Source organism: Burkholderia sp. BCC1047, assembly GCF_902833155.1.
Lineage (GTDB): Bacteria > Pseudomonadota > Gammaproteobacteria > Burkholderiales > Burkholderiaceae > Burkholderia > Burkholderia sola.
Genome location: NZ_CADFEH010000028.1, coordinates 1 through 114,896, shown reverse-complemented (window position 1 = coordinate 114,896; position 114,896 = coordinate 1). Strand labels below are relative to the sequence as shown.

General features: G+C 65.4%; 105 protein-coding genes, 1 tRNA gene and 2 pseudogenes (1 of these 108 running past the window's edge). 67 read left to right on the top strand and 41 right to left on the bottom strand.

Annotated features, from left to right (window positions below; all coding sequences use genetic code 11):
• From xdhA to HWX55_RS25990, 4 genes are all read left to right on the top strand, one after another.
• On the top strand, positions 1-259 hold the 3' portion of the coding sequence (gene xdhA, locus HWX55_RS26005) for a xanthine dehydrogenase small subunit (protein ID WP_175977793.1). The gene continues 1,328 nt to the left of window position 1, outside the view; the window shows 259 of its 1,587 coding nt (coding positions 1,329-1,587); its start codon lies off the left edge, out of view; its stop codon occupies positions 257-259.
• 18 nt (positions 260-277) lie between these two features.
• Positions 278-2,641 (top strand): xanthine dehydrogenase molybdopterin binding subunit, encoded by a 2,364-nt coding sequence (xdhB, locus tag HWX55_RS26000; RefSeq protein ID WP_175977792.1) that lies wholly within the window; start codon positions 278-280, stop codon positions 2,639-2,641.
• Positions 2,642-2,710: 69 nt separating this feature from the next.
• A complete protein-coding gene (xdhC, locus tag HWX55_RS25995) occupies positions 2,711-3,379 on the top strand; it encodes a xanthine dehydrogenase accessory protein XdhC (protein ID WP_175977791.1) in 669 nt (222 codons plus the stop codon).
• A gap of 113 nt (positions 3,380-3,492) precedes the next feature.
• On the top strand, positions 3,493-3,894 hold the full coding sequence (locus tag HWX55_RS25990) for a nuclear transport factor 2 family protein (protein WP_175977790.1): 402 nt from the start codon (positions 3,493-3,495) through the stop codon (positions 3,892-3,894).
• A 62-nt stretch (positions 3,895-3,956) separates the two neighbouring features.
• On the opposite strand, the gene HWX55_RS25985 is transcribed toward HWX55_RS25990, so the two are convergent.
• From HWX55_RS25985 to HWX55_RS25975, 3 genes are all read right to left on the bottom strand, one after another.
• Positions 3,957-4,904 (bottom strand): LysR family transcriptional regulator, encoded by a 948-nt coding sequence (locus tag HWX55_RS25985; protein WP_175977789.1) that lies wholly within the window; start codon positions 4,902-4,904, stop codon positions 3,957-3,959.
• Positions 4,905-4,985: 81 nt separating this feature from the next.
• Positions 4,986-5,624 carry a 2-hydroxychromene-2-carboxylate isomerase gene (locus HWX55_RS25980; RefSeq protein WP_124555690.1) on the bottom strand — a complete coding sequence of 213 codons (639 nt, stop codon included), beginning with the start codon at positions 5,622-5,624 and terminating at the stop codon, positions 4,986-4,988.
• A 94-nt stretch (positions 5,625-5,718) separates the two neighbouring features.
• Positions 5,719-7,161 (bottom strand): TAXI family TRAP transporter solute-binding subunit, encoded by a 1,443-nt coding sequence (locus tag HWX55_RS25975; protein WP_124555691.1) that lies wholly within the window; start codon positions 7,159-7,161, stop codon positions 5,719-5,721.
• Between the two features lie 432 nt (positions 7,162-7,593).
• Here HWX55_RS25975 and HWX55_RS25970 point away from each other — a divergent pair, with 432 nt between their 5' ends.
• From HWX55_RS25970 to HWX55_RS25960, 3 genes are all read left to right on the top strand, one after another.
• On the top strand, positions 7,594-7,959 hold the full coding sequence (locus HWX55_RS25970; RefSeq protein WP_175977788.1) for a BON domain-containing protein: 366 nt from the start codon (positions 7,594-7,596) through the stop codon (positions 7,957-7,959).
• A 138-nt stretch (positions 7,960-8,097) separates the two neighbouring features.
• Positions 8,098-10,188, top strand: coding sequence for a D-(-)-3-hydroxybutyrate oligomer hydrolase (locus HWX55_RS25965; RefSeq protein ID WP_175977787.1), 2,091 nt, complete (start codon positions 8,098-8,100; stop codon positions 10,186-10,188).
• A gap of 613 nt (positions 10,189-10,801) precedes the next feature.
• Positions 10,802-12,637, top strand: coding sequence for a peptidase S1 (locus tag HWX55_RS25960; RefSeq protein ID WP_175977786.1), 1,836 nt, complete (start codon positions 10,802-10,804; stop codon positions 12,635-12,637).
• A gap of 278 nt (positions 12,638-12,915) precedes the next feature.
• Here the strand turns inward: HWX55_RS25960 and HWX55_RS25955 are convergent, their stop codons facing one another.
• The 5 genes from HWX55_RS25955 to HWX55_RS25935 all read right to left on the bottom strand — a co-directional run bounded on the left by HWX55_RS25955 (position 12,916) and on the right by HWX55_RS25935 (position 18,252).
• Positions 12,916-13,704 (bottom strand): sulfite exporter TauE/SafE family protein, encoded by a 789-nt coding sequence (locus HWX55_RS25955; protein WP_069621218.1) that lies wholly within the window; start codon positions 13,702-13,704, stop codon positions 12,916-12,918.
• A gap of 311 nt (positions 13,705-14,015) precedes the next feature.
• Positions 14,016-15,455, bottom strand: coding sequence for an MFS transporter (locus HWX55_RS25950; protein WP_175977785.1), 1,440 nt, complete (start codon positions 15,453-15,455; stop codon positions 14,016-14,018).
• Positions 15,456-15,584: 129 nt separating this feature from the next.
• Positions 15,585-16,316, bottom strand: coding sequence for a DsbA family oxidoreductase (locus tag HWX55_RS25945; RefSeq protein WP_175977784.1), 732 nt, complete (start codon positions 16,314-16,316; stop codon positions 15,585-15,587).
• A gap of 182 nt (positions 16,317-16,498) precedes the next feature.
• Positions 16,499-17,293, bottom strand: a complete 795-nt coding sequence (locus HWX55_RS25940; protein WP_069621215.1) for a PAS domain-containing protein — start codon at positions 17,291-17,293, stop codon at positions 16,499-16,501.
• Positions 17,290-18,252 (bottom strand): ornithine cyclodeaminase family protein, encoded by a 963-nt coding sequence (locus HWX55_RS25935; protein WP_175977783.1) that lies wholly within the window; start codon positions 18,250-18,252, stop codon positions 17,290-17,292. Before HWX55_RS25935 ends, HWX55_RS25940 begins: the two co-directional genes overlap by 4 nt.
• Positions 18,253-18,632: 380 nt before the next feature.
• Between HWX55_RS25935 and HWX55_RS25930 the strand changes: the two genes are divergently transcribed.
• The 10 genes from HWX55_RS25930 to groL all read left to right on the top strand — a co-directional run bounded on the left by HWX55_RS25930 (position 18,633) and on the right by groL (position 26,765).
• Positions 18,633-19,412 (top strand): ABC transporter substrate-binding protein, encoded by a 780-nt coding sequence (locus HWX55_RS25930; RefSeq protein ID WP_050011697.1) that lies wholly within the window; start codon positions 18,633-18,635, stop codon positions 19,410-19,412.
• Between the two features lie 67 nt (positions 19,413-19,479).
• The gene (locus tag HWX55_RS25925) at positions 19,480-20,724 is read left to right on the top strand and encodes an FAD-binding oxidoreductase (RefSeq protein ID WP_175977782.1); all 1,245 of its coding nucleotides are present in this window, start codon (positions 19,480-19,482) and stop codon (positions 20,722-20,724) included.
• Between the two features lie 346 nt (positions 20,725-21,070).
• Positions 21,071-21,430, top strand: a complete 360-nt coding sequence (locus HWX55_RS25920) for a hypothetical protein (protein ID WP_175977781.1) — start codon at positions 21,071-21,073, stop codon at positions 21,428-21,430.
• Positions 21,431-21,463: 33 nt separating this feature from the next.
• On the top strand, positions 21,464-21,979 hold the full coding sequence (locus HWX55_RS25915) for a sigma-70 family RNA polymerase sigma factor (protein WP_175977780.1): 516 nt from the start codon (positions 21,464-21,466) through the stop codon (positions 21,977-21,979).
• Positions 21,976-22,758 carry an anti-sigma factor gene (locus tag HWX55_RS25910; RefSeq protein ID WP_175977779.1) on the top strand — a complete coding sequence of 261 codons (783 nt, stop codon included), beginning with the start codon at positions 21,976-21,978 and terminating at the stop codon, positions 22,756-22,758. Before HWX55_RS25915 ends, HWX55_RS25910 begins: the two co-directional genes overlap by 4 nt.
• A 26-nt stretch (positions 22,759-22,784) precedes the next feature.
• Positions 22,785-23,204, top strand: coding sequence for a quinol oxidase (locus HWX55_RS25905; RefSeq protein ID WP_050011694.1), 420 nt, complete (start codon positions 22,785-22,787; stop codon positions 23,202-23,204).
• Entirely contained in the window at positions 23,201-23,833 is a 633-nt protein-coding gene (locus tag HWX55_RS25900; RefSeq protein ID WP_175977778.1) for a DUF1571 domain-containing protein, read from the top strand. The genes HWX55_RS25905 and HWX55_RS25900 overlap by 4 nt, the downstream gene beginning before the upstream one ends.
• Before the next feature lie 44 nt (positions 23,834-23,877).
• Entirely contained in the window at positions 23,878-24,390 is a 513-nt protein-coding gene (locus HWX55_RS25895) for an SRPBCC family protein (RefSeq protein WP_175977777.1), read from the top strand.
• A gap of 394 nt (positions 24,391-24,784) precedes the next feature.
• Entirely contained in the window at positions 24,785-25,078 is a 294-nt protein-coding gene (gene groES, locus HWX55_RS25890) for a co-chaperone GroES (protein WP_004186661.1), read from the top strand.
• A 46-nt stretch (positions 25,079-25,124) separates the two neighbouring features.
• Positions 25,125-26,765 carry a chaperonin GroEL gene (gene groL / locus HWX55_RS25885; RefSeq protein ID WP_006476740.1) on the top strand — a complete coding sequence of 547 codons (1,641 nt, stop codon included), beginning with the start codon at positions 25,125-25,127 and terminating at the stop codon, positions 26,763-26,765.
• Positions 26,766-26,996: 231 nt separating this feature from the next.
• Here the strand turns inward: groL and HWX55_RS25880 are convergent, their stop codons facing one another.
• From HWX55_RS25880 to HWX55_RS25870, 3 genes are all read right to left on the bottom strand, one after another.
• Positions 26,997-27,338, bottom strand: coding sequence for a hypothetical protein (locus tag HWX55_RS25880; RefSeq protein WP_175977776.1), 342 nt, complete (start codon positions 27,336-27,338; stop codon positions 26,997-26,999).
• A 12-nt stretch (positions 27,339-27,350) separates the two neighbouring features.
• Positions 27,351-28,136, bottom strand: a complete 786-nt coding sequence (locus HWX55_RS25875; RefSeq protein WP_279612699.1) for an acyltransferase family protein — start codon at positions 28,134-28,136, stop codon at positions 27,351-27,353.
• Between the two features lie 353 nt (positions 28,137-28,489).
• Positions 28,490-29,356 carry a hydroxymethylpyrimidine/phosphomethylpyrimidine kinase gene (locus tag HWX55_RS25870; protein WP_124593927.1) on the bottom strand — a complete coding sequence of 289 codons (867 nt, stop codon included), beginning with the start codon at positions 29,354-29,356 and terminating at the stop codon, positions 28,490-28,492.
• Positions 29,357-29,611: 255 nt separating this feature from the next.
• Between HWX55_RS25870 and HWX55_RS25865 the strand changes: the two genes are divergently transcribed.
• From HWX55_RS25865 to HWX55_RS25830, 8 genes are all read left to right on the top strand, one after another.
• On the top strand, positions 29,612-29,782 hold the full coding sequence (locus HWX55_RS25865; RefSeq protein ID WP_004186709.1) for a rubredoxin: 171 nt from the start codon (positions 29,612-29,614) through the stop codon (positions 29,780-29,782).
• Between the two features lie 104 nt (positions 29,783-29,886).
• Positions 29,887-31,191 (top strand): hypothetical protein, encoded by a 1,305-nt coding sequence (locus HWX55_RS25860; protein ID WP_175977774.1) that lies wholly within the window; start codon positions 29,887-29,889, stop codon positions 31,189-31,191.
• 182 nt (positions 31,192-31,373) lie between these two features.
• Complete coding sequence (locus HWX55_RS25855) at positions 31,374-31,952, top strand: YqgE/AlgH family protein (protein WP_034206570.1); 579 nt, start codon at positions 31,374-31,376, stop codon at positions 31,950-31,952.
• Positions 31,949-32,398: a Holliday junction resolvase RuvX gene (gene ruvX, locus HWX55_RS25850; protein WP_006476737.1), complete on the top strand. Its 450-nt coding sequence runs from the start codon at positions 31,949-31,951 to the stop codon at positions 32,396-32,398. Before HWX55_RS25855 ends, ruvX begins: the two co-directional genes overlap by 4 nt.
• The gene (gene pyrR, locus HWX55_RS25845) at positions 32,385-32,909 is read left to right on the top strand and encodes a bifunctional pyr operon transcriptional regulator/uracil phosphoribosyltransferase PyrR (protein ID WP_023475283.1); all 525 of its coding nucleotides are present in this window, start codon (positions 32,385-32,387) and stop codon (positions 32,907-32,909) included. The genes ruvX and pyrR overlap by 14 nt, the downstream gene beginning before the upstream one ends.
• A 73-nt stretch (positions 32,910-32,982) precedes the next feature.
• The gene (locus tag HWX55_RS25840; protein WP_006476735.1) at positions 32,983-34,014 is read left to right on the top strand and encodes an aspartate carbamoyltransferase catalytic subunit; all 1,032 of its coding nucleotides are present in this window, start codon (positions 32,983-32,985) and stop codon (positions 34,012-34,014) included.
• Positions 34,015-34,075: 61 nt separating this feature from the next.
• Positions 34,076-35,353, top strand: a complete 1,278-nt coding sequence (locus HWX55_RS25835; RefSeq protein ID WP_175977773.1) for a dihydroorotase — start codon at positions 34,076-34,078, stop codon at positions 35,351-35,353.
• Between the two features lie 19 nt (positions 35,354-35,372).
• Positions 35,373-36,230, top strand: a complete 858-nt coding sequence (locus HWX55_RS25830) for a lysophospholipid acyltransferase family protein (protein ID WP_175977772.1) — start codon at positions 35,373-35,375, stop codon at positions 36,228-36,230.
• Positions 36,231-36,262: 32 nt separating this feature from the next.
• On the opposite strand, the gene HWX55_RS25825 is transcribed toward HWX55_RS25830, so the two are convergent.
• Positions 36,263-37,102: a symmetrical bis(5'-nucleosyl)-tetraphosphatase gene (locus HWX55_RS25825; RefSeq protein WP_175977771.1), complete on the bottom strand. Its 840-nt coding sequence runs from the start codon at positions 37,100-37,102 to the stop codon at positions 36,263-36,265.
• 268 nt (positions 37,103-37,370) lie between these two features.
• Between HWX55_RS25825 and HWX55_RS25820 the strand changes: the two genes are divergently transcribed.
• From HWX55_RS25820 to HWX55_RS25810, 3 genes are read left to right on the top strand one after another with little or no spacing between them, the layout of a single operon-like run.
• Positions 37,371-37,580 carry a hypothetical protein gene (locus tag HWX55_RS25820; RefSeq protein ID WP_175977770.1) on the top strand — a complete coding sequence of 70 codons (210 nt, stop codon included), beginning with the start codon at positions 37,371-37,373 and terminating at the stop codon, positions 37,578-37,580.
• An 8-nt stretch (positions 37,581-37,588) separates the two neighbouring features.
• Positions 37,589-38,371: an ABC transporter permease gene (locus HWX55_RS25815; protein WP_175977769.1), complete on the top strand. Its 783-nt coding sequence runs from the start codon at positions 37,589-37,591 to the stop codon at positions 38,369-38,371.
• 9 nt (positions 38,372-38,380) lie between these two features.
• Complete coding sequence (locus HWX55_RS25810; protein WP_175977768.1) at positions 38,381-39,130, top strand: ABC transporter ATP-binding protein; 750 nt, start codon at positions 38,381-38,383, stop codon at positions 39,128-39,130.
• Positions 39,131-39,422: 292 nt separating this feature from the next.
• Here HWX55_RS25810 and HWX55_RS25805 read toward each other — a convergent pair.
• Positions 39,423-39,664: pseudogene (locus HWX55_RS25805) on the bottom strand (transposase); the annotation flags it as partial.
• 145 nt (positions 39,665-39,809) lie between these two features.
• Between HWX55_RS25805 and HWX55_RS25800 the strand changes: the two are divergent.
• The 5 genes from HWX55_RS25800 (at position 39,810) to HWX55_RS25780 (ending at position 46,119) form a co-directional block, all read left to right on the top strand.
• Entirely contained in the window at positions 39,810-39,983 is a 174-nt protein-coding gene (locus tag HWX55_RS25800; protein ID WP_175977767.1) for a hypothetical protein, read from the top strand.
• A 395-nt stretch (positions 39,984-40,378) separates the two neighbouring features.
• Complete coding sequence (locus HWX55_RS25795) at positions 40,379-41,314, top strand: GDP-L-fucose synthase (protein ID WP_175977766.1); 936 nt, start codon at positions 40,379-40,381, stop codon at positions 41,312-41,314.
• Positions 41,315-41,400: 86 nt separating this feature from the next.
• Complete coding sequence (locus tag HWX55_RS25790) at positions 41,401-42,756, top strand: FkbM family methyltransferase (RefSeq protein ID WP_175977765.1); 1,356 nt, start codon at positions 41,401-41,403, stop codon at positions 42,754-42,756.
• Positions 42,699-44,954 (top strand): glycosyltransferase, encoded by a 2,256-nt coding sequence (locus HWX55_RS25785; RefSeq protein ID WP_244140642.1) that lies wholly within the window; start codon positions 42,699-42,701, stop codon positions 44,952-44,954. Before HWX55_RS25790 ends, HWX55_RS25785 begins: the two co-directional genes overlap by 58 nt.
• 391 nt (positions 44,955-45,345) lie before the next feature.
• A complete protein-coding gene (locus HWX55_RS25780; RefSeq protein WP_175977764.1) occupies positions 45,346-46,119 on the top strand; it encodes a sulfotransferase domain-containing protein in 774 nt (257 codons plus the stop codon).
• A gap of 87 nt (positions 46,120-46,206) precedes the next feature.
• On the opposite strand, the pseudogene HWX55_RS25775 reads toward HWX55_RS25780, so the two are convergent.
• A pseudogene (locus HWX55_RS25775) lies at positions 46,207-46,374 on the bottom strand (IS110 family transposase); the annotation flags it as partial.
• Positions 46,375-46,760: 386 nt separating this feature from the next.
• Between HWX55_RS25775 and rfbB the strand changes: the two are divergent.
• From rfbB to HWX55_RS25695, 16 genes are all read left to right on the top strand, one after another.
• Positions 46,761-47,822: a dTDP-glucose 4,6-dehydratase gene (gene rfbB, locus HWX55_RS25770; protein WP_175977763.1), complete on the top strand. Its 1,062-nt coding sequence runs from the start codon at positions 46,761-46,763 to the stop codon at positions 47,820-47,822.
• A gap of 11 nt (positions 47,823-47,833) precedes the next feature.
• On the top strand, positions 47,834-48,727 hold the full coding sequence (rfbA, locus tag HWX55_RS25765; RefSeq protein WP_175977762.1) for a glucose-1-phosphate thymidylyltransferase RfbA: 894 nt from the start codon (positions 47,834-47,836) through the stop codon (positions 48,725-48,727).
• Complete coding sequence (gene rfbC / locus HWX55_RS25760; RefSeq protein ID WP_175977761.1) at positions 48,712-49,263, top strand: dTDP-4-dehydrorhamnose 3,5-epimerase; 552 nt, start codon at positions 48,712-48,714, stop codon at positions 49,261-49,263. The genes rfbA and rfbC overlap by 16 nt, the downstream gene beginning before the upstream one ends.
• Complete coding sequence (gene rfbD, locus HWX55_RS25755) at positions 49,260-50,156, top strand: dTDP-4-dehydrorhamnose reductase (RefSeq protein WP_175977760.1); 897 nt, start codon at positions 49,260-49,262, stop codon at positions 50,154-50,156. The genes rfbC and rfbD overlap by 4 nt, the downstream gene beginning before the upstream one ends.
• 243 nt (positions 50,157-50,399) lie before the next feature.
• On the top strand, positions 50,400-51,845 hold the full coding sequence (locus tag HWX55_RS25750; RefSeq protein ID WP_175977759.1) for a mannose-1-phosphate guanylyltransferase/mannose-6-phosphate isomerase: 1,446 nt from the start codon (positions 50,400-50,402) through the stop codon (positions 51,843-51,845).
• Entirely contained in the window at positions 51,826-52,218 is a 393-nt protein-coding gene (locus HWX55_RS25745) for a hypothetical protein (RefSeq protein ID WP_175977758.1), read from the top strand. The genes HWX55_RS25750 and HWX55_RS25745 overlap by 20 nt, the downstream gene beginning before the upstream one ends.
• Complete coding sequence (locus tag HWX55_RS25740) at positions 52,218-53,546, top strand: class I SAM-dependent methyltransferase (protein WP_175977757.1); 1,329 nt, start codon at positions 52,218-52,220, stop codon at positions 53,544-53,546. The genes HWX55_RS25745 and HWX55_RS25740 overlap by 1 nt, the downstream gene beginning before the upstream one ends.
• Positions 53,546-57,271: a glycosyltransferase gene (locus tag HWX55_RS25735; RefSeq protein ID WP_175977756.1), complete on the top strand. Its 3,726-nt coding sequence runs from the start codon at positions 53,546-53,548 to the stop codon at positions 57,269-57,271. The genes HWX55_RS25740 and HWX55_RS25735 overlap by 1 nt, the downstream gene beginning before the upstream one ends.
• 12 nt (positions 57,272-57,283) lie before the next feature.
• Positions 57,284-58,324: a GDP-mannose 4,6-dehydratase gene (gene gmd, locus HWX55_RS25730; RefSeq protein WP_089466816.1), complete on the top strand. Its 1,041-nt coding sequence runs from the start codon at positions 57,284-57,286 to the stop codon at positions 58,322-58,324.
• Entirely contained in the window at positions 58,302-59,219 is a 918-nt protein-coding gene (locus HWX55_RS25725; RefSeq protein ID WP_175977755.1) for an NAD-dependent epimerase/dehydratase family protein, read from the top strand. Before gmd ends, HWX55_RS25725 begins: the two co-directional genes overlap by 23 nt.
• 202 nt (positions 59,220-59,421) lie before the next feature.
• Positions 59,422-60,486, top strand: a complete 1,065-nt coding sequence (locus tag HWX55_RS25720; protein ID WP_244140641.1) for a glycosyltransferase family 1 protein — start codon at positions 59,422-59,424, stop codon at positions 60,484-60,486.
• Between the two features lie 50 nt (positions 60,487-60,536).
• Positions 60,537-61,673: a glycosyltransferase family 4 protein gene (locus HWX55_RS25715; protein WP_244140640.1), complete on the top strand. Its 1,137-nt coding sequence runs from the start codon at positions 60,537-60,539 to the stop codon at positions 61,671-61,673.
• Between the two features lie 532 nt (positions 61,674-62,205).
• Positions 62,206-63,171 carry an SDR family oxidoreductase gene (locus HWX55_RS25710; protein ID WP_175977752.1) on the top strand — a complete coding sequence of 322 codons (966 nt, stop codon included), beginning with the start codon at positions 62,206-62,208 and terminating at the stop codon, positions 63,169-63,171.
• 5 nt (positions 63,172-63,176) lie between these two features.
• Entirely contained in the window at positions 63,177-64,193 is a 1,017-nt protein-coding gene (locus tag HWX55_RS25705; protein ID WP_175977751.1) for a glycosyltransferase family 4 protein, read from the top strand.
• A 12-nt stretch (positions 64,194-64,205) separates the two neighbouring features.
• The gene (locus HWX55_RS25700) at positions 64,206-66,086 is read left to right on the top strand and encodes a nucleoside-diphosphate sugar epimerase/dehydratase (RefSeq protein ID WP_175977750.1); all 1,881 of its coding nucleotides are present in this window, start codon (positions 64,206-64,208) and stop codon (positions 66,084-66,086) included.
• 350 nt (positions 66,087-66,436) lie between these two features.
• Positions 66,437-68,803 (top strand): protease pro-enzyme activation domain-containing protein, encoded by a 2,367-nt coding sequence (locus tag HWX55_RS25695; RefSeq protein WP_175977749.1) that lies wholly within the window; start codon positions 66,437-66,439, stop codon positions 68,801-68,803.
• A gap of 93 nt (positions 68,804-68,896) precedes the next feature.
• Here HWX55_RS25695 and HWX55_RS25690 read toward each other — a convergent pair whose 3' ends face one another.
• The 5 genes from HWX55_RS25690 to HWX55_RS25670 are packed head-to-tail and all read right to left on the bottom strand — an operon-like array spanning position 68,897 to position 74,333.
• A complete protein-coding gene (locus HWX55_RS25690) occupies positions 68,897-70,003 on the bottom strand; it encodes a glycosyltransferase (protein ID WP_175977748.1) in 1,107 nt (368 codons plus the stop codon).
• A gap of 27 nt (positions 70,004-70,030) precedes the next feature.
• Positions 70,031-71,053, bottom strand: a complete 1,023-nt coding sequence (gene galE, locus HWX55_RS25685) for a UDP-glucose 4-epimerase GalE (RefSeq protein WP_175977747.1) — start codon at positions 71,051-71,053, stop codon at positions 70,031-70,033.
• 14 nt (positions 71,054-71,067) lie between these two features.
• The gene (locus HWX55_RS25680; protein ID WP_175977746.1) at positions 71,068-72,204 is read right to left on the bottom strand and encodes a glycosyltransferase family 4 protein; all 1,137 of its coding nucleotides are present in this window, start codon (positions 72,202-72,204) and stop codon (positions 71,068-71,070) included.
• A gap of 51 nt (positions 72,205-72,255) precedes the next feature.
• On the bottom strand, positions 72,256-73,080 hold the full coding sequence (locus HWX55_RS25675; protein ID WP_175977745.1) for a glycosyltransferase: 825 nt from the start codon (positions 73,078-73,080) through the stop codon (positions 72,256-72,258).
• Positions 73,077-74,333, bottom strand: coding sequence for an oligosaccharide flippase family protein (locus tag HWX55_RS25670; protein WP_175977744.1), 1,257 nt, complete (start codon positions 74,331-74,333; stop codon positions 73,077-73,079). Before HWX55_RS25670 ends, HWX55_RS25675 begins: the two co-directional genes overlap by 4 nt.
• 246 nt (positions 74,334-74,579) lie before the next feature.
• Here HWX55_RS25670 and HWX55_RS25665 point away from each other — a divergent pair, with 246 nt between their 5' ends.
• The 4 genes from HWX55_RS25665 (at position 74,580) to waaA (ending at position 79,443) form a co-directional block, all read left to right on the top strand.
• Positions 74,580-75,974 (top strand): phosphomannomutase/phosphoglucomutase, encoded by a 1,395-nt coding sequence (locus HWX55_RS25665; protein ID WP_012328043.1) that lies wholly within the window; start codon positions 74,580-74,582, stop codon positions 75,972-75,974.
• A gap of 127 nt (positions 75,975-76,101) precedes the next feature.
• Positions 76,102-77,145, top strand: coding sequence for a lipopolysaccharide heptosyltransferase I (gene waaC / locus HWX55_RS25660; protein ID WP_306427004.1), 1,044 nt, complete (start codon positions 76,102-76,104; stop codon positions 77,143-77,145).
• A 23-nt stretch (positions 77,146-77,168) separates the two neighbouring features.
• A complete protein-coding gene (locus HWX55_RS25655; protein ID WP_006485119.1) occupies positions 77,169-78,053 on the top strand; it encodes a Kdo hydroxylase family protein in 885 nt (294 codons plus the stop codon).
• Positions 78,054-78,090: 37 nt separating this feature from the next.
• Positions 78,091-79,443 (top strand): lipid IV(A) 3-deoxy-D-manno-octulosonic acid transferase, encoded by a 1,353-nt coding sequence (gene waaA / locus HWX55_RS25650; RefSeq protein ID WP_175977743.1) that lies wholly within the window; start codon positions 78,091-78,093, stop codon positions 79,441-79,443.
• A 64-nt stretch (positions 79,444-79,507) separates the two neighbouring features.
• Here the strand turns inward: waaA and ureG are convergent, their stop codons facing one another.
• The 16 genes from ureG to hemN all read right to left on the bottom strand — a co-directional run bounded on the left by ureG (position 79,508) and on the right by hemN (position 94,303).
• Positions 79,508-80,155 (bottom strand): urease accessory protein UreG, encoded by a 648-nt coding sequence (ureG, locus tag HWX55_RS25645; RefSeq protein ID WP_058901948.1) that lies wholly within the window; start codon positions 80,153-80,155, stop codon positions 79,508-79,510.
• Between the two features lie 16 nt (positions 80,156-80,171).
• Positions 80,172-80,852, bottom strand: a complete 681-nt coding sequence (locus HWX55_RS25640; protein ID WP_175977742.1) for an urease accessory UreF family protein — start codon at positions 80,850-80,852, stop codon at positions 80,172-80,174.
• Positions 80,839-81,453: an urease accessory protein UreE gene (ureE, locus tag HWX55_RS25635; protein WP_175977741.1), complete on the bottom strand. Its 615-nt coding sequence runs from the start codon at positions 81,451-81,453 to the stop codon at positions 80,839-80,841. The genes HWX55_RS25640 and ureE overlap by 14 nt, the downstream gene beginning before the upstream one ends.
• An 18-nt stretch (positions 81,454-81,471) precedes the next feature.
• Positions 81,472-83,178, bottom strand: a complete 1,707-nt coding sequence (gene ureC, locus HWX55_RS25630; RefSeq protein ID WP_175977740.1) for an urease subunit alpha — start codon at positions 83,176-83,178, stop codon at positions 81,472-81,474.
• Positions 83,179-83,206: 28 nt separating this feature from the next.
• Positions 83,207-83,512: an urease subunit beta gene (locus tag HWX55_RS25625; protein ID WP_011544772.1), complete on the bottom strand. Its 306-nt coding sequence runs from the start codon at positions 83,510-83,512 to the stop codon at positions 83,207-83,209.
• Positions 83,513-83,520: 8 nt separating this feature from the next.
• Positions 83,521-83,823: an urease subunit gamma gene (gene ureA / locus HWX55_RS25620; protein WP_006406310.1), complete on the bottom strand. Its 303-nt coding sequence runs from the start codon at positions 83,821-83,823 to the stop codon at positions 83,521-83,523.
• Between the two features lie 235 nt (positions 83,824-84,058).
• On the bottom strand, positions 84,059-84,934 hold the full coding sequence (locus HWX55_RS25615; protein ID WP_175977739.1) for an urease accessory protein UreD: 876 nt from the start codon (positions 84,932-84,934) through the stop codon (positions 84,059-84,061).
• 359 nt (positions 84,935-85,293) lie between these two features.
• Complete coding sequence (gene urtE, locus HWX55_RS25610) at positions 85,294-85,986, bottom strand: urea ABC transporter ATP-binding subunit UrtE (protein WP_050011644.1); 693 nt, start codon at positions 85,984-85,986, stop codon at positions 85,294-85,296.
• A gap of 4 nt (positions 85,987-85,990) precedes the next feature.
• Positions 85,991-86,851 carry an urea ABC transporter ATP-binding protein UrtD gene (gene urtD, locus HWX55_RS25605; protein WP_175977738.1) on the bottom strand — a complete coding sequence of 287 codons (861 nt, stop codon included), beginning with the start codon at positions 86,849-86,851 and terminating at the stop codon, positions 85,991-85,993.
• Entirely contained in the window at positions 86,848-88,035 is a 1,188-nt protein-coding gene (gene urtC, locus HWX55_RS25600) for an urea ABC transporter permease subunit UrtC (protein WP_175977737.1), read from the bottom strand. The genes urtD and urtC overlap by 4 nt, the downstream gene beginning before the upstream one ends.
• Position 88,036: 1 nt before the next feature.
• Positions 88,037-89,656 carry an urea ABC transporter permease subunit UrtB gene (gene urtB / locus HWX55_RS25595; protein ID WP_175977736.1) on the bottom strand — a complete coding sequence of 540 codons (1,620 nt, stop codon included), beginning with the start codon at positions 89,654-89,656 and terminating at the stop codon, positions 88,037-88,039.
• A 148-nt stretch (positions 89,657-89,804) separates the two neighbouring features.
• Complete coding sequence (gene urtA, locus HWX55_RS25590) at positions 89,805-91,112, bottom strand: urea ABC transporter substrate-binding protein (RefSeq protein ID WP_175977735.1); 1,308 nt, start codon at positions 91,110-91,112, stop codon at positions 89,805-89,807.
• A 356-nt stretch (positions 91,113-91,468) separates the two neighbouring features.
• On the bottom strand, positions 91,469-91,792 hold the full coding sequence (locus tag HWX55_RS25585) for a rhodanese-like domain-containing protein (RefSeq protein ID WP_059779501.1): 324 nt from the start codon (positions 91,790-91,792) through the stop codon (positions 91,469-91,471).
• A 14-nt stretch (positions 91,793-91,806) separates the two neighbouring features.
• Complete coding sequence (locus HWX55_RS25580) at positions 91,807-92,463, bottom strand: protein-L-isoaspartate O-methyltransferase (RefSeq protein ID WP_175977734.1); 657 nt, start codon at positions 92,461-92,463, stop codon at positions 91,807-91,809.
• Positions 92,464-92,567: 104 nt separating this feature from the next.
• Entirely contained in the window at positions 92,568-92,825 is a 258-nt protein-coding gene (locus tag HWX55_RS25575) for a hypothetical protein (protein WP_006488573.1), read from the bottom strand.
• Between the two features lie 86 nt (positions 92,826-92,911).
• Positions 92,912-94,303 carry an oxygen-independent coproporphyrinogen III oxidase gene (gene hemN, locus HWX55_RS25570; RefSeq protein WP_175977733.1) on the bottom strand — a complete coding sequence of 464 codons (1,392 nt, stop codon included), beginning with the start codon at positions 94,301-94,303 and terminating at the stop codon, positions 92,912-92,914.
• A gap of 173 nt (positions 94,304-94,476) precedes the next feature.
• Between hemN and HWX55_RS25565 the strand changes: the two genes are divergently transcribed.
• From HWX55_RS25565 to HWX55_RS25555, 3 genes are all read left to right on the top strand, one after another.
• Positions 94,477-94,794, top strand: a complete 318-nt coding sequence (locus tag HWX55_RS25565; RefSeq protein WP_175977732.1) for a YkgJ family cysteine cluster protein — start codon at positions 94,477-94,479, stop codon at positions 94,792-94,794.
• Positions 94,791-95,372, top strand: a complete 582-nt coding sequence (locus HWX55_RS25560; protein WP_089488226.1) for a DUF1439 domain-containing protein — start codon at positions 94,791-94,793, stop codon at positions 95,370-95,372. Before HWX55_RS25565 ends, HWX55_RS25560 begins: the two co-directional genes overlap by 4 nt.
• Before the next feature lie 79 nt (positions 95,373-95,451).
• Positions 95,452-96,282, top strand: a complete 831-nt coding sequence (locus tag HWX55_RS25555; protein ID WP_175977731.1) for an undecaprenyl-diphosphate phosphatase — start codon at positions 95,452-95,454, stop codon at positions 96,280-96,282.
• A 93-nt stretch (positions 96,283-96,375) separates the two neighbouring features.
• On the opposite strand, the gene trmB is transcribed toward HWX55_RS25555, so the two are convergent.
• Both trmB and HWX55_RS25545 read right to left on the bottom strand, forming a co-directional pair.
• Positions 96,376-97,152 carry a tRNA (guanosine(46)-N7)-methyltransferase TrmB gene (trmB, locus tag HWX55_RS25550; protein ID WP_175977730.1) on the bottom strand — a complete coding sequence of 259 codons (777 nt, stop codon included), beginning with the start codon at positions 97,150-97,152 and terminating at the stop codon, positions 96,376-96,378.
• A gap of 131 nt (positions 97,153-97,283) precedes the next feature.
• A tRNA-Gly gene (locus HWX55_RS25545) sits at positions 97,284-97,358 on the bottom strand.
• Between the two features lie 399 nt (positions 97,359-97,757).
• On the opposite strand from HWX55_RS25545, the gene HWX55_RS25540 reads away from it, so the two are divergent.
• From HWX55_RS25540 to HWX55_RS25520, 5 genes are all read left to right on the top strand, one after another.
• Positions 97,758-100,529, top strand: a complete 2,772-nt coding sequence (locus HWX55_RS25540) for a type VI secretion system Vgr family protein (protein WP_175977729.1) — start codon at positions 97,758-97,760, stop codon at positions 100,527-100,529.
• The gene (locus HWX55_RS25535; protein WP_124556086.1) at positions 100,526-101,998 is read left to right on the top strand and encodes a hypothetical protein; all 1,473 of its coding nucleotides are present in this window, start codon (positions 100,526-100,528) and stop codon (positions 101,996-101,998) included. Before HWX55_RS25540 ends, HWX55_RS25535 begins: the two co-directional genes overlap by 4 nt.
• Positions 101,995-103,071, top strand: coding sequence for an Imm72 family immunity protein (locus HWX55_RS25530; RefSeq protein WP_175977728.1), 1,077 nt, complete (start codon positions 101,995-101,997; stop codon positions 103,069-103,071). The genes HWX55_RS25535 and HWX55_RS25530 overlap by 4 nt, the downstream gene beginning before the upstream one ends.
• 337 nt (positions 103,072-103,408) lie before the next feature.
• Positions 103,409-103,753, top strand: coding sequence for a cupin domain-containing protein (locus tag HWX55_RS25525; protein WP_006496617.1), 345 nt, complete (start codon positions 103,409-103,411; stop codon positions 103,751-103,753).
• 340 nt (positions 103,754-104,093) lie between these two features.
• Complete coding sequence (locus HWX55_RS25520; protein WP_175977727.1) at positions 104,094-105,266, top strand: enolase C-terminal domain-like protein; 1,173 nt, start codon at positions 104,094-104,096, stop codon at positions 105,264-105,266.
• Positions 105,267-105,269: 3 nt separating this feature from the next.
• On the opposite strand, the gene HWX55_RS25515 is transcribed toward HWX55_RS25520, so the two are convergent.
• A complete protein-coding gene (locus HWX55_RS25515) occupies positions 105,270-105,896 on the bottom strand; it encodes a LysE family transporter (RefSeq protein WP_175977726.1) in 627 nt (208 codons plus the stop codon).
• Between the two features lie 55 nt (positions 105,897-105,951).
• Positions 105,952-106,902 carry a LysR substrate-binding domain-containing protein gene (locus tag HWX55_RS25510; protein WP_175977725.1) on the bottom strand — a complete coding sequence of 317 codons (951 nt, stop codon included), beginning with the start codon at positions 106,900-106,902 and terminating at the stop codon, positions 105,952-105,954.
• 191 nt (positions 106,903-107,093) lie between these two features.
• Between HWX55_RS25510 and HWX55_RS25505 the strand changes: the two genes are divergently transcribed.
• The 3 genes from HWX55_RS25505 to scpB all read left to right on the top strand — a co-directional run bounded on the left by HWX55_RS25505 (position 107,094) and on the right by scpB (position 110,508).
• Positions 107,094-108,416: an MFS transporter gene (locus HWX55_RS25505; protein WP_175977724.1), complete on the top strand. Its 1,323-nt coding sequence runs from the start codon at positions 107,094-107,096 to the stop codon at positions 108,414-108,416.
• Between the two features lie 62 nt (positions 108,417-108,478).
• Positions 108,479-109,702, top strand: a complete 1,224-nt coding sequence (locus HWX55_RS25500) for a CaiB/BaiF CoA-transferase family protein (protein ID WP_175977723.1) — start codon at positions 108,479-108,481, stop codon at positions 109,700-109,702.
• Complete coding sequence (gene scpB, locus HWX55_RS25495; protein WP_175977722.1) at positions 109,699-110,508, top strand: methylmalonyl-CoA decarboxylase; 810 nt, start codon at positions 109,699-109,701, stop codon at positions 110,506-110,508. Before HWX55_RS25500 ends, scpB begins: the two co-directional genes overlap by 4 nt.
• Positions 110,509-110,548: 40 nt before the next feature.
• Here the strand turns inward: scpB and HWX55_RS25490 are convergent, their stop codons facing one another.
• Complete coding sequence (locus HWX55_RS25490) at positions 110,549-111,304, bottom strand: DeoR/GlpR family DNA-binding transcription regulator (protein ID WP_175977721.1); 756 nt, start codon at positions 111,302-111,304, stop codon at positions 110,549-110,551.
• A gap of 81 nt (positions 111,305-111,385) precedes the next feature.
• Between HWX55_RS25490 and HWX55_RS25485 the strand changes: the two genes are divergently transcribed.
• The 3 genes from HWX55_RS25485 to HWX55_RS25475 all read left to right on the top strand — a co-directional run bounded on the left by HWX55_RS25485 (position 111,386) and on the right by HWX55_RS25475 (position 113,415).
• Positions 111,386-111,985: an NUDIX domain-containing protein gene (locus tag HWX55_RS25485; RefSeq protein ID WP_175977720.1), complete on the top strand. Its 600-nt coding sequence runs from the start codon at positions 111,386-111,388 to the stop codon at positions 111,983-111,985.
• The gene (locus HWX55_RS25480; RefSeq protein ID WP_175977719.1) at positions 111,982-112,362 is read left to right on the top strand and encodes a DUF4406 domain-containing protein; all 381 of its coding nucleotides are present in this window, start codon (positions 111,982-111,984) and stop codon (positions 112,360-112,362) included. Before HWX55_RS25485 ends, HWX55_RS25480 begins: the two co-directional genes overlap by 4 nt.
• A gap of 183 nt (positions 112,363-112,545) precedes the next feature.
• Positions 112,546-113,415, top strand: a complete 870-nt coding sequence (locus tag HWX55_RS25475; protein ID WP_175977718.1) for a Sir2 family NAD-dependent protein deacetylase — start codon at positions 112,546-112,548, stop codon at positions 113,413-113,415.
• Between the two features lie 37 nt (positions 113,416-113,452).
• On the opposite strand, the gene HWX55_RS25470 is transcribed toward HWX55_RS25475, so the two are convergent.
• A complete protein-coding gene (locus HWX55_RS25470) occupies positions 113,453-114,664 on the bottom strand; it encodes a S53 family peptidase (protein ID WP_175977717.1) in 1,212 nt (403 codons plus the stop codon).
• Between the last annotated feature and the right edge of the window lie 232 nt (positions 114,665-114,896).

Sequence of the window (114,896 nt, the reverse complement as noted above, 5' to 3'; positions counted from 1 at the left end):
TACGGAAGCCGTGCTCGACGGCGCGCAGTGGCACGAAGCCACCGCGCAGGCCGCGATGCAGGCGCTCGAGCGCGACTACCAGCCGCTGTCCGACATGCGCGCAACCAGCACGTATCGCCTCGATACCGCGAAGAACCTGATGTTCCGATTCTGGCTGGAGACGCGCCCGCACGACCCGCTGCCGCCGCAGGCGCTGAACGTGCGCGAAGTGGCCGCCGAAGCAGGCGCTGAAGTTGCCGACGACGCGGCGCGCGTCTGACGACGGAGAACACCGAACATGAACCAGCAAGCAGAACCGTTCCTGAGCACCCTCGACCCGCAGGCCGACGCCGCGCAGGTGCACGTGTCGCGTGCGCACGAATCCGCCCACCTGCACGTGAGCGGGCGCGCCACCTACACCGACGACATCCCGCTCGTCGCGGGCACGCTGCACGCGGCGCTCGGGTTGTCGGCGAAGCCGCACGCGAAGATCGTGTCGATGAACTTCGACGCGGTGCGCGCGACGCCGGGCGTGGTCGCCGTGTTCACGGCCGACGACATCCCGGGCGTCAACGATTGCGGGCCGATCATCCACGACGATCCGGTGCTCGCGAACGGCATCGTGCAGTTCGTCGGCCAGCCGATGTTCATCGTCGTCGCGACGTCGCATGAAACCGCGCGGCTCGCCGCTCGGCGCGCGCAGGTCGACTACGAGGAGCTGCCCGCGATCCTGACCGCGCAGGAAGCGCGCAAGGCCGAAACCTACGTGATCCCGCCGCTGAAGCTCGCGCGCGGCGATGCGGCCGCGCGGCTCGCCGCCGCGCCGCACCGCGAGTCGGGCGAGATGCTGCTCGGCGGCCAGGAGCAGTTCTATCTGGAAGGGCAGATCGCGTATGCGGTGCCGAAGGACGACGACGGGATGCACGTGTACTGCTCGACGCAGCACCCGAGCGAGATGCAGCACCTGGTCGCGCACGTGCTCGGCGTCGCGTCGCACAACGTGCTGGTCGAATGCCGCCGGATGGGCGGCGGCTTCGGCGGCAAGGAATCGCAGTCGGGCCTGTTCGCGTGCTGCGCGGCGCTCGCCGCATGGAAGCTGCTGTGCCCGGTGAAGCTGCGTCCGGACCGCGACGACGACATGATGATCACCGGCAAGCGGCACGACTTCCATTATCGCTTCGACGTCGGCTACGACGACGACGGCCGCATCGACGGCGTCGCACTCGACATGACGTCGCGCTGCGGCTTCTCGGCCGACCTGTCGGGCCCAGTGATGACGCGCGCGGTGTGCCACTTCGACAACGCGTACTGGCTCGGCGACGTCGACATCGCCGGCTACTGCGGCAAGACCAACACGCAGTCGAACACAGCGTTCCGCGGCTTCGGCGGCCCGCAGGGCGCGTTCGCGATCGAATACATCCTCGACGACATCGCACGCTCGCTCGGCCGCGATCCGCTCGACGTCCGCTACGCGAACCTGTACGGCAAGACCGAACGCAACGTGACGCCGTACGGGCAGACGGTCGAGGACAACGTGCTGCACGAATTGCTCGGCGAACTCGAGACGACGAGCGACTACCGCGCGCGGCGCGCGGGCGTGCGCGCCTTCAACGCTCGCAACACGGTGCTGAAGAAAGGCATCGCGCTCACGCCGGTGAAATTCGGCATCGCGTTCAACGTCACGCACTTCAACCAGGCCGGCGCGCTGGTGCACATCTACACCGACGGCTCGGTGCTCGTGAACCACGGCGGCACGGAGATGGGGCAGGGGCTCAACACGAAGGTCGCGCAGGTCGTCGCGCACGAACTCGGCATCCGCTTCGGCCGGATCCGCGTGACGGCGACCGACACGAGCAAGGTCGCGAACACGTCCGCGACCGCCGCGTCGACGGGCTCGGACCTGAACGGCAAGGCCGCGCAGGATGCGGCGCGCCAGTTGCGCGAGCGGCTCGCGGCGTTCGCGGCGAAGCAGTTCGGCGACGGCAACGTCGATGCGGCCGACGTGAAGTTCGGCAACGACGTCGTGTGGATCGGCGGCCATGGCGTGCCGTTCGGCGAGGTGGTCGCGAAGGCGTATCTCGCGCGCGTGCAGCTGTGGTCCGACGGTTTCTACGCGACGCCGAAGCTGCACTGGGATCAATCGAAGCTGCAGGGCCGGCCGTTCTACTACTACTCGTACGGCGCGGCCGTGTCGGAAGTCGTGATCGACACGCTGACGGGCGAGATGCGCACGCTGCGCGTCGATGCGCTGCACGACGTGGGCGCGTCGCTGAACCCGGCGCTCGACATCGGCCAGGTCGAAGGCGCGTTCATCCAGGGGATGGGCTGGCTGACGACCGAGGAGCTGTGGTGGAACGCGGGCGGCAAGCTGATGACGCATGCGCCGTCCACGTACAAGATCCCGACGGTGAACGACACGCCGCCCGAGTTCAACGTGCGGCTGTTCCAGAACCGCAACGTCGAGGACAGCATCCACCGCTCGAAGGCCGTCGGCGAGCCGCCGCTGCTGCTGCCGTTCTCGGTGTTCTTCGCGGTGCGCGATGCGGTGGCCGCGGTTGGCGACTACCAGGTGAATCCGCCGCTCGACGCGCCGGCCACCGGCGAGTCGATCTTGCGCGCAATCGGCGCGGTGCGTGCGGCGAGCGCGAGCCGGGCAGGTTGAGATGAAACGCTCTTCGCGCTTGCTTCGTTCGTTGCTCGCTCGCGGCGGCACGGCCCGACGGAGGCCGGCATGAACGGCCCCGCGCGTTCGCCGCGTGCCGCGTCGCCCGCGTCCGCCGCCGGATGCGACGGCGCGTGCGGCAGCGCGCCGTCGCCGTTGCAGCCGTTCGCGCCGGGCACCGGCCAGCGCAACCGCGCGAGCGCAGCACCGCCGCCGATGCACATCGTGCTGTTCGGCGCGGGGCACGTCGGCCACGCGCTCGTCACGCTGCTCGGCGCGTTGCCGTGCGTCGTGCAGTGGGTCGATACGCGCGACGAGCTGTTCCCGGACGAATGTCCGCCGAACGTGCAGCCGGAGCCGACCGACACGCCGGAGGCCGTCGTCGACGCGGCGCCGCCCGGCGCGTACTTCCTCGTGATGACGCACAACCATGCGCTCGACTTCGCGCTCGCCGCGCAGATCATGCGGCGGCGCGACTACGCGTACTTCGGGATGATCGGCTCGCGCACCAAGCGCGTGAAGTTCGAGCGCCGGCTCGCCGCGCGCGGCGTCGATCCGGCGCGGCTCGTCGACATGGTGTGTCCGATCGGCGTCGCGGGCATCGTCGACAAGGCGCCGGGCGCGATCGCGGTGGCCGTCTGCGCGGAGCTGCTGCAGGCCCGCTCGGGCATGCCGGTGGCCGATGCGAAGGCGGCCGCGGCCGGGCGCGCACGCGACGACGTGTCCTGCGCGCGGTAAAACACGCGGTAAAACGGTCATGCCGCGCGGCCGGCGCACGGCCGCGCGTTTTTGCCTACACTGCACGACAACGCGCGGCAGCGGGCCGCGCTTCACGTCACCGTGTACGCCCCATGTCCGATCACTCCGTCTATCTCGACACGCTCGATGCGAGCCTCGCCGCCATCGAGCGCTGGCTGTCCGGCGTCGATACCGCGCCGGCGGCGCTCGATGCGCTGCTCGCCGCGTTTTCCGCCGACTTCACGATGATCCTGACCGACGGCCGCGTGGTCGACCATGACGGCATGCGCGCGCTGTTCTCGAAGCTGGCCGGCGCGAAGCCGGGGCTGCGCATCACGCTGTCGGAGATCCGCGTGCTCGCGGCCGATGCAGCGCATGCGGTGATCACCTATCTCGAAACGCAGCACGCGGCAGCAGGCGAACTGCCGGCGCGTCGCGCGACCGCCGTGTTCGCGCGCGACGCGGCGGGCGTCGTGCGCTGGACCCATCTGCAGGAAACCTTCTGCACGGCCTGAGCGGCCGCGTTGCCTGAACAGTCGCGCTGCCTGGTCATTCCGCGCCGCGCTTTGGCCGCGCGTCAGCGCTTGCTCGTGCGGGCGACCGTCAGTTCGTCGGACACGCTCTGCATCAGCGCGCACAGCCACGCGATGTCGGTCGGCCGATCGGGTTGCGGATGCGTGAGCAGGTAGCTCTTGATGCGCGGGAACGGCACGGGCGGCGTGACGACGACGAGCGGCAGCAGTTGCGCATAGTGCGTCGCGAAGCGGCGCGTCGTCGTGAAGATCAGGTCCGACTGCAGCAGCACCTGCGGCACGATCCCGAAATACGGCAGCGTCGTCACGATGCGCCGCGTGAGGCGTGCGCGTGCCAGGCCGATCTCGATCGCGTTGCGCTTGTCGCCGGTGTACGGCGTTGGCGCGACATGCGCGGCGGCCGCATACGCATCGCGCGTGAGCGGCTCGCGGGCGAGCGGATGCGCGTCGCGCATCAGGCACACGATCGTGTCGGAGAACAGGTCCTGGCGCGCGAACTGCGGGTCGGGCTTCGGCCAGTTGCCGATCACGAGATCGAGCACGCCCGATTCGAGCGCGCCCGCGTGGTCGAGCGCGGGATTCAGCGAATCGATTTCCAGATGCGCATGCGGTGCCGCGTCGCGAAAGCGCTCGATCAGCGTCGGCATGAAGAAATCGTTCAGGTAGTCGGGCGCGGCGACGCGGAACGTGCGCCGCGCGGACGACGGATCGAAGTCGCCGTGCGGCGTCGCGATGAAGTCGACCTCGCGCAGCGCGCGCGACGCGGCTTCGAGTAGCGACGCGCCGTATTCGGTCGGCACCATGCCGGATTTGCCGCGCACGAGGATCGGGTCGTTCAGCGTCTCGCGCAGCTTGCGCAGCGCGGTGCTGATCGCGGGCTGGGTCTGGTTCAGCCGCAGCGCGGCCTGCGTGACGCTGCGCTCGAGCAGCAGCGTGCGCAATACGCGCACGAGCCAGATGTCGAGCGAGGCGGTACGGTCGTCGTCGTCCATTGGTGGGGGGTGATTCGGGGGACGCGTAACCTTACCGCAGCCGAGCGTTGCCGTGCGTGATACCGGCCATCACGTACCCCATCACGCGCGGCCCTTCGGCAGCGTGCTGATCCGCTTGACCTCGCGCGATTCGAGCCAGTTCGGCGTGCGCGCGCAGTACAGCACCATCGGCAGCGCGTCCTCGCCCCAGAACAGCTGCTTGTTCATCCAGAAGGTGGGCACGCCGAACACGCCGAGCGCGATCGCATCGGCCGTGTTGCGGGCCAATTGCGCGGCGGTTTCCTCGAATTCGATCAGCTCGTCGCCGTGGCTCACGCCGACGCGTTCGCACAGCGCCGCGAAGCCGTCCGGCGTCGACGGATCGTTGCCTTCTCGCCAGATGAAGCGGAACATTTCCAGCACCGTCACGATATCGGCGCGCAGCGCGATCGCGAGGCGCAGCACCTTGTCGGAATCGAACGGGTGCGCGGGCGGCATCTTGAAGCGGATGCCGAGCTGTTCCGCGCGAAACAGCGCGTGACGGTACGTGAACACGCGCTTGGCCGGCACGTCGGCGCTCGGGCGCTGGCCCCAGTGGCGCTGCAGGTCGGGCAGCGATACGGCGACGGGGTTGAACGGCACGTCCGGCCATTTGTCGTGCTGTTCGAGCAGCAGATACGAGAACGGCGACACGAAGTCGAAGAACCAGGCGGGTTGGGCGGTATCGAGGCCGGTTGTCATGTCGTTCTCCAGAAGGTGGGGCGTGCGGCGCCTGGCGGCGGCCTCCATGTTACGCGGCAGCGCGCGCATGCAGCAATGATCGCGGATCGTTCGCTCACGCGGAACCGGGAGTCGCCCGGGGGCCATCGCCGGCCGGCGGCGGGCCGGTTTCCGCGCGCGCCGGCGAATTGCCGGCGCCGGGCGGGCCCGCCGGCGCATCCTGGTCGTGCGCGGTGAGCCGTTCGCGCACGAAGCCGATGTGCTCGCGCAGCACGTAGAACTGCCCGGCGTACGCGAGCGGCATCTTCATCCGGTTCACGGCTTCCTCGATGTCGTCGAGCTCGTCGAGCAGCTGCACGCGCTCCTCGGCCGTATGTTCGCCGAGCGCGCGGCGCTCGAGCGCGATCAGCGCGCCGTACCAGCGGTAGATGCGCGAGCGCACGCGCCAGCCGTACAGCGACGGCACGAGCCGCAGCCCGGGGATCAGCACGACGATCAGCGGCACGACCACGACCAGCAGCCGGTCGACGAGGCTCGCGACCCAGAACGGCAGCCGCCGGTACAGGAAGCTCTTGCCCGACTTGTAGTAGCGCGCGGCGTCGTCGGACAGCGGAAAGCCGCGCGTGACGGACGACGGGAATTCGCCCGCGTGCTGCAGGATCGTCGCGTGGCCGTGCACTTCGCGCGCGGCCTCGATCAGCAGGTCGGACAGCGCCGGGTGCAGCGAGTCGCGCGCGACGAGTTCGATCGTCGGCGCGACCGTGTGGATGTCGGCCGGCGGCAGGTTGCGGCCGAGATCGTAGACGCCCATCGGCAGCGTGATCGCGGTCAGGTACGGAAAGCGCCGCGCGTACGCCTCGGCCTGCGTGAACGAATACACGTGCACGCCGGGCGCGCGGAACAGCTTCGCCATCACCGGGATCTGCGTCGAGTCGCCGGACAGGAACGCGGCGTCGATCTTGCCGTCGAGCAGCGCGGTCGCGGCGTCCTCGCCGGCGGTCGGCAGCAGCTCGGTCGGGCCGCCCGGCACGATGCCGTTCATCTTCAGCAGCGCGAGGCTCAGTTCGCGCGCGCCGCTGCCTTCGGCGCCGAGCGCGAGCCGCTTGCCCTTGAAATCGGACAGGCGCGCGACGACCGGGCCGCGGTACATGATCGCGAGCGGCACGTAGCCGATGCTGCCGAGCGACACCAGATGCTCGTCGCGCTCCTTCGGGCCGATGCCGCTCTGCACGAAGCCGACGTCGACCGGCGCGTTCGGGTTCGACAGCCGCGCGAGGTTCTGCGCGGAACCTTCGGACGATTGAACGTCGAGCGTGACGCCGTTTTTCGCGAGGATCGTCTTGTATTTCTGCGCGGCGTTCCAGTACGTGCTGCCGGGCGGCCCGGCCGAAATCACGAGCGTGGACGGCGGCGCTGGCTGGATCAGCTTGACCGCGAGCCAGACGGCCGCGCCGGCGAGCAGCACGGTCGGGCCGATCGACAGCGCGAGGTCGCGCCACGACACGGCGACGAAGCGGGCGAGGATGCGGCGCGGCGGGCGGGGACGGGCAGGCTTCATGGGATCGGCGGATGACGCTGGCGTGACGCATCGGTGACGGTCGTCGCGGGACGATGCGGATTCTCGCGGCGATGGTACCCGGTTTCCCCGCGCCTGCGCGAGTCGGGGCGGTATTGCACCGCGGCACCGCGACGGCGGCGGGCATCCCGGCGTCAAAAGCTTTGCGCTTCGGCGGGCGCTGGATTACATTGTGCCACGCAGCCGCGCCCGATTCGCGCGCGACCCGGCACGTCATGAGACCGGGCGCGTCCGGCCGGCGGCTGCCCGGCCCGGCCGGCCCGCTTTCGCGTGCGCCGGCCGCCGGCCCGTGACGCCTCTCTCGTATCGCCGTGGAAAACACCGGCTGTCCCGCCCGTTCGCGCGCGGGCCGGCTGTTTTTGGGGGTATCCGGCCGTACTGTGCACGGCCGTTCCGGAGTGATAAGGAGATAGCATGAAGTCGATCGTGTTGAGAGCGTTGGGCGTCGCCGCCGTGGCGGCCTGTCTGTCGGGCAGCGTATATGCGCAGTCGAGCGACGCAGCGGCAACGGAAGCGCCGGCGGCCGCGACGAGCGCGCCGAAAGCCGCCGCGAAAACCGCGAAGAAGGCGAACCGCAAGCTCGGCTATGCGGTGCGCAAGGCCATTACGAAGGCGGGCGGCATCGACGTGGCCAACATCGTCGTGCGCTCGAAGGGCGGCGCGATCACGCTGGAGGGCACGGTGCCCGACCAGGCTCAGATCGACAAGGCGGAAGAGGCGGCGAAGGGCGTGAGCGGCGTGACGTCGGTCACGAACAAGCTGACGGTTCAGCAGCAGTAACGCCGGGCGGCGGCGCGCGAGCGCCGCGCGCGCCCGTTTCAGGCGGGTCCCGGCATGCCGGGGCCCGTTTGCGCTTCAGGGGGCCGACAGCCGCGCGCGGCGCGGCGACGGACCGATAACGATATCGAGGGGGCGGCGATGACGAAGTTCGGGTGGGGCAAGCGGGTGGTGTGGGGGGCGGCGCTGGCCGCGGTCGCGATGCTCGGCGCCTGCAACGGCGACGAGTCGGCCGAGCGCAACCGGTTGCCCGGCTTCGTGTTCGGCAGCGTGCGCACGACGGCCTACGACGGCGCGAGCGACGACCTGCTGACGGCCGGCCTCGGCAAGACGGGCCTCGCGGCGGCGACCGCGCCGGGCTTCGCGAACCCGGCGCGGCCGACGAGCGCCGAATTGCGCCGCCTCGCGATCTGGTCGAACTACCGCGCGCTCGTCGACATGAGCGCGAACGGCGGCTACGGCCGCTTCTGGGGGCCGAACGTCGACCTCGACGGCAACGACACGCTCGGCGAAGGCAAGATCCCCGGCACCGAATATCTCGCGTATGCCGACGACGGCAGCGGCGCCAAGAACGTGACGCTGCTCGTGCAGGTGCCTGCCAGCTTCAATCCCGCGCAGCCCTGCATCGTCACCGCGACGTCGTCCGGCTCGCGCGGCGTGTACGGCGCGATTTCCGCGGCCGGCGAATGGGCGCTCAAGCGCGGCTGCGCGGTCGCTTACAACGACAAGGGCGGCGGCAACGGCGCGCACGAGCTCGGCTCCGACACCGTCACGCTGATCGACGGCACGCTCGCCGACGCGGTGCTGGCCGGCACCGCGAGCCTGTTCACCGCGAACGTGACGAGCGGCGATCTCGCCGCGTTCAACAGCCGCTTCCCGAACCGCTATGCGTTCAAGCACGCGCATTCGCAACAGAATCCGGAACAGGACTGGGGGCGCGTGACGCTGCAGGCGGTCGAATTCGCATACTGGGCGCTCAACGAGCAGTTCGGCCCGCTGATCAACGGCACGCATCACGCCGTGCGCTATCGCGCGGGCGACATCACGACGATCGCCGCGTCGGTCAGCAACGGCGGCGGCGCGTCGCTCGCGGCGGCCGAGCAGGACAGCCGCGGCTGGATTACCGCGGTCGTGGTCGGCGAGCCGCAGATCAACGTGCGGATGGCGCCGAATGCGGTCGTCCGGACGGGCGGCCAGCCGGCGCCGTCGTTCGGCCGGCCGCTGGCCGATTACGCGACGCTCGCGAACCTGCTGGAACCGTGCGCGGCCGCGTCGGCGTCGCTCGCCGGCGCACCGTACCTGAGCGCGCTGCCGTCCGCGACCACGCAGTCGATCCGTACGCAGCGCTGCGCGACGCTCGCCGCGGCCGGGCTGGTGGCGGGCGCCGACACGCAGAGCCAGGCGGCCGACGCGCTCGCGCAGCTCCATGCGGCCGGCTATCTGGCCGATTCCGACCTGTTGCAGGCGTCGATGTGGGATTCGCAGGCGATTCCCGCGATCGCGGTCACCTATGCGAACGCGTACACGCGCTCGCGCGTCACCGACAACCTGTGCAACTTCAGCTTCGCGACGACGAACGCGGCGACGGGCGCGGTCGCGGCGCCCGCCGCGTCGCCGATGCCGGCCGTGTTCGGCGTCGGCAACGGCGTGCCGCCGACGGCCGGCATCAATCTCGTGTTCAACAACGGCGCGGGCGTCGACCACCGGCTCGCGACGCCCGATGCAAGCTTCGCGGGCGCGCTGTGCCTGCGCCAGCTGTGGACGAACGGGATGCTCGGGATGCCCGCGAACGTCGACGCGGTGCGCGTGAACGCGAACCTGCACGGCAAGCCGGCGATCATCGTGCAGGGCCGCAGCGACGCGCTCGTGCCCGTGAACCACGCGTCGCGCGCGTACGTCGCGCAGAACGGGATCAGCGAAGCCGGGCGCAGCCAGTTGGTGTTCTACGAAGTGACGAACGGCCAGCACTTCGACGCGTTCCTGTCGGTGCCGGGCTTCGACACGCGCTTCGTGCCGGTTCACTACTACAACGTGCAGGCGCTGAACCTGATGTGGAAGCGCCTGAAGAGCGGCGCGGCGCTGCCGCCGTCGCAGGTGATCCGCACGGTGCCGCGCGGCGGCACGCCGGGCGCCGCGCCCGCGCTGACGAGCGCGAACCTGCCGCCGATCTCGGCCGCGCCGGGCGCGAATGCGATTTCCGTCGGCGTCGGCACGATCGACGTGCCGCTCTGACGGCGCCCGTCACGCGCCTCCAGCAAGCCGGACAGCCGTCCGGCTCTTTTTATCGGCGTTTCTGGAATCGGTCCCGGACTGCCTTTTTATCCGAATGGCGAGCGCCGTAACAAATTCTTACTTTACGGCGATAAATCCGGAACCTATTATGCGCCGGTATTTTCACTTAATTTAATAAATCAGATTACGAGAATATTACTTTCCATTTGGTTAATCGATCCTTTCGATTTTATTCAATCGGCTCGAGTCGCGATTGATCGCGGTTTCGCGATTAATTGGTATCTCGCCGATGGGGATCGTTCGTCTATTCGAAGCGAAGACGCCTTGCGGGGCGGGCTTTGCGAGGCGTGATTTTGTCCGTCGCTTTCGTTGTGCGTGCGAATCCGCGGAATGAATCCGTATTGCGGTGAATCATCGAATTATCGTTGCCAATGGAGTTTGTGCCATTGTGCGGTTGCAAAAAGTAGGCGGGGTAAATCGTGCCGATCGGTATTCGCCGATCCGGTAAAAAACTCGGAGTGCGTCACATAACGAATGCATTCCCGGTGCGGAGCGCCGGCGCAAATGATCCTTTGCGACCGGCGGTATTTATCGTTCTGTTCGAGAGGCAATAATGACGACACGCAAGTCCTTGAAAGACGGTTTCGCGCTATTCGGAACGACCTTGAGCGTACCGCTCGCCGCCGCGGCGGCCGCGGCGCTGCTCGTCACGGGGTGCGGCGGCGACGACGGGCCGAGCCCGGCCGCGTCGGCCGCCACCGCGGCCGCGACGTCCAGCGGCGGCACGTCGGCCACCACCGACGCAACGGCGGCCACCGCGCCCGACCAGCCGTACGTCGACACCGACGTGTACGGCACCGGGCCGAACGATGCGGTCACGGATTCGACGGAAGGCGCGGCGGTCGTGCACCGCCAGGTCGCGATCGGCGGCAAGACGATCCAGTACACGGCCACCACCGGCCACCTGACGACGATCGATCCGGTCACGTCGGCGCCGAACGCGAAGATGTTCTACGTCGCGTACACGCAGGACAATCCCGACCCGTCGAAGCCGCGCCCGGTCACGTTCTTCTACAACGGCGGCCCGGGCTCGTCGTCGGTCTACCTGCTGCTCGGCTCGTACGGGCCGAAGCGCCTGCAGTCGTCGTTCCCGAACTTCACGCCGCCCGCGCCGTACAAGCTGCTCGACAATCCGGACAGCCTGCTCGACCGCACCGACCTCGTGTTCATCAACCCGGTCGGCACCGGCTACTCGACGGCGATCGCGCCGGCGAAGAACAAGGACTTCTGGGGCACCGACCAGGATGCGCGCTCGATCGACCGCTTCATCCAGCGCTACCTGACCAAGTACTCGCGCTGGAATTCGCCGAAGTTCCTGTACGGCGAGTCGTACGGCACCGCGCGCAGCGCGGTCGTGTCGTGGGTGCTGCACGAGGACGGCATCGACCTGAACGGGATCACGCTGCAGTCGTCGATCCTCGACTATGCGAACGCGCTGTCCGCGCCGGGCACGTTCCCGACGCTCGCGGCCGATGCGTTCTACTGGAAGAAGACGACGCTCAACCCGGCGCCGACCGATCTCGACGCGTACATGGTGCAGGCCCGCCACTACGCGGACAACACGCTCGCGCCGCTCGCGCAAAAGCCGAATCCGCAGGACGGCGGCTTCGTGAACGTGCGGCTGAACCTGAAGCTGCAGACCGCGCAGCAGATGGGCGCGTACATCGGCACGGACCCGACGTCGCTGATCCAGACCTTCGGCAACCCGGCCGCGCTCGGCAACGTGCCGTCGTCGGACGACAACCCGCCGTACACGTTCTTCCTGACGCTCGTGCCGGGGACGCAGATCGGCCAGTACGACGGTCGCGCGAACTTCACGGGCAAGGGCATCGCGCCGTACATCCTGCCGAACTCGGGCAGCAACGATCCGTCGATCACGAACGTCGGCGGCGCGTACACGGTGCTGTGGAACAGCTACATCAACACCGATCTCAAGTACACGTCGACGTCGTCGTTCGTGGACCTGAACGACCAGGTCTTCAACAACTGGGACTTCAGCCACACGGATCCGACCGGCGCGAACAAGGGCGGCGGCAATACGCTGTATACGGCCGGCGACCTGGCGTCGACGATGAGCGTGAATCCGGACCTGAAGGTGCTGTCGGCGAACGGCTATTTCGACGCCGTCACGCCGTTCCACCAGACGGAGTTGACGCTCGCGCAGATGCCGCTCGATCCGACGCTCAAGGCGCAGAACCTGACGATCAAGAACTACCCGTCGGGCCACATGATCTATCTGAACGACGCGTCGCGGACCGCGCTGAAGGGCGATCTCGCCAACTTCTACGACGGCATCCTCGCGAACCGGACTGCGCTGCAACGCGTGCTGAAGCTGCAGGCGCGCACGCAGCAGATGAAGCAGCAGAAACTACAGCAGCAGGGGCAGTAGTAAGCGTGGCGGGCGGCGGGCGCCGCCCGCCGCGGCGGAACGTGCACGCGCGCGTGCGTGCCGACGTGGCGGGTCGTGTGCGTTGATGGTGTGGCTGTCGTTCCACAAGATGCCCCCGAGAGTCGTGGACTCCGGGGGCATCTTTTTGTGTCGGAGGGGGTATCGCCCCGGAAGTCGCAGGTGATGGCTTCCTCAATCCTCAAAACAGGGATGAAAAGCCCTCTATTGAGGATCGGCATGCGCCGACGGTGGCGTTTGTCACCAGATGCGAGGCCCGCTTACGCCAGCACGAGCCGCACGCCCACCGCCACCAGGGTCGACGCGAGCAGGTTGCGCAGCAGCCGCTCGGGCGCGCGCGCCGACAGCAGGCTGCCGATCACGATGCCGGGCAGCGAACCGAGCAGCAGCGACAGCAGCATCGACCAGTCGACGGAGCCGAGCAGCCAGTGGCCCATGCCCGCGACCAGCGTGAGCGGCACCGCATGCGCGATGTCGGAACCGACGATGCGGGTCGTCGCCAGCAGCGGATACAGCAGCAGGAGCACGGTCACGCCGATCGCGCCGGCGCCGACCGACGTCATCGATACGAGCACGCCCAGCACGGCGCCCGTCAGCACGGTCGACCACAGCGTGCGCGCGGGGTTCGGCGTGAGCGGGTTGCGCGCGGCGAATGCCGTGAGTTGAGGGCGAAAGATCAGCGCGAGCGACGTGAGCAGCAGCGCGACCCCGAGCACGAGCTGGATCATTCTCGCCGTGCCCGGCGTGTTCATCCCGTGCGTGTGCAGCCACCACAGCGTGAGCGCCGCGGCCGGCACGCTGCCCACCGCGAGCCGGCCCGTGATGCGCCAGTCGACCGAGCCTTTCAGGCCGTGGACGAGCGTGCCGGTGGCCTTGGTCGCGGCCGCGTACAGCAGGTCCGTGCCCACGGCCGTCGCCGGGTGGACGCCGAACAGCAGCACGAGGATCGGCGTCATCAACGAACCGCCGCCGACGCCCGTCAGGCCGACGAGAATGCCGACGAACAGGCCGGACAGCGAGTACAGCAGATCGATATGGGGAAGCGACATCGGAGGCAGGCGGTTATGTGGCGTTCGGCGGCGGCGCGCGGCGGCGGCGCTGCGCGCGCGTCAAAGTCCGCCATTGTCGCAAAAGTGGCGCGTCAATGTACGACTGCGTTAAAAATCGGCCGGGAAGGTCTGCACCGCAGGCGGCCGGCGGGACGTAAAACGGGCGTTTGAACGGGGGGCGGGCGACGATGGCGACCGGCCTGAAAGCGATGACGAACCGGGGGCGGACGCCGCGTATCCGGCGCGGATAAGAAAGGGCGCGACAATGCGCGCCCCGATTCGATGCCGGGTTCCAACCCGCCCGTCGACGCTCAGTGCATCGCGGGCCCGGCGCCTTCGACCGCGCGTGGCGACCGGATGCGCAGCGCCAGACCGGTCAGCGCGGCCACGGCCGCAGACGCCGCGCCGAACGCGAAGGCCGCGTGGTAGCCGCCGTTCAGTGCGTCGAGCGGCGCCGCTTGCGCCGCCGCGAGCGCATCCGTGCGGGCGCCGGCGAGACTCGCGAGGACCGCGAGCCCGAGCGCGCCGCCCATCATGAACGCGGTGTTGACGATCCCCGACGCGAGCCCGGAATCGGCCGGATCGACGTCGTTCATCGCGGCGAGCAGCACCGGATTGAACGCGACGCCTGCACCAATGCCCAGCAGCGTCATGCCGGGCAGCACGTGCCACACGAAACCGCCGTCGACCGGCGCGCGCGAGAACAGCGCAAGGCCGCACGCCGCGATCAGCAGGCCGGCGGCGATCGGGCCGCGGATCCCGAAGCGCATCACGATCCGCGCCGACAGCCCGAGCGAGAACGCCGCCATGATCAGGTTCGCCGGCAGGAACGCGAGGCCGACCTGCAGCGGCCCGTAGCCGAGCACGCGCTGCATGTACAGCGCGGACAGGAAGAACCACGCGAACATCGCGGCCGCCCACAGCACGGCGATCGCGTTCGCGAGCGCGACGTTGCGCGCGGCGAACAGCGTGAGCGGCATCAGCGGGTGCGCGGCGCGCGATTCGATCGCGATGAACAGCGCGAGCAGCACGACGGCCGCGCCGATCAGAGCGACGGTCTGCGTCGACAGCCAACCGGCCTCGTTGCCGCTGACGATTCCGTAGACGGCCAGCATCAGCGATGCCGTCACCGTGATCGCGCCCGCCACGTCGAGCCGCGCGGTGCCGGCCGGCGCGCGCACGCGCGGCAGCAGCGCGGCGCACATCGCGTAGACCGCGACGCCGATCGGCAGGTTGACGAGGAAGATCCAGTGCCACGACAGCGCGCTCGTCAGCAGCCCGCCGAGCAGCACGCCGATGCTGCCGCCGCCCGCGCACACGAAGCCGTAGACGCCCATCGCGCGAGCGCGTTCGCCGGGTTCGGTGAACAGGTTCATGATCAGCGACAGCGAGACGGCCGACACGACCGCGCCGCCGAGCCCCTGCACCGCGCGCGCGGCGATCAGCATCGCCTGCGATTGCGCGAGCCCGCAGGCGAGCGACGCGAGCGTGAACACGACGAGGCCCGCGAGAAACATGCGCCGCTGGCCGTACAGGTCGCCGAACCGGCCGCCGAGCAGCAGGCAGCCGCCGAATGTCAGCAGGTATGCATTGACGACCCACACGAGGGCCGTTTCGGTGAAGTGAAGATCGGTGCTGATCGACGGCAGCGCAACGTTCACGATCGTGCTGTCGAGCACGATCATCAGCACGCCGAGGCAGAGCACGATCAGCGCGTACCAGCGCTTCTCGCCGTGAATCCCGTGGGTCATGAGCCTGCACCCTTCTGATAGTTATTTGAAAGGATGCATTGTAGACGTCGACGGCGCGGGCTTCCTGCCGGTTTGTGGCAGGAGCGTCGCGTAGTGGCGCGCGCCGCCGCGCGCACAGCGGGGTGTGCGTTACGACCGGGCCGGCAGTTCGCAGCCGTCGGGGCCGCAGGCGGCCGCGTCGCTGCCGCCCAGTTCGACGACGCCGTCGCGCCACGCGTGGTCGAGCGCCTGCGCGAACGCGTCGGCCGGCTGCGCGCCCGATACAGCGTAGCGGCCGCCGAACACGAACAGCGGCACGCCGCGCCCGCCGATCTGCGCGGCGCGTGCGATGTCGGCTTCGACTTCGTCGCGGTACGCGTCGCCGCGCAGCACCACTTCGACGGCCGAGCGCTCGAGCCCGGCTTCGACCGCGAATTCGGTCAGCGCGGCATGATCGAACAGCGAACCGTGCTCGCAGAAATAGGCGCGATAGAGCCGCTCGGTCAGCGCATGCGCGCGGCCCGACGCTTGCGCGAGCTTCACGAGCCGGTGGCCGTCGAGCGTGTCGCCGACGAGCGTGCCGGGCAGGTCGTAGCGCAGCCCGACGCTCGCGGCCGCCTCCGTCACCTGGCGCAACATCTGGTCGACCTGCGCGGGCGCCATCCGGTATTTGCCTGCGAGCATCGCCTCGACCGGCTCGACGGGCTGGCCGGGCATCAGCCGGTACGCGCGCAGCGCGACGTCGACGCGGTCCGCGTGCGCGAACGCGGCCAGCGCCTCGTCGAAGCGGTGCTTGCCGATCCAGCACCATGGGCAGATCAGGTCGGACCAGATTTCGACGGTCAGGGTCGGGCGGGCAGTCGGAATGGGAGCGGTCGTCATGGGCGGTACGGGGCAGCAAAAAAGTGTAACTGAGACTATATCACTTTATGCTTCCAGACTCCGTCGTCCGCAGGCCCGTGCAGCATCCGGGCCGCACCCGCGCATCGCGAAGCCTCGACGCGGAATCGGCGGCCCGGTACCGGTGACCGGAGCCTGCCGACATCACGCCCGCCGCTGCGCGCTCAGGCGTCGCCCTGCGTTTCCTTCAGATGCTTCAGATGCTTGTAGACCGTCGCGCGCCCCATCCCGAGCACGTTCGCGACGTAGTTCGCCGCGCTCTTGCCGCGAAACGCGCCTTCCGCGTACAGCGCCTCGACGAGTTCGCGCCGGTGCTCGCGCGTGAGCCCGTTCAGCCCGACCTGCCGCTCGCGCAGCCAGCCGTGCAGGAACGTATTGATGCGCTCCTGCCAGTCGTCGCGGAACAGCTCGTCGGGCTGTGCGACGACGCCCGCGCCCTTGATGAACAGGTCGAGCGTCGCGCGCACCTCGTCGAACACCGCGATGTTGAAGTTGATGCACATCATCCCCGCCGGGCGGCCTTCGTCGTCGAACAGCACGTTGCTCACGCAGCGCATCCGCCGGCCGTCCCAGTTCAGCTTCTCGTACGGGCCGATCACGCGCTCGCGTGCCGAATGATCGATTTCCTCGAGCGCGGAATCGTCGCCGACCTCGCGCTTCGACAGGTTGTTCGCCAGATACAGCACGGTCTGGTCGTGCAGGTCGTGGATCACGACTTCCGCGTACGGGAAGAACAGCGCGGCGATACCGTCGGCGATCGGCGCATAGCGGGTGAGCAGCAGGTCTTTGACGGGAGATTTCTTCTTGCGCATCGGTATCGCGATCTCGGGTGGGCGGGAGCCGGGCAGCGTGTCGGGCCGGCGGGCCGGCGCACCGTCGGCCGGCATGCCCGTGCGCCCGCGCGCGGCCGCCGCGGCGGTTGCGCCATTGTATCGGCCCCGCGCGCGAGGGGCGCTCATCCGTGCGTCAGATGCGTGTACAGCGCGTGCGCGATCGCGATGTCCTCGAGCCCGAGGCCGATCGAGCGGAAGAATGCGTGACGCGTGCGCGACGGCGCCGCGCAGGTGCCGGCGACGAGCGCGGGCAGGTCGCCGACGATCCGGCCGGCATCCCAGCCGTGCTCGGCCGCCGCGATCTGCATCTCGCCGGCGCTCGCGGGCGTCGTGTGCCGGTAGTCGCAGTAGACGTCCATGTCCGGCAGCCACGCGGGCGGGATTTCGTGTGCGCGCGCGACGTTCGTGCTGATCGACGTGACGAGCGCGGCGCGCGTGAGCATCCCGTCGCCGAGCACGGGTGTGCCCGACGACGTGCACAGCATCGCCACGTCCGCGTCGCGCACGCATTCCTCGATGCTCGCCGCCGCGCGTGCGCGCGGGTCGTGCGCGGCGAGGCTCGCTTGCAGCGCCGCATCGCCGGCCAGCGCGGGCGAGTACACGCGGATCGTGTCCCAGTCGCGCAGCGCCGCCGTGTGCCGCAGGTGCGCGAGGCCGACCGCGCCCGCGCCGACGATCGCCAGACGACGCGCGTCGCGCGGCGCGAGGCAGTCGACCGCGAGCGCCGTCGTGCCGGCCGTGCGTTCGACGGTCAGCAGCCCGGCGTCGCACCACATCAGCGGCTGGCCGGTTTGCATCGACATCAAGGCGGTCCATGCGGTGACGATGGGTTTGCCGCCTGTCACGACATACGGCGACAGCTTCGCGCCGAATACCTGCTCGTCGGCGAGCGCGCCGAGATACGTGATGAAGTCGCCGGCCTGGTCGGGAAACGGCGTGAGCGTCTGCGGCGGCTGCACCGCGCGCGCCGCGGCGAGCGACGCGAACATGCGGCGCAGCGTGCCGAGCACGTCGAGCGACGGCAGCGCCGCGCGCACCGCGGCTTCGTCGACGGTCAGCGGCAGGGTGGGGCGGGGTTGCGTCATCGGGACATCTCCGGTGCGGGCTGGACAGAAAGTCTCGAAAGACGGTGTCCGGCGGGGTTTGTTGTGGACTAAAAGTCTAATATAGACAAACAAAATCGGGATAGTTTTTATTTTCGAGATGTCGTGGCGGTGCTGGGATCATGAAAAATGCCACGGAATCAACGGTGTTTTGGCTCGGGCGACGAAATTTGGACGTCGGGCAACGCGGCGATCTCCTCGTATCCCCTATAGTCTATAATAGACTTTGAGTCTATATTTCGCGTACAGAGCCCGACACGTCGCCATGCGGCGGCCGCCTGCGCCGAATCCCGACCCGGCGTCCGACCGAGGGCGTCGTGCGACCGATCTTCATCGCCTCACTCCAGAACAGAAGGACCGTCATGAACTGGAAACTTTCCCTCTGCGCCGCTGCGGCGCTCGCGTGCGCGGCCGTCACGGCCCATGCGGAACAGACCACGTTGCGCTTCGGGATCGAAGCCGCCTATCCGCCGTTCGAAAGCAAGACGCCGGCCGGTCAGTTGCAGGGTTTCGACGTCGACGTCGGCAATGCGGTATGCGCGAAGCTGAACATGAAGTGCGTGTGGGTCGAGAACGCGTTCGACGGGCTGATCCCGGCGCTGCAGGCGCGCAAGTTCGACGCAATCAACTCGGCGATGAACATCACAGCGAAGCGCAAGCAAAGCATCGATTTCACGCCGGCGATCTACGTGGTGCCGATCGTGATGGTCGCGAAGCACGGCTCGCCGCTGAAGCCCGACGTCGCGAGCCTGCGCGGCAAGCACGTCGGCGTGCTGCAGGGCTCGTCGCAGGAGGATTTCCTGAAGGCGCACTGGGCCAATGCGGGCGTGGACGTCGTGTCGTACCCGGATCAGGACCAGATCTACGCCGATCTCGTCGCGGGTCGTCTCGACGCGGCCGTGCAGGAAGCGCAGACCGCGCAGGACGGCTTCCTCGACAAGCCGGCCGGCCGCGACTACCGGATCGTCGGCGAGCCGCTGAAGGATCCGGCGACGCTCGGCGAAGGCACCGGCTTCGGGATGCGCAAGAACGACAAGGCGCTGCAGGCGAAGATCGTCGGCGCGCTCGACGCGCTGAAGAAGGACGGCACGCTGAGCGCGCTGTCGCAGAAGTACTTCAAGCGCGACATCATCGCGAAGTAAGCGCCGCCGCGTGCCGGCCACGGGGCCGGCGCACGGCGCATCCCATCTCGACGCAGTGCGGGGGACCATGGATTTCGACGTCATCGTTCTGGGGGCCGGCATCGTCGGCGTGTCGTCGGCGCTGCATCTGCAGGATCGCGGGCTGCGCGTCGCGCTCGTCGACCGGCGCGCGCCCGGCGAGGAAACCAGCCACGGCAATGCGGGGCTGATCGAGCGCTCGTCGGTCGTGCCGTATGCGTTTCCGCGCCGGCTCGGCACGCTGCTGCGCTACGCGCGCAACCGTTCGGTCGATCTCTATTGGGATTACCGCGCGCTACCTGCGTATGCGGGCTGGCTCGCGCGCTTCTGGCGCGAATCGTCGCCGCAGCGGCTCGCGGCCGCCGCGCGCGACCTGCTGCCGCTCGTCGCGGCGAGCGTCGTCGAGCACGATGCGCTGCTCGCACGCACCGACGCGCAGCCGCTCGTGCACGACGGCGGATGGATCGAGGCGTTTCGTTCACCGGGGCTGTTCGACGCGGAAGCCCGTGTGCAGCAGCAGGTCGCCGCCGCGCACGGGTTGCGGATGACCGTGCTCGACGCGCATGCGCTGCGCGCGCGAGAGCCCGGTATCGGCGACGCCTTCTGCGGCGCCTTCCACTGGCAGGACCCGAAGACCGTGTCGAGCCCGGGCGGGCTGACCAAGGCCTATGCGCGGCTGTTCGAGCGCGACGGCGGCACGTTCGTGCACGGCGACGCGACGACGCTCGTGCAGGTCGATGACGGCTGGCAGGTCCGATCCGAACACGGGCCGATCTCGGCGCGCTCGGCCGTGGTCGCGCTCGGGCCGTGGTCCGATCAGGTGTTCGCGCCGCTCGGCTACCGGATTCCGCTGCGCGCGAAGCGCGGCTATCACATGCATTACCGGCCGACGCGCACGCCGCTGACCGTGCCCGTGTGCGATACCGAGGCCGGTTTCGTCGTCGCGCCGATGGAAGGCGGCCGCCTGCGGCTCACGACGGGCGTCGAGATCGCGCCGCGTGATGCGCCGCCGACCGGCGTGCAACTCGCGCGCGCCGAACCGCTGGCGCGCGACGCATTCGGCATCGGCGAGCGGCTCGATCCGGAACCGTGGTTCGGGATGCGGCCGTGCACGCCCGACATGCGTCCGGTGATCGGGCCCGCGCCGCGCCATCGCCATTTGTGGTTCGCGTTCGGCCACTGCCATCACGGGCTCACGCTGGGGCCCGCGACCGGCCGCCTGCTCGCCGAAATGATGACGGGTGCGCCGACCTATATCGATCCGCATCCGTATCGGCCCGCACGCTTCGGCTGAGCCGGCCGCGCGCAGTTGCGGCGTCGGCCGCCGGCACGCGCCGCCGGCACGCGCCGGTGGCAATGCGCGTATTTCACGGTTTTTCGTTCTGCTGCCCGGGTGGTCGAAATCCGCGCTGTCGAAAATGATCTGCTAATCGACAAGAAAGACATTCAGGCGTCCCGCGTGCTTTCGTCGCATGAATGATCGCCACCACCCGTCGCGCCGCCGCATGGAATAACCGGCCGCCGCCGTCCGTTTACATACCGAGTTCCGGCACAGCCGGCCGGCGGGATAATGATCGCGACGAAGCCGATCGTCCCGTTCGGCGGCACCGTGTCGCGACACGACGCCAAGGAGAACGGGAATGAAACGGATGCTCTTCGCTGCCGCGCTGACGGTGACGATCGTGCGGCCGGCGGCCGCGGAACCGCCCCAGGTCGGCGACGGGAAACTGGTCGACGAAGCGCACATGACGCTGTACGTGTTCGATCGCGATGCGCCGGGCAAGAGCATGTGCGACGGCACGTGCGCGGCCAACTGGCCGCCCGCGCTCGCCGACGCGTACGACAAGGCGTCGGGCGCGCTGAGCCTCGTCGCCCGCGACGACGGCAAAAAGCAATGGGCATACCGCGGCCGCCCGCTGTATCGCTGGAAGATGGACCACAAGGCCGGCGACGCGAGCGGCGACGGAATCGGCGGCATGTGGCACGTCGCGCGGCCGTGACCGTGACCGCGCGGCGACGCGCGAGGCGCCCCGATGAGCTATGAATCGGACCTGCTGGTGTGGCTTCCGCATCTCACGCGCTATGCGCGTGCGCTGACGGGCGAGCGCGCGTGGGCCGACGATCTCGTGCAGGACACGCTCGAGCGTGCGCTGAACCGGCCGCCGCGCGACGGCGGCAACGTGCGCGCGTGGCTGCTGACGCTGTTGCGGCACCGCTTCATCGACCAGTTGCGCGCGCGGCACGAGATCGCGGTCGACGACGCGACGGCGCCGTGGCAGACGATGGCCGCGCCGGCCGGCGAGGTCGGCGGGCTGGAGTTGCGCGACGTGCAGCGTGCGCTGTACCGGCTGCCGGTCGAACAGCGCGAGGTGCTGCTGCTGGTCGCGCTGGAGGAGTTGAGCTATCGCGATGCCGCGCAGGTGCTCGGCGTGCCGGTGGGCACGGTGATGTCGCGGCTCGCGCGGGCGCGCGCGCAGATGCGCGCATTGCTGTCGGACGCGCCGTCGACGCACGGCACGGCCACGTTACGGGTGATCGGGAAGCCATGATGGACGATCCGCGCAAGCCGTCGAACGAGCAGGGAGACGATGCGTCGGCGCAACTGCTGTCCGCGCTGCTGGACGGCGAACTGTCCGGGCACGAGCGGCGCGAGGTGCTCGCGCGCCTGCAGGCCGATCCGCAGGAAGCCGAACGATTCGCGCATTACCGCGCGCAGCGCGATGCGCTGAAGGCGCTGTTCCCGCTGCCGGGCGCGGCGCCCGCGTTGTTCGTGCAGCGCCGCGCGCCGCGCTGGCGCGCGGTCGCGCATGCGTTCGCGGGGCTGGCGGCCGGGCTGCTGATCGGTGTCGCGCTGCATGCGGGCTGGGCGGCATTCGGCCGCGAACCGGCGTTCGCCGCGCGCGCCGATGTCGCCTACGCGGTGTACGCGGCCGACCGCGAACATCCGGTGGAAGTCGGTGCGGCCGATCCCGAGCGTCTGGCCGCATGGTTGTCGGCGCGCGTCGGCCGGCCGGTGCGCGCGCCGTCGCTCGACGAATACGGTTACGCGCTGCTGGGCGGCCGGTTGCTGCCCGGCGACGCGGGGCCGGCCGCGCAGCTGATGTACCAGCGCGCGGACGGTGCGCGCGTGACGCTGTACATGACCGCATACGATGCGCGGCGTCTCGCGCCGCACGCGCTGTCGGTGAGCGGCCGCTACACGTATTTCTGGTCGGATCGCGGCATGGGTTATGCGCTGTCCGGCCGTGGCGACGAACGGCGTCTGCGCGAGCTTGCGATCGACGCATGCGGTGCGCTGGGCGGGCCGACCGACGCGTGGAAGGGCTGACGCGCGGCGCCCGCAGGGAGCAGGCGATGAAGATGGCGACGATGAAGGGGCTCGTACTGGCGGTGTTCGCCGCGGGCACGGTGCTTGCGCACGCGGATGCCGACACGCCCCTGCGCGTGCCGATCGACGCGGACGGCGTGCAGCGCGTGACGATCGTCGGCGGCAGCTATTTCTTCCGGCCGAATCACGTGATCGTTCGCGCGCACGCGCCGGTCGAACTGACCGTGTCGGCCGAGCCCGGCGTGGTGCCGCACAGCTTCGAGATCGACGCGCCGCAGGCCGGCATCGCGGTACGCACCGAGCTCGGCACGACGCCGAAGACGTTTCGTTTCACGCCGGTGCAGCCGGGGCGATTCGCCTACTATTGCACGCACCGGCTGCTGTTTTTCAGCAGCCATCGCGAGCGCGGGATGGAAGGCGTACTCGAAGTCGAGGCGGCGCCGTGATCGCCGCGTTGCTGGCCGCGAGCCTGATAGGAGCGAGCATGACAGCCGATCCCGTGACCGTCGCGCAGGCGCATTTCGACCACGTCCGCTCGTACCGCGCGACGATCCGCTCGTCGGCGCGCGACGGCGAGCGCACTGAAATCCGCTACGCGTACCTGAAACCGGGCTTCGTCCGGATGGATTTCGTGTCGCCGCATCGCGGCGCGGTGCTCGCGTACGATCCCGGCGACGGCAAGGTCCGGCTGCGCCCGTTCGGCACGCATGCGCCGCCCGCGCTGACGCTGTCGCCGTCCAATCCGCTCGTGCGCGACCGTACCGGCCACCGGGTCGACCGCTCGGACGTCGGCGAACTGCTGCGCAACGTGCATGCGCTGCAGCAGGGCGGCGCGACGGTGACCGAAGGCGAGGAGGCCGTCGGCGGCCGGACCGCGCAGCGCGTGCTGGTCACGGGCGCACCCGCGCACACGATCGACGGCGTGCATCGCTACCGGTTGTGGCTCGACGCCGCGGACGGTTTTCCGCTGAAGGTCGTCAGCTATGCGGGCGACGACGACGTGCCGCTCGAAACCGTGACGCTCGACGACGTGGAGATCGACGTCGCGTTTCCCGAGCGTTTCTTCGCGCCCTGACGGCGCGCCGATCCGCGTTCCTGAACGCGCATGCCGGAGGCTGCATGGCGGAGTACCGGTTTTCGACGACCTGGCGGGTGGATGCGCCGCTCGCGGCGGTCTGGGACGCGATCTACCAGGTCGATCGCTGGCCCGACTGGTGGAAGGGCGCCGTGCGCACCGTCGAGCTCGAGCCTGGCGACGCGCGCGGCGTCGGCGCGTTGCACCGGTATACCTGGAAGGGCGCGCTGCCGTACCGGCTGACCTTCGACATGCGCGTGCGGCGCGTCGAACGGCCGCATGCGCTCGAAGGCCATGCGAGCGGCGCGATCGAGGGCGACGGCTGCTGGTCGTTCGCCGCCGACGGCGCGCGCACCGTCGTGCGCTACGACTGGCACATCCGCACGCACGGCTGGATGAACTGGCTGGAGCCGCTCGCGCGGCCGCTGTTCCGATGGAACCACGACGTCGTGATGCGCGAAGGCGCGAAGGGACTCGCGCGGCGGCTGGGCGCGGCCGTCGAGACCGACGGCCGGATCTTCCGGCCGTTGTCCGGCGCGGACTGCGCCGACGCATGAAATCGGCCCCGGCGACGCCGGCGAGCGAGCACGTCGCGACAGACGAAATCGGCGTCCGCGCGGTTTTTTCGATGCGATGTCACCGGTCCCGGGAACTCCGGGCTTACCCGGTGTCCAAACGGGGCTGGATGGGATCAGCGGGCCGCAGGGGCCCGCCTGTCGGGTCGGTCGCATTCGACATGGCTTTGTTTTAAAAGGGGTTTTTGTTGTTTTCGTGTGTTTTTCCCGCCGCGCCGCCGCCCCGAAAATTCCTCCGGTTTCCCTTCTTGAATTTGTCAAAACCCGTCCATATAATTAGCACTCGCTGCACGAGAGTGCTAACAATTCTCTGCCGGGCGCCAAGCCAGGCAGATTCCCTAAGCGTTCTTCAATCTCAGTCAAGAGAGGAGTGAATATGAACCTTCGTCCTTTGCACGATCGCGTGATCGTCAAGCGCCTGGATCAGGAAACCAAGACCGCCTCGGGCATCGTGATCCCCGACGCCGCTGCTGAAAAGCCGGATCAGGGCGAAGTCCTGGCCATCGGCCCGGGCAAGCGCGACGACAAGGGCGCCCCGATCGCGCTCGACGTGAAGGTCGGCGATCGTGTCCTGTTCGGCAAGTACGCAGGTCAGACCGTGAAGGTCGACGGCCAGGAACTGCTGGTCATGCGCGAAGAAGACATCATGGCCGTGGTCAACGCCAAGTAAGCGTCCTCCGACGGTACATATTCCCAAGAATTCAAGGAGTTAGAAGATGGCAGCTAAAGACGTCGTATTCGGCGATTCCGCCCGTTCGAAGATGGTCGAAGGCGTGAACATTCTCGCCAACGCAGTCAAGGTCACGCTGGGTCCGAAGGGCCGCAACGTCGTGCTCGAGCGCAGCTTCGGCGGCCCGACGGTCACCAAGGACGGTGTGTCGGTCGCGAAGGAAATCGAGCTGAAGGACAAGCTCCAGAACATGGGCGCGCAAATGGTCAAGGAAGTCGCTTCCAAGACCAGCGATAACGCAGGCGACGGCACGACGACGGCGACCGTCCTCGCGCAATCGATCGTTCGCGAAGGCATGAAGTACGTCGCATCGGGCATGAACCCGATGGACCTGAAGCGCGGCATCGACAAGGCAGTCGCAGCGGCTGTCGAAGAGCTGAAGAAGATCAGCAAGCCGTGCACGACCAACAAGGAAATCGCACAGGTCGGCTCGATCTCGGCGAACAGCGACTCGTCGATCGGCGATCGCATCGCTGAAGCGATGGACAAGGTCGGCAAGGAAGGCGTGATCACCGTCGAAGACGGCAAGTCGCTGGCCGACGAGCTCGACGTCGTCGAAGGCATGCAATTCGACCGCGGCTACCTGTCGCCGTACTTCATCAACAACCCGGACAAGCAAGTCGCCGTCCTCGACAACCCGTTCGTGCTGCTGCACGACAAGAAGGTGTCGAACATCCGTGATCTGCTGCCGGTGCTCGAGCAAGTCGCGAAGGCTGGCCGTCCGCTGCTGATCATCGCTGAAGACGTCGAAGGCGAGGCACTGGCCACGCTGGTCGTCAACAACATCCGCGGCATCCTGAAGACCGTTGCGGTCAAGGCGCCGGGCTTCGGCGATCGTCGCAAGGCAATGCTGGAAGACATCGCGATCCTGACCGGCGGTCAAGTCGTCGCGGAAGAAACCGGCCTGACGCTCGAGAAGGCAACGCTGGCAGAACTGGGCCAGGCGAAGCGCATCGAAGTGGGCAAGGAAAACACGACGATCATCGACGGCGCAGGCGAAGCCGTGAACATCGAAGCACGCGTGAAGCAAGTGCGCGCGCAAATCGAAGAAGCGACGTCGGACTACGACCGTGAAAAGCTGCAAGAGCGCGTGGCCAAGCTGGCAGGCGGCGTTGCAGTGATCAAGGTCGGTGCTGCGACCGAAGTCGAAATGAAGGAAAAGAAGGCACGTGTCGAAGACGCACTGCACGCGACGCGCGCAGCTGTGGAAGAAGGCATCGTTGCAGGTGGCGGCGTTGCGCTGATCCGCGCACGCACCGCGATCGCAGGCCTGACCGGCGCGAACGCCGACCAGAACGCCGGCATCAAGATCGTGCTGCGCGCAATGGAAGAGCCGCTGCGCCAGATCGTCACGAACGGCGGCGAAGAAGCCAGCGTCGTGGTGGCGGCGGTTGCTGCAGGCAAGGGCAACTACGGCTACAACGCAGCAACGGGCGAGTACGTCGACATGGTTGAAGCCGGCGTCGTCGACCCGACCAAGGTCACGCGCACCGCACTGCAGAACGCAGCTTCGGTTGCAGGCCTGCTGCTGACGACGGACGCAGCTGTCGCAGAACTGCCGAAGGAAGATGCACCGATGCCGGGCGGCATGCCGGGCGGCATGGGCGGCATGGGCATGGACATGTAATCGACTTCGGTCGACGGTGTCCGGAGCGCGCAGCGATGCGCGTTCCAGCCAAAAGAAAAGACCCGCAGCGATGCGGGTCTTTTTTTATGCGTGTGCGACGCGGGGAGTCAGACAAGTTGTGTGGCGGATATTGCGCCGCGCGATACCGTGCGACAGGCAAAGCATTCACTCCGAAGCGATTCGCACAATTTCAGCTAGCGGCCCGGGCGCTTGCCGGAGCCATGGTTTCGCTTACGTCGCTTCGGCTGGCTTTTCTTGACCAGGTATGGGTTTGCGTAGCTTCCAAATGTTTGCGGTAGGCATTTCCACGATTCGGTGCAGGACATAGGCAATTGCAACCGCGACGAAAAGGGCAACTGCAGCGGCTTGGTAGTACCTGAAATGGTGAAACATCAAGAGGCGGATGATTGCGTAACCGGTCACCGCATGTACGAGATAAAGCGGATAGCTGATGTTGGCAAAAAAATCGACGATCTTCAGTGGCCTGAAACGGTCCCGCAGCAGGAAGCAGAACGAAAAAACCACCAAGGCATAGAAGTAGTTGATCGGCGTTGCCCAAAACTGATCAGCCAAGGGCGTGTGTGGTCACGCGGCAAGAAAGGCGATGAACATGGCAATGGCGGATCCGAACAGCGTCGCGATGGAGATACGTCGATTCAACTGGAAGTTGAACAAGGTTCCGATGAACAGGAAACTGACCATCATGAGCTGGTACTTGAAAAAAGCCAGCGTTACCGGTGTCGAGCCCACTTGAACTGTGTCCCACGAGGCCGGCCACCATGTGACTAGAGCCATAACGGCTAGAGAGAAGTTCACCAATGCGAGGGCCGATGCGCGCTTGATGAACGGCCACGTCAACAAAGCTGCGACGTAGAAAAGCACCTCGATACACAGTGTCCAATTGACCATGTCGATGCTGGGGATGTTCATTTGCTGATGGAACAGCAGTAGGTTCCACGTTACTTCGCGGGATGTGATGTAGAACTCGCTTCCCCAAAGTCGGGTCGACAGATGGATGGCGCCCAGGGTGATGAAGGTGGCCGTCCAGTAAGTGGGGAAAATTCTGAATAGTCGCGCTGCAATGAACTTCATGCCGCCCAGCTTCTCCAGCGAAAATGGGATGACGAAGCCGCTGATCAGGAAGAAGATCGCTACTCCGAACGGGCCATAGTTGAACGTCGGCGCAAAGAAAACGTATGGGAAGATACGCGGCGCGCCTCCTTCAACGAGCGGGGCGCCGATAGTCTGAGCGACAACGTCACGTCCGAACCAATAAACCCCGAGATAATGGGCGATGATGACAGACAACACAGCCAGCCCTCGTAGTTGGTTCGCAAATACGATTTTTCCGTTTCTATTTGTCGGTGTCATATTGTTATGGCCGGGACGGTCTGAAAGTGCGGAATATACCACTGGGGCCTGTTTCCACGCCTCCCAAGTCGGTTTGTAACCGGAATCCGCTCACGTCCAGGGCCGTAGTCCGATCGAAATCACGGGCTTCCGCGCGCGCGGCCCGGCTCAGACAGTATCGATTTCGAGCGGTCGGCGGTTTTTCGTCCCGCCGCCGAGAGGCCGTCGCGAATGCGGTAAATGCGGCGGTCGATAGTTGTGGAAGTCTCTTCGCTGGCTCGTCACGGGAATTGGCAATTCTTTCCCTATGCTGCGGGGCTGACTGGCCCGAATTCATCGGATGGCGCCCGCGGCGGGCGCCACACCAGTCTCCTTCAATGCCGATGCGACGTCCTCGACACCAGATCGGCCTTCACGGCCGGCGGCGTGTCCGACTCGTCGTTGCTGCGTGCCCAGAAGAACCGGTCGGGCAGGTACGCGCCCATGCCGGGCCGGAACGCGTCGCGCACGGCCTGATACAGGTATTCCTGCGCCTCGCGCACGGCTTCCGGCGGCTCCTGGCCGTTCGCGAGCAGCGCCGCGATGGCTGCGCCGAGCGTATCGGTGATACCCATCAGCCGGTGCGGCGAGCGATCCCACATGTCTTCGCGAAGCTGGCCTTCCTCGCCGTACAGCGTATTGACGAGCCGGTGCGAGCCCGTTTCCGACGACAGGATGTATTCGCAGCCCTGCGACAGCAGGTGCGACACGGCCGCGTCGAGATTCGGCGCCTCGGCATCGCCGTCCGGCTGCGCGAGCGCGATCAGCGTCGCGTGGTCGGCGACCAGCAACGTGGTTTGCGGCGCGAGCAGGTCGGCGATCGATTCGCGCAGGTCGTCGGCGGCGAGGACGTGTTCGTCGTCGAGCGTGAAGTCCGGCGCGAGCACGAGCGGCACGCCGTCGTAGTCGGCAACGACTTCGGCGATCGCGCTCACGACTTCCGCACGCGTCGCCGCGCCGATCTTGAACGCGGCAACCGGCATGTCCTCGAGCAGCATGCGCGCCTGCGCGGCGACGACGTCGGGGTCGAGGCCGGTCACTTCATCGCAGGCGGCCGAGTCGCGCACGGTATAGCCGGTCAGGACGGACACGCCGTGACAGCCCATGCTCGCCAGGGTCATCAGATCGGCTTGGAGGCCGGAGCCGCCGGTGGGATCGGACAGGCCGAAGGTGAGGACGATCGGAGGGGCGTTGCTGGACATGTAAAAATGGGGCAAGAGAAAAACGGACAAGCGACGGAGATGCGGACGGCGAGGCGAATGGGCTGGTTCGGCCCTGTGTTGCCCGGCAGGCCGCACTTTTCAACCATTATGCGGTGGAATCCGGCCGGTAAGACGGATTTTTTAGCGCAGCGCAACGTAGTTGCCGTCCTCCAGCGCGATTGCTAGGCAGTCCGGCCCCGACACGGTACCATCATGGCTCCCGAATTTACCGACTTTTCCCCGACGCGGCTTAAGATGGAATACAAGAGCTGGATGTGCCTGATTTGTGGCTGGATTTACGACGAAGAAGCCGGGCTGCCGGAAGAGGGCATTGCCCCGGGCACGCGCTGGGAAGACGTCCCGATCAATTGGACGTGTCCCGAATGCGGTGCCCGCAAGGAAGACTTCGAGATGGTCCAGATCTGATCGGACCGCTGGCCCACGGACACCCCGCTCAGGCCTCGCACCGGCCCGGCGCTCGCGCGCCGCGGTTCGCGCGAGCGACTTGACGATGACAGGCGCGCGTGTCCATGACGTCCGATCCGGCGAACGTTCCCCACCCTGACGCATTGCCCAACCCGCGCGGCGGGGCCGTACGCGCGGCCGACGCGTGGCTGGCGGCGGCCGCCGACGCATTCGAGCGGCGCGACGACGCCGCGGCGCCGCTGGCGGCGGCCGCGGCCGTGCTCGCGGAAGCCGGCTGGCTGCCGGCCGCGCGTTTTGCCGGGCAACTGTCGGCCGCCGTGCCGCTCGTCGCCACCGAGCCGACTTCGACCGGCTGGCGCGCGGCGCTGCACGATTTTCGTGCGGCCGTCGGGCGCCACAACCTGCGCGAGCTCGCGTGCTCGCCGGTTCTCTTCGATCATTTCCGTGCATTGCGTGCGCAAAGCGCCGCCGACCTGCGCGCGAGCACGCCGCTCGATGTGCTCGCGCTGGTCGGCCGCGCGGTGCCGCCTGCCACGCTGCGCGCGCTGCCCGATGCAGTCGCACCCCGGATTCGCGCCCGCTACGAGCAGGCGCTGCTCGGCATGCTGCGGGCCGAACACGGCGCGCCGGGCGCGGCGCTCGACGAAGTCGACGCGATGCTGGCCGCGCTCACCGACGACGGGCCGTACGATTTCTGGCGGCTCGCGGCCGCGTGCGTGCGCGCGCTGCGCGCAAGCGGCGCACCCGAGCTGAAGCGCTTTCTCGCGCGGATCAACCTGCTGCTCGGCGAACACGCGCAGGGCCGGCGCAGCGCGCCGCCCGAGCTGGTGCGCGAGACGGTGGCGCTGCTGTGGCGCGATTTCGCGCTGTTCGGCGCCGCCGCCGAGGACGTCGCGCTCGTCGACGTGCTGCACGACTACGGATTGACGGTCGACTGGCACGTCGCCGGCACGCCCGCATCCGAAGCGTTGTGGGAGGCCGATGCCGCGCGCGCCGAGCACGATGCGGTCGCCGCCGCCGCGCCCACCCGTGCGCTCGGCGTCGTGACCGTCAACGCGCATGCCTATGAGGATTTCCTGCAGACCGCCGATGCGTCGATGGCCGACCTGGCGGCCAACCCGGCCACCGCCGACGCCGGCGCCGCATGGTACGCGTCCGCCGCCGCCTACCGGGTCGGCACGGCCGCGTGCGCGCTCGGGCTCGGCCACGCGGCGCTGCTGGCCGACACGCTGGGCCTCGCGTGGCGCCGTGCAGCGCACGGCGTGCCGCTCGCCGACGGCGGCCTCGATGCGCACCGCCACGCGTCCGACATGCTGCGCGCGGCGCTCCTGAAGATCGCGGCCGGCGTCGCGCCGCCGGATCTCACGGCGGCGTCCGAAGCGCTCGGCACGGCCCTCGGCCGGACCTGACGAACAAGGGGACGGACACGCGACGGCGGCCCTTGTCGCACGGGCCTGCAACACGCTGCCGACAGCGCCCGCGCGCGTGTTAGAGTGCCGTGTGATCCGCGCGCGCCGTTGCCAGCGCGGCGCGGCGTTGCTTGTTGATCGCGGCCCGGTCAGGTCGCGGCGTCTTTGCTAAAATTCAAACCATGTCAAAGCCTTCCGATCGCATCAATCTCACCAACCAGTTCCTGATCGCCATGCCGAACATGGCCGATCCGACGTTCTCGGGAACGGTGATCTATCTTTGCGATCACAGCGAGCGCGGTGCGCTCGGCCTCGTCATCAATCGTCCTACCGACATCGACCTCGAATCGCTGTTCAACCGCATCGACCTGAAGCTCGACATCGAGCCGCTGCTGCACATTCCCGTGTACTTCGGCGGCCCCGTCCAGACCGAGCGCGGCTTCGTGCTGCACGAGCCGGTCGAGGGCGCGAGCTACAACTCGTCGATGTCCGTCGACGGCGGGCTCGAGATGACGACGTCGAAGGACGTGCTCGAGGCGGTCGCGACGGGCACCGGCCCGAAACGCTTCCTGCTGACGCTCGGCCATGCAGGCTGGGGCGCCGGCCAGCTCGAGGAAGAAATTTCCCGCAACGGCTGGCTGACCGTCGCCGCCGATCCGCGCATCGTGTTCGACACGCCGGCCGAAGAGCGCTTCGAAGCCGCGCTCGGCCTGCTCGGCGTCAGCTCGTCGATGCTGTCCGGCGAAGCAGGGCACGCATGAGTGGCGCGAGCGCGCGCGATGCGACGCTCCTGGCGTTCGACTACGGCGAAAAACGGATCGGCGTCGCGATCGGCAACGCGCTGACGCGCTCGGCCCGTGCGCTCGTCGTGATCCAGAACCTGAACCGCGAACACCGCTTCAAGGCGGTCGGCGACTTGCTGGCCGAATGGCGGCCGGACGCGCTCGTCGTGGGCCTGCCGATGCATCCGGACGGCACGCCGCACGACATGACGCAGCAGGCGAAGCGTTTCGGCAACCAGCTGAACGGCCGCTTCGGGCTGCCCGTCACGTGGGTCGACGAGCGCTATTCGTCGGTCGAGGCCGAGGCCGGGCTGCGCGAGCGCAACGTGCGCGGCCGCGCCCGCACCGACATGCTCGATGCCGAAGCCGCGCGCGTCATCCTTCAACAGTATCTCGATCAATTGTCCGACCATGAGCACCATTGATGCCGAGGCGCTTTACCGCGTCCTGCTCGACCAGATCCGCGCTGCCTACGGCACGGCGTTCGCCGAACCGGGCGGCCCGCGGCTCGCCGGCATTTACAGCGGCGGCGCGTGGCTGGCCGAGCGCCTCGCGCGCGATCTCGGCGCACCGGCGTTCGGCGTCGTCAACGTCGCGCTGCATCGCGACGACTACGCGAAGAAGGGGCTGCACAGCCAGGCCAGCCCGACGTCGCTGCCGTTCGAGATCGACGGCGCGCGCATCGTGCTCGTCGACGACGTGCTGTACACCGGGCGCACCGTGCGCGCGGCGCTCAACGAGTTATTCGACTACGGCCGTCCGGCCGCGGTCGAGCTCGCGGTGCTCGCCGATCGCGGCGGCCGCGAGCTGCCGGTCGCCGCACGCTTCGCGGGCGGCACGCTCGACGTGCCGGCCGACGCGACGCTCGTGCTCGCGCGCGATGATGCGCGCTTCACGCTGCGTATCGAGGCCCACAGCGAGTCGCACGGCGCCTGAACGACACGCGAACCGTATCCCGGGCCGCTGGTTTGCACCGCGGCCCGTTTGCATAGTTGGAATCACGCACACCATGACCACCGACACCACTGGCCGCACCGGCAATCCCGCGGCGGCCGCGAGCCCCGACCGGTTTCGCTACGGTTTCCTGAAGGGCAACCCGCAGCTCACGAAAAACGGCGAGCTGAAGCACCTGCTGTCGATCGAGGGCCTGCCGCGCTCTATCGTCAATCACATTCTCGATACGGCCGAGCAGTTCGTCAGCGTGACGGACCGCGAAGTGAAGAAGGTGCCGCTGCTGCGCGGCAAGTCCGTGTTCAACCTGTTCTTCGAGAACTCGACGCGCACGCGCACGACCTTCGAGATCGCCGCGACGCGCCTGTCGGCCGACGTGCTGAACCTGAACATCAATGCGTCGTCCACGAGCAAGGGCGAATCGCTGCTCGACACGATCAACAACCTGTCGGCGATGCATGCCGACCTGTTCGTCGTGCGCCACGCGTCGAGCGGCGCACCGTACCTGATCGCCGAGCACTGCGCGCCGCACGTGCACGTGATCAACGCCGGCGACGGCCGTCATGCGCACCCGACGCAGGGCCTGCTCGACATGTACACGATCCGTCACTACAAGCGCGACTTCACGAAGCTGCGCGTGGCGATCGTCGGCGACATCCTGCATTCGCGCGTCGCGCGCTCCGACATTCACGCGCTCACCACGCTCGGCGTGCCGGAAGTGCGCGCGATCGGCCCCCGCACGCTGCTGCCGGGCGGTCTCGAGCAGATGGGCGTGAAGGTGTTCCACAACCTCGACGAGGGGCTGAAGGGCGTCGACGTGATCATCATGCTGCGCCTGCAGAACGAACGGATGAGCGGCGCGCTGCTGCCGTCGGCGCAGGAGTATTTCAAGACGTGGGGCCTGACGCCCGAGCGCCTCGCGCTCGCCGCGCCCGACGCGATCGTGATGCACCCGGGGCCGATGAACCGCGGCGTCGAGATCGACTCGCAGGTCGCCGACGGCCCGCAGTCGGTGATCCTCAACCAGGTCACGTTCGGCATCGCCGTGCGGATGGCGGTGATGGGCATCGTCGCCGGCAACAGCGACTGAGCCCGCTTTCGCGCGTCCTCATCCAGGCATTCAACGCAATCAACGTATTCACAGACAGCGCATGAAGATTCATATCAAAGGCGGCACGCTGATCGACCCGGTCGCCGGCACCGAACGGCAGGCCGACGTATTCGTCGCGGACGGCAAGATCGCCGCGCTGGGCAGCGCGCCGGCCGGTTTCAACGCGGACAAGACGATCGACGCATCGGGCCTGATCGTCGCACCCGGCCTCGTCGACCTGTGCGCGCGACTGCGCGAGCCCGGCTACGAACACAAGGCGACGCTCGCGTCCGAGATGGCCGCGGCCGTCGCGGGCGGCGTCACGACCCTCGTGTGCCCGCCCGACACCGATCCCGTGCTCGACGAGCCCGGCCTCGTCGAGATGCTGAAGTTCCGCGCGCGCAACCTGCACCAGGCGAACGTGCATCCGCTCGGCGCGCTGACGGTCGGCCTCAAGGGCGAGGTGATCACCGAGATGGTCGCGCTGACGGAATCCGGCTGCGTCGGCTTCACGCACGCCAACGTGCCGGTGCGCGACACGCAGGTGCTGCTGCGCGCGCTGCAGTACGCGAGCACCTATGGCTACACGACGTGGCTGCGCCCGCTCGACGCGTTCATCGGCCGCGGCGGCGTGGCCGCGAGCGGCCCGCTCGCGTCGCGCCTAGGGTTGTCCGGCGTGCCGGTCGCGGCCGAGACGATCGCGCTGCACACGATTTTCGAACTGATGCGCGTGACGGGCGCGCGCGTGCACCTCGCACGGCTGTCGTCGGCGGCAGGGCTTGCGCTCGTGCGTGAAGCGAAGGCCGAGGGGCTGCCGGTGACCTGCGACGTCGGCGTGAACCACGTCCACCTCATCGACGTCGACATTGGCTATTTCGATTCGCAGTTCCGGCTCGATCCGCCGCTGCGCAGCGAGCGCGACCGCGAAGCGATCCGCGTGGCGCTCGCCGACGGCACGATCCACGCGATCTGCTCCGATCACACGCCGGTCGACGACGACGAGAAGCTGCTGCCGTTCGGCGAAGCGACGCCGGGGGCGACGGGGCTCGAGCTGCTGCTGTCGCTGACGCTGAAGTGGGCGGACGAGACGCGCACGCCGCTCGCGCAGGCGCTGCGCCGCATCACGTCCGCGCCGGCCGATGTGCTGCAGCTGCCGGCGGGGCGGCTGGCCGAAGGTGGCGCGGCCGATCTGTGCGTGTTCGATCCGCGCGCGCACTGGCGCGTCGAGCCGCGTGCGCTGAAGAGCCAGGGCCACAACTCGCCGTTCCTCGGTTACGAACTGCCGGCCACCGTGCGCGCGACGCTCGTGGCCGGGCAGGTCGCGTTCGAGCGCCACTGAACCACGCCGGATCCTCGCCATGACCGCTCTTCGCAAGCTGCGTCTCGTCTTTCACCTGCTGCGCGGCATGGCGATCGTCGCGCTGCGCCTTTCGCACGTCACGCCCGCGCGCCGCGCCGAGCTGATACGCCGCTGGTCGGTCAAGATGCTGCGCATCTGCGGGATGCGCCTCGTCGTCCACAACGAAGGCGCGCGGCTCGATGCGAGCGCGCTCGTCGTGGGCAACCACGTGTCGTGGCTCGACATCTATGCGGTGAACGCGTGGCGGCCGACGCCGTTCGTGTCGAAGGCGGAGGTGCGGCAGTGGCCGGTCGTCGGCTGGCTCGCCGAGAAGCTCGACACCGTGTTCCTGCAGCGCGAGAAGCGTACCGAGGCGATGCGGATCATGCACGAGATGGCCGAGCGCCTGCGCACCGGCGGTGTGATGTGCGTGTTTCCGGAAGGGACGACGTCCGACGGCCAGGATCTGCTGCCGTTCCATGCGAACCTGTTCCAGGCGGCGGTATCGGCCGGCTGCGCGGTGCAGCCGATCTGCCTGATGTACGAGGACGCGCACGGGCGGCAGTCGGTTGCGCCGGCCTATACGGGCGATCTGTCGCTCGGCAAGTCGCTCGACATGGTGCTGCGCGGCGGCCCACTCGTCGCGCATCTGTACGTGTGCGAACCGATCGCGCCGGGCGGCGACCGCCGGGCGACGTCCGCCGCGGCGCGCGACGCGATCGCGGCCGCGCTGGCGACGCTGCAGGAGAAGGTCGGCAAGCCGACGGCTGAGTCGCTCGCGGAACTGCAGAAGCATGCGTATCCGGCGACCGAGCTCGGCGCCGACGCGGCGGGCGATGCGGCAGCCGACGCGCCCGTGCCGGGGCGCGAGGGCTGACGCGCCGGCGGGGCGCGTGAATCAGCGTGCCGTCACTCGCCGCCCGGCGAGCGGCACGCTTCGCACTGCACCTGCGTGACCGTGCGCTGTGCCGGATCCGCCGTCAGCCGCACGGCCGACAACTGGTTTCCCCATACGCATCCCGAATCGAGCGCGACGACCTTGTCGCGCAGCATCAGGCCGAGCGCGGCCCAGTGCCCGAACACCACGGTTACGTCCGCCGTGCGGCGCCCCGGCACGTCGAACCACGGCAGGTAGCCGGGCGGCGCGCTGTCGGGGCCGCCGTTCGCCTTGAACTCCATCGCGCCGTCGGGCGTGCAGAAGCGCAGGCGCGTGAACGCGTTGAACGCGACGCGCATCCGGTCGCGCTTTTTCAGGTTCGGACTCCATTGGTTCGGCTCGTTGCCGTACAGGCCTTGCAGCGTGTCGCGCCAGTCGGGGGCGCGGAGTGCGCGCTGGAGTTCGTCGGCGAGTTCGAGCGCGAGCGTGGCGTCCCATTGCGGCAACACGCCCGCGTGGACGAGCAGCTTTCCGTCTTCGAGATGCACGAACGGGCGGTGGCGCACCCAGTCGAGCAGCGCGTCGGCATCGGGCGCGTCGAGGATCTCGCCGATGGTGTCGCCCGGGCGTTCGGTGCGCAGGCCAGCGGAGACCGCGAGCAGATGGAGGTCGTGATTGCCGAGCACGACGGTCGCGCGCGGGCCGAGATCGACGACCGCGCGCAGCGCGGCGAGCGAGGCCGGGCCGCGGTTGACGACGTCGCCGGCGATCCAGAGGGGCGTGTCGGCGGGGGGCGCGAGCTGGTCGAGCAGCGACTGGAAAGCGGAATGGCAGCCTTGGATGTCGCCGATGGCGACGGGGGGGGAGGTCATGGGATCGAGGGGGCGCAAATCTGGGCGTACCGTAGGAAGAAGTTCGACAAAATGGGCCTTGTGTGAGAGTACCATCCCACCGAACCGGGCTGATCAGGTGGTTTTTTTGTGGTCGATGCAAGTTCGCGCTGCTGTTTCAAGTTGTTAGCAGCATGGCTTTTGCGTTAGAAGGCTTTTTATAATTGCCGGTTCACCCGTGAAAATTACCACCGGGTGACTCTGGCAGGCGTGGCGACCGGGTAAAATGCCGGGCCTGAGGCGATATCAGATGATGTTGCCGCTTGCAACATCCGACATGGCAGCGGCCCAGGTGGCGCTTGCCGTGTACTCCGAGGCGGGAAACCGCATCATCGTCATCATGCGGTCTCGCCCGATCCATTTGCGGTGCTGTGGGTTCGGCATGGGCTCATTGACCGTGCCGCAGCGCTCCGTCATGGTCGACGATATTTGTCTTGTGATCCTATTTCTTCATTTTTGAAAGCTTGCATGCTGACCCTCTCACTGGCTGACCTAAAGAAAAGCATCACGGCGTGGCGGTTGTGGACGCTGCTCGGCTGGCTTGAAATTCGGCAACGCTATGCGCGTTCGCGCCTGGGGCCGTTCTGGCTGACGATCAGTATGGGCGTGATGATCACGTCGCTGGGTGTTGTCTACGGCACGTTGTTTGGGCAGAAGATCAACGAATATCTGCCGTTCCTGGCGTGCAGCCTTGTGCTTTGGGGGACATTTTCGGCGACTATCCAGGAAGGCAGTGTTGCGTACATCAACAGTGCGCCATACATCCGTCAGATGGCCACCCCGAAGTTGATCTACATCCTGCAGGTGGTGTGGCGGAACCTGATCGTCCTCGCACACAACTTCGTGATAGTCATCGCTCTGATGGTAATTTTCGGCGTGAAGCGCTGGGAGACGCTGCCGATGTTCATTCCGGCGCTACTGCTGTTTGTCGCCAACGCCACGTGGATTGCGATGGTGATCGGCCTGCTGTCGGCCCGCTTCCGTGACTTGCCGCAGATAGTGGGCGCGTTACTCCAGGTCGCGTTCTACGTAACGCCGATCATTTTCCGTCCAGACGCATTGAATCGGTTCTCGTTCATCGTGGAATGGAACCCGCTTGCTTACCTGATTGATGTCGTGCGCAGTCCCCTGATAGGGCAGATTCCGAGCGGCACGAGCTGGGCGGTAGCGATCGGCATGGCGGTAATCGGATGGCCTGTCGCGCTATACATGACAGGGCGCTACCTGAAGCGCATTCCATATTGGGTTTGAGGAGGCGCTATGGCATATATCGAATTGAAGAATGTCACGCTTGATCTGCCGATCTTCGACGTGCAGGGGCGTTCGCTTAAGAAACAGGTGCTCCGCATGGGGCGGCGCAACAGGATCGCAGAAGGGAACGATGGAGTGATCGTCGTACGCGCGCTGGACGACGTGACTCTGCGTTTCGAGCGCGGCGATCGTGTTGGATTGATCGGATATAACGGCGCGGGCAAATCGACTCTGTTGCGGGCGATGGCAGGGATTTATCCTCCGACCTCTGGCGCGCTTTTGCGGGAGGGGAAAGTCGTGCCGTTGCTCGATATCGGCCTTGGCATGGACGAAAATTCGACCGGTATGCAGAACATCCGGCTCCGCGGGTTGTTGCTCGGTATGTCCGATGCGGAGATCCGGGCAAAGCAGCGCGAAATTGCTGACTTCTGCGAGCTCGGGGATAGCCTGGACCTGCCGATTCGGACGTATTCCAGCGGGATGAAAGTACGGCTTGCGTTTGCGGTGTCAACGGCGGTGGATGCGGAAATCCTGTTGCTGGACGAAGTGATGGGGGTCGGAGATGCACTGTTCATGCACAAGGCGGAGGCGCGGCTGGCGGATCTACACAGTCGGGCGGAAATAGTCGTACTCGCGATGCACTCGAACTCGGAAATTCGCAAGGTTTGCAACAAGGTGCTCTGGATGGAGCATGGGCGCGTACGCGCGTTCGGGCCGACGGAAGAGATCGTATCCGCTTATGAGGCGACAACAGGCTGAACGCGTTGTCCATGCGTGATCGCACATGGTGGAAAAATCCCCATGACGAGCTGTTCCTGGCCGAGCGCGATCGGCTGCTTGCGTCTGAGAGGGTCGGGCCGGTCATGCTGCCCGACATCTGAGTTCAGAACAGCGAATTGCTCGATATCCGAGCGATCTACTTCGGGAATGCGTGCAAAATCCAAGGTTGCGGCGGCGCCGCACCTGCACAACCCAGCCTACATGGCGATTCCCGGGCCCTCACCGACACGCGATGTGCCGAGGCCGAATGTGCGATCGCTGTGCACGCAGCCTTCAAGCCGTCGATCACCGGCAACTGCTCGGCCGCCAGCCGCTTGAGCTTCTCGTTCTCCGATTCCAGCTCTTTGAGCCGTCTCGCCTCGGCCACGTCCATGCCACCGAACTTGGTGCGCCACCGATAAAACGTTTGTTCCGAGATGTTGTAGCGCTTGCACAGATCCTTGACCGGAACCTCTGGCTCTCGGCTTCCCGCAGGATGCGGATGATATGTTCGTCGGTATGTCGCTGCTTCATCGAGTTCTCCTTGCCTCCAGGATAAGAGAACTCACTTGCCGTTTGGCTACACGATTCGTCTCAGGTCAAGCGACCGTTCAATTGTGTCGTACTCACAATGCGGCCATCGAGAGCACCCGGCCAAGCATCCCGCCGAGGCAGTGTTATGGATATTTCCGCCGTACGGGCGCGAATCGAGGGTTCCTGGATCGTGACGCTGCTCTTTTGGCTGATTCGGAAATTGACTTATGAGGAAGTGCGCGGGCTCGACGAGGCGAGGCTGATTGTCGCCCTCAACGACGTGGGATTGTGCTTGTTCGTGCGCGACAGAGGTTGCTGAAACTTATGGGCGTAATTTCGGAGCTTTATCATTGCGCGTCCGCTGCGCGGTTGGGACGACAACAGGGGAAGGCAGATGCGCCTCATACATGAAATTGGCTACATGCACAAGTGCTGAGTCATGCTCGTGGCCGACGATCCCGTCTGCAGCTTACATCCTTCTTCGGAGCATGACGACTTCCGTCTTCGTGCCCCAGCCGTCGTCCGTCGAGCAATTGCGTTGAGGAATCCATGGCCCGTCGCACTTGCGGTCGTCTCCTTCGGCGGATCAGTGTCTGTATAATTGTTGCGGATTGTAACGTTTGCAGCACCATATGCTCTTCCAACGTTGAACTCGATTGCGGTCGCGAAGTGTTTGACGGGAAAGCGAATGGTTAAAATTTGGAGAGTTTAGGAATGGCGGAATCTGAAGAGCGAGTCTTGATCACGGGTGCCGGTGGGGTTATTGGCCACGCATTAAGGCAGGAGTTGGCGGACTCGGGGTACTCGAACGTCGTCGCAATCACAAGCAGTGACGTCGATCTTAGAGATCAGAGCGCGACTGAAAAATTGTTCGATGAATTACGCCCGACGATCGTTTTCCATATGGCGGCGCGGGTGTACGGCATCATGGGGAATATGTCCAATCGGGGCATCGCGTATCTGGACAACGTTCGAATCAATACCAACGTAGTCGAGGCTGCGCGTCAGACAGGCTGCAAGAAGTTTGTCGCCATGGGCTCGACAGCCATTTACTCTGATCAGGTGCGTCTTCCGATGTCGGAGGAGGAAATCTGGGTTGGGGCGCCGCATCATTCCGAGGCTCCGTACGCACACAGCAAGCGCGGTATGCTTGCGCAGCTCGAGGCCTACAAAGATCAATACGGAATGGACTACGCATTTTGCGTATCCACCAATCTCTTTGGTCCTCACGATAAATTCGACGAGAAGTTCGGACACGTCATTCCATCGCTTGTGTCGAAGTTCTACCGTGCGTCTGTTCTAGGGCAGCCCATCTCCGTCTGGGGGTCTGGGAAGGCTGAACGGGATTTTCTCTTCAGCGGCGACGCAGCGTATGCGCTTCGGCTTATCGCCGAAAATCACTCGGGTGCAATCAATCTGGCGACCGGTCACTCACACACGATTCGGCATACGGTCGACACGCTTTGCAAGATTTCGGGCTTCAGCGGCAGCGTGGAATGGGATGCGACAAAGCCGGATGGCCAAAAACTTCGCGCATACGATATCTCTCGTCTGACGGCGTTGGGATTCAAGCCAAGATTCTCGTTCGACGAAGCGTTGGCGATTACTTACGACTGGTATTGCAAGAATGTGGCGTCCGCCAGAAAGTAATTGCATGGTATTGCCGCTGGTGTGCTTGCGTGTAAAGAAGCTGCACACCATCTTCCTAACGTGTGGTCATTCGAGTTGTTTGATCGATGAAATTTGTATCGTACGCGCAGAACTATGAAGATGTGATGCTCCGGCGCGCGCTCGCTAAAGTCGATCGCGGATTCTACATAGATGTTGGCGCCGCCGAGCCATATGCAGATTCGGTAACGGCAGCATTCTACGAGCGTGGCTGGCGTGGCATAAACATCGAGCCGATGCCTGGGCCGTTCGATAGGCTGGCCCAGGCGCGACCTCAAGACGTCAATCTACAAGTCGCCGTGGAGAACAAGCAGACGGTTGCCCGGTATTTCGCAGTGGATGGCGGTAACGGGATTTCGACGGGTATTCAAAAACTTGCCGAAGGGTATAGGAACGCGAACTGGGACATCAGTCAGGTAACGGTTGCGGTCACGACATTGCGCGATATATGCGAAACGTATGTCGGCGAGAGGCCGGTCCATTTCCTCAAGATCGATGTGGAAGGTAACGAAAGAGAGGTGCTGGCGAGTGCCGATTTCAATACCTTTCGCCCATGGATCATCCTCGTCGAGGCCACGGAGCCGAATTCCCAGATACCGTCCCATGACGACTGGGAAGCTCTCTTGCTGGAAGCAGAATATCATTTCGTCTATTTCGATGGATTGAATCGCTTCTACGTGTCGGCAGAAAAGATGGACGAATTGAAACAAGCCTTTATGGTTCCGCCAAACTGGTTTGACGGATTCATTCGAGCATCGGAATCCGACATGATTCGGCGTGCGACGGATCTGGAGCGGCAACTCGTTGAGTCGCAGCGGCAGCTGCAGGAGGCTCGTGACGGATGGTCTTTGGAAAAGGGCGCACGAGAAGAATTAGAGGTGCGATTGAACACTGCATATCACAACATGACTGATCGGGTGCATGACGAGCAGGCGTCGCAAGTTGTTTTGGAAGACGCAAGCCAAGATCGCGGGATGAAGAATCCCGAGATCTCGCACGAGGAGATCGATCAACTCAAGGCGCGGCTTGCGGGAAGTGAGGGAGACCTCGAGAATCATCGGATCCAATTGGCCGAGTTGCGCGCCCGATTGACCGAGAGTGAGAAGTCCGGACAAGCGCTCAGCGCCGAGCGTGACACTGCCTACCAGGAACTATTCGAGTCATCCAGGCATGCTGCTTGGCTGAGCCAGGAAAGAGTGCGCTTGCAGGAAAGGATCGACGAGTCATCCAGACACGTTGTTTGGGTGAATCAGGAACGGGGACGCTTGCAGGGGAAGGTCGACGAGCTTGAGCGCATGGTCGATACGCTTCGCTTACAAGAGGAGCGTGTTTCGGCCGCGCTGCACGCGGTGTTTCAGAGCACATCGTGGAAATTGACCGGCCCGATGAGATGCATAAAGCGCATGATGCATCGCCGATCCTAGTATTAATGGAGCAAGTTTTGGTATCGAATTCGATTTGCGTCATTGGTCGCTGTACTTTCGGCACTGGAATCGGCGCCGTGACTTATGCAGCGTGTGAGATGTTGAGCCGATTTTATGCTGTTTCCATTTTCCCGACTGAGCCGCATTTCCGTACTGAGCGCGAAATTGTACTGCCGAACGGGACGGCGATCCCCGTTTGCACTGATCTTTCGCAGGCGAAGGTTGTCTTCTATGCGGACGTGCTCTGGAACGGGGCATATGACTTGAATTACACCCTGGTTCCGCCCGGGGCGTTGAGATTTGCTCATATCGCTTACGACTCCGATGAACTACCGTCTCAGTGGGTCAAAGTGCTTAACGAGCACTTCGATTTTGCGCTCTTCATGAGTCATCACTTGGAAGGCGTGGCTCGGAGATCTGGCGTCGAGATAGGGGTGGGTACACTGCCACTCGCCTTGGACATTGAAGGACTATTGAGTCGTCCTTATAGAGCATCGTCGGATGGCAAGATCAAATTCTGTTCGATTGCAGCATTTCATGCACGTAAAGGTGTTGAGGCGCTTGTCGAGGGGTTCATTCGTGCTTTCGGTGATCGACAGGACGTAGAGCTCACGATACATTCGAATCTAGCTATCGGCTCAAGTTTTGAGCGCGTCAAAAAACTGGTTGACTCTAGAAAGGCAACGAATATTGTCATCAGTTGTGCTCCCCTGACTGATCAAGAGAAAAACTCACTGATCGAGGAATGTGATGTTTTCGTGAATTGCTCTCGTGGTGAAGGATATTCCATCGGGCCGCGAGAAGCCCTGGCATTGGGGAAAGTGCTTGCAATAACGGCTGTCGGTGGTCATGGCGATCTAATTTCTGCGCCTGGCGTTTTTTCTATACCGGCTACTATTGCGATGCCCGCACGCTACCCGGAAATAGATAACCTTGTCGTCGGTCGGCAATTTGCTGCGGACATCGACGACATTGGCACGGCGCTCACGGACGCTTTCGAATACGTTTCGTCCGGCACAAGTGCGACGACGGTACACGCGCGGCGCCAACTCGCTGCCGAGTTCAGTTTTACTGCTCTGGAGCTGAATTACGGTGAGTTGATCGATACCAAGCTTCGGTCATTCCGGCCCCGGCAATGCGGTTCGCGCTTTGCCAGATTGCCGGCCGAATTGCCAGCGACCGTGGAGCGGTTTCTGGGACATCGTTCAGCATCACTTCCCGGTGTTGATCGCACCGTCGTGCAATCTCATGACGGCGGCTTCTTCTCCGTCTTCAATGCATTCATGAGCCATTTGGTGTGGGACCAGCGTGATAAGCGGTGTCACATGGTCTTGCCTGACTGGAACGTGGATCGCATGATCAAGCGCGCAGGTACGGCTCAGTTCATGAGCTTTTGCTATGGGCGCCCAAACGAGGGAAATGTCTGGTCCAAGCTGTTCGAGCCGCTCTATGGCCTCAGCGACGCAGACATGGACGACGAGAACTTCTTGTACGCAAAGGGGCGTCCTCCTGTCGCGGTGTTCAATCACGAGCGTGAGCCGCAGCTTACTTATGTCCATGCGTATAAGCTGTATAAGAGCGGTCAATTTTCTCGCATTCGCTCGCAATACAACAAGGTATTCAAGGATCATGTGCATTTGCGCCCTCGATACCAGCGAGAATTGGATGAATTCCGGGGGAAGTTTGCCGGGAAGTTTATGATCGCGGCGCACGTCAAGCATCCGAGTCACGTGATCGAGCAGCCGAGTGGAAAAATCGCACACATCCAATCGTATATAGACGGGATTAAGCGCCAGCTCGATGCTCGTGGGTTCAAAAAGGATTCGCCAGGCTGGGCGATATTTCTCGCGACGGATCAGGATCGAGTAATCAATGTCTTCAAGGGAGAATTTGGCGACAAGGTCTTTTTCTATGAGGATGTCCGTCGAACGACGGAGGCCGAAGACGCGCGCTACGACCAGTTGGGGGCAGAGGAGCGTCGTGCAGAAGGCTTCCAGGTGCAGCACTTGGTCGCTGCAAATCCTGATAATTGGAATATTAGGATGGCTTGGGAAGTCATTCGCGATGCGATGACCATGGCATATTGCAATGTGCTTCTCCACATTGTTAGTAATGTGTCGACAGCAGTGTCGTACATGAATCCTGACATTGAACTGGTTTTCTGTTCAGCCGAAGAGGGTGAGTCCGCACGTCACTGAATGCCTGCTTTGCGTTTGGTGCCGAGGGACGCGGAGCGTGGAGCGCGCGCAGGGCTTGGTCGTTGCGTCTGATGGCAAACATATGGAGCCAACAAGCAAGTGCCGGTGCGCATGACAAAGCTAGTGCGTCTGCGCGACAAGTGCACCAGACCTACAAGGTGACTTGTGTTCTAAGTGCGACGCTATATCAGAACTTACGGTGCCGCACCGTAAGATGTATCGCCGGTCAGTCGAATTGGTACGGCCTATCGGCAGATTGTCGGATGCCGTGGGACGTTTGATTCCAACACGGGCAGGTGATATGAGCGTGGGGAGGGTGATGCAACTCTTTGAGGCCACTGCGCGAGACCTGTCGTTATCTAGAATTTATATGTGAGTTACAGGAGATAGTTTGTCCACCAACGCTCAGGATTGCCCAACTAGCGAAATTTTGCGTATCGCGGTGGTGAGTTCCCCGCGGAGCGGTAATTCATGGATCAGATCAACGCTCGCCGGCGCACTGTCCATGCAGGAGATCGCGGTTCACAATTATCTCGATGCCCCTGCCGTTTTGCCGGCGAGGTGTTTTCTTCAGATCCATTGGTATCGCGAGCCGAACTTTCAAGCTTGGCTTCGTGCGAACCAGTTTCGCGTATTGACGGTAGCAAGACATCCGCTCGATGTTCTTGTGTCGGCGCTGCACTACATTCGATACGAACCGGGAACGAGCCGATGGCTTGAGGGAAATGTGAAGTTGCCTGGGAAATTGGCGAGCGCCAGCCCGTCCTCGGCCGAATTTCTTGAGTACGCTCTCGGCATGGGGGCGGAGGATCTGCTGTCGATCACCTATCAATGGTGGAACGATCCAGAGGTGCTTCGCCTTCGATACGAAGATGCCGTCGCGAACCCGGAAGTGGTGCTGGGCAATCAGATCGCTGCATTGGGAGGCAGCGCGCAGGATGTCGTCCCCTGGCTGGCGCACCTCAGTATGGAGAAGATGCGCGCGACGCCGAACCGGCATGGATGGCAGGGAAGCCCGGGGCTCTGGCGTCGTTTGATTGTCCCTCAAGACGCCATTCGTATCTACAGAAGGCATCGAAGAGTTTTTGATACCTTGGGCTACGCGATCCGGCCGTACTTTCTGACGCGTGCATCGGCCTATCGAAACTGGATGGCGCGACTTTAGCAGGGTACGCTTGATCGTGTTTCACAACGCCACGGCCGGTGTATGCCTCGCGAATTCCCGCCCCCCGATAGGGGATGTGTTTCGCCAAGCGCTCGGGGCTGACTCGGGTTGGTAAATGGTGCTGCTACGCAGCATGGCGAGCGGAACATCGCAGCGTCGCCGCGAGGGTGCGATGAGCGCTTGATTTTGATGCTTGCCCTGTCGGATCCTACGGACGTAGTAAGTCAACGAGACGGGTTCCGCAATGTCGCGAAGGTAGATGGGAGCAAGGCGCATTGAGTGCCTTGTTGCCGCGTCCGAGCCGGCCAACGAGCGTGGGTGCACGGATAGGGAGGGGCGTTGCAACGCTGTCTGCGTGGTAGAACGGAAGGCGTATTATCGCGGGCGACCTAGATACTACTTCAACCGGAGGATTTCTCCGGCGATCGGGGGTATTGTATCAATTTGTTGCGGGCATGACTCTTGCTTCATGCGATTTCCTGTAATTACCTTCTTGTCGCAAAAATTAGCACTTCGTGACATTGGTGACCATGGTGACCGGTTAAAATCCAGGCCTGACGTGGCTTTGGCGTTGCCATCTGCGATATGTCATGCGCCGAGCGCCCTGACCGGGCGTGCCGCACATTTCTAGAGGAAGTCTCATGATCCTGGTGACGGGCGGAGCGGGTTTTATCGGTGCCAACTTCGTTCTCGACTGGCTACACCGCAACGACGAACCCGTGCTCAATGTCGACAAGCTGACCTATGCGGGCAATCTACGCACGCTGCGGTCGCTGATTGATAATCCGAAGCACGTGTTTGCGCGTGTCGATATTTGCGATCGCGCTGCGCTCGACGCACTGTTTGCCGAACACAAGCCGCGTGCCGTCGTGCACTTCGCCGCCGAAAGCCACGTTGATCGTTCGATCCATGGTCCCGCCGATTTCGTGCAGACCAATGTCGTCGGCACGTTTACGCTGCTCGACGCGGCACGCGCTCACTGGAGCGGGCTGAGTGATGCCGACAAGGGCGGATTTCGCTTCCTGCACGTGTCGACCGACGAGGTGTTCGGCTCGCTATCGCCGACCGATCCGCAATTTTCTGAAACGACGCCATACGCGCCGAACAGCCCGTACTCGGCGACAAAGGCCGGCTCCGATCACCTTGTGCGTGCCTATTACCACACGTACGGCCTCCCGACGCTGACGACGAACTGCTCGAACAACTATGGCCCATATCAGTTTCCCGAGAAGCTGATTCCGCTGATGATTGCGAACGCGCTTGCGGGCAAGCCGCTGCCGATCTACGGTGACGGCCAGAACGTGCGCGACTGGCTGTACGTCGGCGATCATTGCAGCGCTATCCGCGAGATACTTGCGCGCGGCGTACCGGGCGAGACGTACAACGTCGGTGGCTGGAACGAGAAGAAGAATCTCGACGTCGTGCATACGCTGTGCGACCTGCTCGACAGCGCGTGTCCGAAGGCCACTGGCTCCTATCGTGACCAGATCACCTATGTGACGGATCGTCCGGGCCACGATCGCCGCTATGCAATCGACGCGCACAAGCTTGAACGAGAACTGGGGTGGAAGCCGGTGGAGACGTTCGAAACGGGCCTGGCGAAGACCGTCCGCTGGTATCTCGACAATCAGGCTTGGGTTGGCGACGTCGTGTCGGGCGAATATCGAAAGTGGGTCGAGACGAATTACGCGCAACGCACTTGAGGACATGGTCGATGGCACGTAAAGGCATCATTCTCGCGGGCGGTTCCGGCACGCGACTGTATCCGATCACGCATGTCGTATCGAAGCAGCTCCTGCCGGTCTACGACAAACCGATGATCTACTATCCGCTGTCCACGCTGATGGTGGCCGGGATCCGCGACGTACTCATCATTTCGACACCGCAGGACACGCCGCGCTTCGAGGCGATGCTTGGCGATGGTAGCCAGTGGGGGATGAATATCCGCTACGCGGTGCAGCCGTCACCGGACGGGCTCGCGCAGGCGTTCATCATCGGCAGGGAATTTGTCGGCAACGATCCGTCGGCGCTGATTCTCGGTGACAACATCTTCTACGGGCACGATCTGGCGAAAAAGCTGGAGCATGCGGACGCGAAGGAGTCGGGCGCGACTGTGTTCGCGTATCACGTGCAGGATCCCGAGCGCTACGGCGTCGTCGAATTCGACAAGCAATTCCACGCGCTGTCGATCGAGGAAAAGCCGGCCGTGCCGCGCTCGAATTATGCGGTGACGGGCTTGTACTTCTACGACAATCAGGTGTGCGACATCGCCGCGGATATCAGGCCATCCGCGCGTGGCGAACTCGAGATCACTGAAGTGAACTCGCGCTATCTCGCTGACGGCAAGCTCGACGTCGAGATCATGGGGCGCGGCTATGCATGGCTCGATACCGGCACGCACGATTCGTTGATCGATGCGGCGACGTTCATCGCGACGTTGCAGAAGCGTCAGGGGCTCGTTGTTGCCTGTCCTGAAGAGATCGCCTATCGCAGACAGTGGATCGACGCGGATCAGTTGCGCAAGCTTGCCGTGCCGCTGGCGAAGAACGGCTACGGGCGTTATCTCGAACACGTTCTTTTGGATCAGGTTGCATGGCAATTCAAGTAACGGCAACGGCGCTGCCGGAAATCAAGATCATCGAGCCGAGGGTGTTCGGCGATGCGCGTGGCCATTTCTATGAAAGCTTCAACGCGCGCGACTTTGCGGAGCACGTGGCGGCGGGCGTCGAATTCCTTCAGGACAATCATTCACGCTCGACAAAAGGGGTGCTGCGCGGCCTCCACTACCAGATTCGGCACGCGCAGGGAAAGCTTGTGCGCGTCGTGGAGGGTGAGGTATTCGACGTCGCGGTCGACATCCGCAAGCACTCACCGAATTTCGGCAAGTGGGTCGGCGTCGTGCTGTCGGCCGAGAATCATCGGCAGGTATGGATTCCGCCCGGTTTTGCGCACGGCTTCGTCGTGCTGTCCGACGCAGCGCAATTCCTGTACAAGACGACCGATTATTGGTACCCGGAGCACGAGCGCTGTATCGTGTGGAACGATCCGGAGATCGGGATCGAATGGCCGGTCGATGTAGAACCGTTGCTGGCGGCCAAGGATGCCGCAGGCGCGCGACTTAGCGAAGCCGAGGTCTACGTTTGAAACAGGATACGAGGCAGCAGTCGACGATTCTCGTGACCGGGGTAACCGGCCAGATCGGTTTCGAATTGTTGCGGGCGCTGCAGGGGCTCGGCCGAGTGGTGCCGTGTGACCGGTCAATGCTCGATCTTTCCGATCTCGATCGCGTGCGCGCTTTCGTAAGAGATCTGAAGCCGTCCCTGATCGTGAATCCGGCCGCTTATACGGCGGTGGACAAGGCAGAGAACGAACTCGAGCTGGCGCGACGCCTGAATGTCGACGTGCCGCGCGTATTTGCTGAGGAGGCGGCGCGTAGCGGCGGCGCACTGATTCACTACTCGACCGATTATGTGTTCGACGGTGCAAAAGCAGGAGCATATGTAGAAACCGATGCAACGAATCCGCTGAATGCATACGGAGCGACGAAGCTCGAGGGCGAACACGCGATCGCCGCGACCGGATGTGCGCATTTGATCTTGCGAACGAGTTGGGTATATGGCCGGCGCGGCAGCAACTTCCTGCTGACGATGCTGCGGCTGGGTGCCGAGCGCTCCGAGTTGCGGGTCGTCGCGGATCAGATCGGCGCGCCGACCTGGGCCAGGACTATCGCCGCCGCGACATCGCACATCGTCGCCCAGGGCGCTGCATCGGTTGACGCCGACTGGTGGGCGCGCCGGTCCGGCATCTATCACTTTACGTCTGCCGGGGCGACCTCCTGGTGCGGCTTTGCCGAAGCGATATTGGGTATCGCGATGGCTTCGCGTGCGCCGAGCGTGGTGCCGATTTCCTCGGACGACTATCCGACGGCTGCAAGGCGGCCGGCCAACTCGCGAATGGCACTGGGGAAGCTGACGGCAGCATTCGGCTTGCAGATGCCGGATTGGCGCGATGCATTGCAACTGTGCTTGAGCGAATGACGGGTCGCGGCGCCGTCCGCGCCGGGCGAGACGTGTTGCGGGCGCTTGCGCGAATGTCCCGGCCTTCCCCGGCGGTTGTTCCGGGCGCCTCGACCGTTTCCGGGGAAGGTGGTTCGCCGGCTATAATTCTTCTTTCGGCCCGGTCCGATGCGACCCGACCGACACCGATGCCGGTGGTGTATTGATGCAAATGGCGAAGGCCTTGACCTTGCCAACGGATACTAAATTTCTGGAGTAAATGCGATGTTAATCCCCGTCATCCTGTCCGGTGGTGCTGGCACCCGACTTTGGCCAGTTTCCCGCGAAGGGCATCCCAAGCCGTTCATGAAGCTTGCCGACGGCGAGAGCTTGCTCGTGAAAACCTACCGTCGTGCAGCAGCGGTGATTGGCGACAACGCGGAATCGCAGCGTGGAGAACTGTTGACGGTCACGAACCGCGACTACTACTTCATGAGCAAGGATGAGTTCGGTTATGCCGCGCTCGGCAATCAGCAGTCCGGTGTATTCATGCTCGAGCCGGCCGGTCGCAACACTGCGCCTGCGGTGGCGATGGCGGCACACCACGTGGCTGGCAAGTACGGGCGCGATGCGTTGATGCTGGTGCTCGCAGCCGATCACCTGGTGCAAGACCAGCAAGGTTTCTCGGCCGCCGTCGCGAGCGCCGTCGAGCTGGCGAAGCAGGACAAGCTGGTCACGTTCGGCATCGTGCCGACGAGTCCGGATACTGGCTTCGGCTACATCGAGGCCGGGGAAAGAGTCGGGGGTGGCCGCGCTGCGCTGCGCTTCGTCGAGAAGCCCGACGCGGTGAAGGCCGCCGAATATCTTGCAGCAGGCAACTATCTGTGGAATTCGGGCATGTTCTGCTTCAAGGCCGGCGTCATTCTCGACGAGATGGCGCGTCATGCCCCGGACGTCGCGACGGCCGCCGACGCATGTTGGGCCTCGCTGCAATCGGACAAGGACTCCGCGCAGATGCTCGAGATTCCTGCCGAGTCATTCCAGAAGATGCCCGACATCTCGATCGATTATGCGGTGATGGAGCGTTCGTCGAAGGTTGTGGTGGTGCCGTCCAGTTTCGGCTGGAGCGATATCGGCTCGTGGGGCGCTGTGCGCGACCTGACCGTGCCGGATCAGGACAGCAACCGGGCCGTTGGCGAAGCGATCTTCGTCGATAGCCGGAACACCTACGTGCAGAGCCAGGATCGTGTCGTGGCGGCGGTTGGTGTCGCTGATCTGATGATCATCGATACGCCGGACGCATTGCTGGTCGCGAGTCCCGATCGCGCGCAGGACGTGAAGCAGGTTGTCGCCCGCCTGAAAAAGCAGAATCACGATGCGTACAAGCTGCACCGCACCGTGAGCCGCCCGTGGGGTACCTACACGGTGCTGGAGGAGGGGCCGCGCTTCAAGATCAAACGCATCGAAGTCAAGCCGGGCGCGAGCCTCAGTCTGCAGATGCACCATCATCGCAGCGAGCACTGGATCGTCGTATGCGGGATGGCCAAGGTGGTCAACGGCGATCGGGAAATCTTCGTTCGCACCAATGAATCGACCTATATTCCTGCCGGTCACAAGCACCGCCTCGAGAACCCCGGCGTGCTGGACCTCGTGATGATCGAGGTGCAAAGCGGCGAATATCTGGGAGAAGACGACATCGTTCGCTTCGAAGATGTGTACGGGCGTGCTTAACGTCGGGCAGGCTGGCAGTCCTTCGAATCCGTCAGGGCTTTGTTGTGGGAAGCGTCAAGCCGGAATTTCGGCCCGGGCACTGGAATTCCTTGCCGGACGCGGCCTGGGCCATCTTCGCCGCACGATGATCGTCTCGGCGGGCACGGATGTCTGGCTGCCTGTTGCCGACAACGGCTTCGCGTACAGCATCCACCTGTATGCACGCATGTTGCCGTGCAACATGTTCGTGGAAATCGTCAGCCGCTCCCGGAATGCGTTCATCGATAGCGTCAACCTGGTCAAGCAGCTGAGGGTCCCCCGGCTCCGCTTGCCGGTGATGGATAGATTCGTCGGTGTGGCGTGGCTGCAGGCGACGGTGAGGAGTTTGCCGTAGTGGATAGCTTTTATCGTGCGTTCGAAGATCAGCATCGCGGCTCAAGGGAGCTGATCAAAAGTCGACTGGCGAAGTACCAGCCGTTTATTGCGCCTCTGGCGACGCTTCATCCGGGTGGGAAGACACTCGATCTGGGTTGCGGCCGCGGTGAATGGTTGGAGTTGATGGTCGAAGCAGGGTTCACCCCGGTAGGCGTGGACCTCGATGCCGATATGCTGGAAGCGTGTCGGAGGCGTGATCTGCCGGTATTTCAGGGTGATGCTATCGAGTACCTTGCCGCGCTCGATTCGGATAATCACGCCCTTATTTCGGCTTTTCACGTTGTCGAGCATGTGCCCTTTGAGCAAGTTCGAAGAATCGTGAGCGAAGCTTTGCGCGTGCTGAAGCCTGGCGGGCTGTTGATTCTCGAAACACCGAACCCGGAAAATATCGTCGTTGCAGGCTGCAACTTCTATCTGGACCCCAGCCACAAACAACCGATTCCTTCTGAACTGCTAAGTTTCGTTGGCGAGCATGCGGGATTTGCCAGAGTCAAGCGGCTTCGATTGCAAGAACCCCCTTTGTTGCAGGATCGGAGCGTGCGGGTTCGTCTTCTTGATGTGCTGGGCGGTGTAAGTCCGGATTACGCCATTGTTTCCCAGAAATCCTGCAGTGAAAAAGAGGCTCGATTGTTTGACGAAGCCTTCGATGCCGACTACGGACTGTCCTTGGCCGAGCTTGCCGCCCGTTTCGAGGAGGGAGGGGCCCGGGAGCATAAAGCCGTCGCCGAACAGACCCAACGAACGCAAGACGAAGTGGCGCGACTTCACGGCGAACTGGGCCTGGTCCATGACGAATTGACTCGCACTCGCAGCGAGCTGACGCAAGTCGTCGATGAATTGGAGCGAATTCGGGGCGATTTGGGGCGGGTCCGGGACGACCTGGATCAAGTGAGCGGCGATCTGGAGCGGGTCCATGACGAGGCGCAGCACACTGCCGGGCAATTGCAGGCAGTTTATGGCAGCACGTCATGGCGTGTTACCGCACCCATGCGAAGTGCCGTAACGTATGCCCGTAGCGCGAAAGGGGCGTGCAAATCCGGCATGAGGCGCGTGCTGTTCAGGAGCGTCGCGTACGTCAATCGCAATCCCCGTCTGCGACGATTGGCCGTGCGAGTGTTGGGCGCGATGCCCGGAGTGAAGCAGCGACTCGTTCGGATTGTCGTTGGGGCTCCTACGCAGTCGGTGCAGAGGAAACCGATCGACGATGATGGTTTGACGCCCCGCGCGCGCGAAGCGTACATGGCTTTGAAGTCAGCCCTCGCGCCCGAAACTGGGGATATTGAATAATGCGTATTGTTGTTGACATGCAAGGGGCGCAGAGCCTCAATTCGCGTAATCGCGGCGTGGGCCGTTACACGGAGTCCATCGTCAAGGCGATGATTCGGAACCGCGGTGACCATGAAATCGTACTTGCCCTGAATGGCGCGTTCGAGGAGTCCGCTCGGATTCTGCGCGAGCAGTTTGAAGCATTACTTCCGAAGCGTGACATTCACGTCTGGTATGCGGCGGCGCCCGTCGCCCATGCAGATAAAGCAAATCGTTGGCGCCGCCAGTCAAGCGAATTGACCTATGAAGCGTTTCTGACGAGCCTGCAGCCGGATCTCATTTATATCGCCAGCCACTTCGAAGGCTTCGGCGACGATTCGATTACCAGCATTCATGCGCTTCAGACCAGCGTTCCGGTCGCGGTCACGCTGTACGACCTGATTCCATACCTCTATGCCAAGCCTTATCTGGAGAATCCTCTATTCAAGGATTGGTACCTAGGGAAAATCGAACATCTTCGACGCGCAGATTTGTGGCTCGCCATATCCGAATCGTCGCGCTCGGAGGGGATCGAGCATCTCGGCCTTTCGGCCGAGTGGTCGGTCAACATGTCCGCCGACGTCGATGCGTGGTTTCGTCCGGAGCAGATTGCTGCCGAGCGTGAAGCGGCACTGCGGAGCAAGTACGGGCTGACGAAGCCGTTTGTGTTGTATACGGGCGGTATCGACCATCGCAAGAACGTCGAGGGCATGATTCGCGCATTCGCGTTGTTGCCACCCGCGTTGCGGAAGTCGCACCAGTTGGCGATCGTTTGCTCGATTCAGCCGGCCAGCCGTGACGCGCTGACGCGTCTGGCCCGGCAAGTCGGACTGGACGCGGCCGATGTCGTATGCACGGGGTTCGTGCCCGACGAGGATCTGCTGTCGCTTTACAATTTGTGCCGTTTGTTCGTCTTTCCTTCATGGCACGAGGGCTTCGGTTTGCCGGTGCTGGAGGCGATGCGCTGTGGCGCGCCCGTGATCGGCGCGAATACGTCGAGTGTTCCGGAAGTGATTGGTTGGGAGGATGCGCTGTTCGATCCCCGATCCGACGAAGCGATTGCGCAACACATGCAGCGCGGTCTGACGGACGAGGACTATCGTCAGGCCCTGATCGAACAGGGAAAGCGCCAGGCCGCGAAGTTCTCGTGGGATCGCAGCGGGCGTTGCGCGCTCGATGCAATGGAGCGGAGGCGCGAGGCGTGGCTGACCGAACCGCACGAGCCGGAGGTTCAGGCGCAACGTCCCAGGCTGGCTTACGTGTCGCCGTTGCCGCCGGCCCGCACGGGGATTGCCGACTACAGCGCGGAATTGCTGCCGGAGCTGGCTCGCTTTTACGATATCGATGTCATCGTCGACACGGATAAAGCGGGAGAAATTCCGTCCGGCCAGTTTGCGCACATTTCGGTGAAAACACCAGCGTGGCTGCGCAAGCATGCGGATTCCTACGATCGTGTTCTCTATCATTTCGGAAACTCGTCGTTCCACGAGTACATGTTCCCGCTGCTGGAAACCGTACCGGGTGTGGTCGTGCTGCACGATTTCTTTCTGTCGGGCATTCTCGCGCACATGGCCATTCACGGAAATCGTTCCGACTGCTGGTCCAAGGCGCTGTATGACGCACACGGGTATGTGGGTCTGAGGGCGCGGCATCTGAAAGCGGACATCGCGGAGGCCGTCTGGGAGTATCCGTGCAGCCTGGGCGTGATTCAGAAGGGCTTGGGCCTGATTGTTCACTCCCCCAATTCGCTGCGATTGGCGCGCCACTGGTACGGCGGGGACGTGACCGACTGGACCGTGATTCCGCATATGCGCGATGCGACTACCGTATCGGGCAGCGACGATGCGCGCGATGCGCTGGGAATCGGCAGGAACGACTTCCTGGTGTGCGCGTTCGGCGGGCTGGGGCCGTCCAAGCTGAATCATCGGTTGCTTCGCGCATGGAGTCGATCGTCCCTCGCGCGGGATCCGGCTTGTCATCTGGTCTTTGTCGGGGAGAATCAGCCGACCGAATATGGCGAGGAACTCGCGCGCAGCATCCGGCAAACAGGCCAGAAGGGCAGAATCCGGATTACCGGATGGGCCGATGCGCAGATGTTCCGGCAGTATCTGGCGGCGGTCGATGTTGGCGTCCAGTTGCGGACGCTGTCGCGTGGCGAGACGTCGGGAACCGTGCTGGACTGCATGAATTACGGCAAGGCAACGATCGTCAATGCAAACGGAAGCATGGCGGACCTGGATCCCGAGGCCGTGTGGATGTTGCCGGACGAGTTCTCCGACGAGCAACTGATCGACGCACTGGAGACGTTGCGTTCGGATCCGGCGCGCCGACAACGAATGGGCGCGCGCGCACGGGACATCATCGTGAGCGCTCATGCACCCGACGTCTGTGCCGAGCAGTATCGCGATGCCATCGAGCGATTCTATCTCCGGGCCGACGCGAATCCGATCGTATTGTCTCGCGCAATCGCGCGTCGAGCGGGCCGCGCAAGCGACGACGAGTTGCGCACATGGGCGCTGAGCGTGGCGAAGAGTTTCGTTCCGCGCAACAACAAGCGGCAATTGCTGGTAGATATCTCCGAGCTCGTGCAGGTGGATGCCAGGAGCGGGATCCAGCGTGTGGTGCGCAATCTGCTGAAGGAATGGCTGGAGTCCCCGCCCGACGGCTTTCGGGTGGAACCGGTATATGCCACGACCAAGGATTCCTATCGCTATGCGCGTGATTTCACGATGAGGTTGATGGGGTTCGACGATGGCTGGCTGCAGGACGAGCCGATCGACTATGCGGCAGGAGACGTGTTTGTCGGTCTGGATCTGCAACCCCGGGTCGTCCCTGCGCAGCGGGCGTTTTATCGAAATTTGCGATTGCAGGGAGTGCAGGTCAAGTTTGTCGTCTACGATTTGTTGTGCGTGCTGCTCCCTCAGTACTTTGTTCCTGGCGCCGCCGAGGGTTTTACGGGCTGGCTGGACGTCGTGGCGGAGAATGACGGAGCATTGTGCATTTCGCAGGCGGTGGCCAAGGATCTGTCGTCATGGATCGCGACGCACGCTCCCGAGCGGGCACGCTCGTTCGAGATCGACTGGTTCCATTTGGGTGCGGATATCGAAAGTTCCGCGACGACTTCGGAAATCCCCCGCGACGGAGGCAAGGTACTTCAACAACTGCGTAATTGCCCGACGTTTCTGATGGTCGGGACCCTGGAACCTCGCAAGGGACATGCTCAGGTCCTGGAGGCGTTCGACCGGCTGTGGCGCGAGAATCAGCATGTCAACCTGGTTATCGTGGGGCGGCAGGGGTGGATGGTCGAGGATCTGGTCGGGCGGTTGCGAGCGCATACGGAACAGGGACGCCATTTGTTCTGGCTGGAAAACGCCTCTGACGATTATCTGGAGAAAATCTACGGGGCGAGTTCGTGTCTGATCGCGGCGTCTTATGGTGAAGGCTTTGGTTTGCCGCTGATTGAAGCCGCGCAGCACGGACTGGCGATCATTGCGCGCGATCTGTCGGTGTTTCGTGAAGTGGCGGGCAAGCATGCATTTTATTTTTCCGCACAAGACGGGCATGATCTGGCGACCGAGATCAAGGCATGGCTCGAGCTTCGAGCGAAGCAGCAAGAGCCTTCGTCTCGCGACATGCCGTTCTTGACTTGGGCGCAGAGTGCTCGCCATTTGGCAAAAATTCTCACGCGCACTGAAGCGTATTCTTAAAGTAGGACGATTATGTCTAACAAAATTTCCATCATCACCGGCATCACCGGACAAGACGGCGCTTATCTGGCCCAGTTGCTGCTCGACAAGGGCTACACGGTTTATGGTACCTATCGTCGCACCAGCTCGGTGAATTTCTGGCGCATCGAAGAACTGGGCATTGGCAAACACCCGAACCTGCATCTGGTCGAATACGATCTGACCGATTTGTCGGCGAGCATCCGCCTGCTGCAGACGACCGGCGCGACGGAGGTTTACAACCTGGCGGCGCAGAGCTTCGTCGGCGTGTCCTTCGACCAGCCGGTCACAACTGCCGAGATCACCGGCATCGGCCCGCTGAACCTGCTCGAGGCGATCCGCATCGTCAATCCGAAGATCCGCTTCTATCAGGCAAGTACGTCGGAAATGTTCGGCAAGGTGCAGGCGATCCCGCAGATCGAATCGACACCGTTCTATCCGCGCAGCCCGTATGGCGTGGCCAAGCTGTATGCGCACTGGATCACGGTGAACTATCGCGAGAGCTATGACATCTTCGGTTGCAGCGGGATCCTGTTCAACCACGAATCGCCGTTGCGCGGCCGCGAATTCGTTACGCGCAAGATTACGGACTCCGTCGCCAAGATCAAGCTCGGCCAGCTCGACGTACTCGAACTGGGCAACATGGATGCGAAGCGTGACTGGGGTTTCGCGAAGGAGTATGTCGAAGGTATGTGGCGCATGCTGCAGGCCGACGAGCCGGATACGTACGTGTTGGCCACGAACCGTACCGAGACCGTGCGTGATTTCGTGAGCATGGCGTTCAAGGCGGCCGGCATCGATCTCGAGTTCAAGGGCAGCGACGAGCAGGAAATCGCGGTCGATGTCGCTACCGGCAAGACGGTGGTCCGCGTCAATCCGAAGTTCCATCGACCGGCCGAAGTCGATCTGCTGATCGGCAATCCGGAGAAGGCCAAGCAGAAGCTCGGCTGGGAACCGGAGACGACGCTCGAGCAGCTGTGCGCGATGATGGTAGAAGCGGATCTGCGCCGAAATGAACGCGGCTTCTCGTTCTGATGCCCCGCGTGCCCTGGTGACAGGGCTCGGCGGCTTTACCGGCGACTATCTCGCGAAGTCGCTGCAGGCCGCCGGCTATCGCGTGTTCGGCACGACACACGGTTCCGAGGCGACCGGAGCCGGCATGTATCGGGTCGATCTGTGCGACCGGGCGGCGCTGGCAAAGGTCGTCGCGGACGTGCAGCCGGACGTGGTCGCGCATCTCGCCGCGGTCTCGTTCGTCGCGCACGGTGATGCGGACGCAATCTATCGCACCAATGTGGTCGGCTCGCGGAACCTGCTGGAAGCGCTCGCGAATCTGGCGAATCGTCCGCGAGCAATTTTGCTGGCGAGCAGCGCCAATATCTATGGCAATGCGGCGGTCGAGATCATCGACGAATCGGTCGAGCCGAATCCCGCGAACGATTACGCGGTTAGCAAACTGGCGATGGAGTACTTGGCGCGCCTGTGGCGAGACAAACTGCCGATCGTCGTTGCGCGTCCGTTCAACTACACGGGTGTCGGGCAGTCGCCGCAGTTTCTGCTGCCGAAGATAGTCGGCCATTTCCAGCGCGGCGAGCGTGTGATCGAACTCGGCAATATCGATGTCGAGCGAGATTTTTCCGACGTGAGGCGCGTGGTGGAAGCCTATCGGCGCCTTCTGGAACAGGCACCGGCTGGTGGCGTGTTCAACGTTTGTTCGGGCCGCGCGGTGTCGCTGAAGGCGGTGATCGCGATGATGGAGCAGATCGCCGGTTATACGATCGACGTCCAGGTCAATCCCGCATTCGTACGGGCGAACGAGGTGCGCCGACTGCAGGGAGATGGTGCGCGATTGCAGGCCGCCATCGGGCCCCTCGGCGACATTCCGCTGGAGAGTACGTTGCGCTGGATGTTCGAAGCGGAGCGTGGGTGAGAGTTGGTTTCGGTATGGTCGCGTCGGTCTCGCGTGGTTCCTACGTCGTCTTGCCGGGCGCGTGTCGGCGGTTTGTTCAACGTGTACGGTACGACGAGGTATCGGCGTCGTTCGGCCGGCTTGTGCGATTCTCTGCGTTCGGTGGCCGCGTTCGCGCCGCTTATGAGTCGGCTCGGATGAGGAGCAGCACGTGAAGTTAGGGGTGGATATCACCTGGATGGTGGGCAATTACCGCGGCATGGGGCGATTCGCCCGACAACTGGTGGAACCGGTCAGCGCGTCGGTGCTGGGTCTGGCCCCGAGTGGCGTGAGTGCCGAGGAATGGCCGTTTGTCAGTGACGGACACGGTTTCTTCCCGTGGTGGGAACAGGTCGAGTTGCCGCGCTTGTGCCGCGAGCAAAAGCTCGACTATCTGCTATGCCCGTATAACACGGGGCCGCTGCGGTCCACCGGCAACACGCGGGTGATCGCGGTTGTCCATGACCTGATCTACATGAAGCCGTGGCATGTGCTGCCGCCGGCGCGATCGCTGTATCAGACTGTTGGGCGAGTCTACCGTCGTCAAGTGGTGCCGCGGCTCGTCCGCCGGGCCGACGCCGTGCTCACCATCTCACGCTTCACGCAGCGAGAGTTGATGGAGCGGTTCGGGTTGCGCGAGGCGGACGTTCCTGTCATTCCGTGCACGATTTCGGACGACTGGTTCGCGCCGCCGGTCAGTCGGTCTGCCCGCCAACCGTATCTGTTCACGGTGGCGGGGGAAGTGCCCAGCAAGAACGTTGACCGTTTGCTGCAGGCTTTCGCGATGGCGAGGCCCGCGCTGGGCGATGACGCACGGCTCAGGATCGCGGGAATCAAATCCGACCATCACGCGCACTTTCTCGGGCGAGCGAATGCGCTCGGCCTGGAGGGTGTCGTCGAACTGCTGGGCTATGTGTCACGAGAGGATCTGCGGCAACAGTATCGCCACGCCCGCGCATTCATCTTTGCGTCGTTGTTCGAAGGGTTCGGGATTCCATTGCTGGAGGCGATGGCGTCCGGTACGCCCGTCGCATGCAGCAACACGACGTCGATGCCCGAGATCGTCGGCGAGTGCGGCCTGCAGTTCGATCCTTATTCGGTCGAGAACATGGCCGAACAGATCCGCAACGTATGGAGCGATAGCACGCGATTCGACGTGGCAGTCGGTGCCGGCATGGACCGAGCGCGCACCTTTTCGGTGTCTGCCGTTCGTCCATCGATTCAGGATTTCTGGGCCCGTCTGTCATGAGCCAGAACAAGAAGAAACTGCTGGTGCTGACGCCGCGGTTTCCGTATCCGGTGATCGGCGGCGACAAGCTGCGGATCTACCATCTTTGTCGCGTGCTGTCCCGCCATTACTCACTGACGCTGCTGAGCATGTGCGAGACCGACGAAGAAATGCATGCCGCGTTGCCGGACGACGGCGTGTTCGACAGCGTCGAACGGGTCTTTCTTTCGCGCCGGCGGTCGTACGTCAATACGCTGCTCGCGTTACCGACTCGCACGCCGTTGCAGGTCGCGTACTACCGGAGCCACGCGTTTGCGGCGGCGGTGGCGAGATTGCTGCCGTCGCATGATGGCGTATTCGTGCATCTCGTGCGCTGTGCCGAATATGTCCGCAAGTCGGACAAGCCGCGCATCCTCGAAATGACCGACGCGATCTCGCTCAACTACAGTCGCGTGAAGCAGTTGAAGAATGCGCGCGGGCTGAAGTCGCGCGTGTTCGGTATCGAGGCAAAGCGCTTGCTCGAATACGAGCGCGCGATCGTCGACGATTTCGATCTGTCGGTGCTGGTTTCCAGGACCGATCGCGACTACCTGTTTCCCGGCGCGTCGCGCAAGAACGTGATGGTGTGCTCGAACGGCGTAGATCTGTCGGGCCTGCCGTACACGACGCGCAGCATGGCGAGCCGGATCGTGATTTTCATCGGAGACATGCGCACGGTCCAGAACCAGGATATGTGTCACTTTTTCGCCGGGGCCGTGTTGCCGTTGCTGCGCAAGCGTGCCGACTACCGTTTCCGGATCGTCGGGTCGATCGTACCAGCACTCGCCGAACGATTTCGTGCATACGAAGGCGTCGAAGTAACCGGTCGGGTCGAGTCGGTTGCGCAAGCTGCGTCCGACGGCGCAATCGGCGTATGTCCCATGCGCATCGGCGCCGGGGTGCAGAACAAGATTCTCGAGTACATGGCGCTCGGGCTACCCGTCGTCACCACGTCGCTGGGTCATGAGGGCTTGGGCGCGGAAGGAGGTCGGGAACTGTTGATTGCCGACACTCCGGAGGAATTTGTCGATTGCATCGAACAGCTCGTTGCCGACGAGGCCGCGTCGGTAGAGATGACGGCGCGAGCGCGAACCTTCGTCGAACGTGAGCATGGGTGGGAGCGAATGATTGCGCCGCTCGTCGAAAAGGTGAACGCGTTGCTGGCTTGATCGCTGTCGTGCCCGCGATTGTTGCGGCCCATACGCGCACGGCTCGCTTGCAAGTGGCGGTTCGAGCGCCGTCGGCCTCGGCTATTCGAGGCGCCCCGGCTTGGAGGCCGCGAGCCGGGACGGTTACAATTTGGCACGCGTCCGATTGAACCCCGATGCCGGCGGCGGCCGTCTTCTTTGATGATGCTGTGTCCGGGAAGGGGCGATCCCGGTCACATACGCAATGCAGCCTTTATGCCCGATTCAGAGACCGCGCATCGATTCGTATCGGCCCTGCCACGGCCGCCTGCGCGGTGGTGCGAATCGATGTCGGTGTCCACGATCGATATCTTCCTCGTTTTCGAGAGCCATCCGTGTTCTTCTTTGGCCCCCTTCCCGTATGCCCCTGCCCGCTGGGCACAGGCGGTCCCGCGTGCCATGCAGCGCGTGGCGTCGTAGAGCGGGAGTCTGTCGCCCCGATTTCGTGCGCGGTCATCGGCACTGGCATCACGCGGTTATATAGCAATGTCAGTCGGCTGAGTCGGAGGCGACCATGACGCATCTCGTTGTCACCGGCGCGAACGGTTTCGTCGGCCGCGCGGTTTGCCGTCGCGCACTAGACGCCGGGCACGCTGTCACCGCACTGGTGCGGCGGCCGGGCGGATGCGTCGACGGCGTACGCGAATGGGTGCATGGCGGCGCCGATTTCGATGGCCTCAACGAAGGTTGGCCCGCCGACCTGACCGCCGATTGCGTGATCCATCTCGCCGCACGCGTGCACGTTATGCGCGACGAGTCGCCCGATCCCGACGCCGCATTCGACGCGACCAACGTCGCGGGCACGCTGAGTCTCGCCGAAGCCGCGCGCAAGCATGGCGTGCGTCGGATCGTGTACGCAAGCAGCATCAAGGCGGTGGGCGAAAGCGACGGCGGCGCGCCGTTGTCCGAAAGCATTCACCCCGACCCACAGGACGCATACGGCCGCTCGAAACTGCGTGCGGAGCAGCAACTCGTGCGGTTCGGTGCATCGACCGGGCTCGATGTCGTCGTCGTGCGGCCGCCGCTCGTCTACGGCCCGTCCGTCCGTGCCAATTTTCTGCGAATGATGGACGCGGTGGCGCGCGGGATTCCGCTGCCGCTCGGTTCTGTCTCCGCGCGCCGCAGTATCGTCTACGTGGACAATCTCGCCGATGCGATGCTGCAATGCGCGACGGACCCGCGCGCGGCCGGCGAATGCTTCCACGTCGCCGACGACGACGCACCGTCCGTCACGGGCCTGTTGCGTCTGGTCGGCGACGCTCTTGGCAAGCCGGCGCGGCTTTTGCCGGTTCCGGCTGCGTTGCTACGTGCGCTCGGCAAGCTGACCGGCCGCAGCGCGGCGATCGACCGCCTGACCGGCAGCCTGCAGCTCGACACGGGCCGAATCAAGCGCGTGCTTGGCTGGCAACCGCCCTATACGACTCGCCAGGGCCTCGAAGCGACCGCTGCATGGTATCGTTCGCGCGATACACAACAATAGCCGACATGCATTTCCCGATATTCACGTGGCCCTTGGCGGTTACGGTGGCGTTGGCCGCCGCCATCGCATCGACGGCCATCCTGCGCGTGCTGCTCGCGACCGGCCTCGCTTGGCGCCTCGCCACCGACATCCCGAACGATCGTTCGCTCCATACGCTCCCGACGCCGCGCGTCGGCGGCTGGGGCATCGTGCCGGTTTGCATCGTCGCGCTGCTGGTGCTGGCGCCGCACCTGTGGCTGATCGCAGTATCCGCCGCTGCGCTTGCCGCGATGTCGCAGATCGACGATCGACGCGGGCTACCGGCCCGCGTGCGGTTCTCGGTGCACCTGGCGGCCGTCGTCGCGCTGATCGCGGTCTATCCGGCCGATGCGCCGTGGTGGCTGCTCGTCGGCGTCGGCTTCGTGATGGTCTGGCTCACGAACCTGTACAACTTCATGGACGGAGCCGACGGCCTCGCGGGGGGCATGGCGCTGTTCGGCTTTGGTGCGTACGCGATCGCGGCAGCGAGCGGCGCGCATCCGTCCCCCGATCTCGCCTTGACCGCCGCGGCGGTGGCGGGCGCGGCGTTCGGCTTCCTGCTACTCAACTTCCATCCGGCGAGGCTGTTTCTCGGCGATGCCGGCTCAATCCCGCTCGGTTTCCTGGCCGGCGCGCTCGGCTATTGGGGCTGGCGTACGAGCGTGTGGCCGATCTGGTTTCCAGTGTTAGTGTTCGCGCCCTTTATTGCTGACGCATCTGTAACACTTCTGAGACGTCTGTTACGCGGCGAAAAGTTCTGGCAAGCGCACCGGGAGCACTATTATCAAAGGATGGTCCGATCGGGCGTAGGTCACGGTCGGACCGCTCTTTATTGGTACCTCATCATGCTCGCAGGCATAATCGTCGCCGTGTGGGCAAAGGGCCGCCCGGAATGGCAGCAATGGCTGTCGTTCTTCGCGTGGTACGCCGTGCTGGCATGCATAGGATCGTCGATCGACATGCGCTGGCGGCGATTTCAGGCGGTCGCCGAAAACAATTCGTGAGGTTTCCCGCCGATGTTGCGATCCAAAGCATCGTGGCTGTCACTGAGTGCTTTCCTGTTTGACCTGACGGCGGTCACCGCCGCGTGGTTGTTCGCCTATCTCGTCCGATTCAACGGCAGCGTTCCGTCCGATTTCATGGGCGGCGCGCTGACGGCGCTCGTCTGGGTGTTGCCGGTCTACGCGCTGATGTTCCTCGTGTTTGGGCTGTACCGCGGGCTGTGGGTGTTTGCGAGCCTTCCCGATCTGATGCGGATCTCAAAGGCAGTCATCGGCGGCGGCGTGATCGTGATGATCGGCGCCGTGATGTTCCAGCCGCAACCGATCATTCCACGTTCGGTGCTGCTCGTGTCACCGCTGATGCTGTTCCTTGTAATGGGCGGTGCCCGGGCGCTGTACCGCGCGACGAAGGAGTACTACCTGTACGGCGGGCTCGTCGGCAAGGGTAAGCCGGTGCTGGTGCTTGGCGCCGGCACGGCCGGCGCGAGCCTGGCGCGCGAGCTGTCGCGTTCCGGCGAATGGCGCCTGGTGGGCCTGCTCGACGACGACGTCACGAAGCAGGGCCGCGAAATCTACGGCTACAAGGTGCTGGGCTCGTTCAACGATCTCAAGCACTGGACCGATACGATGAAGGTCGAATACGCGATCATCGCGATTCCGTCGGCGTCGGTCGAGACCCAGCGTCGCGTCGCGACGCTGTGTGTGCGGGCGGGTGTCAAGGCGATGGTGCTGCCGTCGCTGACTGCGTTGATGCCGGGGCAGGGCTTCCTGTCGCAGGTACGGAACATCGATCTCGAGGATCTGCTCGGCCGCGACGCGGTGACGATCGACACGCCGCACGTCGAGGCGCTGCTGCGCGGCCGCGTCGTGATGGTGACGGGCGCGGGCGGTTCGATCGGCTCCGAACTGTGCCGGCAGATCCTGCGCTTCGCGCCGGCGCAGCTCGTCGCGTTCGACTTGTCCGAATACGCGATGTACCGGCTAACCGAGGAACTGCGCGAGCGTTTTCCCGATCTGCCCGTCCTGCCTATCATCGGCGATGCGAAGGATTCGCTGCTGCTCGACCAGGTGATGTCGCGCCACGCACCGCACATCGTGTTCCACGCGGCCGCGTACAAGCACGTGCCGTTGATGGAAGAGCACAACGCGTGGCAGGCGCTGCGTAACAACGTGCTCGGCACCTATCGCGTGGCCCGCGCGGCGATTCGCCACGACGTGCGTCACTTCGTGCTGATCTCGACCGACAAGGCCGTCAATCCGACCAATGTGATGGGCGCGAGCAAGCGCCTCGCCGAGATGGCGTGCCAGGCGTTGCAGCAGACGAGCGACGGCACACAGTTCGAGACGGTGCGCTTCGGCAATGTGCTCGGCAGTGCCGGCAGCGTGATTCCGAAGTTCCAGCAGCAGATCGCGAAGGGCGGGCCGGTGACGGTCACGCATCCCGAGATCACGCGCTTTTTCATGACGATTCCGGAAGCGTCGCAACTCGTGCTGCAGGCGTCGAGCATGGGGCGCGGCGGAGAGATCTTCATCCTCGACATGGGGGAGCCGGTCAAGATCGTCGATCTCGCGCGTGACCTGATTCGTCTGTACGGTTTGTCTGAAGGGCAGATCCGGATCGAATTCACGGGGCTGCGGCCTGGCGAGAAGCTCTACGAGGAATTGCTCGCGGACGATGAGACGACCACACGCACGCCGCATCCGAAGCTGCGAATCGCGCGGGCGCGGGAAGTGCCGGACCATCTGCTTGATGAGCTATTGCCTTGGCTGATGCAGCACCGCGTGCTCAGCGACGACGAAGTGCGGCGCGATCTGCGGCGCTGGGTGCCGGAATACCAGACGACGGTGACTCCGGTGCTTCAGAGCGTGTCGAGACGGGCGATTGCCAGCGAGTGATCGCGCCGTAATCGATCGCGGAGAAATAACTGCGATCGCGGAATCCATGCCGTTCAGTCGCCAACTGAACGGCATTTTTATTGGTGGGTTCGCCGCAAGCACAGCCGGATTGGCGCGGGCCGCGTTGCGGAGGCGATGCTTGCGGTCGTGCAACATCCGAGGCTCGTGCGACGTCTATTGGGGCGTGACCGCAGAGGCAAATTGCGCTGCCCGAACTTCGGGTTCGATACATCGGAGTATTTGACTACCAACCGATTCCTTCCTATGTTTTCCTCAAGGTAGCCGTGCGATTGCCGTAAAGAAAAAAGGCGAGAAGCCAAATACGAGGCTCTACGGTCCATACCAATTCGATGAAAACGGAACAACTTGTCAGGGGAATAGGCGCGGCACTCTTGGTGCTTGCGCTTGCAGGGTGCGGCGGCGACGACGCGGGTCCGACTGCGACTGCCGCGCAGGCCGGCAAACTGTCGGCGCTGCGGGCCACTGGTAACGCGGTTAGCGCGGCGCCTATGAGTGCGACGGCGCCCATCCATGTTGCGCTGGTGCTCAAGCTCAATGACGAAGCCGGGCTGAACCGCTTCGTGCAGCAAGCGCGGACACCCGGCAGCGCCAACTTCGGGGCCGTGCTGACTTCTGCCCAGATTGCTGCGCGGTACGCACCCACCACGAGCCAGGTTGCCACCGTGAAGGCCTACTTGGCAAGTAAAGGCTTCACGAACATCAGCGTCGCCGGCAACAACATGATCGTCGAAGCCGATGCCCCGGCCGGCGTGATATCGGGTGTGTTCCAGACGACGCTCGTACCGGTCGCGATGGCGGATGGCAGCAGCACGCATATCAACACCGCCCCGGAGACGGTGCCCGATGCGATCGGCGGTGTCGTTCAAGGCGTTCTCGGGCTCGATACCGCGACTCGCCTGCGCCCGAATTTCGTACGCGCATCCAATGCCGCCGCTGCGCCGACGGCGAACGCATCGCCGACGACTTCCGCCGTCACGGTGGGCCATAATCCGACGGATTTTCCCCGCATCTATTCCGTCGGCAGCGCCCCGACGGCGGCGAACATCACAGTCGGCATCATTGCCGAAGGAGACGTGACGCAGTCCGTCATCGACCTGGCGACGTTCGAAAGCAATAACCATCTGCCCGCCGTACCCGTTTCCGTGATTCATGCCGGACTGTCGAGCGGGGACACGAGCGCAACCATGGAATGGTCGCTCGATAGCCAGACCATCGTCGGGATGTCAGGCGGCCTCAAGCAACTCAATTTCTACGTTGCGCGGTCGTTTGCGTGGAGCGATATGGCGCTTGCAATCAATCGCGCCGTGACCGACAACACCGCCCGGGTCATCAACATGTCGATCGGCGGTTGCGAGAACTGGGCGCCGACGGCGGTCATCGACACGCTGTTCCAGCTCGCCGTCGCGCAGGGGCAGACTTTTTCGGTCAGTACCGGCGATTCAGGCAGCGTGGCGTACGGCTGCTCTGGCACATCGGTGCAATACCCCGCGACGTCACCGTACGTGGTGGCTGTCGGCGGCACGACGCTCTACACGAACGGGAACGGCAGCTACGCAGGCGAGACGGCCTGGGATTCCAGTGGGGGCGGCATCAGTGGCATCGAGCCGATCCCGTCGTGGCAGTCGAATGTTCCGGCGCTCAAGGGCCGCGCTTTTCGGGGTATGCCGGACATTGCATTCGACGCCGATCCGAACAGCGGCGAAGCAGTCGTCGTGGGCGGACAACTCGTGACAATGGGTGGGACGAGCCTGTCCGCGCCGCTATTTGCTGCGACCTGGGCCCGCATGCTGTCCGGCCCCTGCGCGACGAATCTCGGTTTTGCGGCGCCCACGCTGTACAGCGTCCAGGCCACGACGCCATCGATCCTTCGCGATATCACCTTCGGCTCGAACGGCGCATATAGTGCAGGCTCGGGATGGGATTTCGTGACCGGCTGGGGCACGCCGAACGTCAGCGCGATGTATTCCGCGATATGTGGTTCGACGGCGGCGATTTACGGCGGTGTGATCAACCAAGGTACGACGCTCAGGCCGGGGCAAATCCTGTATTCGGCTTCCCGAAGCCATCAGTTGGCGATGCAGAATGACGGCAACCTTGTGCTTTACAACACCGCCAATGGTGCTGCGGTGTGGAATTCAGGCACTTACGGAAATGCCGGAGCGTATGCCGTCTTCCAGGACGATGGCAACTTCGTGGTGTACGGCGCGAGCGGCAACGCGCTGTGGAACTCGACGACCAGCAGCACGTCCTATAGCCAGTTTCTCGTCGTGCAGGACGACGGCAACCTGGTGATATACCGATCGTTTGTTCCGGTGTTCGACACATCGACCGCTTCTAGCGTATACGCGAACTCCACGACCGGCCCGGCGGTCTGGAAGGGTGGCGTTACCCTCGGCAGTGGCCAGAGTTTTACTTCAGGCAATGGCGTGAACGTGCTGGTCATGCAGGGAGACGGAAATCTCGTGCTGCTTCGCCAAGGCGTTGTGCAATGGAATTCGGGTACTTATAGTCATCCGGGCGCATTCGCGGCGATGCAAACGGATGGCAATCTGGTCGTCTACAGTTCGACGGGTGTCCCGCTCTGGTATTCCGGCACGAGCGGCAATTCAGGCGCGGCGACGTATGTTCAGGACGACGGTAACGTCGTGATCTATGTGCCATTGCCGCGCTGGAGCACGAACACTGCAGGCGCCTAGCCGTTTCACTCGTCGCTTCGCGGCCGAATATCGTACGGCCCCCGTCACCGGCGGCGGGCCGTGCGAGCCAGACAACACGCTGGCCGCGACTTCTCAATGCCCCCGTCTTGCCTTCCTCACCACCATCCACCGCGGCGCCCTGAACCGCACGATACTGAGATAAAGCCAAACATAAGTCAGCGCAAACACCACAACAAACACGAACAGATGCACGGTATGCCGCCAGAACAGCGTCGCCGGTATCACCGCGACGAGGCACAGCAGCCAGAGATAAGGTGACGTGAGCGAATTCCGCCGCGTCAGATCATGCGCGTGCTTCGTCCCCACGGCCCATCTCATCAGCCGCTTGTACACGAGCATATGCAGATGCACGCCGTCCGGAATCCCCGGCGACATCCCGCGGATGAACTTCTTCCGGTAGATCGAAAAGCACGTCTCGAAGATCGGATACATGAACAGCAGCACCGGATACCACGCGGACACCTCGCGGTTGCGCATCACGAGCATGATCGCAAGCTCCGCGAGCATGAAGCCGATGAAATACGCGCCGCCGTCGCCAAGAAAAATCAGCCCCGCCGGGAAATTCCACAGGAAGAAGCCGAGCACCGCGCCCATCATGATGATCGACGCGGACATCACGACCGGGTCGTTCACATGGAACGCCACATACGCGAGCGACGCGAACATCATGAAGCTGACCATCGACGCGAGCCCGTTGAAGCCGTCGATGATGTTGATCGCGTTGGCGAGCGCCGCGACCGCGAGCACGGTGATGAACGCCGAGATGGCCACGTAGCCGAGCAGGAAATCGAGCGGCGGCACGCTGATGCGCTTGACCGCGATGCCCAGCAGCCAGAACGCCAGCGCGGCCGCGCCCATCGTGCAGAGCAGCCGTGCGCGCGGCGACACGCGCTTGGTCAGGTCTTCGACGAGGCCTGACAGGAACGCCGGCATCCCGCAGGCGACGATCCCGAGAATGCTGCCGGCGATCGTCGGATAGCGCCGCGACACGAGCAGCGCAGCCACGACGACCCCGGCGAGGATCCCGATGCCCCCGACGCGCGGCACGGGCCGCACGTGGAATTTCTGCACGCCGGCCAGGTCGCTGTCGATCGAGAATTTCTCGTGAAGGTGCGCGTAGCGCACGATGAACAGCGTGACGAGCAAGGAGACGATGAAGCCGGACGCGAAGCTGAGCATGGGATCGCTCGAAAAATGGACAGCGGATTATACAAAACCGCGCGGGTTCCCCTCCTGCCATCGCCAGTGGTCGGCACACATTTCCTCGATACCGAGCGTCGCACGCCAGCCGATGATGTCGGCCGCGGCTTGCGGGTTCGCATAGCATTCGGCGATGTCGCCGGGGCGGCGCGCGACGAGTTCGTACGGCACCGGCCGGCCCGACGCCTTCTCGAACGCGCGCACGACTTCCAGCACGCTGTAGCCTTGCCCGGTGCCGAGGTTCACGACGAAGCTCGCGTCGCGCTTGGCCAGTGCGTCGAGCGCGGCGATGTGCCCCTTCGCGAGATCGACGACGTGGATGTAGTCGCGCACGCCGGTGCCGTCCGGCGTCGGGTAATCCGAACCGAATACACGGAGCTTTTCCAGCTTGCCGACCGCGACCTGCGCGACGTACGGCATCAGGTTGTTCGGGATGCCGGCCGGATCCTCGCCGATCAGCCCGCTCGCGTGCGCGCCGACCGGATTGAAGTAGCGCAGCGTCGCGATTCGCCACGACGGGTCCGACACCTCGAGATCGCGCAGGATCTGCTCGGCGATCAGCTTCGACTGGCCGTACGGGTTCGTCGCGGACAGCGGGAACGATTCGTCGATCGGCGAGCGTTCGGGCACACCGTACACGGTCGCGGACGAGCTGAACACGAACTGCCTGACGTTGCGCTTGCGCATGACCTTGAGCACGGCGAGCAGCCCGCCGATGTTGTTCTGGTAGTACTCGAGCGGCTTCGCGACCGATTCGCCGACGGCCTTGAGCGCCGCGAAGTGAATCGTGCCGGTGATCGGGTGCGCGTCGAATACCTTCGCGAGCGCGGCTTCGTCGCACACGTCGACCTGGTGGAACGCGGGCGTCTTGCCCGTGATCCGCTCGATGCGGCGCACGGATTCGGCCTTGCTGTTCACGAGGTTGTCGACGATCACGACGTCGTAGCCGTTGTCGAGCAGCTCGACGGCCGTGTGCGAGCCGATATAGCCCGCGCCGCCGGTAACGAGGATGGTGCCTTTAGCGGTCATGCTGATGCGCTCCTTCAGAGTGTGAATCCCGTCAACGAATGGATGGTCTCCCGGTAGCGTTCGACGACCTGCTGTTCGTCGAATTCCGCCGCGACCTTGTGCCGGCCGCTTGCGCCCATCGCCGCCCGGCCTTGCGGCCCGAGCGCGATCATGCGATTCAATTGCTCCGCGAGGCTCGCGCTGTCCCGCACGCGACACAGGAACCCCGTTTTGCCGTCGGCGACGACGTCGCGGCAGCCCGGCACGTCGGTCGCGACGATCGGGCGGCCCATCGCCGATGCTTCCATCAACGTGCGCGGCACGCCCTCTCGGTACGACGGCAGCACGACGCAATCGGCCGCCGCGATGTGCGGGCGCACGTCGTGCGCTTCGCCGAGATACTCGACGATGCCTTCGTCGACCCACGCGTCGACGTCCGCGCGACCGATCGCGCTCGGATTGTCGACGCCGAGCGGCCCGAGCAGCTGGAAGCGCGCGTTCGGAAAGCGTTCGCGCACGAGACGCGCGGCCTCGACGTATTCGCGTACGCCCTTGTCCCACAGCAGCCGGCCGATCAGGATGAACACGGGCGCGTCGCCGCCCGGCAGCGGCACGGGCGAGAACTGTTCGAGATCGACGCCTTCGCCGTGCAGCAGCCGCGCGCGCTCGGGATGCGCGAGCAAGCGCTCGTCGGTGAAGGTCGCGAGATCGTCGCGATTGAGGAACCACACCTCGCGCGGGAAGCGGAACGCGAACCGGTACAGGCGCTTCGCGACGCTCGCCGCGCGGCTCTTCTGGATGAACACGTAGCCGAGGCCCGTCGTCACCGCGATCGACGGCACGCGCGCAAGCCACGCGGCCACCGAGCCGTAGATGTTCGGCTTGATCGTGTAATGGAACACGAGATCGGGCCGCAGCGCGCGGTAGTGGCGCGCGAGCGCGGCGAGCGTGCCGAGGTCCTCGCGCGGGCTCGTACCTTTCGACGCGACGGCAAGCGCGACGTAACGGCAGCCCATCTGCTCGAGCAGCGGCACCGTGCGGTCGTGCGGCGCGATCACGACGACCTCGGCGCCGCGCGCGACGAGCGCACGGATCAGCCCGTGGCGATACGTATGGATCGCCCAGGCCGTGTTGCAGACGAGCGCGATGCGCAGCGGGGAGGTGGCGGACATGAAAAAAAGAAAAAATAAAGCGTCGAAATTGCCGAACGGGCCGGATGCGCGTCAGGCGGACGGCCGCGCGCCGAACAGCGTCTGCTTGATGCGCTGCAGCGTACGGTACGGCGTCACGAAGTGCAGCAGGTTCTTGGCGAGGCCGGCCCAGTCGTACGGGTTCAGTACGTTGAAGTGGCGCAGCAGTAGCGTGAGCGTCGACACCAGCTGGCGCCGGCGTTTGGTCGCGCTGATCCCGCCCTCGTTAAGCTCGTAATACAGGCCGAGTTCCGGCAGGTTCGCGCAATCGTAGCGTTGCATTAACCGTAAAAAAAGATCGAGATCCTCGGCCGCGCGGTACTTCGCCCGATAGTTGCCCACTTCGCGCACGGCGTCGATGCGCAACATGACCGACGGATGCACGAGCGGCGAGCGCAGGAAGCGCGTGCGGCGCAGCGTGCGCGGGTCGGCGGGCGGCGTCAGCATGAAGCGCGGCTCGCCGGCGCGCGACACGACCTGCGTCCACATGCCGACGCAGGCCACGCGCGGGTGGGCGCCGAGATACGCGCGTTCTTTCGCCAAGCGCTGCGGCGCGGCGAGATCGCCCGCATCGATGCGGGCCGCATAGCGGAAGCCGCGCGCGGCGAGCGCGTCGATGCCGGCCGCCAGCGCGCGTTCGATGCCGCCGTTCCGCGGCATGCGCAGCACGTCGATCGACAGGCCCGGCAGGTCGGGCGCGACGATCGGCGGCGTGCTGCCGTCGTCGACGATCAGCACGTGCACGGGTGCGTCCTCGCGAAACGACGCGAGGGTCCGGGCGACGTCGTCGTGCCCGTTGTAGGCCGGCATCAGCACGGCCACGTCGTCGAGCGGGGGCGGGCAATCAGGGGACGTCATGTTCGCAGCTTGAAACGGATGTAATAAAAGTTGACGGCGGCGGCAGCCAGGTAGCCGGCCGCCAGCCCGACGAGCGCGCCGTACAGGCCGAGCCGCGGGATCGCGAACAGGTTGACGAGCACGGCGATCGCCAGCGCGAGCAGCCATTTCGACAGCAACACGAATTTTGCTTGATATTTGAGAACGATAAGATTGCCTATCGCCTCGATGCTGGCCGGCACGGACAGCCAGACGGCCCAGCGGAAGATGTCGACCGACGCCTCGTAGCCGCGGCCGAACACCTTGCCGACGATCAGCGGGGCGGCCGCGTCGAGCACGAGCGCGCCGGCCGTCATCAGGCCGGCCGTCATCGCGATCAGCCGGACGATGTTGCGGCGTAGCCGCGCGACGTCCTGCACGCGGTACACGAACGCGGGCGCGATGGTCTGCGCGAGCATCAGCGCGAGCGTGATCCAGTTCTCGTTGAGCTGTTGCGCGGCCGAATAGCGGCCGAGATCGGCGAACGACACGTGGCGCTCGAGCATCAGGCGGTCGAATTTCAGGAACAGGTACATGCAGATGAGGCCGAGCCAGAACACGGTGCCGGCCGTTGCAAAGTGCCGGAACAGCGATGTGTCGAACGTCCAGCCGAGCGTGCCGCCGTTACGATGGCGGTAGTACAGCAGCAGCGCGAGGCCGATCGCGGCGGCTTCCAGCGCCCACAGCCACGCGAAGCGGGCGGGGCCGGCGGCCGCGCGCACCAGCAGCCAGACGAGCAGCGCCTTCGCGAGCGCGGTGACCATGCTGGTGACGAGCTGCGGCTTGCTGTAGGTCATGCTCTGCAGCCACGCGTTGATCACGCCGACGAACGGCTCGCGAAACACCATCGTGACCGCGAGGCCCGCGAGCATCGCGCCGACCAGCGGGTCGAAGGCGCCCGCGGCGATCGCGATCCAGGTCGCGGCGAGCGCGGCGACCGACACGGCGATGCGCAGCACGAACGCGCTGCCGAGCACCGCGCCGAGCTGGGCGGGCGGGCGCTGGACGATGGTCGGGACGAGGATTTCCGCGCCGCACACCCAGGTGAGCGGCGCCAGTACCAGGAGAAGCGTATTCGCATACTGCCATTTGCCGAACACATCTGGCCCGAAATAACGGGCCAGCAAGCCGCTGATCGCGATCGCGACGCCGATCTGCGTGAGCCGTTCGAGGCCCAGCCAGACGAGGTTCGCGACGGCTTTCGCGACGTCCGGGTTGCCGAAGCGCTTCAGCATGCGCGGCAGCGACGGCGCGCGCGAGGGGCGGCCGAAAGCGGCGGGTGGGCGGCGGCGGGACGGCTAGGCATTAAAATAGGCGGTATGCGCGTCATCAAAACCCGCGATTATAAGTGGGATCGCGACCGCTCCAGCCGTTCCGTTCCTTGTTTTGCGGGGCCGCCTGTATCATGCGCGGCACCGGCGAGAGGCGGCCAGCCAAGCCAGACAATTTTCCATGCACGCAACTGAGAGAGAAGAGAATCGATGATCTCCCAATCCATCTTCAAGGCATATGACATCCGTGGCGTGGTCGGCAAGACGCTCGACGTCGACACGGCGCGCGGGATCGGCCGCGCATTCGGCAGCGAAGTGCGTGCGCAGGGCGGCGATGCGGTCGTCGTCGCGCGCGACGGCCGCCTGTCCGGGCCGGAACTCGTCGGCGCGCTGGCCGACGGCCTGCGGGCGGCCGGTGTCGACGTCGTCGACGTCGGCATGGTGCCGACGCCGGTCGGCTATTTCGCGGCAAACGTGCCGCTCGCGCTGAAGGGCGGCGAGCGCCGCGTCGATTCGTGCATCGTCGTCACGGGCAGCCACAACCCGCCCGACTACAACGGCTTCAAGATGGTGCTGCGCGGCGCCGCGATCTACGGCGAGCAGATCCAGGCGCTGTATCGCCGCATCGTCGACGAGCGGTTCGAGACGGGCAGCGGCACGTATGAGGAAATCGACGTCGCGGATCAATACATCGCGCGCATCGTCGGCGACGTGAAGCTCGCGCGGCCGCTGAAGATCGTCGTCGACGCCGGCAACGGCGTCGCCGGCCCGCTCGCGACGCGCCTGTTCAAGGCGCTCGGCTGCGAGCTGGTCGAACGCTTCACCGACATCGACGGCACGTTCCCGAACCACCACCCCGATCCCGCCCACCCGGAAAACCTGCAGGACGTGATCCAGGCGCTGAAGGACACCGATGCGGAGCTCGGCTTCGCGTTCGACGGCGACGGCGATCGCCTCGGCGTCGTCACGAAGGACGGCCAGATCATCTATCCGGACCGCCAGCTGATGCTGTTCGCGGAAGAAGTGCTGTCGCGCAACCCGGGCGCGCAGATCATCTACGACGTGAAGTGCACGCGCCACCTCGCGCAGTGGGTGAAGTCGAAGGGCGGCGAGCCGCTGATGTGGAAGACGGGCCACTCGCTCGTGAAGGCGAAGCTGCGCGAGACGGGTGCGCCGCTCGCCGGCGAAATGAGCGGCCACGTGTTCTTCAAGGATCGCTGGTACGGCTTCGACGACGGCCTGTACACCGGCGCGCGCCTGCTCGAGATCCTCGCGAAGACGGCCGATCCGAGCGCGCTGCTCAACAGCCTGCCGGACGCGATGAGCACGCCCGAACTGCAGCTCTGGCTCGACGAAGGCGAGAATTTCCGCCTGATCGAGCAGTTGCAGAAAGAGGCGAAGTTCGACGGCGCCGACGAAGTCGTGACGATCGACGGCCTGCGTGTCGAGTACCCGGACGGCTTCGGTCTCGCGCGTTCGTCGAACACGACGCCGGTCGTCGTGATGCGCTTCGAAGCCGAGACGCAGGAAGGGCTCAAGCGTATCCAGGAAGACTTCCGCCGCGTGCTGACGGCCGCGAAGCCGGACGTCAAGCTGCCGTTCTGAGCGTCGGCGGCCGGCGGGCCGCCTCTCATGCGACGGCCCGTTCCTCGGCCGTGCTGGTCCCGAAAAGCGGCGCGCGCCCCAGGCGCGCGGCCGCTTTTTGTCTGTCCGGCCCTTCGGCCGGGATAAAATCCCCCCTTTATGTCTGTCGCCGGCTGTCAGCCGGCGTTTTTTCAGCGTGCAAAAGATCCTGATCGTGCGCGTGTCGTCGCTGGGCGACGTCGTGCACAACATGCCGGTGATCGCCGATATCCGGCGCCGCCATCCCGATGCGCAGATCGACTGGCTCGTCGAGGAAAGCTTCGTCGACCTCGTGCGGCTCGTCGACGGCGTGCGCAACGTGCTGCCGTTCTCGCTGCGCCGCTGGCGCAAGAAGCCGTTCTCGGGCGCGACGTGGCGCGAGATCCGTGCGTTCCGCCGGCGCCTCGCGGCCGAGCAGTACGACCTCGTGATCGACTGCCAGGGCCTCATCAAGACGGCGTGGGTCGCGAGCTGGGCGCGCGGTCCGCTCGTCGGGCTCGGCAACCGGACCGACGGCGCCGGCTACGAATGGCCGGTGCGCTTCTTCTACCGCAAGCGTGTGCCGATCGCGCCGCGCACGCACGTGGTCGAGCGCTCGCGCCAACTCGTCGCGGCCGCGCTGGACGACCCGGCGCCGACCCCGGCCGATCCGGTCGAATTCGGCCTCGACACGCGGGCGGCGGCGCTCGCGGTCGCCGCGCTCGGCCTGAACCTGCCGGTGCCGTACGTCGTGTTCGTCCACGCGACGTCGCGCGCCGACAAGCAGTGGCCGGACGCCGCCTGGATCGAGCTCGGCCAGGCGCTCGTGCGGCGCGGCGCGTCGCTCGTGCTGCCGTGGGGCAACGACGCGGAACGCGCGACCAGCGAGCGGCTCGCGAAGGAATTCGGCGCGGCGGCGATCGTGCCGCCGAAGCTGTCGCTGCCGGCCGTGGTCGGGCTGATCGACGGCGCGGCCGCGACGGTCGGGGTTGATACAGGTCTGGTTCACATCGCGGCCGCGCTGAAGCGTCCGACGGTCGAACTGTACAATTTCGCGACGGCCTGGCGGACCGGCGGCTACTGGTCGCCGAACGTCGTCAATCTCGGCACGGCGGGGCAGCCCCCGTCGATCGCGCAGGTGAAGTCGACGCTCGCGGGCTTCGGTCTCCTGTAACGCTGTCCACACGCGAACCGATCATGAGCGAATCCCAGATCATCGAAGTCCCGTCCGCCGACTGGAGCGGACACAACCTGTCGGCGCCGCGCGAGCAGTTGCTCGCCGCGGTCGAGGAAGGCAAGGTGCTGTATTTCCCGCACCTGCGCTTCGCGATCGAAGGTGGCGAGGAAGCGCTGCTCGATCCGGCGCTCGCCGATCCGAAACGCAAGAACATCAGCCTCGCGCCGAACGGCGGCGCGCTCGCCGGCGTGCTCGGCGACAGCGTCACGCAGTCGGCCGTGCGCGCGCTCGTCGCGCGCTTCCAGCAGCAGGCCGGCACGCTCGTCGACGGCCTCTTTCCCGAATACCGCGGCAAGCTGCGCGTCGCGCCGACGAGCCTGCGGCTGATGCAGGTCGAAACGCGCCAGACGTCGTGGCGCAAGGACGACAGCCGCCTGCACGTCGACGCGTTCCCGTCGCGGCCGAACTACGGCGAGCGGATCCTGCGCGTGTTCACGAACGTGAACCCGGCCGGCGCGCCGCGCGTATGGCGCGTCGGCGAGCCGTTCGAGGACGTCGCGAAGCGCTTCCTGCCGAAGATCCGGCCGCAGTTCCCGGGCTCGGCGTGGCTGCTGAACCTGCTGCACGTGACGAAGTCGCCGCGCAGCGCGTACGACCACCTGATGCTGAACCTGCACGACGGGATGAAGGCCGACCTCGATTACCAGAAGACGTGTCCACAGCAAACGATGCCGTTTCCGCCGGGCAGCGTGTGGATATGTTTCTCCGATCAGACTTCGCACGCTGTGATGTCCGGCCAGTTCATGCTCGAGCAGACCTTCTTCCTGCCGGTCGATGCGATGGTGCGCCGCGAGTGCGCGCCGCTCGGCATTCTCGAACGCCTGACGGGCAGGGCGCTGGTTTGAGCGCGCACCTGCTTCGACGTCACTCGAGGGCGGCCGCATGCTGAGGGCGATCTATCGCGCGCTGTGGTGGCTCGTCGCGCCGGCCGCCGTGATCCGGCTCTATGTGCGTTCGCGCAAGGAGCGCGGCTATCGCGAGCATATCGGCGAGCGCTTCGGCCACGTCACGGGCCGTTCGCCGGACGATCGCGCGCCGCTGATCTGGGTGCATGCGGTGTCGGTCGGCGAGACGCGCGCCGCGCAGCCGCTGATCGATGCGCTGATGCACGCGCGCCCCGATGCGCGCATCCTGCTCACGCACATGACGCCGAGCGGCCGGGCGACGGGCGAACAGATCTTCGGCGATCGCGTGCTGCGCTGTTATCTGCCGTACGACATGCCGAGCGCGGTGCGGCGCTTCCTGCGTGCATGGCGGCCGACGCTCGGCCTCGTGATGGAAACCGAGGTGTGGCCGACGTTGATCGACGAGTGCCGCCGCGCGGACGTGCCGCTCGTGCTGACCAATGCGCGGATGTCCGCGCGTTCGTTCCGGCGCGCGGCGAAGTTCGGCACGGCGACGCGCGACGTGTTCGGCGGCTTCTCGCGCGTGCTCGCGCAGAGCCCGGCCGATGCGGAACGGCTGACGTCGCTCGGCGCACGCAACGTGACCGTGCTCGGCAACCTGAAATTCGACATGACGACGCCGCCGGAACTCGCGGCGCGCGGCCATGCGTGGCGCGACGCGATCGGCGCGCGGCCGGTGTGGGTCGCCGCCAGCACGCGCGAGAATGAGGAAGCGCTGGTGCTGCAGGCGTTCGCGGAAATGCGCACGCCGGGTGCGCTGCTGGTGCTCGTGCCGCGTCATCCGCAGCGCTTCGCCGAGGTCGAGGCGCTCGTCGCGCGCAGCGGGCTCAAGTGCGTGCGGCGCTCCGTCTGGGCGGCCGATGCGGCCGCGCTCGCGGCGGGCCGGCCGGCCGCCGAACCTTTGGCCGGCGACGTGACGGTGCTGCTCGGCGATTCGATGGGCGAGCTCGGCGCGTACTATGCGGCGGCCGACATCGCGTTCATCGGCGGGAGCCTGCTGCCGCTCGGTGGGCAGAACCTGATCGAAGCGTGCGCGGTCGGCGTGCCGGTGCTGATCGGGCCGCACGTGTTCAACTTCACGCAGGCGACCGCGGATGCGGTCGCGGCCGGTGCGGCGATGCAGGTCGCGGATCCGCTCGATCTCGCGCACGTGCTCGACGCGCTGTTCGCCGACAAGGCGCGGCGCATCGCGATGGGGGCGGCCGGCGCGGCGTTCGCGTCGCGTCACCGTGGCGCGACCGCGCGCACGGTCGACGTGCTCGCCGCGTTGCTGCCGGCCGGCGAAGCCGGGGCGCGTGCGCTGCCGGGCGCTGCCGACGACGACGCTTAGACGGGGCGGGCGGCGCGATGCCGCCCGGCACGCATGGCGGCGACGTGAGCCGCCGCCATGCCGCTCACACAGTCAGCAAACCCTTCTTCTCGATGAACGCGATCACGTCCGCGACGCCGTCGAGCGCCTTCAGGTTCGTCATCACGTAAGGCCGCTCGCCGCGCATCTTCCGCGTGTCGGACGCCATCACGTCGAGATTCGCGCCGACCAGTGGCGCGAGATCGGTCTTGTTGATCACGAGCAGGTCGGACTTCGTGATGCCGGGGCCGCCCTTGCGTGGAATCTTCTCGCCGCCGGCCACGTCGATCACGTAGATCGTCAGGTCCGACAGCTCGGGGCTGAAGGTCGCCGCGAGATTGTCGCCGCCGGACTCGATGAACACGATGTCGGCATCCGGAAAGCGCGCGAGCATCCGGTCGACGGCCTCGAGGTTGATCGACGCGTCCTCGCGGATCGCCGTGTGCGGGCAGCCGCCCGTCTCGACGCCCATGATGCGTTCCTCGGGCAGCGCGCCCGCGACCGTCAGCAGCCGCTGGTCTTCCTTCGTATAGATGTCGTTCGTGATCGCGACGAGGTCGTAGCGGTCACGCATCGCCTTGCACAGCATTTCGAGCAGCGTGGTTTTGCCGGAGCCGACGGGGCCGCCGATGCCGACGCGCAACGGCGGCAGTTTCTTCGTACGGCGGGCGGGGGAGGGGGCAGGTGCGTTCATGGTTGGGCGAAGAGGTTCAGGAGCGGAACAACCGCGAGTACTGGGTTTCGTGCCGCGCGGACAGGATGCCGAGCTGCGGCGCGAACGTGTTGACGGCGTCGGGCGGCGTCGCGAGCGCGCGGCGCACGGCGGCGTCGATCGCGCCGCGCAGCGCGACGATGATGCGTTGTCCGGCGAGCTGCCCGAGCGGCACGGCCTTCAGCGCGGCGGACGTCTGGTTCTCGACCCAGCCGAATGCGTACGCGGCGAGCGTCGCGTCGGCGCTGGCGTCGTGTGCGGCGGCCGCGTACGCGAACGCGGTCGGCAGCGCGATCGGCGACAGCGACGCGAGCGTCGCGCGGCGTGCGGCGTCGCCCCATTCGAGCGATGCGCACAACTGCGCGAGCGACCAGCCCATCTGTTCGGTTTCGCGGCGCAGTTCGGCCGATTCGCGGCTCGCGACGAACCACGCGTTTTCGGCGACGAGCGCTTGAATGTCGTGCGTCTGCCAGCGGGCGAGCTGGTGCGCGAGGAACGGCAACTCGCCGTGCGCGAGCACGTCGGTCAGGCCGCTCGCGATCCAGTCGCGCGCGGAATCGGCGTCGCGGATCAGGTTCGCGTCGAGCGCGGCTTCGAGGCCCTGCGAATAGCTGTACGCGCCGATCGGTAGTGCGGGCGACGCGAGGTGCAGCAGCGCGACGAGCTCAGTGGTGGTCATGACCGTGGTGGCCGTGCGTGCAGCCGGGACCATGCTGATGATCGTGATCGTGATCGTGATCGTGATCGTGCGAATGCGAATGTCCGTGGTGTTCGCCGAACACCTGCTGCGCGAGCGCGTAGTCCTCGGCGAACGTCGCATCGTGCCCGTGCTTGTGGCCGCCGCCGTACGCGCCGGCTTCCGGCTGGAACGGCGCGCGTGCCTCTTCGACCTGCGTGCCGAGCCGGCGCAGCATGTCCGCGAGCACCGGATCGGCTTCGAGCTTCAGGTAGCCGTCGCCGATCTCGACCGGCGTATGGCGGTTGCCGAGATGGTAGGCGGCGCGCATCAGCGTGAGCGGATCGGCGGCGCGCACGAGCAGCACCGTTTCGGATGCCGCGGCGATACGCACGAGCGCGCCGTCGTCGGCGACGAGCACGTCGCCGTCGCGCAGCACGGTGCCGCGCGGCAGCAGGACCGCGACGTCCTCGCCGGTGTCGAGCGTCGCCGCAAGGCGGCTCTTGCAGCGGGCGTCATAGGCGAGCGTGAGCGTCGGCGCGCGCGCGACGAGCGACGCGGCGAGCTTCACGTTCGGGGCAATGCGTTTGTCGAGGGTGCGCATGACACTGAGGATTCCGGATCAGAACAGGAAATAGCGCTGCGCCATCGGCAGCACCGTCGCCGGTTCGCAGGTGAGCAACTGGCCGTCGGCGATCACGTCGTAGGTTTCCGGATCGACGCTGATCGACGGGCGCCATGCGTTGTGGATCATGTCGGCCTTCGTCACGTTGCGGCAGTTGCGCACCGGCACGATCCGCTTCGCGAGGCCGTAGCGCTCCGCGATGCCCGCATCGGCCGCCATCTGCGACACGAAGGTCAGCGACGTGCGCGCGAGCGCCCCGCCGCGCGTCGCGAACATCTCGCGATAGTGAACCGGCTGCGGCGTCGGGATCGACGCGTTCGGGTCGCCCATCTGCGCGACGGCGATCATCCCGCCCTTCAGGATCATCGACGGCTTGATCCCGAAGAACGCGGGCTCCCACAGCACGAGGTCGGCCCACTTGCCGGGCTCGATCGAGCCGACTTCGTGCGCGATGCCGTGCGTGAGCGCCGGGTTGATCGTGTACTTCGCGACGTAGCGTTTCGCGCGGAAGTTGTCGTTGCGCGCGCCGTCTTCCGGCAGCGCGCCGCGCTGCACCTTCATCTTGTGCGCGGTTTGCCACGTGCGGATGATCACTTCGCCGGCGCGGCCCATCGCCTGCGAATCGGACGACAGCATCGACAGCGCGCCGAGATCGTGCAGGATGTCCTCGGCCGCGATCGTCTCGCGGCGAATGCGCGATTCGGCGAACGCGAGATCCTCGGCGATCGACGGATCGAGGTGATGGCACACCATCAGCATGTCGAGATGCTCGTCGAGCGTGTTGATCGTGTACGGGCGCGTCGGATTGGTCGACGACGGCAGCACGTTCATCTCGCCGCACACCTTCAGGATGTCGGGCGCGTGACCGCCGCCCGCACCTTCGGTGTGGTACGTGTGGATCGTGCGGCCCTTGAACGCGGCGACCGTCGATTCGACGAAGCCGGCTTCGTTCAGCGTGTCCGTGTGGATCGCGACCTGCGTGTCGGTGTCGTCGGCGACCGACAGGCAGTTGTCGATCGCGGCGGGCGTCGTGCCCCAGTCCTCGTGCAGCTTCAGGCCGATCGCGCCGGCCGCGATCTGCTCGACGAGCGGCTGCGGCAGGCTCGCATTGCCCTTGCCGAGGAAGCCGAGGTTGATCGGCCAGCCGTCGGCCGCCTGCAGCATCCGCTCCATGTGCCACGGGCCCGGCGTGCAGGTCGTCGCGTTGGTGCCGGTGGCCGGTCCCGTGCCGCCGCCGAGCATCGTCGTGACACCCGAGGCCAGCGCCTCGTCGATCTGCTGCGGGCTGATGAAGTGAATGTGCGTGTCGATGCCGCCCGCCGTCACGATCAGCCCTTCGCCGGCGATCACTTCGGTCGCGGCGCCGATCGCGATCGTCACGCCCGGCTGGATGTCGGGGTTGCCGGCCTTGCCGATCGCGGCGATGCGGCCGTGCTTGATCGCGATGTCGGCCTTCACGATGCCCCAGTGATCGAGGATCACCGCGTTCGTGATGACGGTATCGGGCACGTCGGCGGCCACGCGCTGCGACTGGCCCATCCCGTCGCGGATCACTTTCCCGCCGCCGAATTTCACTTCCTCGCCGTACGTGGTGAAGTCGCGTTCGATCTCGATCAGCAGTTCGGTATCCGCGAGCCGCACGCGGTCGCCCGTCGTCGGCCCGAACATTTCCGCGTACGCGCGGCGGCTCAAGCGTAGTGTCATGTGCTGTTCCTGAAGAGCGGGGCGCGGCTTACAGCGGCCCCATCACCTTGCCCTGAAAACCGTAGACGGCTCGCTCGCCCGCGAGGGCGACGAGCTCGACGGTGCGCGTCTGGCCCGGCTCGAAGCGCACGGCCGTGCCGGCCGCGATGTTGAGCCGGAAGCCGCGCGCGGCCGCGCGGTCGAACGACAGCGCGTCGTTCACTTCGAAGAAGTGGTAGTGCGAGCCGACCTGCACCGGGCGATCGCCGGTGTTCGCGACGACGAGCGACAGCGTCGCGCGGCCCGCGTTCAGTTCGTGTTCGCCGTCGTCGGTGAGGATTTCGCCGGGGATCATGCGGGGCCTCACGGAATCGGGTGGTGGACGGTCACGAGCTTCGTGCCGTCGGGGAAGGTCGCTTCGACCTGGATGTCGGGAATCATTTCCGGCACGCCGTCCATCACATCGTCGCGCGTGAGCAGCGTCGTGCCGTAGTGCATCACCTCGGCCACGGTCTTGCCGTCGCGCGCGGCTTCCATCAGCGCCGCGGTGATGAAGGCCACCGCCTCCGGATAGTTGAGCTTCAGGCCGCGCGCGCGGCGGCGTTCGGCAAGCAACGCCGCTGTGAAGATCAGCAGCTTGTCCTTTTCGCGGGGAGTCAGTTTCATGAAGGCAGGCGTTCAGGAAAACGTAATTTTTATCGGTGCGCACGCAACCGGCAGGGGTGCGGATCATCGTAGCACCGCGCTGTTTGGCGTGCGTCGTGTATCGCTTATGTAAGCAGCAAGGTGCGTGCCATGTGCATCCGGCGTGCTGCCATGCGCATTCATGGTGCGCGATGCATGTACAGGGTGCGCGGTGTGGGGTGGCGTTGCGCCGAAACGGTGCGTGACGCGTGCGCGATCAGGTTTGCCAGAGACGCAGCGGCCGCGCGTCGACGCCGTGCACGATCGGTCGCAACTGCAGCCAGCAGTCGGTGAAGTGGCGCTGCAGCGCTTCCATCGACGTCGATATCGCGCGCACCAGCACGACGCCGGGCGTCACGCAGGTGGCGCCCGCGCGCAGCGTGTCGTCGAACGGCATGCGCGCGGCGAGCGATTCGGCGAGTGCGGCGTCGCACGCGGCGCCGGCCGCCCACAGCGTGCCGTAGGCGGGAAAACCGGCGAGGCCCTGCAGCGCGCCGCGCAGCGGGTCGCGCGCGTCGAGCAGCGCGCGCTCGGTCCACAGCGGCCGGCCGTCGGCATCGACGAGCGCCGATGTCGACACGATGCGTCCCGCCGACCAGGTTTCGCCGGCCGCCTGCCGGCCCAATTGCGTCGCGTCCCAGCCGATTGCGCTCGCGCCTGCGCCGAGCGTCACCGTGAAGTCGAGTGCTGCGTGCGCCGCGTCGAAGAACAGGTTGTTCTGCGGCAGCCAGTCGAGTTTCGCGTGCGCGCCGACCGCGATGCCGATGCGCTGCGTCGCGTCGAGCCCGTTCGACTTGTACCACTTGGTCGCGCCGGGCGTCGTCAGCACCGCGTGCGTGTCGTCGCCGAGCGCGATGTCGATGTCGAGCCGGTCGCCGCCCGCGACGCCGCCCGGTGGGTGCACGATCACCGCGTGGCAGATCGCGTCGCCTTCCGGGTACAGCGGCCGCTGCACGCGCAACGGGCCGTCGTGCAGCCGGTGCGCGAGCGTCGTGCGCGCACCGTGCCGCTCGAAGCCGAGTTCGAGGCGGCCGCGCCACGACTTGGCGACGGCGGGGCGGGACAGCGGGGCGTGCGAATCGGGGGCGGACATCTATTGGGCGTGGAGAGGCTCGAGCATGGATGCTACAAGAACATTAACCAAGACGCGCGGCACCGTTGCGCGTTCGAATAGCGGTGATGAACGGTTGCATGTCGTCTCCGGTCAACGTCGCAACCCGAGCTCATGCAGCAGTGCATCGACTTGTCCGAACGCATCCTGCTGCCATTGATCCGGCGTGCGATCGCCGAGTATGCGTGTGTCCTCGACGAAGCGTCGCACCGAAGTAGGACCGAAGCCGTATTTCAGTGAAATTTGTCAAGTTTTCACTGAAATTCCGGGTTTCAGCGAGCGTTGAAGAAGCCCATTTTAATGAAACTGTTGTCGCCTCGCGGTATTTGTCTCAGCCTTCACTACACCGCGATCAACTCGCGCACGCCGTTCGTCTCCATATCCCGCGCGTCGCCCCCCGCGATGACCTCCCCGCGGCTCATCACCCAATATCGATCCGCGATCGAGCGCGCGAAATCGTAATACTGTTCGACGAGCAGCACGGTCATCTTCGATTCGTCGACGAGCTGGCGCAGCGTGCGCCCGATGTCCTGGATGATCGACGGCTGGATGCCTTCGGTCGGCTCGTCGAGGATCAGCAGCTGCGGCTCGCTCATCAGCGCGCGGCCGATCGCGAGCTGTTGCTGCTGACCGCCCGACAGGTCGCCGCCGCGCCGCGCGCGCATGTCCTTCAGTACCGGGAACAGGTCGTAGATGCGATCGGGCACTTTCGACGGCGCCTTGCGGCTCGCCGCGCCCACGAGCAGGTTCTCCTCGACGGTGAGCCGCGGAAAGATGTCGCGGCCCTGCGGCACGTACGCGAGCCCCGCCGCGACGCGCGCATACGGCGGCAGTGCGCCGAGCGCGGTGCCGCGCCACGACACGCTGCCGCTTTTCGCGGCGACGACCCCCATCAGGCAGCGCAGCAGCGTGCTTTTGCCGACGCCGTTGCGGCCGAGCAGCACGGTCAGCTTGCCGTCGTCGGCGGCGAGGTTCACGTTGCGCAAGATATGGCTGCCGCCGTAGTACTGGTTCAGCGCTTCGATTTTCAGCATCGCATCATCGTCCGAGGTAAGACTCGATCACCGCGTCGTCGCGCTTGACCTGGTCGAGCGTGCCGTGCGCAAGCACCGCGCCTTCAGCCATCACCGTCACGCGCCCCGTGTCGCCCGCGAGCGCCGCGACGAACTCCATGTCGTGCTCGACGACCATCATCGAGCAGGTGCCGCGCAGCGTGTTCAGCAGCTCGGCGAGTTCCATCGTCTCGTGGTCGGTCATCCCGGCCGCCGGCTCGTCGAGCAGCAGCAGCGCGGGACGCTGCATCAGCAGCATGCCGATTTCGAGCCGCTGCTTCTGCCCGTGCGACAGCTCGCCGGCCGCGCGATACGCGTGGCTTTCGAGGCCGATCAGCGCGAGCGTCTCCTCGATCTTCGCCTGCGCGGTGTGGTCGAGCCGCGCGCGCAGCGACGCGAGCCAGCCCTTGTCGGTCTGCATCGCGAGTTCGAGGTTTTCCCACACCGGATGCTGTTCGAACACGGTCGGCTTCTGGAACTTGCGGCCGATGCCCGCCCGCGCGATTTCCGGTTCGTTCATCCGCGCGAGGTCGATCGTCTGGCCGAGAAACACCTTGCCCGCATCGGGCCGCGTCTTGCCGGTGATCACGTCCATCATCGTCGTCTTGCCCGCGCCGTTCGGGCCGATCACGCAGCGCAGCTCGCCCACGTCGATCGCGAGCGACAATTTCTTGAGCGCACGAAAGCCGTCGAAGCTCACCTCGATATCCTCGAGATAGAGGATCGTGCCGTGCGACGTATCGATGCCGGCCGGCACGACGCGCCCCATCGACGCGCTGCCGCTGACGGCGAGCAGCTCGTCCTCGGGCGGCGGTGGCGTGAACTGATAGAGAGCCGTTCCGTTCATGCGCGTTTCCCCTTCGCGAGCACGGTTTCGACGAGGCCCATGATCCCGCGCGGCAGCAACAGCGGCACGAGCACGAAGATCAGGCCGAGGAAGAACAGCCAGTATTCGGCGAAGTACGCGGTGAAGAAGCTCTTTGCGCCGTTCACCGCGAACGCGCCGACGATCGGCCCGATCAGCGTGCCGCGCCCGCCCACCGCGACCCAGATCGCCATCTCGATCGAGTTGCCGGGCGACATCTCGCCAGGATTGATGATGCCGACCTGCGGCACGTACAGCGCGCCGGCGATGCCGCACAGCACGGCCGACACGGTCCACACGAACAGCTTGTACGCGAGTGGGCTGTAGCCGAGGAACATCAGCCGCGTCTCGCCGTCGCGCACCGCGGTCACCACGCGCCCGAGCTTGCTCGTGACGATCGCGCGCGCGGCGACGAACGCGAGCACGAGCGTCGCGAAGGTCAGCAGCAACAGCACCGTGCGTGTGGCCGGCGACGTGATCGCGAAGCCGGCGATGCGCTTGAAATCGGTGAAGCCGTTGTTGCCGCCGAAGCCCGTTTCGTTGCGATAGAACAGCAGCATCGCGGCGAACGTCATGGCCTGCGTGATGATCGACAGGTACACGCCCTTCACGCGCGAGCGGAACGTGAAGAAGCCGAACACCCACGCGAGCACGGCCGGCACGAGCACGACGAGCGCGAGCGCCCACGCGAGATGCTGCGTGCCGCTCCAGTACCACGGCAACTGGTGCCAGTCGAGGAACACCATGAAGTCGGGCAGGTCGCTGCCGTACTTGCCTTCGCGGCCGATCTCGCGCATCAGGTACATGCCGATCGCATAGCCGCCGAGCGCGAAGAACAAGCCGTGGCCGAGGCTCAGGATCCCGCAGTAGCCCCACACGAGATCGAGCGCGAGCGCGGCGATCGCGTAGCACATCAGCTTGCCGGCGAGCGTCATCGTGTACGCGGACAGATGGAACGCGCTGGCTTCCGGCGCGACGAGCGCGGCGAGCGGCACGCCGACGCCGATCGCCACGCACAGCGCGACGAGCGCGAGCCACGCGCGGCGCGACAGCAGCGCGGGGCGGGGCGGCAGGCCGAGCGCGAAGCCGTCCGCCGCGCGCGCGCCGGCAGCGGGCTTCGACGTGTCGGCGACCGGGTTCGACATCGAATCGGTGTATGAAGTCACGTCAAGCCTCCGCGCTGCGGCCCTTCGGGGCGAACATGCCCTGCGGGCGTTTCTGGATGAACAGCACGATCATCACGAGCACCGCGATCTTCGCGAGCACGGCGCCCCAGAACGGTTCGATCGCCTTGCTCGCGAGGCCGAGCCCGAAGCCGCCCAGCACGGTGCCGGCGATCTGCCCGACGCCGCCGAGCACGACGGCCATGAACGAATCGATGATGTAGTTCTGGCCGAGATCGGGGCCCACGTTGCCGATCTGCGACAGCGCGCAGCCGCCGAGGCCCGCGATGCCCGCGCCGAATGCGAACGCATACGCGTCGACGCGGGCGGTCTTCACGCCGACGCACGCGGCCATCCGGCGGTTCTGCGTGACCGCGCGCACGAACAGACCGAGCCGCGTCTTCGTCAGCACGGCCCACGCGACGAACACCACCGCGAGCGCGAACGCGAGGATCGCGAGCCGGTTGTACGGCAGGATCAGGTTCTGCATCACCGTCACTCCGCCGCTCATCCACGACGGGTTCACGACCTGCACGTTCTGCGCGCCGAACAGCATGCGGGTGGCCTGGATCAGGATCAGGCTCACGCCGAAGGTCGCGAGCAGCGTTTCGAGCGGGCGGCCGTACAGGTGCCGCAGCACGAGCCGTTCGAGCACGATGCCGACGAGCGCGGCCACCGCGAACGACACCGGCACGGCGACGAGCGGATACCAGTCGAATGCGCCGGGCGCGTAGCGCTGGATCAGCGTCTGCACGACATAGGTTGCGTACGCACCGATCATCAGGAATTCGCCGTGCGCCATGTTGATCACGCCGATCAGCCCGTACGTGATCGCGAGGCCGAGCGCGGCGAGCAGCAGCACGCTGCCGAGCGACAGGCCGGCGAACAGCGTGCCGACGATCTCGCCGCGGCGCTGCAGCGCGTGCAACGTATCGAGCCCTTGTTGCGCGGCGTCGCGCACGCGCGCGTCGGGTTCCGCGTAGCTGCCGTCGGCGTTCTTCGCGACGAGCGGGCGCAGTTGTTCGATCATGTCGAGATCGCTGCGCGCGGCCACTACCTGCACGGCTTCGAGGCGTTTCGCCGGATCGGCATCGTGCAGCGCGGCGATCGCCCATAGTGCATCGAGACGGCGCTTCAACGCCGGATCGGTTTCCTTGGCGCGCGCGCGATCGATCATCGGCTTGAGCGCCGGGTCGGGCGACTTCAGCAGCGCGTCGATCGCGTCGCGGCGCGCGGCCACGTCGGGCGACGCGAGCGCGAGGCCCGACAGCGCGCCGGCGATCTTCGTGCGCAGCAGGTTGTTCAGCATCACCGGCTGCGCGTCGCCGGCCGGCGTCGCGGCCTGCGTGAGTGCGTCGTGCGCGGTGTCGCCGGACTGGATCAGCAGGTGGCCGTCGCCGGTCGCGAGCGCATCGCCGCTCGACAGCGCGTTGAGCACCGCAACGGCGCGCGGGTCGGTGTCGGCGGCGAGCCGTTCGATCGCGGCCGTCTTCGCGTCGAAGTCGTCGCCGACGAGCGCGGCGGTGTCGGCCGCCGTCAGCGCGAACGCGGCGTGCGGCAGCAGGCCCGCGAGGGCGGCGCATGCGGCGATCGCGCGGGCGGCTCGGCGAAAGCGTGTAGGCATCGGGAAATCCTGTCGGGCGTGGGGGAGCGGCGTGGTGCGGCGCTGCGCCGGCGCGGGCGGTTGGTCACGGCAAGCGCGGCCGGCGCATCGGCAGCGGGCGAGCAAGCGAGCGGCACGTCGCACACGAAGCGCGACGCGCCGCACGGCATCACGCCAGCGCCGCGCGCTGCCGGCGCAGGAACGCCGGAATCGAGCTGACGACGTCCGGCTTGCCCTGGTTGCCCGCGATGAACGGGCTCCACGGCTGCGCGCGCACGGCCGTCTTCGTCTTCCACACGACGTTGAACTGTCCGTCGCCGCGGATCTCGCCGATCATCACCGGCTTGTGCAGGTGATGGTTGCCGTCCATCGCGAGCGTGAAGCCCGACGGCGCGGCCACCGTCTGGCCGATCATCGCGACGCGCACCTTGTCGACGTCGGTGCTCTTCGCCTTCTCGACGGCCTGCTTCCACATGTGGATGCCGACGTAGGTGGCTTCCATCGGATCGTTGGTCACGCGCTTCGCGTCGCCCGGCAGGTTGTTCGCCTTCACCCACGCGGCGAACTGGTCCTTGAACTTCGTGTTGGTCGGGTTCTTCACCGACATGAAGTAGTTCCACGCGGCGAGGTGGCCGACGAGCGGCTTCGTATCGATCCCGCGCAGCTCTTCCTCGCCGACCGAGAACGCGACGACCGGCACGTCGGTCGCCTTGATGCCCTGGTTGCCGAGTTCCTTGTAGAACGGCACGTTCGAGTCGCCGTTGATCGTCGAGATCACGGTCGTCTTGCCGCCCTGCGCGAAGGTCTTGATGTTCGCGACGATGGTCTGGTAATCGCTGTGGCCGAACGGCGTGTAGACCTCCTGAATGTCGGCGTCCTTCACGCCCTTCGATTTCAGGAACGCGCGCAGGATCTTGTTGGTCGTGCGCGGATACACGTAGTCGGTGCCGAGCAGGAAGAAGCGCTTCGCGCCGCCGCCTTCCGCGCCCATCAGGTACTCGACGGCCGGAATCGCCTGCTGGTTCGGCGCGGCGCCCGTGTAGAACACGTTGCGCGACATTTCCTCGCCTTCATACTGCACCGGGTAGTAGAGCAGCCCGTTCAGTTCCTCGAACACCGGCAGCACCGACTTGCGCGACACCGACGTCCAGCAGCCGAACACGCACGCGACCTTGTCCTGCGTGAGCAGCTGGCGCGCCTTCTCGGCGAACAGCGGCCAGTTCGACGCCGGGTCGACCACCACCGGTTCGAGCTTGCGACCCATCACACCGCCGCTCTTGTTGATGTCGGCGATCGTCATCAGCGCGGTGTCCTTCAGCGACGTCTCCGAGATCGCCATCGTGCCCGACAGCGAATGCAGGATGCCGACCTTGATCGGGCCGGTGCCCGCATCGGCCGCGTGCGCGAACGGGCTCTTGCCCGCCAGCGCGAGCGCGCCGGCCATCGAACCGAACTTCAACAGACTGCGACGTTTCATCGGGATCCCCTTGTCGTGTTGGATGCGCGTGCGCCGTGGCGGCGCCGGCCATCGTGTAACGCAAGGCATGTGCCAGTCGCGCGAGATGCACGTCGGGCGTGCCTGCGCGGGGCACGGGCGGGCACCAGCGGGCATCGGCGCGGTGCGGATGACGCGCCGTGCAGCATGCGCGGTCCGTTGCGGTGCAGACGCACGGGCGCAAATGGTGCACGACGGTGCGGCGGCGTCGAAACGCAGGGAAACCGGGGCGGAAAGAGAAACGGGCGCGCAGTGCGCGCCCGTTCGGCGGATCGGTGCGGCCGGCGGCGGGGTGCCGGGCGGCGCGGCGGCGCATGATGCGCCGCCGGAAGGATCGATCAGTAGCGCGGCACGGACGGATCGACGTCGCGCGACCACGCGTCGATCCCGCCTTGCAGGTTGTACAGCTTCGTGAAGCCGCGCGATTCGAGGAACATCGCGACCTGCGCGCTGCGCATCCCGTGATGGCACACGCAGACGATTTCCGCTTCGTCGTCGAGTTCTTCGCTGCGCGCGGGAATCTGCTGCATCGGAATCGCCACGCTGCCGGCGATTTGCGCGGTCGCGATTTCCCACGGCTCGCGCACGTCGAGCACGATCGGCGCGGGGCGCGCCGTGTCGCCGAGCCATTCCGCGAGCATCGCGGGCGTCAGGATCTGCATGGAGGCTCCGTCGCTCAGAACTTGAAGCGCGACGGCTCGATCGCGTTGACGAGGTGGTCGATGTAGGTTTCGAACACGTCGGCGACGCGGTACTGCTTGTCGTCGATGCGCGTGATGATCTGCGCCTTCATTACCGGACGGCCGCCGACGAACGCCGCCAGGCGGCCGCCGACCTTCAGCTGCTCGAGCATTTCCTGCGGCACGACCGGCAGGCCGCCTGCGACGCAGATCACGTCGTACGGCACCTTGGCCGCCCAGCCGCGCGAGCCGTCGCCGAGCACGACTTCGGCGTTGGTCACGCCGTCGTTGCGCAGGTTGTCTTCCGCGAACTTCGCGATCGCCGGATCGATCTCGACGGCCGTGACGTGCTGCGCGCGATGCGCGAACAGCGCGGCCAGGTAGCCCGAGCCCGCGCCGATCACGAGCACGTTCTCGTGCTTCTTGACCGCCAGCTCCTGCAGCACGCGCGCTTCGACACGCGGGAACAGCATCTTGCTCGCGCCGCCCGGCAGCGGCAGTTCGAGATCGGCGAACGCGAGATCGCGATATTGGGCCGGCACGTAGTTTTCACGCTTGACGATCGACAGCAGGCCCAGGACATCCAGATCCAGCACGTCCCACGGACGGATCTGCTGTTCGATCATGTTGAAACGCGCGTTTTCGATATTCATGGTGTGGTCACGCAGCCTGGTTGGCCATCAGCGGGGGTAGAGAAACTTCGTGATTGTACCAAACGGCACGGCCGCGAAGCCTTCAGGCGGCCTGCAACAGACCTTTACCCTTTGCTCTTCTTGATCTGCGCCTCGAATGCGAGGTCCAGCTTGCTCGCCTTGCGCGGCTTTTTGGGGCCAAATTCGTCGACGAACTTGACGAACTCGTCGAGCGGCAGCGGCTCGCAGCGCTTCTCGGCGGTGCCGCCCGAGCGGTCGACGAGATAGAACAGGCCGCCCGCCATCGCGACGGCCGCGAACTGCGGGTTGCCGGAGCGGGTCTTCAGGCGTTCGACCGCGTGGGTCGCTTTGGTGGTGCGCATCTTGGGGGGCTGGCGAAGCGGATGTAAGCCTCACACTCTATCAAACCGGCCGGGCCGGCGCCGGCCCGTGGCCGGCGCGAACCGCCCTAAACCGTGCGCGAGTAGCGCTGCCGCGACGTCTGGCCGAGGTATGCGTCGAACGCCATCGCGATGTTGCGCACGACCATCCGGCCGGCCGGATGGATCGTCAGCCGGTCGCGCGCGATCGTCAGCAGCCCGTCGCGCTCGAACGGGCGCAGCGCGTCGAGCTCGCGCGCGAAATGATCAGCGAAGCGGATGCCATGCGCGGCCTCGACATGCGAGAACGGCAGTTCGAGGTTGCACATCAGTTGCGTGATCACGTCGCGGCGCAGCCGGTCGTCCGGCGTGAGCCGCACGCCGCGCGCGATCGGCAGCCGGCCCGCGTCGAGTGCGGCGCCGTACGCGGGCAGGTCCTTCGCGTTCTGCGCGTAGACGTCGCCGACCTTGCCGATCGACGACACGCCGAAGCCGATCAGGTCGGTATCCGCACGCGTGCTGTAGCCCTGGAAATTGCGTTGCAGCGTGCCGTTGCGCTGCGCGCGCACGAGTTCGTCGGACGGCCGCGCGAAGTGGTCCATCCCGATGTACACGTAGCCGGCCGACGTCAGCATGTCGATCGCGAGGCCGAGCAGCGCGATGCGCGCTTCCGGCGGCGGCAGCGTCGCATCGTCGATCTGCCGCTGCATCTTGAACAGGTGCGGCATGTGCGCGTAGCCGAACACCGACAGGCGATCGGGCGCGAGCTCGATGATCGTCTCGAGCGTGCGTGCGAACACGGTGACCGTCTGGTGCGGCAGCCCGTAGATCAGGTCGACGCTCACCGAATGGAAGCCGGTCGCCCGTGCGGCGGCGAGCAGGTCGGCCGTCATCGCGCGTGGCTGGATGCGGTTGATCGCCTGCTGCACGACCGGGTCGAAATCCTGCACGCCGAGGCTCAGCCGGTTGAAGCCGATCGTGCGCAGGTGGACGAGCGTCGCCGGCGTGACCGTGCGCGGATCGATCTCGATCGAGAATTCGGCGTCGGCGTCCGGTGCGAGCGCGAAATGCTCGCGCGTGGCCGCCATCAGCTCGGCCGTTTCGTCGTCGGACAGGAAGGTTGGCGTACCGCCGCCCCAATGCAGTTGCGTGACGGGGCGGGACGGATCGAACAGCGCGGCCTGCAGCGCCATCTCGCGCTTGAGCTGCTCGAGATACGGGCGCGCGCGGCGGCGGTTGTTGGTCGCGATCTTGTTGCAGCCGCAGTAGAAGCACGCGGTGTTGCAGAACGGAATGTGGAAGTACAGCGACAGGTCGCTCGACGACGCGCCGGGGTCGCCGGCCGCGCGGATGTAGTCGGCCGGATCGAAATCGTCGCGGAACTGCAGTGCGGTCGGGTACGACGTATAGCGCGGCCCGTTCGCGCCATATTTCGTAAGCAAATCGGGACGGAACATCGGGTCGGCAGAACCGGAACGCATGGCGATCTCGCGCGTTTTTAGATGCGTTCGAGTATAGGAACACGCGGTTGGGCTGCATTGTGTAATAACGTCGCAGCCGGCGATGGCACAATGCGGGGTGGGGCTGCCGGACGCCGCGTCCGGTTGCCGCACCGTTTTTCGTTGTTCGTCGAGAGAGCCGAGTGTCCGTCGAAATGCCTGTCCGCCCGGCGCCCGCCGAAGTCCCGCCGCCGCATGCATGCCGCGAGGGCTGCGGCGCGTGCTGCATCGCGCCGTCGATTTCCAGCCCGATTCCGGGCATGCCCGACGGCAAGCCGGCCGGCGTGCGCTGCGTGCAGCTCGGCGACGACCTGCGCTGCATGATTTTCGGCCGACCCGAGCGCCCCGCGTGCTGCTCCGGGCTGCAGCCGTCCGCCGACATGTGCGGCGCGTCGCGCGACGACGCGCTCGCGTGGCTCACGCGCCTCGAGGCCGCGACGCGGCCGGCGCATCCAGGAGAGAAATCAGCATGACCGTCCCTCGCGCGCCCGGCCGGCGCCGTTTTCTCGCTGCCGCTATCGGCGCCGTCGGCGTATGCGTATCGCTTGCCGCGTGCGCGTCGACGTTCCCGTTCATTCCCGATCACTACACGTTCTCGCGCGGCGACGTGCAGAAGGCCGTCGCACGGAAGTTTCCTTACCAGAAGACGGTCGCGCAAGTCGTCGACGTGTCGCTCGCGAATCCGGCCGTCAACCTGCTGCCGGACCAGAACCGCGTCGCCGTGCAGCTCGACGCGAACTTCGTGAGCCCGTTCCTGCGCGGGCCCGTCAGCGGCAAGTTCACCGTGTCGGGCCAGCTCGCGTACGACGCGCCGAGCCGCTCGGTCGTGCTGAAGGCGCCGGCCGTCGACAGCCTCGCGCTCGACGGCGACGCGCAGATGTACGCGCAGCAGGTCGGCGCGGCCGCCGGCCTGCTCGCGACGCAGCTGCTGACCAACTATCCGATCTACACGTTCAAGCCGGAACAACTGCAATTTGCCGGAGTGAACTACGAACCCGGTACAATTACGATCCTTACAAACGGCATACGCGTGGCGATCGTCGAAAAGTGACGACGGGGCGCGCACGGCCGGGCGGGCCGCGCGCGCAAGAGTGGCCTTTTCTTTCGACCATTTCGGAGTTGGGCCACGGATGGACTGGATCCTGATCTGCAAGGCATTGATCCTCGGCGTCGTCGAGGGGCTGACGGAATTCCTGCCGGTGTCGAGCACCGGTCACCTGATCGTCGCGGGCAGCTTCCTGAATTTCAACGATTCGCACGCGAAGACGTTCGACGTCGTGATCCAGTTCGGCGCGATCCTCGCGGTCTGCTGGGAATACCGGCAGCGGATCGTGTCCGTCGTGTCCGGGCTGCCGAGCCGGCCCGACGCGCAGCGCTTCACGCTGAACGTCGTGATCGCGACGATTCCCGCGATCGCGCTCGGCCTCCTGTTCGAGAAGAAGATCAAGGCCGTGCTGTTCTCGCCGGTGCCCGTCGCGTTCGCGCTCGTCGTGGGCGGCGCGATCATCCTGTGGGCCGAGGCGCGGCAGCGTGAACGCGGCGCGCCGCCGCGCGTGATGTCGGTCGACGCGCTGACGCCGCTCGACGCGCTCAAGGTCGGTATCGCGCAGTGCTTCGCGCTGGTGCCCGGCATGTCGCGCTCGGGCTCGACGATCATCGGCGGGATGCTCTTCGGTCTCGACCGCCGCGTGGCCACCGAATTCTCGTTCTTCCTCGCGATTCCGATCATCTTCGGCGCGACGCTCTACGAAACCGTGAAGGACTGGCAGGCGTTTACCGTCGATTCGCTCGGCCTGTTCGTGCTCGGGCTCGTGTCGGCGTTCGTCAGCGCGTTCGTGTGCGTGCGCTGGCTGCTGCGCTACGTCGCGACGCACGATTTCACGGTGTTCGCGTGGTACCGGATCGCGTTCGGGCTGTTCGTGTTGCTGGTGGGTTACAGCGGCTGGCTGAACTGGGCGTGAGGCCGGCGAGCGGTCGATGCGCCGCTCCATGAAAAAATCCCGACCGGCGCGAGACGCCGGTCGGGATTTTTTATGCTGCGCAGGGTGGGACGCTCAGCTTGCGCGCTTGCGGAACACCAGGTCCCACACGCCGTGGCCGAGCCGCAGCCCGCGCCGTTCGAACTTCGTCACCGGGCGGTAGTCGGGGCGCGGTGCGTAATCGGCGGCCGTGTTTTCGAGCGTCGGTTCCGCGCCGAGCACTTCCAGCATCTGCTCCGCGTAGTTCTGCCAGTCGGTCGCGCAGTGCAGGTACGCGCCGGGCTTCAGGCGCGATGCGAGATGCGCGACGAGCGGCGGCTGGATCAGCCGGCGCTTGTGGTGACGCGCCTTGTGCCACGGATCGGGAAAGAAGATGTGGACGCCGTCGAGGCTTTCCGGCGCGATCATGTGCTCGAGCACCTCGACCGCGTCGTGCTGGATGATGCGGATGTTCGTCAGATCCTGCTCGCCGATCAGCTTCAGCAGCGCGCCGACGCCCGGCTCGTGTACCTCGACGCCGAGGAAATCGTCGCCCGGGCGGTGCGCGGCGATTTCCGCGGTCGACGCGCCCATCCCGAAACCGATCTCGAGGATGCGCGGTGCGCTGCGGCCGAAGATCGCGTTCCAGTCGGGCAGTTCCGGCGCATACGGGACGACGAAGCGCGGGCCGAATTCGTCGAGCGCGCGGCGCTGGCCGGTCGACACGCGGCCGGCGCGCGTCACGAAGCTGCGGATGCGGCGGTGGTGCAGCGGGTTGACTTCGTCGGCGCCTTCGGTGGCTTGGTCGGCTTCGTCGGGAATGGCGTCGTCGTGCGGCGGAAGGCCGGCTTCGTTCGGGTCGTCGTGCATCATCGGTACAGAGAAAGGCTCGGTTCGGGCGAGGGCCCGTTGCGCAGCAATGCTGCCGGGCGATTCGGCGCATGGTACAAAAAAGCCGCCTTCGACGAGGCGGCTCATGCGCAGGCTGTTGTGCAGCCGGAAAGTGGAGCGGGCGATGGGAATCGAACCCACGTCATCAGCTTGGGAAGCTGAGGTAATGGCCATTATACGACGCCCGCAGAACGCGCAATTCTACAGGGGTTTGGGTGGGGATGGCAAGCGGGGCGTTTTGGCCGGTGGCATCGAAACTGGCATGGCTCGATGCAGGAGCGGTGGCGTCGCCGGCCGTGTCGGGTGAGCGCCTCGCTATTCACGCGATCCACAATCAGCCGGAACGCACATTCCTTCGGCGCGCTGTCGCATCGGGGCCGAATCTCAACGGCCCAACGGATGAGTCGAATACGCCTCTTCAAGCGATTCGTGCTTGAACGCCGGGTTCGATAAATTGCTGGCCTCAGCGGGCTACGTTCTCATGACTTGCCGGCTCCGCTACAATTCCGCCGACAAAACCGGGGAGCCGTCCTCGTGAGAGCGCAAGCCATCCTTAGGCTTGCAACAAATAAGAAGATGGATAACGCATGAACATGACTGAATTCGCTCAGGCAATTCGTGGTGGCCTGATCCAGCAAGACCGCTTGCTCAAGACGGACATCCCGTCGTTGCCGGACAACGCGCTCATACCGCGCCGGGTCGTGACTTGTTCCGAGCTCGGTCGCGACTTCAGCGTCACGCTCGACATGGTATCCACGGCAGGCGACATCGAACTCAAGGCATTGATCGCTCAACCGATGACGCTTTGGATTCAGCAGGCGAACCGGTCTTATCTGCCAGTCAACGGTTATATCCACACGGCCCGCAGGCTGGGCGACGACGGTAGCCTTTCCAGCTATCAACTGGTCGTCGCGTCATGGATGTACTTCCTCAAATTTCGGCGCGATATGCGGTACTGGCAGGACAATAGCGCCGACCGCATCATCGCCGACGTATTCGATGCGCATCCGCAGGCGCGTGGACAGTATCAGTTTGCGTTGTCGAAGCCTCTGCCTTCGCGTTCGTACTGCCGTCAGAGCGAAACCGACTGGAATTTCGTCCATCGGCTGATGGAAGAGGAGGGCCTGTACGGCTTTTGGCGCCAAGGTGAGGACGGCAAGTCGCATACGCTGGTCGTGACCGATGATATTTATGCATTGGACGAGGTGTCGCCCAACCCGATCAGATTTAATAGATCGGGCACCGGCAGCGACACGGATGCATTCACGCAGTGGGCGGCTTCGCGGACTTTGCAAAGCACCGTCCATACGACCCGCACGTTTGACTACAAGGCGCCATCGTCCGCCGACAGCCCGAGCGGTACGACGTTGCCGACGAAGGCCGGTCAGGGAAATTTGCCGGAACGGGCCGAAGTCTACGAATACACGGGCGCCTACACCTATGGACGTCATGACCGAGGTGAGCAGCTCTCGAGAATTCGTCTGGAAGAATGGGAGTCGCGCGCCAAGCGATTCGTCGGGATGGGGGGCGTGCGAGGCATCGACGCCGGCCAGCGCTTCAGATTGACGGGCCATCCGGACCACGATCGCGATTCGACCGAGCAACGCGAGTTTGCTGCGATCAAGGTTCGACGCTACATCGAGAACAACCTGCCGCTGTCGAATCAGGAAACCAGCTTTCCCCATAGCATGCAAGCCGACCTGGAGCGTGCGAAGGCGGGGTACGCGGGCGAGTCCGTCCACCACGATGACGGTTCGGCCGGCTTCTATTTGATCGAAGTCGAAGTCCAACGCACCACGGTTCCGTATCGCAGTCCGTTCGAACATTTGAAGCCCGACATGCATCTCGAGACAGCGATCGTCGTCGGGCCACCGGGAGAAGAAGTCCATACCGACGAATTGAACCGTGTGAAAGTGATGTTCGTCTGGGATCGGCAGAACCCGGGAGATGCCGGTGCTTCGTGTTGGGTCAGAGTAGCGCAATCGGATACCGGTGGCGGCTACGGCGGCGTGCATATTCCGCGAGTCGGCGAGGAAGTCATCGTCGGCTATGTCGGCGGCGATTGTGATCGGCCGATCGTGCTGCATCGCGTCTACAACGGTGCGGTCAGTCCGCAATGGCATAGCAACGGGATCCTGTCGGGCCATCGCTCGAAAGAGTATGGCGGCAGCGGCTATAACCAGATGGTGATGGACGACGCGACCGGCCAGAACCGCGTGCAGTTAATGAGCAGCAGCGCAAATAGTTTGCTGCATCTGGGCTATCTCATCGAACAAAGCGGCAATACACGCGGTGCTTATGTCGGATCGGGCTTCGATCTGCGGACGGATGCATACGGCGCCGTGCGGGCTTCGCAGGGGCTGTATGTTTCGACGTATCCGAAGTCGGCGAACAGTCAGTCGCTCGACGTTCGCGAAGCGCAACAGCAGCTCGTCAATGCCGAGAGCATGTTCGAGGCAATGTCGCAGGTAAGCACGATGCATCAGGCGGAAAGCCTGGGAGAGGGGCATGACGCGCTGAAGACGTTTACCGATGCGACGCAAAGCAGCGTGCAAGGCTCGCAGTCGGGAGGGCGGACGGCGGGAGGCGGTGCCGGGAGTGTGAACGCGTTCAAGACACCCGTCATGCTGGTGGCGAGTCCTTCCGGTATCGCGCTGTCGACGCAGGCATCCGTGCATGTGTCGAGCGATCAGCAAACGAATCTGGTGAGCGGCCAGAGCACGTTCATCGCCAGCGGGAAGTCGTTGGTGGCGAGTGTGGCGGAGAAGATCAGCCTGTTTGTGCAAAACGCCGGGATGAAACTGATCGCGGCCAAGGGAAAGGTCGAGGTTCAGGCGCATTCGGACACTATCGAAGTGACGGCCCAGAAAGCCGTCAAGGTCCTGTCGGCTACCGAGAATATCGAGGTGGCGGCGCAGCAGGAGATTCTACTTACCTCGGGGGGCGCCTATATCCGGCTCAAGGGCGGCAACATCGAGATTCACGCGCCTGGGAAGATCGATGTGAAGGGGGCGCAGCATGCATTCAGCGGGCCGACGCGGATCGACTATCCGCTGTCGCCTGCGCCAACGTCCCGCGGTGCTGCAGCGCTGCAATACCATTACCACGACGACACGCCCGTGCAGGGCGCCAAGTTCACCATCCACTACGACAGCGGAGCCACCTTCTCCGGCGTCGTCGACAACAACGGCATGGCTGATCTGACGGGTGCTCCGCAAGGACCGGGGCGCATCGAGTTGGGTGAGGACAGCCGACCCTACGAAATCAAGGCGACCGAGAAAAATCCCAGCTACAAGGCTCATTGGGACGAGTTCGACATGCAAGCCACCCTGGACCGGATGCAAGGAGGTCGGGCATGAGCAGCAGTTGGGTCAGCCAGGCGGCATCCGAGGTCGGCGACTATCTGTGGAGCGGCGCCACTGCAGTCGGCGACACCGTCGTCGGCGCGGTCGCGGGGGAGTTCTCGCAAAAGCGCAATACGGGCGCCATCATCGTCGATGCGGTCATCAGCATGTTCCCTGTCGCCGGAGAAATTACGGCGGCGCGCGACGCGATCGCCATCGCGCTTCGCATGTGCGACGACCCGAAGGTTCGCGACGACGGGTGGGAGTGGGTGGCGCTCGTGCTTTGCCTTGTCGCGGTCGTTCCGGTGGTCGGAGGTTTGCTCAAGGGCATAGGCAAGTTGTTGATGCGAGCGGTCAGCAAATCCGAAGATCTGGTCAAGCTATGCCAGGAAATCCTGGCCCTGATCCGCAAGGCAGGGTTTGGCAATGCAGTGGAGTGGTTCAGGCAACTGGACTTCAGCAAGTATCAGTTTGTCGTTCGCAACGCGTTCGGCATGCTGCTGGATCGCATCGGCAAGGCGCTGAATTTTATTCTGAACAGGCTCGGGTCGGTTATCCCGGCGCGGGTGGCGAGTTATATCCGGAAGCTGCTGCCGATGCTGGAGGAACTGCGCAAGCTGGGAGACACGAAAATCGCGCTTGCCTTCAAGGACCTGATGCGCTTGCTGGAGCGCGTGCGGGGCCATCTGGTCGAGGGCACCTGGGCGGATGTGAAGGTGGGAGGCGGCACGACTCGGACGATGACCGAGGAGGCACGCTTGGCTCATCTGGCGGAGGACACGAAAAGCTTGGGGCACAAGCCGATGACCGTCAAGCAATACGTGCATAAAGAAGGGTGGCCCGACCTTCGCAACTGGGAAGAAGGGGAGGCTATAGGTACGTTCAGCGCCAAGGTGCCGCTTGAAGCGATTACTGAGGCACCGGGTCAGATGATGATTCGTGTGGTCGACACTCGTTACCTGAACAAGCCATGGACAATTCCAGGCAAATTTTGGACCGATAGCCTAGCTCCCAACGGGCTTTGGTGGCGTATACGAAGCGCGATCAAGCACGCTTGGAGCATGAATGGCAGCTATGTGAAGATGCAGGTGCCGACGCGCGAGGCGATGGAGAAGCTCGGCATCGAAGTGCCAGCTGGATGGGACGGGATGCGCCTATGGAAGGGGCGGATTGCTGAACAATGGGACAACGAAAAAGAGGTTGCCACCATGCGTTTGCTGGTTGGAGGCGACCTTCAATTCTTCGTGGATTTTGAGCACTCTTCCAATGCACCCGTGAAAAAATGGATAGAAGCGCAGCTTGCGAACGGGCAACTCAAGGCGCTTCGGACGCATTGGACCGACGTTAAGCTACCCGATCAAGCAACCGCGCGCGCGCTCATGCTGGCCGAGCGCGAGCGATCGGCCAAGATCAGACAGGAAGGTTACGCGCGGAGAGCGGTAGCCGATGCGGGCAAACAATCGACGGACGAACAGGCTCCATGATGTTGAATATTTTGACCATGACCCCCGAGCAGGAACAGGATGCGCGAGCAAAGGCGTTTTATCTGCTCAAGAAATGGACGAGCCTCACGTTCCTGGAATACGCCGTTGGACTATATCGGGACTTTCTCGGCGCGTACGCACAACAACTGGATACACCGAGCCCCAATCAGGTGGAGCTTGAGGAAGCCTACATACATGATTTCCTGGGGGCACTGGTGCAAATGGATCTGGGCATCGATGCATTGCGCCGAGGTCTTGATAAACGGGCAGCATACGACGCGCTGATTATAGGAAGTCAGCAAGGTGGTGACCTGTTGTTTGGACGGAGTGCGCTTGAAATCGGTCGTAAATACGATCCGTTTTTTCATTCACTGGGACTAAAGGACACCAACTTTTCGGACCCGGTGTATGCCACTGGGTTCGCGGAGGGAGTGTGGATCGAGAGATTGATTTGCTACGCGCTCAAGTGCACGGTCGGATTCGGTTTTACCGGGATGCTTGCATACGGCACACGTGCGGACGGCGGGACCCGCGTTTTTGAGCACTGGACCTATGAATCCATGTTCGAAGATGCACCCCTTCCGGCTTGGCGATATTGGCCACCCGGTCGCACCTATCCCGCCTCGCTTCCTCCCTGTCCGCCCAAGAACGAATCCGCAAGCGGCGAGGTTTGCAGCGATCAGGAGATTCCTGTCGAGGGTATCTGGGAGCCATGGTTTCCGGCTGGCAAGGTTGGATGTCCGAGCTACTTTCTCAAGGGCAGTATCGCCCACAAGTACCTGTTGGAAGGCACCAACGACGAACATGTGGTGCGCTGGCGGCTGTTGTGGGAAGACAAGCGTTATCGGGACGGCAGCATTCCGACAGAGGAGGAAACCTACTTCCCCAAGCCTGTCGCGCAACCCAGGCTACGTGTTCTGCCCGGGGAGCCTTGTCCGCGCGCCGGCTATTGGCAAAGCCCTGCCGTCAAAGATTCGGTTTATGTCGAGGCCGGAACGCCTATGCCAGGGCCTCAACGCACAGCATGGGGAATGGTCATTTGGCATTACTCAGATCCTCAGCCGGACAATTGAGTCGCGGTTGGGACAAGGGCCCGTCGCTCGGCGTCGGCGAATCGGTGTGCGTCGTTGGCAGAAGCAACTTCAACTGGAGTGCCAAGGTGCCACGCAACAGGGCAGATGGTTTGTGCGGTTACCGGTATGGCGTGCTGCCGCTCGTACGGTAGCGGGCACGAGCCCAGCATCTCGGCCGTGAACGAATGACACTATGCGAGCACGTCGATTGCAACGTGCGGCGGCACGCCAGTCAATGTCGAAAATAGACGAGTCGGCGTCGGAAGCATACAAGCCCAGCTAAAGCTTTCGAACTAACGTGACAGGTCTCTCATACGATCGTTAGTCTGGAGCCGACATGTCCGATTTCATCACCGTTCTGCGTAAAACCTGCCCGACGCCTGTCCTTGACGCGACCAAGTGGAAGCGCATTGGCGGCGATCCGCACACCGTGAACCTCAACGCGTACGTCTCGAAGGACGGCAGCAAGATCATGGGCACCTGGATCTGCACGCCGGGCAAGTTCGAGGTGAATTACGAGAAATGGGAGTACTGCCACTTCCTCGACGGCTACTGCATCATCACGCCGGAAGGCGAGGAGCCGCAGCACCTGAAAGCCGGCGACGTGTTCGTGATCGAACCCGGCATGAAAGGGACGTGGGAAGTGGTGGAGACGGTGCGCAAGTACTTCGTCTTCGCCTGAGCGGGCGGTCGATTCGACCCAACCGAAGCATACCGTCATCGCCCCACGTCTTCGCGGTTCACGAAGCCGGGAAGGGCGAGCGCGGATTCCGGCTCAATAAAAGTCGCCCCCGGTTCGGAAACAACGCGCCGAGCGTGGTCACCCGCTTGGCGCGCTCCCGCTATCCGACCGCACCCCATGACGAATTCAACGCACGGTTGTCCGGCGACGACACGATGACGCTCGCCACCGGTCCTGCACGCCGTCACACAAACCCCTAAGATGCAGCGATCCGCCCACCGTTTCCGCTGCAGCGCATGAACCTTCCGCCTGCGCCGGACGCCCCTCCGGAGCCCCGACCATGCGCATCACCGCGATCCACGAACGCGCGATTCCCGTGTCCCGCTATGCCGATCCGACCATTCCGTCCGGCGGCCTGACGACAAGCGTTGTCGCGGTCGTTACCGACGTCGTGCGCGACGGCCGCCCGGTGACGGGCTACGGCTACGCGTCGATCGGCCGCTTCGCGCAGGGCGGCCTGATCCGCGAACGGTTCGCGCCGCGCCTGCTGGCTGCCGCCGACTCACTCGCCGACGAAGCCGGCACGAACCTCGACCCGTTCCGCGCATGGCGCGCGATGATGGCCGGCGAGAAGCCGGGCGGGCACGGCGAACGCTGCGTCGCGGTCGGCACGCTGGACATGGCGATCTGGGACGCCGCCGCGAAGATCGCCGACCTGCCGCTGCACCGCTTTCTCGCCGACCGTCTCCAATACACGGCAGCACCACGCGTGCGCGTGTACGCAGGCGGCGGCTACCGCTATCCGCATGACGATCTCACGCGCCTGTCGGACGAGATGCGCCAGATCGTCGATCTCGGCTACACGCACGCGAAGATCAAGATCGGCGGCGCGGATTTCGAGCAGGACCGGCGCCGCATCGAAGCCGCGGCCGCACAGCTCGCCAGCCCTTCGCATCTCGCAGTCGACGCGATGAACACGTACGACGCGACGACCGCCTACGAGGCGGCAAACATGCTTGCGCCGTTCGATCTCTGGTGGTTCGAGGACATCTGCGATTCGCTCGACCTGCCGCTCCAGGCAGACGTCGCCACGCGATACGCATCGCCGATCGCGGCAGGCGAAGCGCTGTTCTCGCTCGCGGAAGCGAAGCTGCTCGACCGTTACGGCGGCCTGCGTGCCGACCGCGACGTGCTGGTGTTCGATCCCGTGCACAGCTACGGGCTGTCGGGCTATCTGCAGATCGTCGATCACTTCGTGTCGCGCGGCTGGCGGCGCGACGCGTTCTGGCCGCACGCCGGTCATCTGTTCTCGCTGCACGTCGTCGCGGCGCTCGGGCTCGGCGGGGCGGAAGTCAGCCCGTTCGCATTTCATCCGTTCAGCGGACTCGCCGATGGCGAAATCGTCGACGCGGGATACGCACGCGTGCCGCAGGCGCCGGGTATCGGATTCGAATTGCATGCTCACGCGCACGACGCGTTCCGCGCGATATCGGGATCGGTATCCGGCGGTTGACGCCTAAAGCGCGTCGATCGCGAATCGCACCGCGAAGCCGAGCATCATCACCGCGACGAAGCCATCGAGCACGCGCCATGCGAGCGTGCGAGCAAACCATGCACGGCACGCGCGTGCGCCATAGACGAGCATCAGGAACCACGCCAGCGACGCGGTCATCGCGCCGATCGCAAACGGCGCGCGGGCAGACGGCGTGTGACTCACGACCATGGTGCCGAGCAGCAGCACCGTATCGATCCACGCATACGGATTGAGCAACGAAACCGCGGCGGTCGCGAGCACCGTCCGCGACCGCGTGGGTTCGCTGCCGGCGCGTGAGCCATCTATATGCTCAGGCTGTCGTCCGACGATCGCCGAGCGCATCGCGAGCAGGCCGTAGCCGGCGAGATACGCGATGCCGGCCCACAGCGCGGCCGACACCACGCCGGGATGGCGCGACAGCAACGCCGACAGCCCGCGCGCGCCGAGCACGATCAGCAATGCGTCGCTGCCCGCGCAGACGAGGGCGATGGAGAGCAGGTGAGGGCTCGAAATCGAGCGTTTGATGACGAAGGTGTCCTTGGGACCGACCGACGTGAACAGGCCTGCGCCAAGCAGCAGGCCTTCGAGGAAGGCAGAGGTGTCGAGCACGAGCGGGCCGACAACCTCTTAAGCTGAACCGGTGATGGTTACGATGGAAGCAACGTTAAGGGGTGTCGCGGGGCGTTGTCAATGTCAATGCCCGGCCGGCCGCCCACTCCGGCCGCTGCCCGAGCGTATCGAACAGCCGGACGATTTCGGCCTTTACCTTCTGCACCGCGTTGCTGACGAGCGCCGTGTCGTGCCAGCACAGCGACAGGTCGCGCGCGAACAGCCGGTGCGCGACCGTCGACAGCTTGAGCTTGCGTTCCTCGATCTCGACGTGCGCGGCCGTCCACGGCAGGATCGTCACGCCGAGCTGCGCCATCACGGCCGCGAACAGCAGCCCGGTCGAACTCGCCTCGAAACTGATCTCGTACGACAGCCCGGCCTCGCGCATCGCCCAGTCGACGCGGTTGCGGATCGTGTTCGGCGCGCTCGGCAGCACGAGCGGCATCCGCGCGATCGCGTCGAGCGGCACGGGGGCGTCCGGCACCGGGAAGCCGGGCCACGTGATCAGGTACAGCGTTTCCGTCAGCAGCCGGTGGATCGCGATGCCGCGCGTGTCGACCGCATCGACGACGATCGCGAGATCGAGCCGCGCGCGTTCGAGCAGCGTGTCGAGATCGGCGCTCGGCGCTTCGATCAGCTCCAGCATGATGCCCGGATAGCGGTCGCGCACCGCGCGGGCGAGCGGAATGGCCAGCACGCGCGCGGTGCTCGACGGCATGCCGACGGTCACGCGGCCCTGCGGCGTGTCGGCGTCGCGGCGCAGCAGTTCGCGCGTGCCGTCGGCCTGGCGCAGCAGTTCGAGCGCGTGCCGATACAGCGTGCGGCCCGCGGCCGTCGGCGCGACGCCGCGCACGCTTCGTTCGAGCAACTGCATCCCGAGATCCTGTTCGAGATTGCGCATCTGCTGGCTCACCGCCGGCTGCGCGACGTGCAGCGCCTCGCTTGCGTGCGTGACGTTGCCGCATTCGACGACCTTCACGAAATAGCGCAACTGTCTCAAGTCCATCGCCGCCGCCTCCGATTCAAGTTCGAATCGCGCTCGATTCGAGCCATAAGCCAATCCGATCGAGCGAGATGAATATCATATTTTTCGGCGATCGATGGCGTTTCTATACTCGTCTCACAAAAGAGCCCGACTGCCGGCCATCCCGGACCGGCCGCGGCGAATGAGCCGGCCCCGCCGGCAAGGAGACGAAGATGTTCAAGGCGATCGACGCGCCGGCGGCCGGCGCGAAGCCGCGGCGCACGCCGCTCACGCGCGAGCAGGTCAAGGGCTTCTGGGCCGTGTACGCGGGCTGGGTGCTCGACGGCGTGGATTCGGTGATCTACGCGCTCGTGCTGATTCCGGCGCTGACCGAACTGCTGCCGGCGTCCGGCATCGCGTCGACGCCCGCGAACCTGGGGATGTACGGCTCGATCCTGTTCGCGCTGTTCCTGATCGGCTGGGGGCTGTCGTTCGTCTGGGGACCGCTCGCCGACCGCTTCGGCCGCGTGCGCACGCTCGCGGCGAGCATCCTGATCTATTCGGTGTTCACCGGCGCGGCCGCGTTCGTGCACGACGTATGGGCGCTGGCCGCGTGCCGGCTGATCGCCGGGATCGGCGTCGGCGGCGAATGGGCGCTCGCCGGCACCTACGTCGCCGAGAGCTGGCCGGAAGACCGTCGCAAGATGGGCGCCGGCTACCTGCAGACGGGCTACTACTTCGGCTTCTTCATCGCGGCCTGCCTGAACTACACGATCGGCGCGACCTATGGCTGGCGCGCGATGTTCCTGTGCGGGCTGGCGCCCGCGCTGCTCGCGGTGTTCACGGTGATGCGCGTGAAGGAGCCGGGGCAGTGGCGCCGGCACGACGCGCGCGACGGCGACGTGGCCGACGCGCGGCGCGCGCATCCGCTGCGCGAGATCTTCGCGCCGGCGTTCGTGCGCCGCACGCTGACGAGCGCGAGCCTCGTCGGCGTCGCGATCGTCGGGTTGTGGGCCGGTTCCGTCTACGAGGCGAGCGCGGTCACCACGCTGGCGACACGCGTGGGCATCGATCACGTCGGCGCGTTGCGGCTTGCGTCGATCGGCGCGGCGATCCTGTCGTGCGCGACGATCGCCGGCTGCCTGGTGGCGCCGTGGCTGTCGGAACGGGTCGGCCGGCGTACCGCGCTCGGCGTGTATTTCGCGGGGATGGCCGGCTCGATCGTGTTCGCGTTCGGCTGGGCGTTCTACCAGCCGAACGGGCTCGCCGCGTTCATGGTGTCGCTCGCGTCCCTCGGCTTCTTCGGCGGCAACTTCGCGATCTTCTCGCTGTGGCTGCCCGAGCAATATCCGACGCGCGTGCGGGCCACCGCGTTCGCGTTCAACGCGTCGGTCGGCCGCTTCATCGGCGCAGGCGTGAATTTCCTGCTCGGCGCCGCGATTCACGGGTACGGATCGCTCGGCGTGCCGGTCGCATGGACCGCGGCCGTGTTCGGGCTCGGCATCCTGATCCTGCCGTTCGCAGTCGAAACGCGGCATCAGACGCTGCCCGAATGAGCGGCATGCCGCGGTCGTTCGGAAACAAGACGAGACATATCCATCAATATCAGGAGTCCGGAATGCAGGCATTAACAGGAATCAGGGTCGTCGATCTGAGTCGCGCGCTGTCGGGGCCGTTCTGCTCGATGGTGCTCGCCGATCTCGGCGCCGATGTGATCAAGGTCGAGTCGGGGCCGCACGGCGACATGAGCCGCGCGTGGGGGCCGTTCGATCGCGGCGTGAGCACGTACTACCTGTCCTGCAACCGCAACAAGCGCGGCATCTGCGTGGACTTCCGGCAGCCGGCCGGCCTCGACGTCGTGCGACGGCTGATCGCACAGGCCGACGTCGTGATCGAGAACTTCAAGGCCGGCACGATGGACGCGATGGGACTCGGCTACGCCGCGCTGAGCACGCGCGACCCGCGGCTCGTGATGGGCAGCGTCACCGCGTTCGGTCCGCGCGGCCCGCTGCGCGACTGGCCGGGCTTCGACCAGATCGCGCAGGGCTATGCGGGGCTGATGAGTCTCACCGGTTTCCCTGATGGCGAGCCGACCCGCACGGGCACCGCGATCGGCGATCTGAGCTCGGGGATGTGGGTCGCGACCGGCGTGACGGCCGCGCTGTTCGAGCGCGAGCGCACCGGGCGCGGCCAGCATGTCGGCACGTCGCTGCTCGAAAGCCTCGTCGCGCTGCTGAGCGTGCACGGGCAACGCTACCTGAGCCTCGGCGACGTGCCGCGCCGCACCGGCAACGCGCATGCGGTAATCGCGCCGTACGGCGTGTTCGAGACGGCCGACGGCCCGCTCAATCTCGCGCCGATCACGACCGACATGTGGCTGCGGCTGTGCCGGTTGCTCGATCTGCCCGAGCTACCGGACGATCCGCGCTTTGCGACCAACGATGCGCGCGTCGCGCATCGCGACGAACTCAAGGTGTTGCTCGAAAGCCGGCTGCGCACACGCGGCAAGCGCGAATGGACGCAACGGTTCGTCGAGGCCGGGCTGCCGGCCGGGCCGATCAACACACTCGACGAAGTGTTCGACGATCCGCAGCTCGCGCAGTGCGGGCTGGTCGAGCCGGTCGCGCATCCGATGCTCGGCACGCTGCGCCAGATCGTCACGCCGCTCGGCGGGATGGGCGACGACCTGCCGGCGCCGCGCACGCGCCATGCGCCGCCGCTGCTCGGCGAGCATACGGTCGACGTGCTGCGCGAAGCCGGCTACGGCGACGACGCGATCGACGCGCTGCTGGCCGGCCGCACGGTCTTCCAGGCGGATGCGGTGGCGGAGGCCGTGCAATGACCGACATGGCGAAACACGAAGGGGCGTCGACGGTGACGGTCGACCTGATCGGCGAGCGGATCGCGCGCGTGCGGTTCGCGAACCCGGCGCGACGGCATGCGCTTGACGCGCCATTGCTCGATGCGCTCGTCGCGCACCTCGATGCGTTGGCCGCCCACCGTCCGCCGCCCGTCGTAATCCTGTCGAACGACGGTAGCGGCGACGTGTGGAGCGCGGGGCACGATCTGCGCGAACTGGCCGACGATCGCGATCCGCTTGCGTACGGCAAGCCGCTCGAACGCGCACTGCGGCGCGTGCGGACCTATCCCGGCGCGGTGGTCGCGGCGGTGGCCGGGTCGGCGTGGGGCGGGGCGGTCGATCTCGTGATGAGCTGCGATCTCGTCGTGGCGGCGCGCGACGCGCGTTTCGCGATGACACCCGCGAACATCGGCCTGCCGTATTCGACGAGCGGCCTGCTGCGCTTCTACGACAACCTGCCGACTCACGTGCTGAAGGAAATGTTCTTCTGCGCGCAGCCGCTCGATGCGGAGCGCGCCGCGCATCACGGGCTCGTGAACCGGCTGGCTGATGCGGGCGGGGTCGACGATGCGGCGCTCGACGTCGCGCGCACGATCGCCGCGAAGGCGCCGCTCGCGGTGCACGCGGTGAAGGAGCAACTGCGCGTGCTGCAGGACGCGCGGCCGTTGCCGGCCGACGCGTTCGAGCGGATCGCCGAGTTGCGTCGGCAGGCGTGCGAAGGCGCGGATTTCGACGAAGGGTTGCGTGCGTTCGCGGCGCGCCGCGCGCCGGTGTTTCGCGGCGTTTAGGCGAGCAGGCGGGGTGTCGATGTGACGGCGGCGGCGTGCATTACGCGCGCACCACCGTCACACCCGCGGCCTCGATCGGCTTCGTCAGCGCGGCGTCGGTTTCCTTTTCGACGACGACCGTCTGCGCCAGCGTGATGTCGCCGATCACGAACTGCGATGCCGCGCGCAATTTCGACTGCGACGCGAGCACGACCGTCTCGGCCGCGCGTTCGGCCAGCGCGCGCTTGATCGCCGCTTCCTCGAAATCGCCGGTGCTCAGGCCGGCGACCGGATGCACGCCCGTGACGCCCATGAAGTAGAGGTCCGCGTGAATGCGCGCGATGCCTTCCATCGCCGCCGCACCGACCGCGACGATCGAATGCTTGTAGAGCCGCCCGCCGATCAGGATCACGTCGATCGACGGATGCGCGGCGAGCGCGACCGCGACGCTCGGGCTGTGCGTGACGATCGTCGCGCGCAGGTCGGCCGGCAACTGGCCGACGAGCAGCGCGGAGGTCGTGCCGCCGTCGACGATCGCCACCTGCCCGGGCGCAATCATCTGCGCGGCCCGCCGTGCGATGCGCCGCTTCTCCGTGGTTTCGAGCGCCTCGCGCTGCGCGAACGGCGCGACGGCCGGCGACGCCGGCAGCGCGCCGCCGTGCACGCGCTGCAACAGCCCTTCGGCCGCGAGCTCGCGCAGGTCGCGGCGCACCGTGTCTTCGGACACGCCGAATTGCACGCTCAGCTCGGCGGCCAGTACCTGGCCGTCGCGCGCGAGCGCGTCGAGGATCGCCTTCTTGCGTTGCGTCGTCAGCATCGTGTTTGCATGAAATTTCTTGAAATTGCACGAATCTGCACGTTACCATGGGCGCCGTCCTTTGTCGAACCGGAGGCTGCAATGGCTGCAACGCGGGAGCGGGTGCGCATCGTCGATACGACGGTGCTGTCCGACGACTGGTATGTGCTGCGCAAGGTGACGTTCGATTTCCTGCGCCGCGACGGCACGTGGCAGCGCCTGAGCCGCGAGACCTACGACCGCGGCAACGGCGCGACGATCCTGCTGCGTCATGCCGAAACGGGCGACGTGCTGCTGACGCGCCAGTTTCGGATGCCGGCGTTCGTGAGCGGACACGACGGCATGCTGCTCGAAGCGGCCGCCGGGCTGCTCGACGACGCAACGCCCGAGGCGCGCATCCGCGCGGAGGCCGAGGAGGAGACCGGCTATCGCGTGCGCGGCGTGCGCAAGGTGTTCGAGGCGTTCATGAGCCCGGGTTCCGTGACGGAGAAGCTGCATTTCTTCGTCGGCGAATACGATGCGTCGCTGCGCACCGGCGCGGGCGGCGGCGTCGCGGAAGAGGGCGAGGATCTGGAGGTCGTCGAGATGCCGCTGCAGGCGGCGCTGGACGCGGTCGAGCGCGGCGAGATCGTCGACGCGAAGACGATCATGCTGCTGCAGTACGTCGCGCTGCGGGAAACCGCGGGCGCATGCGCCGCATGACGCCGCGGCTCGTGCTGGTCGCCGGCCCGTATCGCAGCGGCACGGACGGCGACCCCGCGCGCATCGCCGCGAACCTGCACCGGCTGGAAGCGGCGGCGCTCGCCGTGTATCGCCGCGGGCACGTGCCGATGATCGGCGAATGGGTGTCGTTGCCGCTCGCGGCCGCGGCCGGGTCGACGCAACTGGGCGACGCGATCGGCGAAACGTTCCTGTATCCGGCCGCGCACCGGCTGCTGCGACGCTGCGATGCGGTGCTGCGCATCGGCGGCGCGTCGCGCGGGGCGGATGCGGACGTCGCGCTCGCGCGGCAACTCGGCAAGCCGGTCTATTTCGCGGTCGACGAGATCCCGGTTGCGCAGGACGAATCGGCTCACTAAGCAAGCGTGGGCGCCGCGTCGCGATATCGCCGGTGCGGCGCTTGCGGACGGCGGGCCATTGCATTGCCGGTCGCCGCACGGGCGCAGCGCTACACAGTTGCGTCGCCGATGCGGCGCGACGCCCGAACCGGCGTATGATCGCCACGCCACTCGCGCAACGTTCGACGCCACCGCTTTCCCATCATGCCGCTTTCCGGTCCCGCAGATCCCGCCGACTCCGCCGCCGCGCCGCTTCCCGCCGAGCTCGTCGCGTCCGCCGTCGCCGCACTCGCGCGCGCCGACGCATCGCTCGTCACGGCCGGCGCGGGCATCGGCGTCGATTCCGGGCTACCCGATTTTCGCGGGACGGACGGTTTCTGGCGCGCGTATCCGGCGCTGCGCCGCGAGCGTTTCGAATTCCACGAGATCGCGTCGCCGCACGCGTTTCGTGCGCGTGCGGCGCTCGCGTGGGGCTTCTACGGGCACCGTCTCGCGCTCTACCGCGCGACGGCGCCGCATGCGGGCTTCGCGATCCTGCGCCGCTGGATCGACGCGATGCCGAACGGCGGCTTCGTGCTGACGAGCAACGTCGACGGCCAGTTCCAGAAGGCCGGTTTCGATCCGGCGCGCATCGTCGAGATCCACGGCTCGATTCATGCGATGCAGTGCCTGCGCCCGTGCACGGACGACACGTGGGACGCGGCGCCGTTCGTGCCGGAGGTCGACGAAGCGACGTGCCGCCTCGTTGGCGACATGCCGCGCTGCCCGCGCTGCGGCGGTCTCGCGCGGCCCAACATCTTGATGTTCGGCGACACCGGCTGGCTCGGTGCGCGCTACGACGCGCAGGAACGCGCGCTCGAAGACTGGATTGCGCAGGCCGGGCGCGTCGCCGTGGTGGAGATCGGCGCGGGCACCGCGATTCCGACCGTGCGCTTGCTGAGTGAACGCCTCGGCGCCGACGTGATCCGCATCAACGCGCGCGACGCGCATGCGCGCCGGGCGGACGTGATCGGGCTGAAGGGCGGTGCGCTGGCGACGCTGAACGCACTCGACCGCGCATGGCGCGGCGGCTGAGCCGCGCGCCACGAGCCGACCGGCCGGGGCCGCGCGATTACGGCCGCGCGACGAGCGCCTGCACGAGCGCCGGCGCGATCGGCGAACCGAGGCCCGTCACGTAGTCGTAGCCGCCCGCCGCGTTGCAGACGCTGCCGCAATTGCCGTTGGACCCGGTCGTCACGTCGTGGAAGTCGCTGCCGTACGCGGTTTTGCCGACCGCATAGAGCGTGTCGTAGGCGCCGCTCAACGATGTCTTGCCGGCCGCCGTGCGCAGCGAATTCGCGATCGCGACGAGCGCTGCCCATTGCGGCGCGCCCGCGCTCGTGCCGCCGACCTGGAACCAGCCGGCCTGCCCCTGATAGGTGACCGAGTCGTACACCGCGAAACCGCTGGACGGATTCGCGTCGTAACTGACATCCGGCACGCCGCGCTTGCCGGCCACCGGAATCGGCCACGCAGTCTGGCCGGCCGGCTCGGCCTCGACGCTGCTCACACCACCGCCGCTGCCGCTCCACGCCGCCTCGCCGATGTAATTGCCGGCCGTATCGGACGACAGCGTCGTGCCGCCGACGGACACCACGTAAGGCGACGCGGCCGGGTATTCGGTGCCCGTGCCGCTGTCGCCGGACGACGCGACGAACGTGACGCCCGGTACGTTGAAGTGGCTGTCGAAGCCGGTCTCGCTGCTGAATTCGTTGCCGCCGAAACTCATCGACACGACCGACGCGCCGCGCTTGACCGCGACGTCGACCGCGGCCATCAGGTCGCTGAAGCTGGCCGATGCCGCCTCGACGAGCACGATCTTCGCCTTCGGCGCGATCGCATGCACCCATTCGACGTCGAGCGAGATCTCGAGCGACCAGCCTGCATTGGGCTTGGGCCGCGCACCGTGGGCATACACCTTGGTGAAACAGCCGTTCGACGACGTGCAGGCCGGCAGCGAGAACGCAGTGCTGAACACGCCGAGATCGGCTTCGATCTTCGGGTCGTCATATGCGTCGACGATCGCGACGACCATCCCGTCGCCCTGGTTCGCGATCGCGTCGATCCCGTAGGCATGCCGCGCGAGCGCCGGCGTGAGGCCGGCGATCGTGGCGGTGCTCGCGCGCGGCTTCGTGTGGAACGGCGGGCGCGCGAATCCTTTCGGTGCGCGGTTGCCTTCGACGTAGGACGGCGGCCCGTTGCCGTCGGCGAGCGCGACGCCCGACGCGAGCAGCGACGCGCACAGCGCCGGGATCAACATGGATGACAGGCGGATATTGTTCATTTTTCGAGTCTCCATGTCGATGGAGTAGGGTGGCGAAACAATTCTACGAAATCGACGACGATAACGACATCGAATACCGACCGGATACGGGAATGTCTGATAAGGGAAAGTACGTGGAACCTCGATGGGACAAGTGACCTGCTCCCCGCGTTTAGTACGGTGACGGTGTAGAGTCCGTTCCAGAGAGGAACGGCAATGAAAAAGCGATTCACCGAAGAACAAATCATCGGCA

Coding starts and splice junctions, on each gene's coding strand:
- HWX55_RS25790 (WP_175977765.1), top strand. CDS start 41,401: ATGAAATTTGTATCGTACGCGCAGAACTATGAAGATGTGATGCTCCGG.
- galE (WP_175977747.1), bottom strand. CDS start 71,053: ATGACCGCTAAAGGCACCATCCTCGTTACCGGCGGCGCGGGCTATATC.
- xdhC (WP_175977791.1), top strand. CDS start 2,711: ATGAACGGCCCCGCGCGTTCGCCGCGTGCCGCGTCGCCCGCGTCCGCC.
- HWX55_RS25485 (WP_175977720.1), top strand. CDS start 111,386: ATGGCTGCAACGCGGGAGCGGGTGCGCATCGTCGATACGACGGTGCTG.
- HWX55_RS25585 (WP_059779501.1), bottom strand. CDS start 91,792: ATGCAGATCCTGACGCCCGCGATGCTCGCGGAATGGCTCGGCGACACG.
- HWX55_RS25470 (WP_175977717.1), bottom strand. CDS start 114,664: ATGAACAATATCCGCCTGTCATCCATGTTGATCCCGGCGCTGTGCGCG.
- HWX55_RS25665 (WP_012328043.1), top strand. CDS start 74,580: ATGATCTCCCAATCCATCTTCAAGGCATATGACATCCGTGGCGTGGTC.
- HWX55_RS25615 (WP_175977739.1), bottom strand. CDS start 84,934: ATGTCCGCCCCCGATTCGCACGCCCCGCTGTCCCGCCCCGCCGTCGCC.
- HWX55_RS25895 (WP_175977777.1), top strand. CDS start 23,878: ATGGCGGAGTACCGGTTTTCGACGACCTGGCGGGTGGATGCGCCGCTC.
- HWX55_RS25920 (WP_175977781.1), top strand. CDS start 21,071: ATGAAACGGATGCTCTTCGCTGCCGCGCTGACGGTGACGATCGTGCGG.
- HWX55_RS25825 (WP_175977771.1), bottom strand. CDS start 37,102: ATGACCTCCCCCCCCGTCGCCATCGGCGACATCCAAGGCTGCCATTCC.
- HWX55_RS25735 (WP_175977756.1), top strand. CDS start 53,546: ATGCGTATTGTTGTTGACATGCAAGGGGCGCAGAGCCTCAATTCGCGT.
- HWX55_RS25870 (WP_124593927.1), bottom strand. CDS start 29,356: ATGTCCAGCAACGCCCCTCCGATCGTCCTCACCTTCGGCCTGTCCGAT.
- HWX55_RS25625 (WP_011544772.1), bottom strand. CDS start 83,512: ATGATCCCCGGCGAAATCCTCACCGACGACGGCGAACACGAACTGAAC.
- HWX55_RS25935 (WP_175977783.1), bottom strand. CDS start 18,252: ATGACGCAACCCCGCCCCACCCTGCCGCTGACCGTCGACGAAGCCGCG.
- HWX55_RS25860 (WP_175977774.1), top strand. CDS start 29,887: ATGACGTCCGATCCGGCGAACGTTCCCCACCCTGACGCATTGCCCAAC.
- HWX55_RS25930 (WP_050011697.1), top strand. CDS start 18,633: ATGAACTGGAAACTTTCCCTCTGCGCCGCTGCGGCGCTCGCGTGCGCG.
- HWX55_RS25500 (WP_175977723.1), top strand. CDS start 108,479: ATGCAGGCATTAACAGGAATCAGGGTCGTCGATCTGAGTCGCGCGCTG.
- HWX55_RS25865 (WP_004186709.1), top strand. CDS start 29,612: ATGGAATACAAGAGCTGGATGTGCCTGATTTGTGGCTGGATTTACGAC.
- urtA (WP_175977735.1), bottom strand. CDS start 91,112: ATGAAACGTCGCAGTCTGTTGAAGTTCGGTTCGATGGCCGGCGCGCTC.
- HWX55_RS25875 (WP_279612699.1), bottom strand. CDS start 28,136: ATGACACCGACAAATAGAAACGGAAAAATCGTATTTGCGAACCAACTA.
- HWX55_RS25565 (WP_175977732.1), top strand. CDS start 94,477: ATGCCTGTCCGCCCGGCGCCCGCCGAAGTCCCGCCGCCGCATGCATGC.
- HWX55_RS25810 (WP_175977768.1), top strand. CDS start 38,381: ATGGCATATATCGAATTGAAGAATGTCACGCTTGATCTGCCGATCTTC.
- HWX55_RS25555 (WP_175977731.1), top strand. CDS start 95,452: ATGGACTGGATCCTGATCTGCAAGGCATTGATCCTCGGCGTCGTCGAG.
- groL (WP_006476740.1), top strand. CDS start 25,125: ATGGCAGCTAAAGACGTCGTATTCGGCGATTCCGCCCGTTCGAAGATG.
- HWX55_RS25915 (WP_175977780.1), top strand. CDS start 21,464: ATGAGCTATGAATCGGACCTGCTGGTGTGGCTTCCGCATCTCACGCGC.
- ruvX (WP_006476737.1), top strand. CDS start 31,949: ATGAGTGGCGCGAGCGCGCGCGATGCGACGCTCCTGGCGTTCGACTAC.
- HWX55_RS25855 (WP_034206570.1), top strand. CDS start 31,374: ATGTCAAAGCCTTCCGATCGCATCAATCTCACCAACCAGTTCCTGATC.
- ureG (WP_058901948.1), bottom strand. CDS start 80,155: ATGAACGCACCTGCCCCCTCCCCCGCCCGCCGTACGAAGAAACTGCCG.
- HWX55_RS25640 (WP_175977742.1), bottom strand. CDS start 80,852: ATGACCACCACTGAGCTCGTCGCGCTGCTGCACCTCGCGTCGCCCGCA.
- urtE (WP_050011644.1), bottom strand. CDS start 85,986: ATGCTGAAAATCGAAGCGCTGAACCAGTACTACGGCGGCAGCCATATC.
- HWX55_RS25520 (WP_175977727.1), top strand. CDS start 104,094: ATGCGCATCACCGCGATCCACGAACGCGCGATTCCCGTGTCCCGCTAT.
- HWX55_RS25695 (WP_175977749.1), top strand. CDS start 66,437: ATGAAAACGGAACAACTTGTCAGGGGAATAGGCGCGGCACTCTTGGTG.
- HWX55_RS25975 (WP_124555691.1), bottom strand. CDS start 7,161: ATGAAGCCTGCCCGTCCCCGCCCGCCGCGCCGCATCCTCGCCCGCTTC.
- gmd (WP_089466816.1), top strand. CDS start 57,284: ATGTCTAACAAAATTTCCATCATCACCGGCATCACCGGACAAGACGGC.
- pyrR (WP_023475283.1), top strand. CDS start 32,385: ATGAGCACCATTGATGCCGAGGCGCTTTACCGCGTCCTGCTCGACCAG.
- HWX55_RS25945 (WP_175977784.1), bottom strand. CDS start 16,316: ATGACGACCGCTCCCATTCCGACTGCCCGCCCGACCCTGACCGTCGAA.
- HWX55_RS25560 (WP_089488226.1), top strand. CDS start 94,791: ATGACCGTCCCTCGCGCGCCCGGCCGGCGCCGTTTTCTCGCTGCCGCT.
- HWX55_RS25815 (WP_175977769.1), top strand. CDS start 37,589: ATGCTGACCCTCTCACTGGCTGACCTAAAGAAAAGCATCACGGCGTGG.
- HWX55_RS25910 (WP_175977779.1), top strand. CDS start 21,976: ATGATGGACGATCCGCGCAAGCCGTCGAACGAGCAGGGAGACGATGCG.
- HWX55_RS25505 (WP_175977724.1), top strand. CDS start 107,094: ATGTTCAAGGCGATCGACGCGCCGGCGGCCGGCGCGAAGCCGCGGCGC.
- HWX55_RS25980 (WP_124555690.1), bottom strand. CDS start 5,624: ATGACAACCGGCCTCGATACCGCCCAACCCGCCTGGTTCTTCGACTTC.
- HWX55_RS25580 (WP_175977734.1), bottom strand. CDS start 92,463: ATGAATATCGAAAACGCGCGTTTCAACATGATCGAACAGCAGATCCGT.
- waaA (WP_175977743.1), top strand. CDS start 78,091: ATGCTGAGGGCGATCTATCGCGCGCTGTGGTGGCTCGTCGCGCCGGCC.
- HWX55_RS25475 (WP_175977718.1), top strand. CDS start 112,546: ATGCCGCTTTCCGGTCCCGCAGATCCCGCCGACTCCGCCGCCGCGCCG.
- HWX55_RS25525 (WP_006496617.1), top strand. CDS start 103,409: ATGTCCGATTTCATCACCGTTCTGCGTAAAACCTGCCCGACGCCTGTC.
- HWX55_RS25655 (WP_006485119.1), top strand. CDS start 77,169: ATGAGCGAATCCCAGATCATCGAAGTCCCGTCCGCCGACTGGAGCGGA.
- scpB (WP_175977722.1), top strand. CDS start 109,699: ATGACCGACATGGCGAAACACGAAGGGGCGTCGACGGTGACGGTCGAC.
- HWX55_RS25680 (WP_175977746.1), bottom strand. CDS start 72,204: ATGTCCGCCACCTCCCCGCTGCGCATCGCGCTCGTCTGCAACACGGCC.
- HWX55_RS25490 (WP_175977721.1), bottom strand. CDS start 111,304: ATGCTGACGACGCAACGCAAGAAGGCGATCCTCGACGCGCTCGCGCGC.
- HWX55_RS25480 (WP_175977719.1), top strand. CDS start 111,982: ATGACGCCGCGGCTCGTGCTGGTCGCCGGCCCGTATCGCAGCGGCACG.
- HWX55_RS25700 (WP_175977750.1), top strand. CDS start 64,206: ATGTTGCGATCCAAAGCATCGTGGCTGTCACTGAGTGCTTTCCTGTTT.
- HWX55_RS25950 (WP_175977785.1), bottom strand. CDS start 15,455: ATGACCCACGGGATTCACGGCGAGAAGCGCTGGTACGCGCTGATCGTG.
- HWX55_RS25960 (WP_175977786.1), top strand. CDS start 10,802: ATGACGACACGCAAGTCCTTGAAAGACGGTTTCGCGCTATTCGGAACG.
- HWX55_RS25835 (WP_175977773.1), top strand. CDS start 34,076: ATGAAGATTCATATCAAAGGCGGCACGCTGATCGACCCGGTCGCCGGC.
- HWX55_RS25965 (WP_175977787.1), top strand. CDS start 8,098: ATGACGAAGTTCGGGTGGGGCAAGCGGGTGGTGTGGGGGGCGGCGCTG.
- rfbB (WP_175977763.1), top strand. CDS start 46,761: ATGATCCTGGTGACGGGCGGAGCGGGTTTTATCGGTGCCAACTTCGTT.
- urtD (WP_175977738.1), bottom strand. CDS start 86,851: ATGAACGGAACGGCTCTCTATCAGTTCACGCCACCGCCGCCCGAGGAC.
- HWX55_RS25820 (WP_175977770.1), top strand. CDS start 37,371: ATGATGTTGCCGCTTGCAACATCCGACATGGCAGCGGCCCAGGTGGCG.
- ureA (WP_006406310.1), bottom strand. CDS start 83,823: ATGAAACTGACTCCCCGCGAAAAGGACAAGCTGCTGATCTTCACAGCG.
- groES (WP_004186661.1), top strand. CDS start 24,785: ATGAACCTTCGTCCTTTGCACGATCGCGTGATCGTCAAGCGCCTGGAT.
- HWX55_RS25675 (WP_175977745.1), bottom strand. CDS start 73,080: ATGACGTCCCCTGATTGCCCGCCCCCGCTCGACGACGTGGCCGTGCTG.
- ureC (WP_175977740.1), bottom strand. CDS start 83,178: ATGACACTACGCTTGAGCCGCCGCGCGTACGCGGAAATGTTCGGGCCG.
- HWX55_RS25955 (WP_069621218.1), bottom strand. CDS start 13,704: ATGTCGCTTCCCCATATCGATCTGCTGTACTCGCTGTCCGGCCTGTTC.
- HWX55_RS25530 (WP_175977728.1), top strand. CDS start 101,995: ATGATGTTGAATATTTTGACCATGACCCCCGAGCAGGAACAGGATGCG.
- HWX55_RS25970 (WP_175977788.1), top strand. CDS start 7,594: ATGAAGTCGATCGTGTTGAGAGCGTTGGGCGTCGCCGCCGTGGCGGCC.
- HWX55_RS25510 (WP_175977725.1), bottom strand. CDS start 106,902: ATGGACTTGAGACAGTTGCGCTATTTCGTGAAGGTCGTCGAATGCGGC.
- HWX55_RS25750 (WP_175977759.1), top strand. CDS start 50,400: ATGTTAATCCCCGTCATCCTGTCCGGTGGTGCTGGCACCCGACTTTGG.
- HWX55_RS25535 (WP_124556086.1), top strand. CDS start 100,526: ATGAGCAGCAGTTGGGTCAGCCAGGCGGCATCCGAGGTCGGCGACTAT.
- urtB (WP_175977736.1), bottom strand. CDS start 89,656: ATGCCTACACGCTTTCGCCGAGCCGCCCGCGCGATCGCCGCATGCGCC.
- hemN (WP_175977733.1), bottom strand. CDS start 94,303: ATGCGTTCCGGTTCTGCCGACCCGATGTTCCGTCCCGATTTGCTTACG.
- rfbC (WP_175977761.1), top strand. CDS start 48,712: ATGGCAATTCAAGTAACGGCAACGGCGCTGCCGGAAATCAAGATCATC.
- HWX55_RS25795 (WP_175977766.1), top strand. CDS start 40,379: ATGGCGGAATCTGAAGAGCGAGTCTTGATCACGGGTGCCGGTGGGGTT.
- HWX55_RS25705 (WP_175977751.1), top strand. CDS start 63,177: ATGCATTTCCCGATATTCACGTGGCCCTTGGCGGTTACGGTGGCGTTG.
- HWX55_RS25940 (WP_069621215.1), bottom strand. CDS start 17,293: ATGAGCGCCCCTCGCGCGCGGGGCCGATACAATGGCGCAACCGCCGCG.
- HWX55_RS25990 (WP_175977790.1), top strand. CDS start 3,493: ATGTCCGATCACTCCGTCTATCTCGACACGCTCGATGCGAGCCTCGCC.
- HWX55_RS25745 (WP_175977758.1), top strand. CDS start 51,826: ATGTGTACGGGCGTGCTTAACGTCGGGCAGGCTGGCAGTCCTTCGAAT.
- HWX55_RS25985 (WP_175977789.1), bottom strand. CDS start 4,904: ATGGACGACGACGACCGTACCGCCTCGCTCGACATCTGGCTCGTGCGC.
- HWX55_RS25800 (WP_175977767.1), top strand. CDS start 39,810: ATGGATATTTCCGCCGTACGGGCGCGAATCGAGGGTTCCTGGATCGTG.
- ureE (WP_175977741.1), bottom strand. CDS start 81,453: ATGCGCACCCTCGACAAACGCATTGCCCCGAACGTGAAGCTCGCCGCG.
- HWX55_RS25670 (WP_175977744.1), bottom strand. CDS start 74,333: ATGCTGAAGCGCTTCGGCAACCCGGACGTCGCGAAAGCCGTCGCGAAC.
- rfbA (WP_175977762.1), top strand. CDS start 47,834: ATGGCACGTAAAGGCATCATTCTCGCGGGCGGTTCCGGCACGCGACTG.
- HWX55_RS25575 (WP_006488573.1), bottom strand. CDS start 92,825: ATGCGCACCACCAAAGCGACCCACGCGGTCGAACGCCTGAAGACCCGC.
- HWX55_RS25710 (WP_175977752.1), top strand. CDS start 62,206: ATGACGCATCTCGTTGTCACCGGCGCGAACGGTTTCGTCGGCCGCGCG.
- trmB (WP_175977730.1), bottom strand. CDS start 97,152: ATGATGCACGACGACCCGAACGAAGCCGGCCTTCCGCCGCACGACGAC.
- HWX55_RS25925 (WP_175977782.1), top strand. CDS start 19,480: ATGGATTTCGACGTCATCGTTCTGGGGGCCGGCATCGTCGGCGTGTCG.
- HWX55_RS25905 (WP_050011694.1), top strand. CDS start 22,785: ATGAAGATGGCGACGATGAAGGGGCTCGTACTGGCGGTGTTCGCCGCG.
- HWX55_RS25840 (WP_006476735.1), top strand. CDS start 32,983: ATGACCACCGACACCACTGGCCGCACCGGCAATCCCGCGGCGGCCGCG.
- HWX55_RS25690 (WP_175977748.1), bottom strand. CDS start 70,003: ATGCTCAGCTTCGCGTCCGGCTTCATCGTCTCCTTGCTCGTCACGCTG.
- HWX55_RS25540 (WP_175977729.1), top strand. CDS start 97,758: ATGAACATGACTGAATTCGCTCAGGCAATTCGTGGTGGCCTGATCCAG.
- HWX55_RS25830 (WP_175977772.1), top strand. CDS start 35,373: ATGACCGCTCTTCGCAAGCTGCGTCTCGTCTTTCACCTGCTGCGCGGC.
- xdhB (WP_175977792.1), top strand. CDS start 278: ATGAACCAGCAAGCAGAACCGTTCCTGAGCACCCTCGACCCGCAGGCC.
- HWX55_RS25725 (WP_175977755.1), top strand. CDS start 58,302: ATGAACGCGGCTTCTCGTTCTGATGCCCCGCGTGCCCTGGTGACAGGG.